This window comes from Flagellimonas pacifica (genome assembly GCF_900215465.1).
In the GTDB taxonomy this organism is placed as follows: Bacteria; Bacteroidota; Bacteroidia; order Flavobacteriales; family Flavobacteriaceae; genus Flagellimonas; species Flagellimonas pacifica.
This window is the reverse complement of sequence record NZ_OBEH01000002.1, coordinates 115344-230686: the sequence shown is the minus strand read 5'-3', so window position 1 is coordinate 230686 and position 115343 is coordinate 115344. Positions and strand designations below refer to the sequence as shown.

Genomic DNA, 115343 nt, shown 5'->3' with positions numbered 1-115343 from the left:
ACATATCTGGCACAAACTACTTTAGGCATACGTTTTAAATTGTTATCTTCACATACTACAAATTACTAACAATGGCCAGAATAAGTCTCCTCCTAGATACAAGAAAACACTCCCAAAACAAAAAGACAGGATTATATCCCGTTGTACTTAGTGTGCATAATAAACAAGGGAAACGTATACGCTTACCATTTCGTACCTCGAAAGCTGGCTGGGATGATAAGAGAATGCAACTGAAAGAAAACCACCCGGACAATTCGGGATTCGATTGTGTTAAAGCGAATCTAGAATTGTATGACAAATATAATTCTGCAAAAAAACTCATCCACGAGTTAGGAACGACTGTACATGATATTCCAGTTAAACTGCTGGTAGAAAACATTAAAAAAGTGTGGAACAAAAAACTCAACACGAACCTCCAGAGGGAATTGACCAATGACATCTCCTTGCAGGAGTGGTCAAACGTAATCATTCAAAGAAAAAATAAGGTGAACAAGCCAGGAACGGCAAAGTGGTATGAACAAGGAGTAACAGCACTAATCAAATTCAATGGTGGAAAGGATTTAACGCTACATGACATTACCGTCACTTTTTTAAAGGAGTTTGAAGTTGAATATCGGTCCAAGGGCATTGCCACCAATACCATCAGTTCCTATTTAAGGGCAATTCGAGCCCTTTACAATAGCGCTATTTCTGAGGAGGTCTTTGTACCAACAAAAAACGCCTTCAAGTTTTATAAGATACCCGCTACTGCCCGGACCAAAAAAAGGGCACTCTCCAAGTCGGACATCGATAGTTTACGAAAACTCAAATATCCTGAAAATACTACCATCTGGCACACCTTAAATTACCTGTTGTTCATGTTCAATTGCAGGGGCATGAACTTGATTGATCTCGCGAAGTTACGCATAAGGGATATTATCCAAAATCGAGTTTTCTATGGACGTAGTAAAACGGATGACCCCCTATCCGTACAACTTACGCCGGAGGCTCTTGAAATATTATCTCACTATACTGCAGGTAAAAAAGAGGACGACTTTGTTTTCCCCATTGGATACAACGGTTCTACCGAAAACTACAAGTATTATATGAAGGATAGGGATTTGGTCAACAAAAAACTTAAAATCATTGGTAAGGATGCCGGAATCAATGCAACGCTTACCACTTATCATATGCGCCATTCCTGGGCTACCATAGCCCGAAATCTTGGCATCTCAACAGATGTTATCAGCGAAGGGCTTGGACATAAATCCTTGAAAACAACTGAAATTTATTTGAAAAGCTTTACTAACGAAGTGCTGGATGAAGCGAATGCCATGGTTGTAGCTTGAATTGGCATATAAAATATTCTTGAAATGTCAGACATTCTTCATTGGTTTTGTATACCGTCAAAAAGTTAATCTCCGCTGGGGTCCGCCCCTTTTAAGTTATTCTTTCATCTGAAACAAAACCTTTTTTATCAAGTTCTTTCTGGAATCTTTCGTTGTGATTGAAAGTATTCAATGTTTTTTCAACTTTTTCAATTAGCTCTTTTGGGGCTTTATTGGCTTTTAAGCTTTCTTGAATATAGCTTAAATACTTTTCCAATTTTAAGTACAGGTCTTTTTTGTAATCGGAATCATTTTTAGAAATCTGCTTGGATAGCTTTTTTAGTTTTTCTATTGTTCTATCCAAAAGGATATTATTAAAATCCTTCTTTCCAGCCATGAGAAACATTTCTGCCTTGACAATGTTAAGAACAACATTATTCAACTTGTTTTTTGAGAAAAGTAAATCAACAATTTCTAGTAATCCCAGATAAATTGAATTGCACTTTACCTTCTCTCTGATATGTGCGCCATTTTTGAACGGAAAATCAGCATAGCCTATATAATCTGAATTAGGGGAATCTAAATATCGCTCATAAATATCTCTTTTATAATTATGCAGTACACTGAATATCACACATTTTGTATTGCTTGTAGTATTAAGCTCAAATATTTTATACTCCATGCTCTGGAATGCGTTAAAAACCAGATGGCCCAATGAATACCTTTCATTGGCGAACAGTATATCGGCCAATTTTGCGAACATCTTTAAGGGCTCGAATGTCGCACCTAACCCGAAAATTACTTCAAAGTGTTTATTTTTAGAATACTCAAGTCCTTTTGGATAAAGTTTAACAATAGACTTACCAGCGAAAGAGATGTAATTGTTAATCAACAGTTCGCATATTTCATCTTCGTTGTATTGAACAGCTTTTTTAAAGAATTTCTCCACATCAAAATTTAATTGCCAGTGCCTGTATTCATCTTTAAAATCATTAAACTCGCTAAAAATTTTGTTGTCTGAATTTTCCAAGACCTCGTATTCAATTGAAAATCTTGTATTGACAATTGTTTTTGAAAATTTCTCGTTCCTCTCTTTAAGTGATAATTCATAGAAGTCAGATAATAGGTCCATGAAATTATGGTAAAGTCCGATGAGGTCAATGTGCTCATCCTTTTCAAGTTGTTCAGAAACACTGTCCTTGAAAAAGGACAAAATTTTTTCATTTATTAATTCAAAGGTGTTGTTGTCAAATTCTTTGATTGACGAAAGACCAATTTCATTTATTAAGTTAATCGGGTCCTTATGGTAGAAGGACGCTTTATCGCCTTTTACCCGTGATAGGAAATTGTTTATTACATAATCTTCCCCGCCGATTTTATCAAATAGTTTGGATATATGTTTCCGATTTTGAGAGTTTCTTAAGAGCTTAATGAAAAAAGGAAATATTGAAAAAAAACTTACTACTGAAAGAACTATTGAAAAGATGAAAAGAAAGTTTGTGTAGGCTATTGGATTGCTTGTTTCTTTGAGAAATGAAATCGTATAAATCAATAATAGTATTGTTGTAACTAATAGGGTCAAGCAGACCTTGGCACTCCTTATCTTGAAAAAATCCAAAAAAGCATAACGGCCAAAGTACTTGTAGAAAATATTGAAAGACAGTATGATAAAAGAAAACGAAATACCAATGAAAATACTTACTATTCGCAAAATTGATTCTAGAATGTAGATTTGACTTTGAATCGTGGGTATTTCTAGTTTTAAACTATAGGGAAAGAGCGTAAAAAGCCCGACTAGAAATATTGCTAACAACATTAAGAAGACCTTGGCATCAAAAAAAATATAGTCCAGGGGTTTTTCTCTCCTAATCTTATGATAGTAGTATTTGTAAAATTGCCATCTAAAAATTTGCCTTAATTTCAATTTATCAATTTTATCAGTTTACACAACGTTCCCGGGTTGAATATCTACGGGCTGATGATTTATTTGATATAAAAGTAGCTGATTCACTGCAAGTAATAAGAACTTAAGTCAAAAGGAAAGGTTGCAATTAGTGACCAAAAGCTTTTATGATAGAGTTATCAATAGTTAAGTTTATAAAACTCCACCCTTTCTAGGACATTGATTTTCTCCATCTCCCGATGGACATCCTTGGCCATATTTCAAAGAAACTACCTGCAGATTTCGAATTAATGGCAATTATTCATTTTTAATGTTAAGTTGAACGTTTCCGGTTTTCATTTGCACTTTCTTATCTTGGTTTGACTAAACTTTAAATCATGGCAGAAGAAAACAACCCTGAAAATGAGGAAAACTCGTCCAACAAGGAATTGGTGGAAGTGTTGAAAGAGTTTCTGAAAGATACCAACCTTGAAAAAATAATTACCTCCTATAACCAAGGCAAAAAAGAGGAATGGGAAGCCAAAAAGACATTCAGTACGGACAATTTATCCTTTTGGCACAAAAGATTCTTCAAGGATTCATTTATAGTGTTTTTGATACTTTTTGCAATTGTTCTCTTAGCTTGGGTCGATAAAATTTCAGAATCAACACTTGGTACGTTATTGGGTTCCGTGATCGGGTATGCCATAGGGAACTCCAGGAGATTCAAGGAAAAAGACTAGGTACTTTTACAATAAGTGCTAAATCTCATATTTGGCTGCATCGATTCTTCCCGCTATTTCAGCAAAGGCCAACGGTTTTGAGCGCATTTTGAAATAGGCATCCCATGCCTCGTTGATGATATCGTGGATGTAATACATATCCAGTCCCGGTTTCTGTGACAATCGGTGCTTGCAATTTTCCAAACCTGAAAGAAATTTTGTGAAATCGTTTTGGTCCGCCTTTTCATAAAAGGATTTCAGGATTTCATATACGGTTCGAATGGGATCGAAGTAATCATTCCCCTTTATTTCTTTTGAAACCGACATCTCTATCAATTCCAATATATCATCAATGGCGCCTGGAGAATAGAACTTGCTAAAATCCACAGTACTAAAAAACCGGTGTTCCTTACGGTCATATCTGTTGCCCTCCTTGAGCCATTCGTTAAAAAACTTTAGGGCCTTCGGGTGCCCTGCCCTGACCAAATGTTTAATAACGGTCAACTCTTCCATCCCCCCCTTGTTTTTCTGAAGTACCTCCATAATCTTCTCAATAACGAAATCTTTCTGGCCCAAATTGATCAAGTGGACAGTAGCATCCCAGTACAGGCTGTTGTCATCCTCAACAGGGGCTTCATTTTCAAGAATTTGCTTCAGCAACTTGACATCCCCCGTGGTTTCGATATAGGACTCCAATAACTTCCAATGGCGATAGCGGTTCAATCCAGTATCTGTCAAATATTCCGCTATCAATGGATATACCTCTTTAAGGCCATGGGACAGGGCAAATTCCGCATGATTGTCAAAAATGATGAGTTCCTCCACACCCTCACGTAGATTTTCAACGATTCTGATTTTGACCTTTTCGGTTCTTACCTGTTCCAATATGTAGTCATATCCCCCCACACCACCTTTTTCCAAATGATAGTCAATCCAGAGCATATCAAAATATGTGGACTCCTGATAGGTGACACCGTACCTTCTACCAAAGAACCATAACATCTCGCAAATAAGATAATTTCTGGATTGGAACTGTTGCAGGGCATTCTTGAAGTCCCCATTTTTCTCATTCTCCAAGCACCACGACTTTATGTTTGCAATATGTTCGGGTCGCTCCACAATATCCTTTTTCGATTGGCTGGTAAGCTCCCCCTTTATTTTGAACAGGCGATACAGGTCATTATCTATATTCCGTTTTACATCGGTAAGGGTAATGGCCCCATCCTGCTCCCGTTTGGTGTCATGGACGATTTCCTGAAACGATGGCAAGAACTTCCTTTGCAAATCCAAATCATTCCAGAATTCCTCTTTGTTATCCTGCATATCGTCCCATCCCAACTCGGCTTTTCCGGCCAAGGCAAAATATTCCCCAGCCAACTTTTTTAATTTGTCTGCATCAAACAACAGATCAAAAGAGCTTTGCTCTTTGGTTTTATGGTATTCCTGCCATTGTTTCCTGATTTCCACATCGATAAAATCTTCTTTCAAGCGATAATCGGTCTCCCCTAAAACCAGTTGTTCAAATCTTTGGGCAAGATCTACATCCACCCTTCCCAGAACATTTCTAAAAACATACAGTTCATTTTCTTCAATGGTTCCGTCTTGAAAGTCCTTTATCAGTATGGGCAAAGTAGCATCAGTAGCCAAATGGGTCAAAAAGTAACGCTTGTTTTCCAACTCAAGTGATGATTCATAGATGTCTTTAAAGGCCTTGTCCACCGTTCCGGTCTTTTTAAAAAATGTAACTACATACTCCTCATTTCTAAAAGTCATTCGCCTATTCTCCAAGGCACTGATCAACCATGTCACGGTATATCCATACAACTCATTTTCAGTAATGTAGTTTTGGGCCATATTGTCAATCAGATTTGTCAAATCTTTCCGCTCCCATCGTAATGTATCCTTGTGCTCAAAAAACACTTGCAGTGCAAACACTTGATTTTTGGGTTTCAGAAGGTTCAATAAGGCCATGATGAAATAGCGCTTTTCCCCAGTAGAGTATTTATCCTTTGTTTGATGCTTCCGCGGTTTTGTTCCTCCCACCAAAGGGGCAATGGACTTTAGGTAGTTCAAATTATCATCCGTATCCGTTTCCACAATCAATTGAAGGAGTGCACTGGTGATACGCTCATGGTCGATGTAGGAAACAGAGGCTACCAACTTGGCAAGATAATCCGCGGAGTTATAGAAACCCTGCTCGTGGATAGTGTGCAAAATTTCAGCCTTAAAATGCATATCCACTTTTTCCAAAGGATCCTGTAAACAACCCAGCAATACCTCCTTGAACTCTTCCTCCATCAATGCAGTGTCCATCTGCGATAGCAGGGACATGGCCGAAATGCGGGTACGTCTATGGTTTTGCTCATCCTTAAGTTCCTCCATCAAGTATCCCCTGTTTACAGTGGAATCCGCAAACCTTACGATTTCCTTGGTTTCTTGGTCGTACTTTCGGAACCATAGGGTCTGTTCCTTACAACGTTTGTTGAAATATCCTTGGAAAACATCTCTTCGGATCGAATCGCTTATCCTGGAGCGATCAGCCTTGAAGAGGACGGTGGCATCGTTGTTCAAAAGCCATTGGACCAGCTTTTGCATCTTTTCCGAGGTGGCGTCCAAAAGATTGAGCAAATAGGAAATAGAATTCAGCCAAGATGGATGGGTCTTGGGTCGGGCATCATCCAAGGCAATGAACTCGATTATTTTATCAGCTTCAAAATTATAAAGGGCCTTGGCCACAAAAAATTCTTGTAGATTACGGTGCTCAAACTCCCAATAATCCTCGTTATAGACCTTCTTTACGAATCCGCAGGTTATGAACATGGTCTTCACTTCTAGCAACAACATATTCAGTTGCTCTCCCGAAATCTTTCGGGTTTGCATAGCCTCCAGTGTAAAAGCTACCTTCTTGCAGGCACGTAGTACTTGCCCTGTATCGAAATCCTGTGTCCTACCTTTGGTTCGTTCATCATCGCGCAGCCGTTTGGCAACGTAACGCTCCATCAACTCTGCCTTGTTGCTGGGTAATTTTTGTTCCTCTTTATAATATTCACCCAAAAGGTTGAGATAGTAGGGGTTTTCAAAAAATTCCTTTTGCGCCTTGGCAATTTCATTGTAATAACTTTTTTCTGCCGGCATTTGGTATTTGATGAAAAGATAATCCAACGCTGGCTGGAAGGCCAGACTGTTCAGGGTACAGCAACGGAAATTGGTGATATCACGAATACTTGATTCATAGATGTTGGTCCGGCAGCTTATGACAAATTTGACCGTACTTTGCAAATCATGGTTTTGGATAAAATTCTCAATCATGGTACGAAACTCTTGTCCATATGAAATCTCATCCAAACCGTCCAGAATTATCAAAAGTTGTGGGATTTCCTTCCAGTCAGGCGGCAAGAAATCCTCAAGGGTGTCTTGTTTTCCAAAATTTTTAACGGACCTGTAAAATGGGACCCACTGGTGTTGCTGCCGCTGTTCCCAAAAATCTATGGCCAGTTCTTGAAGTTCAATGGACTTTCCCATCCCTGGATTGCCCAACAATACCAATCCAGAACAAACCGCATCTTTCAATATATTTTGCAAAACATCCTTTATGCCAAATAGTGCCGCCTCTTTATTAAGAATGTTGAACAAGTGCCTGTCGTCTGTCTCGGGATCTTGGATTAGGGTGACCCCCCTTTGTATATAATTGCTTTCCCTGGTCAGATTGGTAATAAATCTGGATTTCCTACTTCCGGTAGCAATAATAACCTCTTCTTTGGTCTTATATAGAAGGAGTGTTTTGAACCTATCCAGTTCTTTTTCCTCATCAATTTCAAATGACAAGGGTTGTCCGTATACGGCTTCATAGATTTCAGGTTCCAATGCAAAGAGCCTATCGATGCCGTGGGCCTTTTCAAAGAGACATATTTTAAAGGGATACTTATTCCGATTAAAGGTGCGCTCTGATTTTTCTGGATTTCTATGGTTCCCAAAATTGGACCTTGGGCTTATGAATATTGCGATGTCGTTCTTGCTCAGAAAATAGCCAGAGGTTTCCAAATCGTGGAGTTTCGCATAGATATGACCAAAATCCGGGTCGGTCTTGTAATCTTTGCACTCCACATAAATGTTGCGAACCAATAGACCTTCAGAAACCATAAATTGGATATCAAACCCGTCCTGGGTTCCGCTCTTCTGCGGACGCACCTTCAATATGGCGTATCCCAAACGTTCAAAAATCCTAGTAAAGAACAATTTAGCTTGTTCCTCAAAGAATTTTCCGTTGTTGATACCATTTGCCATTCGATTCGCACCACATTGAAAATTTAGTCCTCCTCTTCTCTTGTCATGTAGTCCAAAACCTTGATTCCCCCTACGATGGCCAACCCGTTCCTAACCATTCTCCAAAAGGATTTTTGGTCTTCCGCCTCTTTGAACTTTTTTACCCGCTCCACGGCATTGGCCAACAATCCCCCAATCTGGGTCCATTGTTCCCTAACATTTTTATTGGTGCCGTCCAAAGTGATGTACTGGGTAACCTTGGGCAGGAAACTCCCGACATCGGTGCCTTCCTTTACAAATACAACTACAGGTTTCCCCGACATATAGGCCATTCCTGCCTCGACGTGCACCATTTCGGAAAGCCCGAACAGGGATTTCGAACTATTCGCCATATCCCTCTGCACATATCTTGGTGTCGCCGCTACCACCAAAAAATCTGAAAGGGGAATATTGTTCTTCATCTGTTCCACAATGGGCACAGGAGCTATGGAGTGGCGTCCCACAGTGCCCATGGGCTGGATTCCAAAATGCTGAAGGATTTTTTCCACAAATTCGACAAAAGGCTCATCCTCTTTTCGAAGACTGCAGCTGACAAAGGCCTTTGCTATGGGTTGGGGCTTGTTGATGGATTGGTTTTGGTTCATTTCAGCACCATTATTTGATTACATATTCGAATTGCAAACACTAAGATACTTTTTTACGCCAGCGCATGGTGCAAATGTTAATATCTAATCAAAACTCGTTGTGAAGTGGTTGATTGAGAGCAAAGTACCCGTGCGGTTAAAAAATCAACCTCCGGTATTTTTGGGACCAAGAAAGTCTGTTCAGGTAATATTACTGTAGAGACATGGTAAATTTTATACCGACATGGGGTCAATCCGTACTTGTCCGCCAATCGCCCGCAATACCTTTATGATGGTGGAGAACTGTGGCTTTGCACCATCCGAAAGGGCTTTGTAGAGACTGGTCCTGCTGAGGCCCGTCTCTTCGGATATCTTTGTCATTCCTATGGCCTTAGCCACATGCCCGATGGCGGTAATAACGTCCGAATTGTCCCCCTCTTCAAGAACCGTATTGAGGTATTCCGCAATCATTTCCTTGCTGTCCAAATAGTCCGCTATGTCAAATTTTGTAGTTTCCATGTTTCTATTTCTTTAATCGTTTCCAGATTTCCTTGGCCTTTTTGATGTCCCTTTGTTGGGTCGCCTTGTCGCCACCGACCAACAGCAAAATTATCTTGCCTCCCCTTTCCACAAAGTAAACCCGGTACCCTTTGGCAAAATGTATCCGCAGTTCCTTTATTCCATCCCCGACCGATTTGGTGTCCCCAAAGTGTCCATCGGTCTCGATCCTTTGAATCCTAAAGAGAATCTTTGCCCTGGCCTGTAAATCCTTCAATTTTTTCAGCCATCTATCGAATTCGGTAGTTTTCTCAATAAAGTACATTCAAGTGTATCCATTTGGATACAAAAATACAGGATTCTTGGAGAAAACCATATATGTTTTTGAGTTTTTTTTGTGCAATGAATTGTAGCGTACCATGCTTCCCCAATATATCGGGCAAGGTAAACCCACAAAATCTTTGCTTTCAAATTTATCCGCACAAAAAATCGGTCCCCCTTAAAGGTCTCCCCCAATTTTTCGCTTGAAAATTTGGGACAAAATTTTGTCTTGGGTTTTTGGCTTGCCCAAATATTGTTTCACCAAAAACCTACCCTTATGAAAAAGCCTGAAGTACTGCAACTCGATTTTGGATTTGATGTAATTCCCGTCGTTCCCCAAAAGAATCCCGCGGACACCCATAAAAAGACCGCTGATTTTGTCTTCGATTTTATGGACTGTCTAACCGCACCAACTATCGTTTTTCCTTCAGCGTGGCAGGACACCATCCCCAAAGATCTTCTTTCCCATATTCCCATTGCACGCTTGTTATGCCTTAATAAAGGGGAAATGATGGCCTCCATACCGGAAATGATAGCCTATATGATGCCGCGGACCTTTGAATCGCCCCTGCCATCCGAATGGGTGAACATCTATACCTGGGCAGGTGCGCAATATGCCCATCGCTTTAAGGGCGCAGATCAACAAGAGGTAATGGCCGAAATAGCCCCCAAAGAACTGTCCGAATATGAAAAAGGATTGTTGACCAACCTTAGAAGATGGATTTACGAAAAGCGGCGCAAAGCGTTAAAGCATCGTATGAAAAGTGAATCACAATCACAGCCAAAAGCTAAAGCACCAATGCAGACAGGTCTTTTTGGGGATGGGCCATAATCCTGTCCCATTTGCGTCCGTACCACTAGTGTTTCCAAAATATTGGGCATCAACTTAGACATCTTGCAACTTGTGTAAAATGTTTACATTGTAATGTCCAACATATTTGTATGTTACAAAATACATATCGCCTTGGCGACAAAGACCTTGATTCCAAACTATTTATCGACATCGGTAACGCTCCTGGGGTATATAGGCTCTTCTGCATGGATAAGGGTATGGTAAAGCCTGTACCAAGGGTTTTGGGCGTGGATGTCGAAGGTAGGCTCTACATTGGTAAAGGTGATAATTTGAGAAAAAGGGTGCTACAACTGAGGTCGCGCATATTCCATTCCAGGACCAAGCACTCCGGTGGCAGCCGGTACAATTCCAATGAAAAATTGAACATGGCCTTCCCAAGGGAACAGTTGTACATTCAACTGTACACCATCAATAGTCCGAAACTGGAAGAAGAAAGGTTGCTTTTTGAATATATCAAGTTATTCGGGGAACTCCCACCGCTGAACCGGAAGCGATAGCGGTTTAACTTTTCCAGGCCCAAAAAAGATTCTTTTTATCCCGCTGGTTATAACTGCCAAATTACTTTGCGATTTCGCTGTCATATCCATTGCGACCATCTCATATTAAAAGAGTTTCCAATCGGAAGGGCACACCCCCGGTTTTCTTTACGTCATTCCCGGCAAGGGCTACTTCGGCCCTGCTCGGTAACTCCTAAAAACCGTGGCCCTTGCCCCAATCATTTTAAGGGGTTTCTAATGCATGAAGCCGTTGGCTGTTTTTCGGGGCATCGAAAAACAGGCATGGTATAACCAATTCCAATCCAAACCCTGTATTGCCACGGTCGCTTGACTTCCCGTCCGCTTCCCTTGCAAAGGGGTTTGGAGGAATTCCTAATACCATTGTGGAACTTGTCAAGACCGGAGACGGGTTTTGTCCACAAATAAGGTCTCCACTTCCTTGTTTTTAGCCCTTCGGTAAAAACGGCGTCGCGGACGTCCTCCTGATTTCTGTCCAAAAGTCTTGACAAAACCCACTTCATCCATTGTGCTGCGCACGGAAGAAATCAAACAAACACCCCTTAAAATGGACCGAAAAAACAAAGAAAAAGGTCCACAAAACAAGGGAATTTATTAACCCTGTCCACATAAAAAAGTGGACAATTAAAATCATTTCATCATGAGCAGTTTTAGAAACCATGTACAGTTGATCGGGAACATCGGGGGCGAGATCACCGTACCCGAATTGGAAAGTGGAAAGAAGTTGGTGCGCTTTTCATTGGCCACCAATGAGTATTACCGAAACGCCAAAGGGCAGAAAGTCGAAAGCACGGACTGGCACAACATCGTGGCCTGGGGCAAGACGGCTGAGATCATCGAGAAGTATGCTTCCAAGGGGAGCGAAATCGGGGTCATCGGGAAACTCCGTTCCCGTTCCTACGAGGACAAGGACGGCAGCCAACGCTATGTAACGGAAGTGGTGGCGGATGAAGTCCTTTTGTTGGGGAGCAAGCCCAACGGCAATGCCCAACCGAAAGCAGCTAGCCCAAAGTCCAACGATACAAGCGGACAAAAAGATGCAGACACCACCAAGAATGGTGGCAAGTCAAACGACAAGGATTCCACAACGGAAAACGGTAAAGACGATACCAAAAAATAGGGGTTCGGATTTGGACGAGGGGTGTCCTGCAAAGGGCATCCCCTGTTTATCCCAAGTACCACAAAAAGCACGGACACATGAATGCAACAAAATTCAAACGGCAAGCGGAAACCCTTATGGGTGGACTGCAGCACCTTATCAAGAATATACCCCAAAAGGGAAATACCTATGCGGAATGTCAACTCACGGCCCTTTTGGTGGAACTGAAGCGATTGAACCATGCGGTCAATGGGGTCACGGATGAAGATTTTATCGAGGACAATGACCCTAAAACCCAATAGCAATACTATGGAAACAGCCATGACCATTAATCAGAATTTACAGCATTTCCACGGCTCGGAAGTCCTGTACCATATTCCGCTCATCCGTACCCATTATACCGAGGGCATCCACTATCTGGCACAGGCGGCGGACTGCTTTTGGCTGGTAACGGACACTTCGGTCATTGCCCGTAGCCTGATGGGAAAGAGCCGTTTCATCACCGTGGATTTCAGGATGCACGATGAAACGGAAAGGGAGAGAACGGGCTATGCCGCTTCCATCACCTACGGCGATGGCAACGGGCTGGTCTTTGAAACTCAGGGCTACCACTTGACGGATTTTCCCTTGGAAAAAATCCGCCTCTACTTTATCAATGGCACCTTGTTATTGCCATCGGAATACTAGCATGGTCGAGGGGGTGCTACGTTGGACCGGAACACCCCCTCTATCATCATTTTTAACAAATCACATTACATCATTAGCATTAAAAACAATGACAACGAAAGTTAACGAAATAAAAGTAAGCTACAAAGAGCGGATAGCCGCTTCCTTTTGGCAAAAGATAAGCCGCTCCCGAGATGCTGCGGAAGTACTTTTCGAACATTGGGACAAGGACACCATCGGATTGCAGGAAGCCTTTAAGGTTCTTTTGCTCAACAACAGCAACAAGGTCAAGGGCATCTATCAACTCTCCACAGGGGGCATCACGGGTACGATGGTGGATGTGCGGTTGCTCGTTGGGGTGGCACTCAAGACCGCATCCGTCGCCTGTATCATTTGCCATTCGCACCCATCGGGGAAGTTGGAACCCAGTCAGCCCGATAGGGATCTTACCGACAAGATAAAGAAAGCGGGCGAGCTGTTGGACATCAAGGTGCTCGACCACATCATCCTAGTGCCCAATGGCGACTATTACAGCTTTGCCGATAATGGTTTGATTTGACAGACCGGAACTCAATTACCGATTTTGGAAACGGGACATTTTGAATGTTCCGCTTTTTTATGCCCATTATTTCCGTTGCACAAAATCCATGGTTTTCAAAAAAAGATTGAACATTTCGTAAATCTTCATGGCCTGCCGTCTTAAAGTCCAAAAATCCCTTTTTCATCATGGACAACCAATCTAATTTCAAAGTAGGCTGTGAAAATTTCGGTCCCGCTTTGCGGGACGAAAATGGAATAGCAAGAGGGCAACGCGGGTACCCCACGTTGCGAGTTTGCGCTTCTTTTTAAACCACTGTTCCACAGCGGTTTAAATCCGAAGGAGTCAGTGTAAAAGCCTTCGGGAAACCAAGGTCTTTGCGGCAAATGGGCCCACAGCCCCCGGAAACAGGCCCGGATTTGCGGCAAAAGAGATTTTTAACGATCAGGAATGGAACCCAAGACCAGTACGTTCAGCAATATCAGGTTCAAGAAGCCCGTCACGGTGCGCTTCCAGACCTTTTCGCGCATGTACTTCAAGACCCATTCGGAGGCGATGGCCGGGATGCTGGACTTTTTCAAGTACAACGAGCTCTCCCCGCACGACCGCTTGGGTCGACGGATGGGATTGGTCATCGATTACCTCAAGGAGCTCAAGACCTTCTTCAACAAGCGCAACAACGCCACCATTGCCATCATTCGGGACATGGAAAAGCACGGGGTGCTGCCCACCAAGGCCATGATGGAACTGCTCTTTGACGGCGGGCCAAAGGCCCAAAGCAATGAAGCGGAAGAACAAGAGGATTTCAAGTTCCCCGAACTGGACCAAGTGGATTTTGATGCGGAGTTCCAACTCATCGACGAGCGCAAACTGCGCCGCGATGCGGAACGGGAACTGGCCAAGGCCCAAGAGCGTTTTGGCGACTTGGTCCTGAAAAAAATCAAGGTAGTACGGCCCGGTCTGGGCAGACCCAAACTGCAATTGGAGATTTCCCTGGAGGAATACGAAGCACTGAAACAACACTATAAAACTTAAGTACTATGTACATCACCATTACCCGCCAACACATGGGCAATACCTTCTCCCAGAGCTCGGCCGATTTTGTGGCCTACCTCGAAAAGGAGAACGAGGGAAAGCACCACGAACTGCGGGAACCCTTTTTTGACCAGTTCAATGACCGCGTGGATGCCAAGACCTTAGTCCAGGAAATCGATGCCAATACGGACCGGCTCAAAAGGACCGAGCCCAAGTTCTATTCCATCACCATCAACCCCAGCCAAAAAGAGCTGCGGGCGATGAACAACGACCCCGCCCTTTTGCGGCACTATGTGCGGGAGGTGATGAAGGACTATGCGGCCTCCTTCAACCGTGAAAAACCTGTGACCGTGGACCGGATAAAGTACTATGCCAAGATAGAGCACCAACGGCTCTACAAGGGGCGTGACCGCGAGATCCAGGAGAACCGGAAGTATAAAGCAGAAATCGCAAAGCTCCAAAACGATATCCGAAAGGTGGAACGGGGCGAATCGCAGGGCGATAGCCAAAAAATGCAACGGCGGATTGAGCGGTTTTTCGAAAAAATGCCCCATAAAATCGATGGCAAACCCATCGAGGAAGGGATGAAAAAGCCGGGCCATCAGATGCACGTCCACATCGTGATGAGCCGTAAGGACGTCACCAACCGGCACAGCCTGTCCCCGGGCAGTAGCTATAAGGCATCCGAGGCGGATTTGAACGGCAAGCCCGAAAAACGGGGCTTTCGCCGGGACGAGTTCTTTGAAAAGGCCGAAAAGACCTTTGACCGCACCTTTGGCCACCAACGCAACTATGTGGAAAGCTACAAGGGCCGGAACCTCTTGGACAAGGATCCCAAGGCTTTTTTTGCACAGCTCATAAAACTGCCCACCAACGAGCGGGCCGCTGCCCTGAAGATCTTGGGCAAGGCCGGGGCCAAGGTGCCCCTGCACAATATCCCCAAGAGCAAGGTGGAGCTGGCCAAAAAGACCCTGGAGCAGCTCAAAAAGGGCATCGACATCGCCCAAAAATCCAGTTCCATCGGAGTCTAAAATCCTTGCCCATGATACTTCTTTCTACATTACCTTTTGATCTTCCGGACCTGCGGGGCCAAGGGTGGGCCTATCCGCTCTTGTTCCTCTCCATAGTGGTGCTGCATTTTCGGTTCTGCTACACCTTTGGATTATTGGCGCTGCTCTTTCTGGCGATATGGGGCCATTTGGCCGTAAGGTTCCCCTGGCATCTCTCATCGCATATCCTGCTCTGGGCCGTATTGCCCGCCCAGTTCCTGAACGGGCTGGGACTGTTGTTAGTGGCCACCTATGGGGAGCGGGAAGGTGTCGATGCCAAATACCGGGCCCGGTTGCGCCACCGAAACGGTATGTTGACGCTCAGGAACATCCGCCGTGGGGTCTCCATCATCGGCTCAGCCGGGAGCGGGAAGACGGAATCCGTGGTGCGTGCGTTGCTGAAGCATTTCCACCGGCATGGCTTTGCCGGGGTGATCCACGACTACAAGCACTTTGAGATCACCGAACTGGCCTGGCCGCTGTTCCAAAAAGAGGGCCTACCGCTGCACATCGTCTCCTTTGATACCATCTACAAGCGCGTCAATCCCATTGCACCCCGCTACCTGCCCGATGAGGAATCCGTGAACGAGGTGGCCCGCGTCCTTATCGAGAATTTACTGGAACAACGGGACAGCCAGGCCCAGGGTTCCACCAAGTTCTTCAACGATGCGGTGGAAGGGCTCTTGGGCGGGATGATCTGGATGCTGCGCACCCATTATGAACGCTGTTGCACCCTGCCCCACCTGATCGCGGTCTACCAGTTCCTCAGCCCCAAACGCCTTATCCAATGGCTCAGTACCGACCTGACGGCCAAGGCCATGGCCGATGCCTTTATCGCCGGAAAGGAATCCGAACGGCAGACCGCCGGGGTGCTCAGTACCCTGGCCAATGCCCTGAAGAAGATCAGCACCCAGCGCATCTTCATGGCCCTCTCCGCCGACGAATTGGACTTGGACATCAACAACCCCGACCATCCCTCAGTAGTGGCCATCGTCAACCATCCCAAATACGACATTGCCTACTCGCCCATCATCGCGACCCTGCTCCATACCATCACCAAACAGATGGCGGTTCGGGGACGGCACCATTCCTTTATGCTGGTAGAGGAGGCCCCCACCATCCGCCTGCTCAACATGCACCGCATCCCGGCCACCCTTCGGAGCTATGACATCAGTACGGTCTATGTGATGCAGGACAAGAACCAGAACGACATGATGTACGGCGACAAGGCCAGTCGTGCGATATTGGCCAACCTCTCCTACCAGTTTTTCGGTAAGGTGAACGACCCGGGCACCGCGATGTATTTTGAGGCCTTTTTTGAAATGGTCAAAAAGCCCATCCAGTCCGTGAGCAAGGGTGTCGACCCCTTCCGTTCGGACACCCGCATCACCAAATCCGAAAAGGAGGTCAGCAAGGTAAGCTCGGATGCCTTCTTCCGTTTGAAACAGGGCGAGTTCTTTGCCTTTTCCGATGGGAAGTCCCGCCGTATCCGCTTTCCGGTACCCCGTCCGGAGCGGGGCCTGCCCCAGCCCAAATATGCCCCCGATGACCCGGAGATTGCCCGCAACTTTGAGCGTATCCACAAAGAGGCCCAGGCCCTTTTCAAAAGTGGCCAAAGCTGACGTTTTAATGTCCAGGGGATGCTACGGGTTTTGTTGATGGATTTCCAAAAACGGTAAAATGATGGAATGAAAGCCTGTGGCGGCCATCAAGGGCCCTGTCCCTTTGGGCGCAAAGCTGGGAAACCTTTCGGAAACGCTGCCAGGGGCAGTTCTTTTATTACATACAGGAAAGACAATACCTCCCGTCTTTCATTACCCCATCCATGTGGGCTTATTCCGAAGGACGGTTTCCTTTTTCCATGCGCTGAAAGGGGCCAGCGCCATCCCGTGATGGGCACCCCAAAAAACAAGTTTCATTTAAAATTTTTCTGTTATGGAAACACAAACAAAAGCCCGGTTGCGAACCTTGCCCCTGCAGGACATCGCCATCGGCACGTCGAACCCCCGAAAGGTCTTTGCTACCGAAGCCCTGAAGGAACTCACCCAGAGCATCCTGGAAAAGGGCATCCTGCAACCGCTGTTGGTAAGGCCCTTTGAAGAAGGGTACCAACTCGTCTGTGGGGAACGCCGACTGAAGGCGGCGACCCTGGCGAAACTGACCGAGGTACCGGTACAAATCCGTGAGCTGTCGGACGAAGAGGTGCTGGAGGTACAGCTTATCGAAAACCTCGAACGGGAGGACGTCCATCCGCTCCATGAGGCGGAGACGCTCCAACAGATGTTGGAAACCGAAAGGTACACACTGGCGGACCTAGCCTCCAAACTGGCAAAGTCCGAGACCTTTATCATCCAACGCTTGAGCCTGAATCAGCTCATAAAAGCATGGAAGGATGCTTTTCTGAAGGACCATATCAACCTGGCCAAGGCACTGATCGTTGCACGGCTCACCAAGGACGGTCAAAAGGAACTGGCCGAAAATGCCATGGACCATGTGGGCGGCATAAAATCCAAGGCGGCCCTGGAGCGTTTTATCGACCGGCAGATAAGCCGCAAACTGGAACAGGCCTCTTTTGATGTCTGCAATGAAAACCTGGTCAAAAAAGCAGGACCGTGCACCAGCTGCAGCAAACGTTCGGGGGCCAATGAACGGCTCTTCCCCGACATTGAGGCCGATGACCAGTGCTTTGACAAGGTCTGTTACGAATTGAAGGTGCAGGCCCAACTGATGGCACGGGCCAAGGAAATCATCAACGGTGCGGAGCCCGTACATTTCATCTACAGCCCCTATGCGGATGAGCTGCCCAAGGGTTTGGTGAAACTGCTCGAAAAGCACAACATCAAACTTTTGGAACAGTACGAGGATTTCGAACTTAATGGCAATGATGACCAAGCCAAGAAGGGCCTATGGCTCAACGGTTCCGGTAAGGGCCACCCGGAAAAAATCTACCTGCCCCAAAGGTCCAAGGGTACCATGCAGGAACTCTCCCCGAAAGAGCAGATTGTCCGAATCGAGGAACGGGCATCGAGGGCCTTGGAGCTGGATGCCGAAAAGGTGCATAAGCGTATCATTGAAGCACTTGCAGAAACCCAGGAACTGCACCAATTGGACAAGCTTTCCATACAACCCGTGGACAACTTATTGCTACGGCTCTGGCTCTGGAACACGGCTCCCTGGGAGGTACAGGAAACCTTGGGCAAGGCCTTTAAATGGAGTTCTGGCGTGGCCAACAAGACCATGCTCCAACGTATGGAAAAGCTGACCGAAGCACAGGTGGCCCATATGGTAAGGCTTACCACCTTTGCCAAATGGAAGCACAGCTTACCGACTTTCATCGAGGGCATAGCCCTTCGAAAACTGGCCGAAACGGTTCCCTCGGTTCCGATCGAGGACATTGAAAAGGAACAGCGACAGGTGGCCCGAAAGCGCATTAAGCGCACCAAGGAGCGCATCCAAAAGCTCAAGGAGCAATGTTAGGTTTTACAAAAGGCCCTCGGCAACGGGGGCTTTTCAACAACAAGGTGCCGTTTATGAACAAAACCGGAAAAAATTTGCCGATAATTTATAAATGACGGTCAAAAAACGGTTGGCGGGCCTTTGGAAACGCCCTAATTTTAATGGGGAACACAAAATCGAAATGTTATGTATGTCAACAACGCACAGTGTGATGTCTATATCGGAAAAGGGGCCGGTAAAAAGCTTATGGAGGAGTTGACCGCAGCTAGGGAATCAGTACGCATCGTATCCCCGTTCATTTCCAAACTGTTGATTACCCGTCTTAAGGAACTAAGACAAAAAGGGGTGGCCGTGGAACTGGTCACGGTCGAAGGTGGCCAGGGCAAGGAACTTAGTGAAGTCTATCACATTCTTGACCAGCACGTCCATATCGATGGTAAGGCCCGGAACCGGCGCAAATTGTTGCGGAAGGCACTCTGTGCATGCTGGGTACTGGCAGCCTTGGGTATGCTTTTGGGCGGGTACTTATTGGTGAATCAAAAGGTCGTGCCCATGGCGTATCTTTTGGTGGCAATGCCCGTTTTGGCAGTAATGCTCTATCTGATTCATAGGGGCTTCCGGAACATCCGTATTTACTCCTATTCCTATTCGCCCCCGTTCCCCTTAAGGATGATCAGCCGTGAAGATGACCAAGGATATCTGTTCAACTACCTCCACAGCAAGATCTACATCATTGATGACCGAATCGCCTATTTGGGCTCACTCAACTTTACCCATAGCGGTACGAAGTACAACCATGAGACCCGGGTACGGCTGACCGACAAGGAGTCCGTGGCCAAGATCTTGGAGGAGTTCCGACACCTAATGGACGAGGCCCCATTTCCTGAATCGGATTTTAGTGCCCTGGCGAAACGTTACTTTAGGGAGCCCTTCAACTAATAGAAGTACCAAAAAGCTTTAGTTCCTTAAATCGGCCAAGAATGCTATCTTGAACTGGACTTGGCATGGAAATTCCAAATACGTGTCGAATCAAAGCACCCTAAATTCAAGGAACAATGAAACAAGTGGACACGCTGCTGCATTTCACCAACAATTTTGAGATCCTCAAAAAAATTCTGAAAGAGGGGTTCAAAGCTTCCTACGCCATGGAGTCCTTGGGGCGAAGAAGAATTTTGGTCCCCATGGTGTCCTTCAGTAATCTCTTGTTCAGGGATATCGGGGAGCATGAGGTGGTCAACTATGGGCACTATGGTATAGGGATACGTCGGGAGGACGCTTTGAAACTGGACATCAACCCGGTGATATACCTTTATGAAAATAGCCAGATCGACAGGGCAATACAGACGCTTGTGGATTTGACCATCATTCCACAGTTACTGGAGGACCTAAAGGCCTTTACTCAAATTGAGGGTTTCACGAAAATAACCGATCAGATAACGTTCAATCCCTTATTGGATGAAGTGAGGGAACTGGTGAATTCCATCGACAGTACGACCAGTGACCAACTGATTTCGGCCATTGCCAAGTATAGCAGAAAGGCACATGAAAATGTCTATCACCAAATACTGTTGTCAAAACCGTACAGGGTGAAAAATAAAAATGGCGATGTACGGATTGCCTACAACGAAAGGGAATGGCGGAAGGGATTTGCCCACTTGGGATTTATCTTTGAGAAAAATTTCAAAGGACTGGAAAATGCGGACTTCCAGAAATGGACCGGCACTCCAAAACCCCATTTCAACCAACCGGAGAACATCCTAAGCGTATCCATTGAGCAGATTTCGCATATTGTCCTGGCCCATGAAAATGAAATTCCCCAAATGCGGACCTATCTGCAGCAATTGTTCCCCCAAGAACAGGTCCAAAAACTGGAAGCTTCTGGCAAGCTCAAGATCAAAACCTTGGTAAAGCATCAATTCGAAGAATGAATCCAAGTCAATGCAATACTCTTTAAAATGGATTTCGCTTAGGGGATGATAACTTGGTCCAAAGATTAGTAATCTTTCCCTTTTGTCCGTATATTGAGTTGGGTATAGTTTTGTTCCCATGGTCAAAAGTATTGGAAGGCATGTATAAGTCAATGTTTTTTAGAGATTAAGTCTAATCCCTTACTGACAATTCAAGACCGTGTAAATGAGAAGAAACCAAACCATAAAGTCAAATGGATGAAATTGGATTGTATGCGACCATAATCATCTCCATTTTGGGAGTGGCCTACCCCATCATCCTCCAGGTCATCGCCAAATTGGACGATTCCTATAATTCGGTACGGGTTGTTGTACTGTTCGAAAGTGAACCACGGAGAAGATGGTTCCGTATCCAATTGCCTGCCAGTTTGATAGCGCTCTTTCTTTGGACCCTCAAACTGCCCCCATTGCCCCCGTTCGATGACTTGGGATTCCTTGTCGATAATTCCGGTGCCATTTTGGTCATACTGATGACCTTGGCCTTGGTGGTGTCCTTTATTCTATTGGTCAACAGGATCTTTGTCTATTATGTACCGTCCAGATTGGCCTCCTATTTAATGCGACAGCACCGTGAAAGAAACTGATCTTGTTTATTTTGAAACCTTGACCGATATTTTCCTGAATGGCATCAAAAGGAAAAACTATCCCTTGGTGCGCAGCATCGCGAACTTCTTTTACGACGAGTTTAAAAAAAAGCGCGAGGAGACCATTGGCGATTATGTGGTCTATCCCAATGCCTATTACGAAATGGTCTACAAGGCCGTGGAAGTGCTCAGTCAACAAGTGGACTTTTCCACCAAGTATCTGGAGACACGCACAGGGGGAAGTATCTGGCTTTTGGGCGAGTTTTCCAAGTCCAAGGTCTCTGAACAGACCTATAACTGGATATGGCGGAACCTGTACCTAGCCTTGACGCTCAACAATGAGGATATGGTTTTCTATCATTGGGAAAGGGCACATCAATATGTCCGGTTCTCCTTTGAGATACCGGAAAGGGAATATGAACGCCAGGGTACGGAAGTCATCGTGACCAACCGGGAAGCCGTGGATGCGGCTACCAAAGACCGTGAAAAATTCATTGAGTTTCATTATGCCCTGGGTGGAATGTTGCTCTATTTCAAGAAATATGCCCTTATCGATAAACTTTTCAAGCACACTACAAGCCAACCCCCGGATTATCCATTGTTACCCTTGAGTATGGGCCAGATATTCTCATTTTACAATGAGGTCAGGGACCCTAGGGACATTAAGTATGAATGGATTTCGGGCAAGTATCCCTTTCCCGGCCTTAGCGGAATGCAATCGGATGGGGAAATCAAAAAATGGATAAGCTCCTACATGGCGGTACTCTTTCTCAGACAGTATAGGATACACCCGCACCTGGTCACCATGCGCCCTTTGGACTTTCCCCAACTGCCCGAGGACCAACAGGCCATCAGAAGCTGGGTCGAGGGCATCCCCATGTTCCGGAGTTTGGTGGAAGAGCACCTTGACAACCCAGAACTGTTGAAGGCCCTTGGGTTGGATTTCATCACCAGGGAATGGGCCTCGGGTAATGGGAAGACCTATCCCATTGATTTTCTGAACGAGCTGGAGGAACGATTGCAGAATGCATACGAGCTAAACGCGATTGAGCTGCAGGTCGATGAGCAAAAAGTGGCCCAATTTTATCACCGGACCTCCGAAATTGTGAATGCCAATCTTGGGCTCTTTGAAAGACTTATCCAAGATAAAAAGCACAGTGGGAAATTGGACAATTGGTTCATCACGGGAGGCACCATGGTTTTTCCCAAGGATGCCTACGGCAATGCACCCCAGGCCCATTATATGGATTATGATACGTTTTTGGGAAACCGCGTCGGGGACAACATCAAACAGGGTTTTGCCCAAACCCTTATGCTCAAAAAGGACCGCACCTATGTATTGGAACGGAAAGATCTTTTCAAGGGTGTCGAGGCCTTAGGAATCGATAAGGACCATGTTATCGTGGCCCTGGGACTAGACTTGGAAAGGCTTAAGGCGGACTTTGACCTAAAAGGCTTGGAATCCAACAATTTCAAGGAAATCCCCATAATTTCATTGCCGCGTCTGCCAAGGATACGGGATGCGCTGTTCATTTTTAGAAAGGAATGCCTACCCAATGTGGAATTTCAAGAACTTGAACCTTCTGTGATGGAAACCTATGACCCCCAATTGATTGATGAAAATCTCCAACTGTATGCAAAAGTCTTGGATTTCCATAGGTCCTCGCCGCAGGTACTTGAGAAATTCCTTGACGGAAAATCCGAGGACGAACTCCGTAGATCAGTTTTGCTCTGCGCCTTTATCCATTGGAAAATAAGTTGGCCCAGCACCATGGAAATGGTACATTTTCGCATATATTCCCAATATCGGGAAGAAGGACTGCCCAATACCATCAAAGACATTGCTCCATTCAAGTCCCCTGGTGCCTGATAGTTGATAAATCTTCCTGTATTTTCCCGGGACTGTTCCCTAATTCATTAACTTGAAAAAGATATATGGTTTTCAATGGCAAATAAATGAATACCTGAGTGTTTGCCGATTGGACGGACCAACAGTAAAGCAGCAAATGAAATACGCCCTAGTACATGGAAAGAAAAAGGAGGCCCATAAAGGGGCACAGGGCATTTGTCCTGGCTGCGGGGCCACAATGATTTCTAAATGTGGGGAGGTTAAAATCCACCATTGGGCGCATAAAGGGAACAGAAACTGTGACCACTGGTGGGAAAATGAAACGGAATGGCACCGCGCATGGAAGGGACATTTTCCCGAGGAATGGCAGGAAGTGGTACAGTTCGGTGAAAATGGTGAAAAGCATATCGCTGATGTCAAAACGAAAACCGGACTGGTACTGGAATTCCAACATTCCTATTTGAATCCGGAGGAACGCCGTTCCCGAAATACATTTTATCCCAAACTTGCATGGGTCGTGGATGGCACCAGACGACTTAAGGACAGATCCCGTTTTATCAAGGTCATCCAAGAGGGTTCCTCCTTGCCCATTAAGGATATAAGAATATCCTGTACGGATTTCCCTGAAGAATCCCGAATCCTAGAGGAATGGGTCAATTGTAGTGTGCCTGTTTTCTTTGATTTCGGGGAACAAGAGCGAATGTGGTTCTTGATTCCATCGTCAACCCTGGACAGGGCCTATCTCGTTCGAATAGCCAGGGATTATTTTGTGACGCTTTGTACCAATGGCTCTTTGGAAGAGGTGACAGGAAATATCACCCTATTGATCCATGAATATCAAAACTTCCTCCACAAAAGAAACCAGATGGCCCTAAACCGTAGGGCAAACCAAATGTTGGCCAGAAAAAGGACAAAATACCGTCGAAGACGCTTTTGATGAAGTAGTTTATCAATGGATACCAATAGTGCGCTATTCATTGGTTTAAAATCCAAAACAGCTTCAATCCCAATGCACTTTTACTATTCGGCTCCCCTTTTTCTCATGGAGCTCCACCAACAATTTTTCTGAATCCCCCAGGGTAAACTTGGGCACCACATGGACAAAACAATGACCATGGCCCGACCTAACAATATGGGGTTGGTTGTATTTAAAAATCGATTTCAATTCCAATTTCTGGTGGGAGGAACGTCTCCCTTTTTTACCATTGACCCTGTAGATTTCCAAGATGTCAAGCTCAAAATCGATCTCTGAGCGGTTCTGGATTTCCAGTTCGACATAAACCTGGTCCGCATGATAGAAAAGCTCCTTCAATCGGAGTATCAGACCATTCTTGCGCTTGGTCTTTAGAATTTCTGTCTTTCTTCCCAATACGTATTCGGCACCTTTTACCACCATTTCCTTTTCAGCATCAATTCGTTTGGTCAATTCGATTTTGGGGATGGTATCACACACTAGAGGAATCGAGGTTACTTTGGTCTCGGTTTCCCTGCCAATGCTTTCTCCAACCTCTATAAAGTGATGGGTTATGGGCAGGTGTTTACTATACGATAGACCATAGGCATAGGCTCGGCCGTCCGCGGTCAATACCAAAAGGTTGCTGTCATCGCCTTTATTGGCTTGCAAGATTCCAAAATGCTGTCCCGAATCCCGGTTGTAGCTGAAGGTAAAATGTTCCGCCCCGGTCAAGGCCTGTCGAATTGGACTTGGAAAGAAGAGGGTGACCACATGGCTCTCATTGGCATAAAGGTTCTCTTGGGCCTTCCCAAAAATGGGTAACGCGACCACTAATAATATTATTTTTTTCATGCGATTAAGATTTAATGGATTTATGACCCTTTCAAGACGAGTTGATATTGATTTCTTATTGTAACCCGCACATTGCGGTTGTTGCGGCGGAACACCTTTTTGATGCCCCCGACATGGGGCATCCCTGGCACATTGATATCCTGGACCACATCGTCCAGCACTTCCCGCTGTGCCTCTGCCCGGAAACTGTTCTCGATATAGATGCCCTCGTTACCGTCCAAAAGGTCATAGGCCTTCAGGGACACCTTTCGGGGCTCAATATTGGTGATATTGAGGAACACACGATTCGGTTGGAATGTGACGAAGCCATACAGCAACGTGTTCCTGGGTACAGTATGGCCCCCGATTTCGGCATCCACGGCCAATCGCAGTTCCAACCGTTCATTTTGACGCACCGTTTGTTCCCCGTTCACCTCTACAATGATAAAGGCATCGGTCTCTAGTTTTTCCATATTTACTCTCTGTAGTTCCACCAAGGGTGAGGAGGCAAAGAAGGCGATATGGGTCGCGGTGAAGTCCCTGATTTCTTGGGTCTTCTTTGCCAATGGGGCAGTTGATTGGGTCTCTTTTTGAACATTTTTCACAACCACATCATGGGAAGTGTCGGCGTAGTTTATCCTTCCATTCCGGTAGATGCTGTCCACCAGTTGTTGTCGTTTCTTCTCCTCCAGATCGGGGTCGTACAGCCCCGTGGAATCGATTTGGGTTTCGGAGTAGATACTCGGGGCCGTTCTCTCTTTTTCCTCTTTGACATCGTTCACAGCCTCCAATTTGGAGCTGTACTCCTTTTGCTGTTCTTCTAAGGTCGGCACCTCGGTTTGCCGTAGTTCTTCCTCGGCACTGTTTTCCTGGGCCACCACACCGGTATAGTACCAGACCATGAGTAGGACGACTGATACAATGACCCCGATGAAGATGATTTTGTTCTTTTGTTGTTTCATTTCACTTCGCTTTATCTTGATTTTCCAGTTTTCTCAAGGACTTTTCAAAGAAATCCGTGATCAACAGCCCATGGGTGTTGTTCGGGAAATGGCGGTCCACATGGATGAGCTTGCCCGTAGTGATGAGCTGGTAGCCGTCGGTGACGGATCCCCTATCAATCTCAAAGAGGGTCTCCACTTGAAATCCATAGGGTTCATCGGACAGGTTCAGTTGGATTTCGATATCGATGATCTTTTCCACAAGGGAATATTGCAACAATCGGTTGTAGACCCCCTCGGCCCGTTTTTGGCGGTACGCCTCGTCCACCGAACTGTCCCCCAACCACAGGGCCTTTTCCAGATTTTTTTCATAGTTACTCTCATCGATGCCATAGAAATATTGGTGGAACAACTGTAGATGGGAGCGGGCCTCTACTTCCAGGTTCTCCCGTTGTTTGACCAACTTTAACGGGATGACCGAGCCATCGGTATTGACCGCAAACGCACTTTCCAACAAAGTCCGCTGGGCCTGATGTGCCATCCATAGCGAAAACCCACTGGTCAGTAGGCAGAGGGCGGTCACGGCCAAAACAATAAAGCGGTTCAATCGTAAAATGTCCGAGATATTTTTATACGTATTTTTCATATGTATTTATCTAATTAGAAAAGAGCCTAAACGTGAAACTGGTCGCCCTTCTATAGAGCTTGAACTTTAGCAGGATGATAAAGCCGACCCCGGCCAGTTCGATGATGGGAGCAAAGAGCTGACTTCCAAAGTCAGTCCCGAAAAGGTTGGGCCAGAAATTATCGGTTACCTCCTGGTAGAGCTCGTTCACAAATACATTGACCAAAAAAAAGGCCGGTACGATCATATAGACCGCTGCGTACAAACGGAAGAAACGATAGCCCATCTCCCGGAACTTCTCGAATACCGCCATACTTATGACCAAGGGGAAGAAGGCCTGCATTACCCCCAAAAGGAAATACCGCTCCGCCAAAAACAAAGGATAAATGAACAAATCCAGCATCCACAGGATCAGTCCCCCAGCGTAGGCCAGGGTACGAATGCCCAAAAAGGGGGTCGCCAGCCATTCGTAAAGCAGGGACATAGCCTTGGTGGTCGCATCCAATAGGCCCGTACTTTCCTCCTCAATCGCCAGTTCCTGTACCTGTAAAGGGAGCAGTATCGGAGCAGTGCCCCGGTATTGTCCCTCTATAGCCACTAAAATGGCATCAAAAGCGTTCAATACTTCAGTGGAAAAAATGACCACCAGGACCACGGCGAAGTTTTTGATCAGGTCGGGCGGGGTCAGTCCCCAAGTGATCCCTTCTCGGTTGGCCCCACCCTCATAATATTTCTTGAGGATATTGATCAAAAAGAACAGCACGGCCAAGACCTTCATGCCCCCAATCGCGTAGGTTGCAAAATCACTGTCCTTAATGGTCTGGAAGACCGCATCCACATATTCAAGTCCAATCGATAAAAACATGTTCTTTTCTAATAATTCGTCTCCCGATTGTTGATCCGGTCCTGCATCTCCCGAAAGGAGACGACCAACGCATACCGCTTTCTTTTAATGCGGATTTCAGCCACCATCTGGCGGGTCTTTTCCCGATGCCCTTCCAATATGAAGAGCCTTTCCGCATCGGTCATGTTTAAAAAATCGTTGCTCAACACCTGGCCCATGAACTCCAATTGGTTCAGGGAATTCTCGATGATTGCATCAAAGTCGCGTGAGATGATGCCCACCTCGTCGGGATGGATATATGGTGAGTTCAATATTTCCCTCAAATCGTTCCGGACCAATTCCACCAATCGCTGGTTGTCACGGGTGATGTCCCGAACGGCCTGGTACTGCCGTACCGCATTGTTGACCTTTTCCAACTTTTCCTTGGCCTCTTGCAAGTGCTCCACCATCTTCAGCAGTTCGACGGTCTGCTTGGCGGATTCCACCAATTGCTTGACCAGACTGACAAAGTTGGTGTTATCATATACCGGCATCCCCTGGGCCACACCGCGGCCTTTTGGCATTAGAAAGAAAAGGGTCAAGACGATTAAGATTTTTGTGTTTTTCCTCATGATCTGTGATTTTGGATTGATGATTTATTGGTTGGGTCGAGAAATTCCTTTATGGCGGTTTCCATACTGCCCACTTCATTGTAAATGGCCATTATGGCCTCGGATTCGGTGCCATCGGTGAGGTAGGCGGCATAGACCTCGGGCGGGACCTCCAAGCGGAAGATGTTGCTCTCGCTGCCGATTTTGATGAAAATTTCTGTGTATTTGCGTTCCCCCTTTAGGTCGTTTCGGATGGAGCGCAATTGGTCCAAATCATGGCTTGTCAGGTTGAGCCTTTTTGCCAGTGCACCATAGCCCTTTTCGTTGCGAAGGCTATAGATGACCTGGGTGTTCTCCAGAATGCTGGCCGAAGTGGAGTTGTCGGGCAATTGGTTGATGGACTGAAGTATGATGCCAATGGCCCCATTCTGCTTACGGATGGCCTGGTAGTAGAACTCAACACTTTCGAGGACGTTTTCGAACTTGAGCTGTTTGGCGAACTCGTCGAAGAGGATGATGCCCCGCTCGGAGCGGTTCCGCCAAATGGTGCGCTGGATAGCGGACTTGATGAGTTTGAGCATCACAGATAGCACCTCCTTGTTGTCCCGTACCTCGTCCAGCTCAAAGACAATCAAATGTTTGTCCTCCAATCGGTAGGATTGGTCCCCGTCCACCTCGAACAGAAAACTGTACAGTCCATCCCCGACATATTCCGAAAGGATGTGCAGAAAGTTGGTCACATTAAAATAGGTGGTATCGATGCCCAGCCTTTCCAATAGTTCTTCCCTGTCGGATTCCACAAAACCATAAAATCCGCCCAAAGAATGGTCCTTGGGGACTTTCTGGTAATAGGAATGCAGGATTCGTTTGAGGGCCACGGCCTCCCCTTTGGAGGGTTTGGAGGTACCGCCCATCAGTTCGAACAGGAACACCATCAGGTCCTCCAACCGCTCGGGGCTGACATCGTCAGCTTTTGGTATATAAAAGGGATTGATGCCCAGATTTTTTCCGTGCTCGTAGCGGAGGATGCTATGGTCATCGGGATAGAGCTTGGCAAACTTGGCATAACTGCCGCCCAAATCGATGAGGACCAGCCGAACACCTTGCTCATAGTATTGTCGTAATATGTTGTTGGCCAGAAAGGACTTGCCCTCTCCGGTCGGGGCGAAAATCGCAAAGTTCCGGGCCTTGATGCGTTTTTTACTCTCGTCCCAGACATCCTTCAGCACGGGAATGTTGTGCTGGCGGTCATTGAAAATGACCCCGATTTCATCAGATTTATAGTTGGTCACATTACCCTGGAGACAGAGCGCATGTTTGAGGTCCATCACAAACAGGTCGCTGTCATGAAAGTTGGGGGAAAAGCCCCAGTAGCTGTTCAGAAAATATTGGGTACGCTGATGGCCCCGTGGGGCATAGGGTACTATATCCACTTCCTTCAGTTCCGCCTTTATCCTGGAGGCGATGGCTTCCAATCGTCGCGCTTCCTTGCACCAATATATCAGGTTCAATTGACCCCGCACCAAACGTGAGGAATCATCTTGGTTGATGTGGTCAAGGATACGGGAGATCTTGCCGTGCAGTACCTTGTTCTGCGAACCGAAACTGGAGCTCTTAGCCAGCTCCCCAATCCGCTTTTCCAAGAGTTTGCGCCATTTGTGGCGGTCGTCCAGATATAGGATACAGTTGATGATATGATCCTCGTTAAGGGCCAGTCCAAGCCCATCAACAAAGCCCTGATGGAAGCTGAAATCATCCGTGGTCAAGGCCGGATTGGGCCTACTGCTCTGTACGGTCTCCCCGAAACAAGCCTCGTTGTTCAGGGCCAAAACACCAAAGTGGTGGTCCCCGACCTGCGTTTTGTCCCTTTCCAAAAGGATGTTTGTGTCAAAGCCCTCATTGTACCCATTGAAATAGGAGTCTGTCAATTGAAGGATCTCCATTTGGTTCATCGGTCGGCAGTCGAGCTTGGGACTGTTGGCAAGGAAGCCCACTGCATCCCTGACCGCTTGGATAAAGGATTTTGCGGTATCCGATAGTTCACCAGTGAGGGTCCTGGGAACCAATTTGAAAGGATTCACGTACCTGCTCTGATTCAATCCCTTGTTCCTCGGCCAGATAAAAAAGAGATGGGCCGAATGCCCCATATATTCCCTGCCCTTAAAATGTTTATGGGTGGCCCGTTCCAGAAAGGTCCGGTCGGGCAATCCTGCGGCATCATACCCTTGTTTCCGATAAATATCCTGTCTATGGACGACCGTTCCCGCAGGGAGTGATTTGAGCACCTGGAACCAGGTCCCGTGCAGCTCGTCAAAGTCCTTTTCCGAAAGGGAATAGATTTCAGGAAGTTCCAACTTGTAGCACAATATGATATTGCCATTGTTGGCAAAGGCCCGGTTTCCCTCGATGTCCACCAAGGGATAATGCTCGTTAAGGTTCATCGGCATAGCGCAAAAGATTTGTTTTCTTGTTGGAAATGGCCCTGGGGAATACCCTGCCCACGGTCAGCATATCGGGTCTATTGGTGAACTTTAACAGGACTATATAGAGGACACCATTGCATACCAGAGCAGTGAAGATCAGTGTAAAACTGAAGGAGAAGATGATGATCAGCAGCGAGGCGATGACCCCCAACATCTGGAGGGCGAATAGGGGCACGGGCAGGGCGAAGACAAGGGCCCTCGCCCTGATGTCCCTATATATCGAATACGTCTTCACTATACTACCAAGGTTATGAGATAGGTAAAGATGCCGACGACCGCCCCGGCGATCAGGACAAAGACCAATACGCGGGTGATGCCCTTTTTGAGGTCGGCGTTCTCCCCAAAAAAGTGTCCTGCATTGAACAAAAAGCCGATCAGGAAGATGACTCCCAGGATGATGGGGAAGATGGCACGGATGGTATCCGAGATCTCGGCCACGGAGTCCTCGATGCCCCCGATCTGGGCCTGGAGCGGCAAAACGGTCAATAGAAAGAGTGATAGCAGTGCTATCCGTTGATAGTTTTTCATGATGGTTCGTTGTTAAGGCCCAGCCTTGCCTTCCAAGAGACTTCGGCCAGGCCATTGATTAATGATTGATGAATAAACTTTTGCCCCTTCGTCGGGCTGATGAAGCCCAGGACATTTCAATGACAAATCTTCAACGTTTTTGGGAAATTGCTGGAATAAAATCAATAATTAACAGCCAAGGGAGTTAATTATTGTCGATTCTTTATGAAATCCAAAAAATCGATGAACATTGCACAAACAAAACTGGCAACATGAAATCCAAGAGAATTATTTGGCTTTGTTTGTTCATTTGGACCATGGTCCTAACCGTGGGAATCGCCCAGGAGCGGGAAGTACGACCAATCATAGTAATCGACCCGGGCCATGGGGGAACCGATACCGGGGCCACATCCATTGATGCCAGTTTTGAAAAGGACATTGTATTCCAATTGTCCCAGCAGATTCTTGTGCTCAATCGAACCGTGCTGGAGGACCCCTTGCAACTCTATCTGACCCGCTATTCCGATACCCTGATTTCGCTAAAGGACCGGGGACGGTTGAGCCACAGCTTAAAAGCTGATCTATTTATATCGCTTCACGGTAACCATGCCCCGAACCCCGAGGCCCAAGGATTGGAGGTATTTGTCTGGCGGCCCTTTTCCAATGCACAACCTCCTTTTCGGGCAGCATCTGTGAAACTGGCCGAAACGATTGCAGTGGAATTGCATCAACAGTTGGACCTTAAATACCGGGGCATAAAACAGGCCAACTTTCAGGTGCTCAGGGACAACAGACTGCAATGTCCGGCCGTACTTTTGGAACTCGGCTTTCTCTCCAATGGCGAGGAGTCCAACTATCTCAAGTCCGAGAGGGGCATCCGTGCCATGGCATTGGCCATCCTAATGGCAATCTCTAAGTATTTGCGAGATGTTGGAGCTCACTAGGGAAATCGCAAGGCTGATAAAGGAAATCCTATCGGAATTGATACAATCTCTAAAGGAAAGGCGGACAAAGCGTGAAGAAAACTAAAAAATGTCGAACTGGCCCCACAACAAGGGATGTCCACTGGCCTGTTGTTCCCTCGACCGCAACTGGGGATAGGTCCTCCAGCGTACTTTTTTGCCGGACCACATTCCCCTTCGTTGCAACCCGCTGGCATGGAGCTGTGCAAATAGTGCCTGGGAACAGAGCATGTAGTCCGCCTGCTTGATGTTGACCCCCTTTCGGTAGGCCCCCAACCGAAAATAGCCCGCATCCGGACCATGATCCAGGTCCACCTCGAACCCATCGTGCTTGGAGATATCCTTGAGCTGTGTATCCCTGATCAGGGGCGATAGGGCATCAGCATAGCTTGGGTCGTTGAGCGTTCCACAGATGAGCACCAGCTCGTTTCCATTTTTGATATGATGGCAGTACAGTCCCGCGACAAATTCTGCCTGGCGTTTGCGCAGGCCGTGATGGTCATCCGTATCGGACGGGCCCTTGAAATGGGCATTGATCAGTACCGGCCTTTCCCCATCAGGGGTCTTCAGGAAATGAACCGGACAGTCCTTTTCGAACAGGGTCTTGGACCTCCCGTATTTGACATGCGCATGGGAAGCACTGGATTCCACAGTGTATCCGTTTCGTGCCAAAATCGCCATGCCCCTGCCATGGGCGTCCGTACCCTCGGTGAACAGCATCTGGTCATAGTGCAATTGGTGCTTTTTTTGGAGCAATACGTTGAAGTCCAAAAGTGCCGCTCGGTCCTCCACTTCCTGAAGCAAGAGGATATCAGCTTTCGCATCGGCAACCGTCCTAAGTTTATGGCGTACCGCCCTTTCTTCCAAGGGCGCGCTTCTCAGGGCCACCCATCCGTTGCAACCCAGCTTGGCGGTGGCCCTTTTCTCGGTGGCCACCCCCTGTGGCTTGACATAACACTGCCCTCCTTTGCGGCGCATCACCAGATAGGGTTCCCTGACCGTGTTGGAAAAGCCCAAGAGAAAGGCCAGTTCCCTCAGTCGGGCCAACTGGTTTTCACCCCGTGTTGGCTGGCCCATGAGCAAGTGGAACTCCTCCACCCAGGCCTTAAGGTTTTCGCTTTGGTTTTTCTCCAAAAGGGCATGGTCCCGATGGAAAAGGTTCTCGATGTTAAAGGATGCTATTTTCATTGTTCATTTTGTTTTTGTAATTCCCGCATTGGCGAAAATCCCTATTATTTCAGTCTTAATTTTTATAGTAAATGGATCAATGATCCCTACGTCCTTTTGTCCTTGGTGTCCTTATCAAAGGCCACCAGGTTGAACAGTTGCCGCATCCGGCTGCGTACCCGCGCCCCATAGCGTTCCCCGATTTCCTGGGCGTTCAGGTTGGTGGTGGCATGGGTACGGATGCCCGTATTCTGGAACAGCTCGTGGCGGGAGAGCAATATCTCGCCCATCACGTTGCAGTCCTTCCCGAAATGCCTTCCCATCGGTTCCACCCCCAGGTCATCAAAGCAGTAAAACTGGCCATTGCCGTAATCCTCGATGACACGATGGCCAATATGGTTGAAGGCGAAGGCGATGTTCCGGCAGGGTATCACCTGGTAGGGCTTGAAGTGGGGCGTCAGGTGGCGGAGCAGTTTCATCAGGCTGGTCTTCCCACAGCCCACCGGACCGGAGAGCAAGATGCCCTTGTCCGGGTCGATGCCCAGTTTTCGGCAGGTGCCGAAATCCCGTATGGCATAGTTGCAGAGCTTGAACAGGATCTCTTTGTCCTCATCATAGATCTTGAAATCCCTCCCAAAGAGCAGCCTGCCCTTGGCCCCCAGATAAATGAGGATCTTCTTGAAATCATAGTCCACACGGTTTCCGCTCAGTTCCCCGAGGGAATAGACCACGCCACCTTCGGTTATCTTAGAGGGGTTGTCCATAGTCCTTTTCCGTTTGTGTTATCAGATGGTCACTGCCATTGGCAGCTTTTTTTTTCTTTTTTTCATGGGCCAGTTCCTTTGCTTTGAGCATCCAGTTATCGGACGCCGCCTTCCAATCCTTGATGGCGACCTTGCCGCCAATCCTCCAGCCAATGGCCTGGTAGTGGTTGAAAAATTTGAAGGCCTCTTCCAGATCATACTTTTTTTCCTTGAAAAAATCCAAAACCTCCAATTGACTTCTGGGCTTGGCTCCCAGAGAGCGTTTATTAGGTTTGTATTGTTTTATATATAAGGTATCCGGTACAGATTTGGGACGGTACGTCCCAAATATGGTACGGGTGCGTCCCACCAGTGTACCGCTATCGGTACAATTTTGGGACAGTTTTACCATGGAAAGTTCGTGCGGACTTTTGGCCGGTCGGTATTCGATAAACCCAAAATCCTGCAGCTCCTTTAGGAGCCGGTGGTAGGTGGATTTCGAGCCGATCTTTGCCATTTTCATCAGCTCGGTGCGGTTGGCAAAGAACTCCTCCGTAAAACGGTGCAGGTTCCAATAGAAGAACAGGGCCATGTACAGGGAGAAATGTCCTGGATGGAGTCTGTCATCATCATAAAAATCAACAAGGCGAGCGTTCAGGTGCTGGATATAGTTCATGCCACCTCTTCCATTTGCACCTTGTTCGACATCAGGATGGCGTCGATTTCAATCGCATCGTAAAAGAGGATGCCCTCGATCTTATAGCTTGGGATGACCTTTTTGCTGCGCAGCTTCTGCAGTGTCCCATGGCTTATGCCCAAGCGGTCCATGACATCTGCCGAACGGAGCCAGGTCTTGGGAACGGGATGGGTATGCTCCATCATAAGGTCCTTGAACTCTTCCAAGAGTTTTTTTCTAAAATCCATTAAATCTTCGGTGGTGACCACGGATGCGCCCATATCAAGTTATTTAAGTGCAAAACTGTGTTTGCGGTTATGGGACAAATTTGGGCAGGGCCGGAATAACTTTCTATCCATTGGATAACGAAAGGATACTTTCCGGAAAATTCTGGGAAACCGGGACAAAATGGCCCAAAATGACCTATTTGAAATGGAAATTGGAGCCTGGGGACAATGGTTTGAAAATATATCCAAAGGATAGCTATGGGATAAAACCGTCCTTATTGTCAAGTGCGCTAAGAAGGGCATCCATAAGGTGCTGAAGAAATTTTGAACGCTTGGTCTTTCGCTGCGAGATCTGTTTGAAAAGGCCATAGGGATCCTTGATCTCGATATTGAACGCTTCACAAAAAAATGTGACAAAGGCCCTAATCTCAAAATCCCCATGGTTGATGACCTTGGCCTCCCGCATCGCATAGATCAATTCCATGGCAGCAGTGGGGGATTGTGTAAAGGTGAACTGACCAAAGTCTTTGATCGCACCGTTGGTTTTGATCCTGTTCATTGACCGAACATTGTTCTCTAGTTCCAGCAAATAGTTTCCATAGCGCTCAAATCCCATGAATTTTGCATAGAGAAGATCGTGCGAGGTCTCAAAAAGACCATCATAACGATAATTACAGGAAACCATGGGAAACTGTACCCATGATCTTCTGGTAAAGAATTGGGTGTCCCTATCATTTCTTCCTTCCCTTAGATAACGGTAAAACTCCAAGTTTTCGTTGTGAAAGTTGTTGATACGTTCCCGTTCTGCCCTGATATACCGGAGTTTGGGCTTCATTCCAAGTTGGGGAAGGCGCAGCTCGCACTGGCGGACCTCATTGTAATAAACAAGTTGGCCGAGGGGAATGGATTTGATATCCCGAAAGAACCTGATTTCCGTGGGACTGTCCATTGGCCCCGTTCCATGGATTTCGGAACGCATGGTCGCCAACGTTTTCTGGCAGAGCCCAATACCCCTGTTGGCACGTTCCAAAACGGTCAACTTTTCCGACCGCAAAGCGCTCAGTTCTTTATTGAATTCTTCTAAAAGGATGGTAAACTCCATATGGAAAGGTCGGCAATATCCCTTCCGACCACATTAAATCTAGTGACCATCGATGGGTTTGGAAAAGGGACATTGCCCAGGTTTCCTGAAAGTCCATGCGGTTTTCCCAAAAGGGACCCAGCCGTTTCCCGAAAGTGTTGTCCAAGATAGGCTAAAAGGCTAAATTCTAGGCCAGTGGAAGCAATCGATAACACAGGGAATTACCGACAGCACAGATTCTGTATTGATAATAGGTTCATCATCCGCTCCCCATTTTTCCCTGTTTCCGAACTGGACTCCGTTCTTGAGAGCAGGCCATCCAAAAAAACAATAGCTGGATGGTGGTCCGAACCGGTTTTTAAAAGGGCCGTTCAATATGCCTCACCCCATCTGACCAAGGAAATTGAGAGGTGCCTTACCACAAGGAACATGAAAAAACTGCCAAAAATTTGGTTTGCCCTTTTGAAATACCGTATCAGGATGTGCAGTCGCGCTACCCCTTTTGGAAATTTTGCGGGCCCAAGCTTGGGCACGTTCGCAACAAAAACGCGGTTAAAACGCATTGTTGGATACGATTTTCACGACCATACAATTATCCATTCCGTCGTTGAAAAAAAGGAAACCGTTTGGAAAAATTTCGACAAGAGAAGGATCTGGTTTGTGAACCCTACGTTGTTTGAGACCAAGGGCCGATACAGGTTTTATGATTTTGGCAATGGCGAAAAAAATGAAGTGTCCATAGTACATGAGGTCGCTAAAACGGAAACTCTTGGGATACTTGTGAAAATGATGGACGGGTCAGGGGCAAAAGGTGGATTTCTGCTGCACGTACTGGAAAACATGGGGCATTCTACCGAAAATGCGGAATTGTATTTGGGACAGTTGGTGGAAAACAAGCTTTTGGTCCCCAACACCTTACCGTCCATATTCCATTCAGCACAGATCCAATTGGGCGACAATGACTTCCATACCATTAAGGTCCAGACCAACATGTATCCCTCGTTCCATTCATCCACGTTGGACAGGTCTTATAAGGATCAGTTGCAACGAGCTTACGAGTTGTGTTCCCTGTTCTCATACAATAGGACCAATACTGACTACCAAGAGTTTTCCAAGGCGTTCCTTCATTTGTATGGTAATAAAAAAGTCCGTTTGGTGGATGCAATGGATCCCGAATATGGATTGGGCTATCCCATTGGTTGTTACAGAGCAAGGGGCAGCTACCTTGATCAGTTCGGTCTGGAACCAAAACGACATGAAAGTGAAAAGCCGACCTCACCGGCCAGGCAATGGTTACAGGATAAAGTCGTCCCGAAGGATAATCCCAAGGACATCCATTTGCATTGGGACGGTCTGGATCAGTTTGAGCGACCCGAACTTGGATTTGGCCCTACATTTTTCGGAGTGGTGGAATGGGTGAAAATTGATGACAAATCCTATTGCCATCCACTTTCATTTGGAGGTTCTTCAGCGGCCGTGCTACATGCACGGCACGCCATGGGAAAGAAAGATTTCATGGAGTGGGCACGTTCCATAACGGATCATGAGAACAATTTTGATACCGATGTGCTTACAACCGAAGTGGCCTATCTACCCGAAGGGAAGGCCAAGCACATCGCGATGCGGCCATTATTGCGAGATCAGGTACTCCACATCAAAAATGGGCCTCGAAACAATCGTGTTGACAATATTCCGACCCATTCGCTATGCTTGCAACATGATGGAGATCAATTGAAATTAATTGATAAACGGACGGACAAAAGAATCAAGCCCTATTTGACCACCTCCTATGACCATTACAGAAGCTCGTCTGCCATTTATCGTTTATTGGGAGATCACCAATACCAGGGAAGACCGGCCTATGTCCATTTTGACTGGGACGTTTTGGAAGGGGAGGTTTCCATAATGCCCAGGGTAATCTGTGGGGACATCCTATTGTCCAAAAGGACATGGCGTTTTAAATACAATGCTTTTGATATGGCAAAGAAGGCCGCTTCCGATAACACGACCTTTTGTAAAATATGGCCGGAATTTATCCAAAGTTATGGCCTGCCGGAGAGGATTATTTGGGAGGAAGGTGACAAAAGCCTGGTACTGAACACAAGAAACCTTGAGTGCATGCGACTCTTTGTTCTCAGTCTGGGCAAGGCCACGATTGTTTTTAAAGAATATATTCCCCCGGGCCAACCCTTGGTCAATGACATCGGACATCAACCCTATTCCTGTGAATTTCAATTTTCATTTTTTCAAAAACCCTCCAAATGAGAAACACAAAATGGCTTTCACTTTTCATTTGGGGAACACCTGTTATAACTCAAAAAATTTTAATGGAAGAGTTGGCACCTACCGTACTGTCCATAGGATCGAAGTACTATGGATGGAAATGGTTCTTTGTACGCTTTTGGGACGGACTTCCGCAATTCCGGTTCCGTATTTTGACGGATGAATGTGGTGATGATCGATCAAGACAACATCTATCGGATTTGATGTTACCCTATTTGCACGCTGGACAGATATGGAAGATGGAGTGGCAAGAGTACCATCCAGAGATCGGGCGGTACGGTCAGGCAAACATCAGGACGATCGAAGACCTTTTTTATTTGCAAAGTAAATGGGCTTTTTGCCTATTTGGACAACAGTTGGGAGAAAAAGAACGGCTAAAAATCCTAATGGATATGGTTCATTACCTATTCGAAAAGGCTTTTCCCAAACCCATGGACCAGCATTTGTTTGTAAGGGAACAGCATCGGTTCTTCGGACGACGATTGAAAAGATCCGGGCCTGCCAAGAAATCCATTTCCAGGGCATATAGGGATATTATAATTGATGGAAGCTCTAACTTGGGAAGGGTTCAAGAGGGGGCCAACATCCTAAAAGAAATGTCCATGGTCCTTGGACAACTGGAATATACCAACGAAAAAACCAATTTCGATTTGGTCCGGGATGTTGTGCATATGATGGTCAACAAATGCTTTTTGACCGACCATGGCCAATGGGAATTCCTTTTGTACGAGTTCTTGGATAGGACCTATCGCTCCCGATTGGCAAGAAATGGTAAATGGGCTTGAAATTATCTAACGAGCCCTTGGTGTATTCCACGAAACAGCCGTTGCCAAAGGTTCATTTCCTCGGTTATGATGTTTCCCTTTCCCAAGTAAGCGGCCTCCAAGGAAAGTACTTTTCCATAGCTTGTTGTCAATGTGTCAAAGGTCACGGTTACGCCATAGGTTCGGTCAATGGGATGGGGAGCCCGGTTAATGGAGCTTACCCTCCCCTTTAATACACCATATTCTTCTTGCGGGAAATTCTCCAACTGGACAAGAACGGCCTGCCCTGGTTTTATTTTCCCCTTATTGATGGCAGGTACTTCCATTAGACCGGATGCACGGGTGGAGCCACTCGGTATAACGGCAACCAAAGGCTCCCCTTGCCCAACATTTTGATATGGTGTTTTTGGCACCAGCCAATTGACCCTTCCGTCTATGGGAGATCTTATTACATAGTTGCGTTCATATTCTTTGATGGCCCTGAGCAGTTCCATTCTTGAATTCTCAATGCGGTCGGTCAACAATTTTCCTTCCATTGCCAGCTCAAAACCCTGTTTCCGCCGTATGTCCTCTTGGGAAGAGATTATCAACTTTGTCTCGGAAATACGTTGTCGCAACCTGGTCCGTTCCTGCTTTCTATTGATCTGGGCCCTTAGCTGCTCCTCATATTCAGAAGCACTCACCACCCCTTTCTCCTTAAGGGTCGAAAAACGCTGCAGTTCTTTATCACCCAAAACGATCTCCATTTCCAGTTCGTCCAACAAGATCTCTGAATCCCCGATCCATTTGGAAAGTTCCATGGTCCTATCATTTGACAAGCGGTCATAGGTTCTCCCTGGGTGTAAACTGTCCCACAATTGTTTTCGGACCAACAGATCCCTATAAGCCTGAAAATAGGGGCGTATATTGCCCAATTTTAGGCCATTGGACTCCTCAAGAACGGATATCGATCCCATCCCTTCAATGGTATCCAAGATCATCTTTAGTCCCACAACATCATGGATCTCGGCAGGGTTTTCAAGTTCCATCAGGACTTGGTCCTTTTCAATGGTACCGCCCTGATCGATATGGAACTTCTTGATTCGGCCTTCCACCTGCGCCGAGAGGTGGACAATGGGCTCATTGCCCATAAGCTGGATATTTACCGACACGATATCCGGATAGGAGATCAGATGGGCAATGACTGCCAGCAATAGGCCAGATCCCACAATGACCAATGTGCCCCATCGAATCCAAAAATTTGGGACCTGGCCAAAGTGTTCTTTATGGTGGTTCGCCCGTAGACCTTTCATGTTCCCGATTCCAACTGATATTTTACCAACCCATAATAGTGTCGTTTGGCCTTGACCAGATCTTCATGGGTTCCCTGTTCGACCACTTTTCCCTTTTCAAGGACCACGATGTGATCGGCCTCCCTCACCGTGCTCATCCTATGGGCAATGATAAGCACTGTACGTCCCTTGTAGAATTTTTTCAGTCCTTCCATGACCCGGTGCTCCAATTGGGTGTCCATGGCGCTGGTCGCCTCGTCCAGAAGGAAAAATCGGGGTAATTTGTAAAGCGCACGAGCCAACAATACCCGTTGACGTTCCCCTCCGCTCAGGTTCATTCCATCTGTTCCCAACCTGGTCCGCAGACCAAGGGGCAACTGTTTCAAAAAGTCCCCTAATTGGGAAATTTGAATGGCGGTTTCCAGTCGTTGTCCGTCCACGACATCTTTTTCGGATTCCGTAATATTGGAGACCAGGGTGTCCTCAAAAACAAATCCTTCCTGCATTACCGCTCCACAGGTATCCCGCCAATCCGACCTGGACAGCTTCCTAAGATCGATGCTGCCCAATCTGATCTTGCCCTGGTAGGTATCATAATGTCCCAATAAAAGTTTGAGCAAGGTCGTCTTTCCACTCCCACTTGTGCCCACAATTGCAGTCGTTCTTCCATACGCTATGGTCAAGCTCACCTTGTCAAGGACAAGTGGAGAGGATTTTGGGCCGTAACGGAAGGAAACGTCCTTGAGGGAAATATTCTGTCCCATTTCCACTTGGACCCCATCTGTTGTTTCCTTTGGATGGGAATGGACTTCTTGCATCCGCTCCAGACTCAGTCCGGCAGACTGGGCCTCCACAAAGAACTGGACAATATTGGAAAGTGGTAGGCCCACCTGCCCAACAATGAACTGTATTGAGAGCATTGCGCCCAGGGTCAGTTCTCCATGGATAACATATTTGGCGGATAGGAACAATAGGACCAACGAACCCATTTGATGTATGAACATTGCCCCGAACCGCTGCTTTTGGGCAATGGACAATTGCCTGTGCTGGATATGGAACAGCTTCTGTTGTACCCTTGCCCACTCCATACGCCTTTTTTGCTCGGACCTGTTGAGCTTGATGGCCGTAAGTCCCCTGACCAACTGCCAAATGGCACGCTGTGTTTCCGACTCCTTCTGGAAATGTTGGTGGTCCCATCCCATCTGTTTTCTCAGGAACGATAGGGACCAAAGCCCATATAACAATAAGGTCAATAGAAACAGTATACCCAGAAAGATCTGATAGTACCAAAGGACAACGGCAAAGGCAAGAAGGGTAACCATACTGAAAAGTGCCGATAGGCTCTTGGAGGACACAAACTCCTGGACCTTTCGATTGTCCTGGATCCGCTGGATGATATCGCCCGAATGTTTGGAATCGAAAAAAGCGATGGGAAGTTGTAACAATCGTTTCAAAAAGTCCGTCACCAAGAGAAGGTTTACCTGTTGGGTAATCTGCAACAAGATCCATCCCCTGATGATCTCTACAGAGGACAGGGACACAAAAAAGATGGTTTGGGCCAATAGGACCACATATACAAAATGCATGTCCTGAAAGCGGATCCCATGATCGACCATGGCCTGGGTCAGGAAGGGGAGCGCCAATTGGGTCAGACTGCCAAAGATCAGGCCCAGTAGCAACTGGGCACCTTCCTTTTTATAGTTTTTAAAATATTCCCATAATTGGTAAAGACCTTTCGGCCGGCCTTCCTGTTGGGCATTTGATTGTTGGATATGTTCGCCCATTGCTTCCAGTAGCAGTACAAAACCTTTATTGGCATTTGTATCGGGAAGCCATTTTGCCTCAAGTTCATCTCGGTGGAGCTTTCGGATTCCCTGCGCTGGGTCGCCTACGATCGCCCTACCGTTCTTAAATTCATAGAGTACCACAAAATGCCTGTTTTCCCAGTGAAGGATACAGGGTTTTGGAACGGTTCCCAACTGATCGGCCCCTATCCCAATGGAAAGGCTATTGAACCCGATCTTTTCCGCAGCTTCAGATAGACCTGAAAATGAGGCACCGTTCGGTCCCAGATGGCACCATTGACGCAATTGCGCCCGATTTGTTTCGATACCATGGTATTTGGCCACCATTTCCAGACAGGAAGGACCGCAGTCCATGGCATCCCATTGTTGTGAAAAAGGATAGACCGATCTGTTCATTTCAATCCAGGGAACTTGCCTCACGTCCCAACAGAAGTGCGGTATGCGCATTTAATATCCGTCCGGTCGCTGAAAGTTCTTCAAAATTGACGAATACATCATCCCCGATATCCACTTTCCTATGGACACGGTTTCCGCTTATCATGAGAATGGTCTTGACCTGCCTATGGTCAAGGTCGGGATATTGTGACCAAAGAAGGGCCGCTACACCGGATGTCAGGGCACAGGATAGGGATGAGCCCCCTACGGTGAAGTAGGGTCGGTCACCCGAATTGGTGGTGAGCATACGTTGTCCTGGCGCGAACATGTCCACATTTTTACGGCCATAGCTTCCCCAGGAGGTCTTGGGCCATTTAAAGGATTTTCCCGAGGCCCCGACCCGGAGAAGGTTTGTGGCCAGTTCCGGTCCATTTCCGGGGTTGTCGATCGGGTATGGTGAATTTTCCTTAACATCAATATCCTTTGGGACGTTACCGGCCGCCGTTACTACCAGGACACCATGTTCCTCCGCATACTTGATCGCGTCCCAAATGAAATCGGGCCGCTCCACAAAATACTTTCCATGGCTATAATTGATGATCTTGGCGCCATTGTCTACGGCATACCGAATGGCATTGGCCAAATCCTTGTCCGTTTCATGCCCACGTTCGGGAAAGATGACCAAGGGCATTATCCTTATGGCGTTGGAAACCCCTTTGATGCCAGTGCCATTGTCCCTAGTGGCCGCGATAACTCCAGCTACTTGGGTCGCATGGGTGATCCAACCCTCCGGGGCATCGACAATGGGATTTCCCCTGATATCGGAAAGGTCGTAAATATCATCCCCTATCAAGGCCCGTGGTATGGTATCCAAATTTGCGCAGACTATCTTTCGCATCTCCCCTTGGTTTTTGAAGTTTTCCATCAACGAGGGGTACCATCCATAGTATGCGAAATCTTTTGCTATCGGCAATAGCTCTTTTTCCCTTTCGGTCTTTGGTTCCATGGAATCCAGGGTGGATTCATTGAAAAGTCCCGTTATGGGATCATAGGCCGCTTCAAATAGTTTGGTGGACTCCCTGAAGTTAACCAATTCTTCGGTGTAGTAACCAAGTTCGCCTTCAATATCCGGTATATCGGCTTCCATTAGTTCCAATGCCCTTCTGTAGACCCGGTTCTCGATGGAATCAGTATCTTTTATCAGGGTACTGTCCAATCCCTCAAATTTTGGGGAAAGCCTCCTTATTGCCCTCACATAGTCATAATTGGCAAATTGGAGGGTCTTTCCATCTCCGTATCCCAGATAGTTCCATCCATGGACGTCATCCACATAACCGTTCCCGTCATCGTCAATTTGGTTATTTGGGATTTCATCCCCGTTCACCCAAAACTGTTGTTTTAGATCTGGATGGTCTAGGTCAATGGGACTATCGATAAGGGCCACGACAATTTCCTGACCATTGGGTCTGATGGTTGCCCTATAGGCCTTTTCCAAGCTTATACCGGGAATGGAGTCCAGTTCCCGGTCAAGTAATTGCCATCCTGTTTGTTCGGAACTTTGATTTTGCCTTTTCGCACAGGCTTGGGATGCTCCTATAATCAGTACTATAAGTGGAATGGTCAGGGTTTTGTGTATCCTCGTCATAAAGTATGGATAATAGTTTTTAAATGTTCAATTGATTACATGTCCCTATCCTTTCTTATTGTCCAACCACCATCACCACCTCCCTGGATTTTCTCTGGTCTGGACAGTTCCATAATCTTGAAGGTTTCCAATTTCAGATCTTCATGTTTCTTTTTTTCTTCTGATTTTTTCATGATAGTATATTTAAGGATTAACCTCCCAAATCTATTCAAAGAAGTAATGTACATGAAAAGGGGATTGGGCACTTTCCCGAAAGTCGGAATGCCCTTTTCAGGAACTGGAAGTCCCTTTTCGGGAATTGGGACCTGAATGCTCTTGCAATAGTTGGGAAGATGTCTTTCCCAATAACCTTTTACAGGCTTTGTTGAGTGCCTTGTTACTGGTATATCCACACTGCTGGGCCATGGCATCGAGGGTATATCTTTTCACAAAGGTCGGGTCGACGGTAAGTTTTTGGATAAAGTGGTCGATACGCAAGGTGTTGATATAGGTCGAATAGTCCTTTCCGGCATGTCGGTTGAGATACAGGGAAATATATTTGTTGTTGGTGCCCAACGTTTCTGCCACTTCCTTGATGGTAATGTTGGGCTTGAGGTAAAAGTTTTCGGATTCAAGTCCTGCAAGTCCATCCGAAATCTCGTTGATCTTGTCCTTTGTCAATACAATTTTACGACTCTGTACCTTTTGTGTACTCCGATTATGGCCATGAACCATGGAGTCGTAAAATCTATTCATGGGTTTATATTTCCTGTATATGAAATATAGAAGTACAACAAGTACTACCGATATCAGACCATAGATCAACTGCTCGTTCTTTCTCTTGTACCTTGATCGCAGCATCTCACGTTCTTGCACCAGTTGTGGCATATCGTAACGCTTGGTCAGGTTCTGGTTGATATACTTGAAGTTCCCACTGGTGATACTGTCTATCATAAGTAAAGTGGTGATATGGCGCAACTCACTTTCACTGTCCCCGTTACTTCTGGCCTCATCCAACAGCATTTCCCAAGCGCCCCTTGTCAAGGGATATAGACTTTCCGGGTGCTCCTGGAAGAGCAGATCTACCTGTTTCATTTCATGGAGCGAACTGTCCCTAAGGTTAAGGCCTTCAAAGCTCTTTCCCATATAATAATGGACAATGGCCTGTCGCATGGCGTCATCGTTGTCCTTAAAAAAGAGATTGGACCTTTTCAAGTTCACCAATGCCTTTTTGTACTCTCCCAGTCCATATTGGTTGGCGCCAAGTATGGAAGTAAAATAGGGTCCAAAATCCTTATTGTCCTCCTCTAAAGATGATAGGCCTTGGTCCACCAGATCCATGGATTTTATAAAATCCCCATTTTGATGGTGGGCCACGGCAAGGGAAAAAAGTGTGCCGAGATAAGAGCTTTCTTCTCCATCGGTTTTGTATTGTTCAAGAAGGTCATTGTAAATATTGATCGCTCCCTGGTTATCGCCGATCAGGATTCGTATAAGTCCAATGTTATCCTTAACTAAACGACTCAATGAAACACTATCTACATCTTTGTCCAATAAACTTTGGCACAACAAATAATTGTCAAGGGATGCTTTGTACAATCCTTTATCATAATAATTCCTGCCATGAAGGAAATGGGCCGTTGCGATGTACTTTGGATCGTTTATCGATATGGCTAACGAATAAAGGCTATCCGTATAAATTTTTGATTCTTGCTTTTCGGTGGTCAGTGCCTTCAAATGATAGGCTTGTAGATAGAGGTTTGGGCTTCCGGATATACGGGCTCGTTTATACAGTTCTTCAGTATAAGGATGGATACTGTCAGAATAAGTACGCCAGAAGTAAATGGCCTTTAGATGGAGGGAATCAAGGGTTCGGTATTGCAACTGATTACCACCCTGTGACCAAGCAAAGGAACTTATCAAAATTAATGTAGTTGTTTTTATCATTGATAATTATTGAATAATATTACATCCCTAAACAGAGCAAATTTCTTTTCCGTTACATATTCCCATTCTTGAATGATCGGATTCTTCTTTTTAGGTACGAATCGTACCAAGTAATTATAGAAATAATCCAATTTCCAAACTATGACAATAGTTTACTTCATAAACCTAGACTTGCAATTTTCTAATAAAGCAATATGGACTTCAGAATTTTACCACTTAGGCAGGTAAATAACTAATAGGCAATCATTTATTGGTATTGATTGATGATTCATCAATGGATTCATTTCATTGGTGTTTTACCCTTTTAATCTCCAAAGCTTTTAGTGCATCATCATTTCTTCCAGTCAACACTACACTCTTATTCTCGACTTTTAGAAAAGCTGCATCTTTTACGTTCCCCTTGACCATTAAACCTGATAACGATGATGATAAAACATCAAATGAACCGTCTCCATTCCCTAATAGCATATGTCCATAACCAGCATCATTTCTAGGGGTCTCCACTTCTGATTCATAAAGGTTTCCAAACGCTAATAGGTCATAGTGTTTATCTTTATTAATGTCAAGGACAAGAATTGCGTTTATGGATGAAACTTGGACCTCATTGGAAAATGGTATAAATTCAAAATATTCTTTCTTATTTAAAAAAATGCCACTCCTGAATTCTGTTGCCGTATATTGAATGCCTTCATTGAGTTTTTCTCCATAGACATCTTCAAGCGTTGCTTTTCCAAAGGCATCATATGTCTTAAATTTTTTCTTGATAAACGGCATTTGATTGGATGAACACTCCCTACCTCTAAGGGGATAAAGTTGGTCTCTTTCTTGATAACCAAGTACAATATCTGGATCTTGGTTTTCATCAAAATCGTTTACGTAAAGTCGGAAAGGTTTTTCTTGAGATGACTTGTATTTATAGTTCAAACCAAGATTTCCAGCAATGATATCCAAATAACCATCACCATCAACATCCTCAACTTCAATACTGTTCCACCAACCTAAATAGTTGCTTAATTGGTATTTCTCTGTTACATTTTCAAAGCGGTTTTCTTTATTTAGATAAACTTCAATTGCACCCCATTCATTGGAAACTATCAAATCTAATTTGCCATCCCTATCCAAATCTGACCACTCTGCATCCGTTACCATGGGGTATTCCAATAAAAAGGGGAAATCGGTTTCGGTGATATCAAGAAAAGAAAGTGAACCCTGTTCACTTTGGTTTTCCAAAACCCAACTTTTGGAATATTGTCCATAACCACCTGGTTTCACCCTACTACCAACAAAAAGATCCAAGTCACCATCTCCATCAATATCACCTGAGGCGATGGCTTTTCCACTAATAGTAATTACTGGCAAAACATTTTTCTTAGAAGTAAAGTTTCCATAACCATCATTGGCATAGAAACGATGATGGTAATGATCGGACGTCAACGCTTTATCATTTCCCCCGCTAGCCAAATAAAGATCTAGGTCACCATCCTTATCGGCATCAAAAAAGTGTGCCCCGGTATCTTCATAAATAGAATCTTTTTCAATGGCTAAATTTCTTTGGGCATAAAATTTTCCATCTTCATATTGCAGGTAGATTCTTGATTTTTGATTCTTGGCTCCACCAATAAAAAAATCCTCCAAACCATCTCCATTTACATCACCAACTTCGATTGATGGCCCTTGAGTGGACATTTTATGAGGAATCAAAATCTCCTGTGCGAAATCATCAAATTCATCTTCTTTATGTCTAAAATTGATGCCCAGCGTAGCTGTAATATCTCGAAATTCAAATTGTTTAGAATCGGAAACAACATCGTTATATGGAATAGAATTATCCAAATCATAACGAACAACAAGTTTTTGATTCTTTATTGGATTTAGCACCCTTTGACGTTTTCCTTCGGGCCATAACACAATCAGGGAATCAATTTTTTCAATGGCGCCTAGACCAAAATGTACAGGTCCTGCCGACGCCGATTGAAATCCCCTAGTAAAATGATGCTCTTGTATCTGTTTTTGTCCGTCAATGTAAATTTCCAGCCTTGTGCCCAAACCATTCTTGTTTCCATCAGGACCTGAGAGTTGTACATCCAAAAAGTCCCCCCCAAAATCATTGCGATACAAAAAGACTTGGTCCTCAGAATTATTGACCACAACATCCAAATCCCCATCATTATCGAAGTCGGCAAAAGCAGCTCCATTTGAATTGGAAGGCAATTGTTTAAAGGATAACTGTTTAAAAGTCAGATCTTTGTTGTTGACAAAGAAAAAATTCTCTTTTTTTCGTTCTGGCATTTTGTCTAACATATCCTTCATGTACGCTTCTTTGTCCAGAACTCCTTTTGATAAAGCCTCCAATTGTTTTTGTTTTTTATAGGTGTTAAAATCGTTGTTTCTAAAATCTCTTTTAACACCGTTGCTGACGAACAGATCCTTATGACCATCATTGTTCATATCAAATATAAGTGGAGACCAGCTCCAGTCGGTTGTAGCTACGTTGGCCAACTGTGCTATATCCGAAAACATAGGAACTCCATTTTCATTAATACCGTTATTAAGTTGTAGTGCATTGTACATATATTGATTGTGCAGACCCAACCTTACATGATCAAAAAAACGTTGGGTATCCATTCCGCTCATGCTGGTCTTTTGGGTATAGTTGTCACTTGCCATCATATCCAATGACATAATATCAAGGAACCCATCATTGTTGATGTCCGCCATATCAGTGCCCATTGAGAAGTTTGGAATATGTCCGAATGCCTTTAACGATGTCTCCCTAAACGTTCCATCTTGATTGTTTAAGTAGAGATGGTCCTTTTCCGAATAATCATTGGCGGTATATATATCAGGCCAGCCATCGTTATTGACATCACCTACCGAAACTCCCAGCGTAAAACCTAGAGGATTGCTAATAATGCCTGCTTCATGGGTGACATCGACAAATTTTCCGTTTTCATTTTCATACAATTTTTCACCTGCATGCTCCGAATTTTGTTCCAATAAACCGGCAATAGCGGTGTCAGCTGGAACATCCAATCCATGGTTGATCAAAAACATATCCAAATCACCATCCCTGTCATAGTCAAAAAAGGAGGCCTGGGTAGAGTAATGCGGAACATCCAAGGCATATTCATGGGCCCTTTCTTCAAAAACGGGGACTCCATCTTCTCCGTTTCCCAAGTTGACATAGAGTTCATTCCGCAATTGGTCATCCACTTTTATCCTACCGGATTTGGAGATATAGATGTCCATCAACCCATCATCGTTGATGTCCACCACGGTCACTCCGGTGGGAAAACCAGGTTTTCCTTTTACCCCTGATTTTGCAGTTACATCTTTGAAGATTAATTCTCCTTGGTTCAAAAACAATCTGTTCTCGCGAATGCTTGAGATAAAATAGATATCAATCAAGCCATCATGATTGAAATCCGCAGTAGCCAATCCAGCACCGTTGTAATAATATTGATAGAAGAAGCCGTTCATATAGGTGTTCTCTAAAAGCCTGTTATTGAAGTTCAGTCCTGTTTGCTTGGCATTTAGCAGGGTAAACGCCTTATCTTCCGAAACTTTATCTATACATCCAACCACAATAACCACGGCTAGGATGCACAGGATTTGCCAAATACTAATTTTCATAAAGCCATGAATGGATTTAAATAAACAAGGGCAAGATGGATTTACCTTGCCCTTGATCTAAAAAAATAAACTAACTAACTCTAACTATAAACTAAGTTTATTAATATCCCGGATTTTGCTCCAAAATTCCAGGTATCAATTGGGCGGCAGGTTTAGGCAATAACCTATTGTTCTCTGAAACATTTGGGTGCAGGTCTTGGTTCACCTCAATGACCATCTCTTTTCGAACAAGGTCGAACCAACGATTGGCTTCAAAGGCCAGCTCCCAGTTTCTTTCTTCTATAACTGCTCCATCAAAATCACTTTGTGACATTCCTGAGGACAATGGTGTTAGTCCAGCTCTTTGACGAACCTCATTGATGGCATCCAAAGCCGCTTGTGAAGGCCCACCTTCAGCCATATTGGCTGCCTCGGCATACATTAACAAAACGTCAGCATACCTTAATACAACATTGAATCCCTCTCCATCGTCATTCACAGTATCTCCCGCATCTCGATATTTTGCCATATGGGGTTGGACTCCGGCATCTTCCCAACTTGTTCCGTCAGCAAAGACAGAAGTAAAGGTTGCATCTTTTCTCGGTCCATCTGGAAAGGCATTGAAAAAACGATCTTCACTATAAAAATCGCCCCATCCACCTTCTCCATTGCCCCAATGCCTAGAGGCAATATGCATATGGCTGCCGGAAATACCGTCAGCGGCAATAGAACCGTAAAAAGCAAATATAAACTCTGCATTTGTAAGTTTGTTGGCCTCCAACCAAAGGTCATTAAAATTGGCTTCCAAAGAATAAATTCCCATATCCATTACCTCTTTAGCTTTATCCCTTGCCTCGGCATATTTGGACGCATCTTTCAATGGCCAGCCCGTCATGGTCAAATACACTTTGGCCAAGAGGGCTTTGGCAGCACCTTTGGTAGGTCTACCTCGCTGTTCAAAAGTATCAGGAAGTTTTGCTTCGGCATCCTTCAAATCTGCTATAATGGATGCATAGATTTCTTCTACAGTAGCTTGCGGTAAGTTTTCAACATCTCCTTGATTTTCGAAAGTGGTCAGCTGGACTTCTCCAAACCATCTTACCAAGAAAAAGAAATCCAAGGCCCGAATAAATTTGGCCTGACCTTCGAGTTCTCCAAGACGCTCCTCACTAATGTTTTCAGCATTTCCCAAGTTGCCAATGATGGCATTAACATTGGAAATGGATTGATAGAGCACTTTCCATATGCCAGCAATCGTAAGTTCTTGAGAGTTCGGATTTAAACGGTCCAAATTTGCAAAAATATCCGCATCTGAGCGCACATCCTCTGCTCCAGAGCATAAAATTATCGGATATCCATAATCCCAACCTTCATAACCCGCGTATAATGGACGCATTGCCCCTGTTATTGCCGCTTCAAATTCACTTTCAGTAGTAAAAAAAGTATTGGGGTTCAACAAAGAAGGTGGGTTTTCCTCCAACTCAATATCGGCACATCCTACGGTTAGGACTAGCGCTGTTAGTGTGAGAATAGCACTCTTGACATTCATTTTCTTTATATTTATTTTCATAGTCTAAAATTTTATATCCAATCCAAGGGTGTACCTCTTTTGTGAAGGGAACGAGGCCAGATCAATCCCCGCAAATGTGTCCGATCCTCCAGAACTGTTGGACTCAGGATCAAATCCCGAGTAATCTGTGAACGTAAAAAGATTCGTTCCCGAAGCGTAGATTCTTGCAGAAGAGACTCCTATGGCATTTGCAACCTTTTGCGGAAAATTGTACCCTAGAATAATATTCTTGATCCGTAGATAAGAGCCATCTTCTACCCATCTATCCGAATTCCTTAAATTCCCCAAAGCATTATGACCGGGAACATCAGTATCCTCATTTTGAGGGGTCCAAACGTTCAAAAGTGATCTTGCCGTGCCATTATCTCTTTCTTCCGTACGCAATCTTGCTATGTTGTAGAGATCGTTTCCTTGGACCCCAATAATCAAAACATTCAAATCCAAGTTTTTATATTTAAACGTATTGTTGATACTATACGTAAAGTCAGGTAAGGCATTCGCTATGTTTACGATGTCTTGATCATTTATTTGACCATCATTGTTCTGATCTACATATTTTGGAGAACCTGGCGCGACACCATAGGCAGCTGCCAAAATAGCTTCATCGCTTTTCCAAACCCCATCATATTCAAAGCCTCTAATAAGACCAATAGGTTCACCTACTTGGAGCCATACAGAATCGCTAAGCCCCGGGAGGCCTGCTCCTCCCAATGGAATTTCGGTTTCGCCACTATTTAATGACAACACTTCGTTTTCATTTTTTGTAAATACCAGTGTACTGTTCCATTGGAAATTATCGTTCCTTACTGGACTCACATTTAACAACAGTTCAATACCCTTGTTTTCTACTTCACCAGCGTTTACCAATTGTGTTTGAAAACCAGATGCTTGAAGAAGTGCTCTTTGCAAAAGCAGATCGGTGGTATTCTTTTGATAATAATCCGCTGTGAGCGCCACTCTGTTATTAAACATCGAAAGCTCCAATCCTAGATTCCATTGTTCTGTGGTTTCCCATTTTAAATCGGGATTGGGTGCTTGTGTTGAAAGATTGATTCCATTGTTCAGTCTATCTCCATCAAATGAAAAATTTGAACCTGTAACAAGCTGTGCCAATGACTGATATGGGCCAATTGCTGCATTGCCCACTTCGCCATAACTGGCTTTTAGCTTTAGGTTATCAATAGTTTTTGAATCGGCAAGAAAATTTTCTTTGGAAATGTTCCATCCCACTGCAACCGAAGGAAAAAAGGCTCTTTTATTGTTTTCAGCAAATACGGATGCTGCATCCGATCTTCCCGTGATGGTCAATAGGTATTTTCCATCAAAAGCATAGTTCAAACGCCCCATAAAAGATTCCAAAGATTGTTCCTCCCGAAAAGAAAATGGTATACCTGGAGTGGATCCCAAGCTCAAATCATTATAGGTGACAGCATTTGTGAGAAAACCTCTTGCACTGGAAAAGTTACTGTTGGATTTGATTTTTTGTTGCTCATATAGCCCTGTCAACTTAAACTCATGCTTTCCCAAGTCGAATTCGTACGTAAGCAGATTTGTGTTTTGAAAAGTTGTAAATTTACTATTGGCTATCGATGCCGTTCGGTCATCCTCATCTCCGTTTATCACCCTTTCGTTCAAATAAAAATTCTCCTCATCATCAATAAGTTGGTAGGAACCAGTGATTGTTGCCGTTAAGCCCTTGGCCAACTGATATTGGACACTTGGGTTAAGGATCAATCTATTGGAATAATTGTCCCTTATAGGTTCAACCGCCAGTGCAACAGGATTAAATTCATCGTTTGGCCCAGCACCTCCACCAGGTTGTGTATAAGTCCCATCTTCATTAAATATGGACTTGGTAGGCGAAAATCTAGCCGCTGCAAACATTGGGCTTCCTTCGGGTCCCCGTGCATCTAAAATAATTGGATTGTCTTTGGATAAATTAATGAACGAATTAAGTGTAAACTTCAAGTTTTCATTAAGATCAATTGAAATATTTGGTCTAACCGAAAAACGCTTGAATTGAGACCCTAGAACGATTCCATCCGTTTGGAGGAAATCACCTGAAATACTATACGCCGTATTTTCCGTTCCTCCGCTTATGTTAACATGGTGGTTGTACGTTGTACCTGTTCGAAATATAGCATCCTGCCAATCCGTTCCGCCACCTGCATCGAATCCTGCAATTTCCTCATCGCTAAAAACAGTGGGTAACGACCGTGTTAATCTGTTTTCGTTTATATATCTGGCATATTCTCCTGGAGACAACAAATCCAACTTCTGTCTTACCTCATGTATGGTCACATAGGTGTTATAGGTCAAGGTTGGCTTTCTTTCCTTGGCTCCTGTCTTGGTTGTGATCAAAATGACACCACTTGCACCCCTTGATCCATAAATAGCCGTGGCGGAAGCATCTTTCAGAACTTCCATTGATTTAATGTCATTCGGGTGGACATCTCCCATATTTGCCCCTTGCACACCATCAATGATGATAAGAGGATCACTACCCCCGTTTATAGAACTCACACCCCGAATCCGTATTGAAACACTGGCGTTGGGCGATGCATCATTATTATTGACCTGTACTCCAGCAACCTGTCCTTGCAAAACCTCATCGGCCCTGGCAAGTGGAATGCTCTGGAGCTCATCCACCTTCACAGAGGCGACTGCACCCGTGATATCACTTTTCTTTTGGGTACCATACCCGACAACTACAACTTCATCCAGTTTAGCAACATCTTCTTCCATGCTTATCTGTAAGTTACTTTCACCATTTATATTCACTTCTTGGGAAAGAAAACCGATATAACTGAATACCAACACTCCATCGGAAGGAGCGTTGATCGAAAAGTTTCCATCAAAATCGGTAGTCGTTCCGTTGTTGGTGCCCTTGACCACAATGGAGACCCCTGGTAAAGGTTGGGCATCACTCTTTGAGACGATCGACCCATTTACAATTTGCTGTGCAGATGCTATCGAAATGGTACTCAACAGCAGCGACAGGCATATTATCAATCTATACATCATTTTTTTGGTTTGGTTATAAAATTTCTACGTTAAAATCTTTGGTTGTACTGTTCGCAAGTTCACCGCAAACATTATCTGGTATCGGATCATACGACCATGCGTCTCCTGTTACAACTCGCATTCTAATGGTTCCTTGAACTGCATCTGCAGGAACATCTATGGTCGAATTGAATGGTCCGTCATTTAGTTGACTTCCCAAACCAAAAACCAGAACTTGTTCTCCATCGTCCTCAAAATCACCATCACCGTTCCAATCGACCCAAACCATTGTTCGGGACCAATTGTTGGACTGGACCACTTCCAATGTAAAACTGGCACCAGCATTTAAACTTAAATGTTCGTCAGTGAAAAACTCATAATTTCCAGATGGCTGACCTCCTGAATAATTGATATTTGTGTCCCCACCTGTTGTGGTCAAAGAGTCTGCATTGTAAGCACCTGTTCCGGATGCTTGGCAATACAGCACACCAACAATTTCAACATCAAAATCTTTAGTGGTACTATTCGCTACCTCCCCACAAGGTGCAGCCGAAGGTTCGGTGGTCCATGCATCTCCGGTAAGCACCCTCATTCTTACCAATCCTGGTGAAGCATCGGCGGGAACATTAATTGTAGCATTAAAAGGGCCGTCATTTAATTGGGCCTGAAGTCCAAATACGGCAACTTGCTCCCCATCATCCACAAAATCCTTATCTCCATTCCAATCGACCCATACTACGGTCATTGACCAATTATTGGATTGTACTACGGAAAGATCAAAAGATCCTCCCGGAGCAACTTGGACTTTTTCACCTTCATAGTAATTATAATTTCCTGAGGGTTGGGTATCGGTATTATTAAGGTTTTGGCCTCCCCCACTTGTTTGTACCGTATCTGGATTATAACTCCCCGTGCCCGAAACCGAACAATATTGGAATCCAAGAATAGCAGGGTTTCCGCTAACATTTATTTCAACAGAAGCCGTTTTACCACCTTCAACAGTGGTAGCGGTAATAGTTGTAACCCCTGGAGCAATAGCTGTAATCAATCCATCGACAACACTGGCTACACCAGAATCACTAGAAGACCATTCTAAATCTTGAATACTTGCATCCGCAGGTGTAAACACAACATTATATTGTGTTTGGGCTGGATCCGCCATCATCTCTTCCACAAACTCAATAGATTCGACCTTGGTTATTACGTTGATTGCAACTGTTTGTTCAGCTCCATTATCTGGCTTAGCCGTTAAGATGGCCTCTCCCAATCCCATACCCATTACTCCGGCTACCAAACCACTTTCATTAAATTGGATTTGGGCAACATTCTCATCACTGGAGGACCATGTTACTCCATCATCTGTTGCATTCTCGGGTGATTTAGATACAGTTAGTGTATGCACTTCACCAATACCCAGTTGAATATCAGATCCGTTTATCTGAATTCCTTCAATGGGAACCGAAAGTTCATCTTCCTCACAGGAAAGAATAAGTCCGACCAATATGGGAAGGACCAAGAATAATTTTTTGATTTTTCCTTTCATAATTTCAAGAATTTTTCAAGTTAGTTAAGACTGTTAGGTCTAGCTCGTTAATTTGAAGCAAGGTATTTCTACCATATATTAGAAACGTTGAAATAAATAGGAAATCTAGGGGGGTATTTTCGTATTATAGCTGATATTCAGCTTTTAAGCAGGGTTTAAATGAAAAGTCCTACATAGACCGCTCATAAATAACCAGCGGGTCTTATTATGAATAGTCCTTGGAAAATTCAGAAGGGTTTTTTCCAAATTTTTTCTTGAATTCTTGACTAAAGTGCTTGCGATCCGAGTAACCTACCATAAAACTGACATCAGCAATCGCAAAATTGTGCTGTTTAAGAATTTGAGCAGCGCGTTTTAACCTAAAGTCCTTGATAAAAGCTACCAAGGTCATCCCTGTCAACGCCTTAATTTTCTTGTAGATTCCTGAATGGCTCATCGCCATATCAAGAGCCAGTTCATCTATATGAAATTCTGGATTGCTCATTTTATCCTCCAATACCTTTTGGAGTTTTTCCAAAAATTGCTGATCGGGAGAATTTAAAGCAATTTCCTTTGGATTCAACAATAGCTCTTTTGAATAGCGGTCGCGCAATTTCTTCCTAACCTCCAATAGGTTTTTGATTCTGGCCCTTAACACGCCTTCATGAAAAGGTTTGATCAGGTAGTCATCCGCACCTGTCTCATATCCCTCCATGATACTTTCAACCATATCTCTGGCCGTGAGCAATATGACTGGGATATGGCTTGTAAGTACGTTTGTTTTTAGAGTGTAACACAACGTTACACCATCCATTTCGGGCATCATGATATCTGATAATATGAGATTGGGAAGGTGTTCCATGGCCAAATCAAGTCCCTTTTTTCCATTTTCTGCTGTAACTACCTTATATTCTGTAGAAAGCAGGTCACTTAAAAAATCCCTCAGGTAAGTATTGTCCTCAACGATAAGTATTTCAGTTTCCTTGTTGGCAATTGAGGCATGTTTTGCCTGCCCCTCCACAAAAGAGCGAGTACCTATCTGTTCAACATCCTCGGCTTCAAAATTCAATTGTGAAGCATCAAAAAACTCTTTCCCCATAGGCAATCGAATCTTGAAAGTACTGCCATGGCCCAATGTACTATTGGCCTTTATCGTACCATGGTGCAACTCAATGATATCCTTTACGATGGACAGACCAATACCAAAACCAATTTCACCATCCGAAGCTTCTTCATTCTGATAAAAACGATTGAAAATATGGGGGAGTTTATCTTCGGCTATTCCAGTTCCCGAATCCTTAACCATGATTTTGGCAAAATTATTTTTGCTTCCTACCAGAACTTCTATCCTACCATTTTGTGGGGTAAACTTAAATGCATTGGTCAGCAAATTATAAACTGTTTTTTCCAGTTGGACTTTATCGAACCATACTAAAACTGTTTTATCCTCGGGAGTGAATACATATTCGATATCTTTTGAAATCGCTTGTTGGGAAAAGGCAAGGAATATCTCATGCATAAAAGTGACCAGATTGTTTTGGCTGATATGCAACTTGATATTTCCAGTTTCCAACTTTCGTATGTTCAGTAACTCATTGACCAAGGTCATCAATCGGCTCGCGCTGTGCCTTACGGCATTAATCCTATTTTGTTCATTGGCATTGAAGTTTCCCTTAAGACTATTTAAAGTACCCATGATTAGGGTCAACGGTGTTCGGATTTCATGCGATATGTTGGTAAAAAAGCGCTGTTTCAAACGATGGATCTCATCCTCTTTTTCACGTTTTAATTTCTCGGCGCGAAGGTTGTTTTTTATCTCGGCCCATTTTAGTGTATAAAATCTCATACTCCATAATAGTGCAATAAATGTCAGGGCATATAAAAAATAAGCCCATGAAGTTTTCCAAGGTGGAGGTTCAATCTCTATCTGTACTGATCTAACATCATTTGTGCCGTTTTCCAAATTTGAACTTGATGGCCTTGCCTTAAAAACATACTTGCCAGGTGAAAGATTAGTATATGTCACCGTAGTCTGTTCGCCTATCAATCTCCATTCTTTCTCAAAACCTTCCATCAATACTTCTAATTTGTTATCTGTCGATTTTGGAAACTGAAGAGAAGCCAAACCAAAGGTTATTACATTTTGATTGTATTTCAGATTGATGTTTTTGTTTATTACCATGTTCTGGTCAAGAACACCTTCACTAGCTGGTATCTGACTTTTATTGAATAATTTAAAATCAGTGAACACCAATTTCGAGTATTCATGGCTTACTAAAGGAATTTTTGTATTTATTGCTATGATACCCATAATACCTCCAAAATATGCTGTCCCACTTTCATCTATGAAGGCAGAATTTATATGGAATTCCATGTTGGTATTTGGAACGAGTTGAACAGAGTTCGTATTGGGATCAAACCTAAATATGCCCTTTTTGGTTCCTAACCAAAGTATTTTAGACTGATCCTGAAGAATACTTACAACAGTATTAGAATTAAGCCCATACCCAATATCAAAATTTTTAAAAGTGGTATCTTCCTTGTTGAACTTTGAAATCCCTTGGTTTGTGCCTAGCCAAAGTATATTTTTTTCATCTTTAATAATCGAGTAAACATAATTATTACCTATTGAGGTACTATCGCCTTTAATAGTCTGAAAATTTTCGAATACGCCATTATCCTTATAGAACTTATTGAGTCCACCGCCTTGTGTGGCGATCCATAAATAAGCCCCATCATCAAGAAGCGAAACAACGTTGTCACTACTAATGTAATTTCTATCGCTGTTACCTTGTCTGTAGTTAAAGAATTCTTCACTTCCAGAATCAAAGTAACTTAAGCCACCCCCCCAGGTAGCTATCCATAAATCCCCAGAAGGCAATACTACAATATCCCTAACATCATCAAACGGCAGTGAATTCTGATTGTTTTTTTCTCTTTTAAACTTCTTTACAATACCTTTACCCTCATCAAAAAGGTTCAAACCATTAGTGAACGTTCCAATCCAATATTGAGTTCCACCAGCAGGTTCAAAACATTGAACAAAATAGTTTCTCATACCAGCAAATTGTCCTTGGCTAAATTTGACAACTTCAAGATCATCCTCATTTAATTTATTCAAACCCTGACCATCCAGACCCAACCAAAGAAAAGCGTCCTTTTTAAATATTGATAAGACAGGATTGGAATCATATCCTTTTCCATCACTATAAAAAATATTCAAATTTTCTGTCCCCTTGTTCCATACACTTAGTCCTCTCCATGCGGTGCCTATCCAAAAATTACCTTGCTTGTCTTCAAAAAGTGAGGTAACCGTGTTTCCTTTAATAGAATTTGACAATCTATCATCCTTCAAATAATGTTGCAAAATTTTACAATCTGGTGAAAGCTTATATAATCCATTTCCATCAGTACCCAACCAGATATTGGATTCCTTATCTCTCCAAAACTTTCTAACAATCGCCGGAACCGTTTTGGATGAATCAAATACTTCAAAAAGAGAATTTTTCATTTGATCGATTCCAACAAGGCCATCTCCATTGGTTCCGAGTAAAATACTATCGGAGTTAATACTAATTATGTCCAGAATATAATCTGGTAACGAGTTACTACCTTTTTCTGTAATCAAATATTTATTAAAGGACTTTTGTTCCTTATTGAAACAAAAGAGTCCAGCTCCATTTGTACCTATCCAAAAAACTCCCTTTTTATCCTGATATATACATAGTATATCATTTGCCCTAGGCGTCCTGTAACTTTCAACCGACTCGTTTAGATATGTTACAAAAGTCTTGCCTTTTTCGTCAAAGTAGCTAAGCCCCTTATCCGTTGCTGCCCAAATTCCACCTGAACTATCCTTGAACATTTTATTGACCACATCGGAGTTCAATTTTTGTTCAGCAGATCCCGATTTCTCGTAAGATATGAATGTGTCACTTGCCAAATTATATAGGTTCACCCCACCTCCATTTGTGGCAATCCACATACGCCCAATATCATCAATCAAAATATCGGAAATATAATTTTCTGAGAGATTACTGTTGCTTTTGGAATAAACCTTGAAGCTTTTACCATCGTAACGGTTCAAACCATTTTTAGTTCCAATCCAAATAAAACCAATACTATCTTGGGCGATTGCTGTAACTCTTCCATTCGATAGTCCCAGTTCCGTACTTAAACCAGTAAACTCCATTTTTTGCTGTCCCGCTATCGGAATGGAACAAAAACTGATAAAGAGAAAAAGTATGTAAGTGACTATAGTTTTCATAAAAACCTCTAACCGCCCCTGATTATGGCTATCTGTGCTTAATTGAAAGTGTACATTGCTATGTGCTGTTTTTTATCAATCCAATCAACTCTAATAATAGTTTAGCTCCTCTTTTTCTTGCATCTTCTATTTTTAAATAACCCTTTTGGTCATCTTCAAAAATCACCCAAGGAATATGAGTATGGCCTAACAAAACCCTCTGTTTTCCTGCCATTTCATGATTGCCTTCTAATCCTAAAATAATCATTCCATCAGAATACCCAACTATTGACCGAAACAACTTCGAGTTCGGCAATTTGAAAAAATCATATTGTCTCACTACCAGCCTATAACTAGATTTTGTCAAACTATTCTCAATTCCTTCAATTAACCCAGAATACTTAGGCAACTTATGTCGCGGAAACATAACTGCAATTGTATCAAATTTTTGACCTCTAAGCGCAATGGCTTGTTGATTTGGAATGTAATTATAAAATTTTGCCAACCTTTTGATCTTAATCTTTGTTTTCTTACTAATATCGGCATTGTCATTGAGAGCTTTAGACACTGTTGAGGTTGAATATCCTGATAACTCTGCGATTTGCTTTAAGTTAACCACGGCTATGAAATTATTTATAGGGTTTGATCAATTCAAATATTTCATTGCGTATTGCCCGTAGCCCATCTTTTGTTTTATGTTCGGCATATAATCGTATGATGGGCTCAGTATTTGACTTTCTTAAATGAACCCATCCTTCGGGATAATAAATCTTCAATCCATCTTTCTCATCAATTGAAGTTCCTGTATTCTTATTTTTTAGACAAGAAAACAATTCTTCAAGATTGACTTCCTGGGACAACTGAATTTTTTCTTTTCTCATCAAATAGTTAGGTAGTTCTGAAACCATTTTGGAAAGTTTCTTTTTTGATGTAGCCAAATGGGACAATAACAAAGCAATCCCCACCAATGCATCCCTACCATAATGCAATTCAGGGTAAATTATCCCTCCATTGCCCTCACCCCCAATAACAGCTTGGTTTTTTTTCATGACCTCAACCACATGGACTTCCCCTACTGGGGAATCCTTGAACATTACCCCATGTTTTTTGGCAATATCTTTCAAAGCCATTGTTGAGGACATATTGGCAACCAATGCGCCCTTTTTTTTGGTGAGAACATAATCGGCAGCCAAAACCAAGGTATTTTCTTCGCCGATTGGGGTACCTTCATCAGAAACCAGAGCCAATCTATCAACATCTGGGTCAACGGCAATACCAAGGTCTAGTTTTTTTTCCTTGACCAAATCCCCAAGACTTCCCAAATGCTCATTCAAAGGTTCGGCCACCCTCTCAAAATTTCCATTTACTGTATCGTGTATCTGCTCACTTCGCCTTACTCCAAGCTTATCCAATAATCTTGGTACTGCGATGGCGCCCACTGAATTCACGGCATCAATACCGATAGAGAATTGAGCATTCATAATAGCATCCATATCGACCATTGGCAATTGTAGTATAGCATCTATATGTAAATCAAGATAGGAATCACTATTGCTGTACTTTCCCAGCTCAAAAGTCTCGACAAAATCGAAGTCCAATTGTCTCGCAAGTTCTAAAATCAAATTACCTTCTGACGCTGAGATGAACTCTCCTTTACTATTCAAAAGCTTCAATGCATTCCACTGGACAGGATTATGGCTAGCGGTCAAAATAATACCTCCCTGTGCCTGCTCCATGGGTAAGGCAATTTCGACGGTTGGAGTAGTGGCCAATCCCAAATCGATCACATCTATACCCATGCCCATCAATACACCCGTGACAATCCGATTGACCATCTCACCAGAAATTCTGGCATCCCTACCTACTACCACTTTTGGGTTTGGAGAAAAGGATCTTATCCATTGCCCGTAGGCCGCAGTAAACCTTGTGATGTCCGAGGGGGTAAGACCATCTCCTGAAAGGCCTCCAATGGTACCTCTAATTCCTGAAACTGAAGCTATCAATGACATAAATATTACTTAAAAGTGATATCTTACAAAAGCTTCCATCGCGGCGTAACTAGCAAGTCCTAGAGCCTTGTATTTTTCTGCTGTGTCCTTATTACGATCTTCCGCCCTTACCCAGAACTCCCTTGAATCCTCGCCTTGGAACATAACACCGTCCTTTTGGGTCTGATGAAAGAATATGGCTTTGCGCTTTTTCAAAACTTGTGCAGGACTCATAGGCACCGCCATCTCTATTTCGTGGCTAGCCCATTCATGCCAGGCTCCACGATACAACCATACCCAGCAATCATTCATAAAAGGCTTTTCTTTTAGCTGTTCCAAGGAAGCGAATAACGCATCAAGGCAGACCCTGTGCGTACCATGGGGATCCGCCAAGTCTCCAGCAGCATATATTTGATGGGGACGTATAGTTTCAATAATACTGTTCATAATTTCAATATCGGCCTCTCCCAAGGGGTTTTTCTTGATGGAACCGGTTTCATAGAAAGGTAAATCCAAGAAGTGCACCTGATTGTCTGGTATGCCCATGTACCTTGTGGCCCCTAAGCTCTCAGCTCTCCTTATATTCCCTTTTACTTTTCGTACTTGTTGGCTATCAAAGTCCTCGTCCGTTTTGACGTGAATATCCTTTACTACCTTAGAGAAAAAACCTCCCTTATTAAGGCTTTCAGCTATTTCCGCCACTTTAAGTGCCTCGTGATCCGCCACCGCTATATTGCCCGAGGTTTGGTAAGCTATATGAACTTCATGGCCCTGTGACACCAAGCGATCAAAAGTTCCACCCATGGAAATGACATCATCGTCTGGATGCGGACTGAAAATGATGACTCGCTTTTTTGAAGGCTCCGACCTTTCGGGCCGGTTCGAATCGTCCGCGTTGGGCTTACCTCCGGGCCATCCTGTTATGGTATGTTGCAACCGATTAAAGGTCTTAATGTTCAACTCGTACGAGGATTGCTCCGAGTTTAACAAATCAGACATGCCCGAGTCATTGTAATCTTTGTCCGTTAAGTGCAAAACAGGTTTGTTCTTCTGAAAACTGAGCCAAACAACGGCCTTATGCGTAAGGTTTTCAGTCCACTCACAGTTCTTTACCAACCAAGGAGTATCAATTCGTGTTAGACTGGCGGCAGCTTCCTTGTCAAGGACAAAAGTTACATTTTGATGTTCTTGAAGATAAGTTGCGGGTATTCTGGAACTGATTTCACCTTCAACCGTTTCCTTAACTATTTCTGATTTATTCTGTCCCCAGGCCAGCAGGACAACCCGTTTGGCCTTTTTTATGGTACCTATTCCCATGGTAATTGCCTTTCTAGGCACATTCTCCAAGCCTTTAAAAGCAGGTGCGGCATCCACTCTGGTAATGTGGTCCAAAGTAATTTCACGGGTAGCTGAGTTGTAGTGAGATCCCGGTTCGTTGAAACCGATATGACCAGTCCGGCCTATTCCCAATAGTTGAAAATCCAGCCCCCCAGCTTCTTTAATCATTTTTTCATACTCCCTACAAAAAACCTGTACGTCATCTTGCGAGACCGTTCCGTCTGGAATATGAATATTTTCTGGCTTGATGTCCACATGATTGAACAAGTGTTGGTGCATAAAATAGTGGTAACTCTGAATATTGCTTCTCTCCATGGGATAATATTCGTCCAAGTTGAAAGTGACCACATTTTGAAAACTCAAACCTTCTTCTCGGTGCATTCGCACTAGTTCTTCATAAACCTTAATCGGGGAAGAACCTGTAGCCAGTCCAAGCACACATTGATGGTTCTTCAATGCTTTTTTCTTAATTAATTCGCTTATCTCCCTGGCTACCTCCAATGACCCTTCCTTTGAATTATTGAATATCACATTGTGAATTTTTTCAAATCGGGTCTCCTCAAACTGCCCTGCAGGTTGGTGAGTAATTGATTTTGGCTGAATTATTGCTTCCATTTCAATTCTTAGTTGTTATATGACCGTTGTTTTTATTTTCTTCCAGATTCTTAAGAGCAGTGCTCCGAAAATTACCGTGATGACTGTAGCAAGTGTAGCTGGAGCTATTTTACCATATATCCAATATCCAGTGGCAAAAAGAGCACTATAGATAAATATGCAGCCCACCAACATGGCAACGATTCCCATGGGCACACTCCATTTTTCTTTACCCTCAAAGTGAATGTTCCTTGCTTTATAATGATTGACTATTTTTCGCCAACCGGGACCTCCAGGTTGGGTCCTTTTGTAAAAATCGTACAATACCTTATTGCTTTCCGGCTTTGTGATGAATGTAAAAAACAACCAGATTACGGTAGTGATGGCTACGATAATGGGAAGTTTTGACCAATTTGGCAGCATCCCCAAAGTTTCAGAATTACCGAACAAGGTTTCCCCAATTGGGGTTAGATTGAACAAAATACTAATAATGGCAGCCGAGAACATTACAGAGATTTCACTCCAAGAATTTATTCGCCACCAAAACCATCTAAGTATGTAGACCAAACCTGTTCCGGCACCAAACTCCAATAAAATATCAAAAAGCTGTTTAGCATTATTCAGTGAAAGAGCGACAATTGCACTAAGTAGCATAAGTATTAAGGTGGAAAGCCTACCTACAAATACCATTCGTTTTTCTGAGGCATCTTGCCGTATGTATTGTTTGTAAAAGTCGTTGACCAAATAGGACGACCCCCAGTTCAGCTGTGTAGAAATAGTGGACATATAAGCTGCCCCCAAAGAAGCCAGCACAAGACCTAAAAGACCTGGTGGTAGTTTGGTCAACATTGCGGAATAGGCCAAGTCGTGACCCAATTTGTCTTGCGGTACATTGGGAAACGCTTCTTGAATACTTGCCAAATCAGGAAACACCACCAAAGAAGTCAATGCAACTATTATCCATGGCCAAGGGCGAAGCGCATAATGCATAATGTTAAAGAAAAAGGTAGAGGCTATGGCATGGTTCGAATTTTTTGTGGCCAACATACGTTGTGCTATGTAACCACCGCCGCCTGGTTCTGCCCCAGGATACCAGGAACTCCACCATTGTACGGCCAATGGAATTACCAAAAGTGTAATTATTGCATTTGTATCATTTAATTCTGGAATAAGTGATAGTTTGTCTACCACATTCTTATTTTCCATAAGCGATTTCATACCGCCAACCTCTGGAAGATTGACTAAATAATAGGCAGCACCAAAAGCACCTCCCATGGCCACAAAAAATAGCAGAAAATCAGTATAAACGACTCCTTTGAACCCACCAGCTGCAGAGAAAATAACTGTAACAATCCCCCCTATCAAAATTGTTTGGATTGGGGAAAGTCCCAACATTATTCCTCCAATCTTTATAGCTGCCAAATTCACCGCGGCCAATGTGATAATGTTAAAAAAAAGCCCCAAATAAACAGATCTAAAACCCCTAAGAAACTTAGCGGGCTTTCCGCCGTATCGCAATTCATAGAATTCCATATCCGTAAGGACGTTCGACTTTCGCCAAAGTTTCGCATAGATGAATACTGTTGAAAGACCGGTCAAAAGGAAAGCCCACCAGACCCAATTACCAGAAACCCCATTGGTCCGAACGATATCCGTAACCAGATTGGGTGTATCGGTTGAAAAGGTTGTGGCCACCATCGAAATACCCAAAAGCCACCAAGGCATTGACCTCCCCGATAGAAAATACTCCGCACTGCTTTTACCTGCACTTTTAGAAACGTATAGGCCTATTCCAAGGGTGATGCTAAAAAATCCAATAATTATGACCAAATCTCCTGTACTCAGCGATACCATGTTTATTGATTTAATAATGAGCCTTCATAAAATTCTATGGTTTCCTTCAACGCATTTTCCATACTATACTTAGGTTCGAATCCCAAGGCCTGATACTTCGCAACGTTGGCCCTAGAATGTTTTACATCACCTGCACGTTCAGGTTTAAAAATGATTTTGGAGTTTGAGTTGGTCAAGTCGACTATCTTTTTTGCCAAGTCAAGAATTGTGGTACTGTTACCTAAGGCTACATTATATACACTTTCACCATTTTCCATGGCAAATAAATTTGCTGCCGCAACATCCTTTACATAAACAAAATCCCTGGTTTGTTGCCCGTCCCCATATATCACTAGGGGTTCGTTCAACAATGCTTTTTGGATAAAGATGGGAACTGCCGCGGCATAGGCAGAGTTTGGATTTTGTCGAGGCCCAAAAACGTTGAAATAGCGTAACGAAGCGGTTGGTACGCTCCATTGATCCTGATACATTTTCAAATAGTATTCCCCATCCAATTTGGTCACCGCATAGGGCGTAAGTGGCTCTGGATACATATCCTCAGACTTGGGGAGTTTTGGATTGTTCCCATAAACTGCAGCTGAGCTTGACAATACCACTTTACAGTTGTTGTTGCGTTTCGCTGCTTCCAGCACATTTAATGTTCCATTCGTATTGATATTGATACATTCATCTATCTTTTGCAATGACTCCGGTACGCTGACCAAAGCGGCCAGATGAAATATTCCCTTGGCCCCATCGGTCAATCTATTAAGAAGTCCTTTTTCCAAAATATCACCATGTACAAACTCTACTTTGAGCGATTCCAGGTTCTTTTTGGAACCGGTCCTTAAACTATCCAGGGCAATGACCTTTTTTCCCTGTTCCGCCAATGCTTCAGCTATGTGGCTTCCAATAAATCCCGCTCCTCCTGTAATTACATATTTGTCCATTGTATTATAGCTTATCCCAATCCAATTGGGCAAAATTCTTTTTCAGGTATTCTTTCACTTCCACGATATCCTCCTTGGCCGTCAAGTCTGGGACATGTTCTGAAAAGGGGATTCCTTTTGCCGTCCGGGGAAAATCATTTAGCATGTTCAAAAAGGCTGTTGGCAATTCTTTTTCGTTTCGCTCGGGGTGTATGGGGCAATCTTTTAGATAAGGGTACATTTTCTCACCGTCGAACTTAAATGCATTCATGCTCACCCTGAGTTTCCCAAGTGCGTCCCTATTACTTTCGATCTCTTCTTCCGTTGGCTTTTCTATAATATCCAATAGATAGCCTTCTTTATCCAATTTGGTGACAGCAAATCTTGAGATTCGCTCCGATGGGAACTGCATGGCATCACGGTCATAGGCTATAAAAGCGTTCGCACATGAATTCTCGCGGAGGGCCCGAAACGCTTCGACCGAATAGAGGTTGTCACTGTTACAAACTGAATAGCTCGTACCATTTAGTTCTGGATACTGTTCAACGGCTTGGTAGAGGGCATCCGCTGTACCAAAAGGCTTCTCACGGCCATTGGGCACATATTGTGTCGCAAAGGAAATATTCAATCCATGAAAATCATTGTCCCTGGCACTACTGCCGTAAAAATCTTTGAATAGCTTCCCTTGCTCACCGATGACAATGTATATGTTTTTATACCCCGCCCTTTTTGCATTGTAAAGAACATAATCGAGCATAGGCCGCCCATCTTGCCCCACTCCAATCAATCCTTTGCTTCTTTCATTGGCCTGTTTAATTTCTTCCTGACTCAGTTTGCCCTCACTTTGGGTGGCCTTTTTCATCCTTGATGAGGCCCCACCAGCGAGAACTACTAAATTTGAATGATTTTCCATATTCTTTTTATTTCGATTGAATAATTCTTGCCCCTGGGTCTACCTGAACCATATAGGCATCCTTTGCCCCAGAGTTTTTTAAGGCATCAATGACTTTATTCTGCTCTCCCTCTCTGGCCAGGACCACTATACTGCCTCCTCGACCGGACCCGACAATCTTCGCCCCGAGAGCTCCGGCGGTCAGTGCACCATCGATCATATCGTCAATTGGTGGGACCGTAATGTTCAGGTAATTCTTCAAAACGTCATGATGTTGGTTCATTAGGTCACCTATTCTCTGAAAATTCCATTCAGCTTTTCTAAATTCCAATAATGCCTGTTTTGTGATATGATGATTAAGTACTGCTGCATCTAGATAAATCTTGAGGTTATCATCCACATAGTTTCTGAACTTCGGCAATTCTGCTTTGTTTACCTTACGTATATCAAACCCGGTAAGGTTTCTCTTGATAGAATGAATTGCCAACAAGGCCCTTTCCTTCAGTTCACCCAACACTCCTGTTGTGTCCTTGGGTATCCCGGATTCTGCAACTATAAGACCGGGTATCTTTCCCTTAAAAAGTTCCATGGCATTACTGTCATCTGTCTGCATGTACATAATATTCCCCATGCCAATACTGTATTGATCCATTTTTCCACCAGGAGCTCCATGAAACGTCACTTCAGCTCTGTGTGCTATTTTGGAAAGGAATTCTTTGGTCAAAGGATGATTGCAGCCATAGGCAACAACCAAAAACTGAATCCATGCTAGTACCACGGCACTGGAACTGGAAGTCCCTGCATTAATGGCCACATTTCCAGATATCTCTATGTCGTAACCATGTGAGGGGATACACCCGTACTCTTTTAAGACTGCTATGGCTGCTAATAAATGATCCCCCTTTTTAACTGTGTAAGTTGAGTTTTTTAAATCTATTGTTCTCTTTTCTCCGATATCGGGCTTATTGATTATGAGCTCCATGCCATTATTCTTTTTAGCCTTCAAATCAATACATCGATTTATGGCACATGCAATGACCGGTAGGCCCAAATAATCTTGATGGTCTCCAAAAAGACATGTTCTTCCTGGAGCTTTGGTCACTATTCTTTCCAATATTTTTTCTGTGTACAAAATCTCTTTTTGACTTTAAGTTTCGACCAATAGACCCCTAGTTTTTGGGGCCAATTTCCAAATTCGGATGCAATATAATAAAAAATGTGTACGATAACGCAAAAATAATGTTATCGTTAACGCAAATTGATATTCTTTTTTAATACTTTAGCTCAAGGGATGAAAAAAAAATACGCGATAAAGGATATTGCCGAAAAGTCCGGGGTCTCCATTGGTACCGTGGATAGGGTTCTTCATAATAGAGGAAGAGTCTCAAAAAAGACTGTTCAAAAAGTCAAAAAAGTACTTGAGGAATTAGACTACGCGCCGAATCCTATTGCCCGTTCACTCAAGAGTAACAAGGTCTACAAGATTTGTACCCTTGTTCCCGATCCCAAAAAGGATTCGTACTGGGAACCTTGCAAAATAGGAATGATAGATACCGTAAGGGAATTTAAAGGTTTTGACGTGGAAATCAGTCTAGAATTTTTTGACCCTTCAAAACCACGTTCGTTTACTATGGCCGGAAATAAATTGCTGAATGAAAATTTGGATGCATTGGTTTTCGTACCCCTTTTTGATAAGGAAAGTGAACGGTTGCTGAAAAAATTGGATAAGAAAGGGGTTTTCTCTGCAACTTTTAATAGTCCACCCCGAAAACAGGTTTATCAACACGTGGGGCAGGATTTGTTCCTTAGTGGAAGGGTCGCGGCCAAACTCATCAATAACTTGAGTCCAGTAGCATCCAAAATAGCGATAGTGCATATTGATGAGGCTTTTAACAATGCGCTGCATATGCAGGAAAAAGAAAATGGCTTTAGGGATTTCTTTTGTGCCAAGGTAGACCAAAAGGACATTTTGACCCTAACTTTTAAGACGGAAGAAATTGCTCAAGGTCTGGGGGATACCTTGAAAACACATCCCGATTTGGATGCTTTTTTTGTGACCACATCGAAGACCTTTGAGGTTGTAAAGGCTTTGGATAAAATAGAGAAGAAGGGCAAGATAGTGGGATATGACCTTTTACCACAGAACATTGAATGCCTTAAAAAGGGTACCATAGAATTTCTTATCCACCAAGCACCCAAATTACAGGCTTCGTTGAGCTTAAAAAATATTATAGAGCGCTTAATGTTTGGAAAGGATTTTCAAAGTCAACAGCTCTTACCTATAGAAATTGTCAATTCAGAGAACGTGAAGAGCTATATATAGCCTAGTAGCGGACTCATTCCAATATTAGAGTTCCAAAAGCAGTAGGCACATGAAAATCGGGCTGCACGGTCTCTGGGTCTATCCAAGTAACCCACTCGATTATAGGGTCTTCATTGGATTCCGCCCCCAATGAGAAACAGTCCGCCCTGAAAATTCCTGCTCGAAGAATTCCTTCTTTTAACACTCCTAACTCCTGAAGTGATTGTAGGCTTAAAGTCAGCTCTACACAATACGCCATTTTGCCTAGGTTGACCTTGATATAAAAATGTTCCTGCGGCCAGTACCAATTCATATCGAACTTTCTGTAATGAGAGGCCAAATAATCCAATACCCCGCCGTTCGGGGCCACCTCAAGACAATAATACTTTTTCAAATCGGAATCACAACTGAAGAAAATTTCCACCCTATCTCCTTTGGCAACCTCTTGTTTGTCCTTCGATGTTGGTGAAGTAAGGATATGGTCATCGATTACGTCATATTTTAGATATAAATTTTTCGAGTCATAAAGAGCTTTAAATTCAGTCCCTTTTTCCAAAGTATTCTCCCATGGACGTTCAAAGTCGTTTAATACTATTGCATTTTCCCATTCGGTTGGTAACAGAAAGCGGTTATTACTCACCCCTTGGGGTTGTAATTTCTTGACTGAATAAGTCTTCTTAGATGGTAAGTCAGGAGTCATTTGTATCAAGAGAGTAAATAGTAGCAAATAACAGAGGATAAATTTAGATATAGAGGTCAATATTTAGTTACCCATCAATCTTGATTGGTTCATGGCATCTGCCTCAACCATTCTGCGGATAAGATTATTGAAAATAGTATCCTTGCTCTGTGATCTATTGATTCTATAGCAAAACTCGTTGAAATAGCGGTTCAAGTTCCCTTCGCTTACCCACGAGTAAGTAGTTCTTATCCAAGACTTAACTTGATGGATCATGGTATGGAGTGCTTTGAAATTTAGACCGTTGTTGCTTTCGATCTGGGTAATATCGTATGCTTTTGCGATAGGCCTGTACCCCCTCCATTTATCGGTGGTCACCTTAGCTTCCCTACTGATATGGTTTACGAAAATATACTGGAGCGATTCTGCCGAGAAATCCTCTATACGCATGGCATACATGCGTTTGATCTTACCGTCTTCCGTGAGTTGGACCGCTATAGCCGCTTTCTTTTTCTTGCTATCGTAACTCCTACCGGTCTTGCCTTCATCCTTACCGCCCAAGACAAATTCGTCTACATGCACCTTACCATCCATAGGGTGGTTGCCACTGGATGCCATAGCTTCCCTGACCTTGTGCATAAAAAGGCGGGCGGTGGTTTCGGTGACCCCATAGCGTACCGCCATATAACTGGCAGACAGGCTCTTGGTACTGGTCGCCATCTCAAAACAAATGAAAAAGGCCTTCCTGACCCCAAACTTCACCTTGTGGAACAATGTACCCGCAGTTGCGGATTCAATGTGGCTGCAAACATTGCACTTTCTTCCAAAATCCTTTAGAGACTGATAGGCATTATGGTTACAACGGCTACACTTATATGTAGTCTTTGCCTTAATTTCTGCTAAATACTCCTTGCAATCTAAGTCCGTTTTGAACCGATCGGAGAACTCTAGAAAATTTTGCCCCTTGAAAACGTCCATATTTAAACACTTTTATTGACAATAAAGATAGGTAATTAGCTAGTGAGCTCTATTTAGATATTACAATGTTCGAAAACTCCATAAAGACCCGATAGTTTTACCGCCATTTCCGTCAAGCACTTCTATTTTCCAGTAGTAGGTTTGACCAGATTCCAATTCATCTATGATAATCGTATTCTCTGTTTGCCCTTCAGTTATATTATTAGGTGGATTCCCCAACCCAAAAAATACATTGTAGCCCAAAACATCATTATCTACATCATTAGCAGACCATCTCAGTTCCACTGAACTTTCGTTTATTTCACTTGCGTTTACGGGAAATACCTGACTTGGGGCAAAGGGCAAGTGATTTTGTTCCCCGTCACCTTCGGTATAAAACTGCCATATAGTGGAATATTCACTTTCGCCACCTTTCGTATCTTTTGCTCTTACCCTCCAATAGTGGGCCTCTCCCTTTTCAAGGGTGATTTCTTGATCGGTATCGTTGGTACTTGACGTATGTACAATGTTCGTGAATTGATTGTCAGTGGCCACCTGGACCTCATAGGTGATTACATCTGAATCCAAATCGGTCGATGCTTCCCAATCAAATTGGAGCACGTTATCAATACAGAGCATGTTGTTAATCGGAAATACCAATGCTGGTGCGGATGGCGCACTGTTTTCCTGTGGTGGTGGCAGCGGATCATCCCCACCACTACTGCTACATGAAATCATAATCATACTGATGGACAATATCATAAATATTCCTCTTAATACCATCTTTCTGCTTCTTATTTCACATCTCTTCATAATGATTCTTTATTGCTTCACAATTTTTATTGGCGTTTCCATTTGATTTTCCAATCTCAAAAAGTATACTCCCGATGGAAGTGCCGACACGGACAAATTCGCCACATTCCGTACAAGTTCAAGTTCTTTGGAAAGTACATGTTGTCCATTCAAGTTGATTACATCAATGCCAACAGTTTTTTTTCCATGTTGCGGAACAACAATTTGAACCATATCAAATGTTGGGTTTGGAAAAGCAATGACTTTTGCCAGTACGTTTATGGTACGAAGAATACTTCCTTCGCATTGCTTATCAGTCTCCAAGGAAAGGATATCGCCATGCTGAACCTCTACTTCAAAAGTGTTGGCCAAGGTTATTCCCACTATCTCATCATTCTTTTTAATGGTAAATGGTGCACTGCCCGATTCAATCTGTAAGCTGGCGATGGTTTTTCCCTGAAATTGGGACACCACCGCTTTTGCCGATAAAGTAGCTGCATCTGCTATTATGGCTTCAAAACATTGCTCAAAGGTGGGTTCCTCATCCGAAGTAATACAGAATTGATAAGTTTCCGGTTTTAAATTCTCAACACTCAAGGAAGTTGAAAATTCATATTCAGTACCATCAATAGAAACTTTAAAATCGAACGATTCTGCAGAAGTAATCTCAATTTTGCCATTGTCCTTATCCTGACAGGTTTCCCCTGTTGTCTTTATGGTGAAATTGTCATTGGCGAGATTGAATGGCTTTTTTTTTATCTCTATGTCAAAATCAGTTGTGCCTGAAAAACTCAATACTCCGCATGGAGCTGGTTCATCCAACCAAGCATCCCTTAATCGAATACGCATCCTAGTAGTTCCCAGGATAGCATCACTTGGTACTTGAACCGAAACAGACTTGCTCGTGGTATTCTCACAGGATTGGAAGATGTCATTGTTGTAGACATTTTCCCCGTCATCTTCAAAGTCGTTGTCATTGTTCCAGTCTATCCATATTCTGGTACGCGCACAACCAGAGGTGCTAGCATTTTCCAAATTCAAGGTAAACGAACCTCCCGTCTCCACATCAATTTTTGATTCTGTATGGTATTCGTATCCTTCAAACGGGAAACCGCCAGAACTAAAATCGATATTTGATGTAATTCCTCCCTCGGTGGTCAGCCCATCAACATAATATTCCAAAAAATCATCCCCCTTGGCTTCACAATAGGGGTCTTGTAGCACAACTTCCAAATCAAAATCAACAGTACCTGATTTGGTTGTGTCGCCGCAAGGTTGAGGGGCTTCTTCACTGGACTCTCTTACCTGTACCCTGACTCTTTTTGTTCCAAGATCGATTCCGGATGGAACCGACGAGGAAATGTCATAAGAAATATTGTTGTCACAACTATTTTGTGCCCCTCCCATAAAAACCAGCTCTCCCGCATCTTCAAAATCCTCATCACCATTCCAGTCTATCCACACTGTGGTCCTGGCACAATTCGATGCTGCCGAGTTTTGTATCTGTAAGCTAAAGTCTTGGCCAGGGAATAAACTTAGTTTTGTGTTAAAATGGTGTTCATATCCTGATACGGGAAACTGCGTTGTGGAAAAATCAATATCCTCGGTACCTCCTGAGGAAGTTACTTTCTCCACATAATAATAATCCTCAGCATCTCCAGCAACCCTACAGTATGAAAACTCACCCAATGCAAGGGCGCTAATCGAATTTTGTGCATCGATGACCAATGTTTCCGCAATACCCCCACTTGTAGCCCCAAATTTGTCGACCCTTAGATTCAATGCGGCCAAAATCTCTTGATCATAAGGGTCAGAAGAACTTTCCAATTGGGTTCTTACAATTTTCAACTTTTGGTAGTCTTGGATACCCTCTCTAAGCATTATCAAACGAAGACTTGGCAAATAATCGATAGGCGTACTGTTTGAAGTACGATATACCATCGCAAAATCCCCAGCAGTATGGGCGCCATCACGTGCATCAAAAGGGTCTGTCAATCTCCAATTGTCGAATGCCCAGCGCAGATATCCATTAAGATTTTCCTTTGAAGCGTGCCATCCCATCCATACCATCTCAGCCAAACTATTCTCGGGGGTAACATAACTATTGGGGTGGGTTTGGGTACAACTTGTATAAAAAGTAGTGATTTTTCCCGTTCGCCCATTGGAGGATGATGTACCTAAGATTCCTGAAGCGTCATATAGTTTGTCGCTATTTGTAGAGGATAAAGCACTGGTATGTGCTATTCCTATTTTCCAAGTATTGTCATTTCCATTGACCATGCTAAAAACAGCATCCAGTTTGTTTTGCTCCACTTCATCTAAATACAGTACCGTAATATCAAACCAACCTTTACTATCCAAAAAGATTTTGAACGCTGTTAAGAAATCATCCCATCGCTCGTTATAAACCGCAGATCCTAGTGGTGCATCTAAGTCTACCATACTATTGGTGGCCTCATCCCAATGGGGTATTATATCTTCAAACCAACCTACTGGAGAAAAACAATCAATTTGTCCACTGATACCCCAAGACATCAATGCTTCGACATACTTTTCGAATGCTGTAAAGTCATACTCCCAAGTACCATCTATCTTTTTTATCCAACGTATCATAGAGGGAGCTCCGAGGCCACCTTCCTTGATATGCGCCGCAATTGCCTTTTGTCCTGCATCCGCCAGCAAACGATATGCAGGTTCGAACAATGCAAAGTGTTCATCTGACCAAATGGCTATAGGTGCCCCTGGATTCTCGGCGTTATATTTATCAAGTATGTTCACCGGAAATTGCCACAAGTCAAGATGGAAATCCCAATCAGGTCTATCGGGCAAGGTATAATCGACCACTTCAAGAGTGACATCGAAAACCAAGGGTTCTGCTCCCCCATTTACGGTAAACGTACCAGAATAACTTCCGATAGGTGTTGTTGCAGGAACATCTATGGTAATCCATAATTTGATAGGATCGGAAGCAGGTAAATCAACTATTTGCTGTGTTCCTAAGGCATCTATTATTTCTATTGTTGCAGGACGGCTCGGATATTCTCCACAACTTCTTGCTTCAGGATCCCCTTTGATATATTGTCCAAAACGCAAATGAACATTAGAATTACTGATTATATCCGTTCCATTGGACAAATCACTAATTACATATGAAAGTCCGTCAATATTCGAATCACTCCAAAGAATCACCTGTGATTGCAAACGATCTCCTTTCCACGCCACTGTGTTCAAATTTTGGGTCGGAGTGCCCAAAAAGCTCTCATTCTTTTGGTATCTCTTAAATTTGGAGGTAAACGACCCTTGTAGCTCTTGGCCTAAAACGGCACCTTGGGCAATCAGCATAGTCAACCATGAAGCGACTATATTTAATATTATCTTTCTGTTTTTCATAGCTATTTATTATCACTGTTACCCAGAAGAATGTTCCGGGCATTGACGAAATCATCAATCTCTTTGAACCGCCCATCTTCATCTTGGGTGGCATACGTTATTGACTTTTTTAAATCATTGATTGGTATTTTATTTTTTTTCTTGATGACATTAAAAAACTCGACATCTTCAATTCCCTCCTTGAGCAACTCCCATCGTATGGAAGATATCGGGCCTTGTTTTCCAGGGTACACATAATAATCATCACCTTGTATATAGTTAAACACGGGGTTTTTGAACGGGTCTTTATCAGGCCAACTGTTGTAGGCCCAACGCAAATAGCCATCAACATTTAACTTTAAGGTCAACCAGGGTATCAACCGTGATTCAATGGCTGGCGAGTAAGAAAACGTATTTGGATGTGCCGGATCTCCACACAGATACCAAGTTGTTGTTTTTCTGGATTGTTTCCGTTCTAATAATACCTGTCCTATAGGCTTCTCTTTGTTGTATTGAGGCTTGAAATGGGGGTAAAATATTGACATAGCATTAGCCATATCAGATGTATGCGGTTTGCCAGCAATGGAAAAACGGTTTAAAAAATCTGGAGCGCCCTCCTTTACTATTTTTAGAATCGATGCTATCACATGTTTCGGACTTTCGTCAAAACTTAGATATGTTTTTTCAAACCAGCCTTTTTCCTTTAAATGTTTCTCAAAATCCTTTAAAAATTGAATCCATAATAATTCATATTCCCTGTCGGACTGGTCAAATGCCGTTTCGATCATTTCTTTTTTCGCATTATCAAAATAGGTGACGTAACGTTTACCCTCCCACTCAAAAGGAGTCAGGGAAAATACATCTATGCGCTCGCTCAGCCCTGTTTTCAATGCTAAATCGACATAAGTATCAAACACCGAATAATCGTATGTCCATGTATTTGCCTCCATTAGGTTCCATTGAATCATTGGTGCATATCCAATACCCGTCTGGGAACGCTTTTTACCATTTAACCAATCTATTTGCCATGGGTCATGCGTTATGGTCGTGGTTATGGTCTTTGCGCCCCTTGACACCAAGTCTTGCATATATTTTTCAATCAATATCCAATGCTCTTCAGTCCACAGCTGCACCTGATGTGCAACCGCTATCGCATTAGGATTCAGCCACAAATCCAAGAAGAACTCGTAGTCTTCTGCGTCTGGAATTTGATTGTTGGAAACGTCAATGGCAATAGGAATTACCTTGGTAGAAAATTCCTTCGTCTCTATACTTATTGTTCCTCTATAGATTCCACTTTTCACATTTTTTGGGACAAAAAATGTAAACCAAATGGGCTGTGCCCGATATGCTGGAACATACACTTTTGACATTTCCATTAACGGGTCTGCAACCAAATCGGGAGCACCAAATCCGAAAACCTCCGGTCCAAAAATTTCTTCAGGTTTGCCTGTCCATGACAGTTCACTACGTGCTCTATGAACAGGGACATATTTAGCATATCTTACTTTTACATTATCCGCAGAAATTTTATCTCCATAATCTGATATAAAATCACCTACCATAACAGTCAAATCCTCAATATGCTGTTTTGCAGCGACCGCTATTTGAGCGGAAACTTGTTCATTTTTTAAAGCTGAGATTTTGTGCTGAAGAGTATCCTCAATTAATTTTATATCATATCTGCTCAAATCAAAAACAGAACTGTCCAACCGAGCTTGCGAATATTGAACTGGAAACCTAGGTACACGAATTAATGAAGATGTTTCTAACTTTCCGGTTGGAATCCATAAGTTCAAGGAATCTGAAGGTAAGCTGTTAGAGACTTCGAACTGAAGCCATTCCGGGATGGTTTCGAGATTATCCATGGATACCTTGTCATCCAATAAAAACTTATCTTTTTTAACATCACCTTTGTTAAAACTACAGGAAACTATGAATATCAACGCCCATATTGCAACACAATATTTCATCTTCTAGTTTGTATGGTTTTTGGATAAAAGCAGAATTCTGAGTTTTCTTTGTTTAAAAATATCCCATGGTTTTCCTCAAATCCCTCGTTCAGTTATTTCTAGCAATCTTTTCGTTTCGCAAACTTAATTGCATTGATTATCGACTATATTTTTAGTTTAAAATAAGAATAACGGGAATCCCCGTATGGTTACATTATCCTAATTCTACTGACTAATCATTAGACACTAGCGGCCCAGCGTTTTTATCCCTTTCTATTAGCAGTGATCGAGACATGTATAAATCCTCTACAGTTTTATACCTTCCATCTTCATTCCTGGTTGCAAATTCAATAGCTTTATTGAGTGACTCTATTGAAACTTTGCCTTTTTGTTTTACTACCCAATAAAGTTCATAATCCTCTATTCCTTCTTTTAACAGCTCCCATCTAATGCTCGAAATAGGCCCTTCCTTCCCAGGATAAACATAATAGTCATCCCCTTGATTATGCCTAAAAACTGGATTTTTAAAAGGGTCTTTGGTCCAATTATTATAGGACCACCTTAAATAACCATCTGTATTATACTTCAGGGCCAACCATGGTATCAACTGAGATTCTACTGCGGGTGAATATGTCAGGGCATTAGGATGCGCTGGTTCTGCACATAAATAAAATGTAGTCCTTTTGTCTTGGCCCGTCCTATTACCAATAGTGGGAATAACAGGTACTACCGCTTTATGTTCTAGGGGTTGTTCAGGAAAAAACATATAAGAAATGGACAAATTAGTTGCATAAGAAGTTCCTCCTGGGTGTCCTGCAATCATAATTCTATCCAAAAACTCCGGGGCCGTTTTCTCGATGGTCGACAATAGAATCTTCATATCCTCTTCAGGTTTTTCATCGAAGCCCAAAAAAGTGCGTTCCATTAAATCTTTGGAAATAAGGTGTTCCTTAAAACTTGAAAGAAACTTAATCCAAAGACTCTCAAACATATCATCATGGATATCCAATTCTAAATCTTTGAACAAATTATCTTTTTTGTCCAAAAAGTGTATTTTTTGCTTGGTATCTTTGAAGGGAGCCATAGAAAATGCATTTATATCCCCGTCTATTCCATAATGCATAGCCAAAGCAACATATTTATCAAATACCTTGTAATCAAACTTCCATTCACCGTTTTCACTTCTAATCCATTCAACCATACTATGGTACCCATATTCTATCTGAGAACGTGTTGAATTGCCAATCCAGGGTTTTAACCAAGGCTCATGCGTTATTGTTGTTGCAAGATTTCTTCCTCCCCTAGACGCATAATCTTTTAGGTGTTTTGATATCATCTCCCAATGTGATTCCGACCAAAGTGGCAATTCATAATACTCAGCAATTACACTTGGGTTCAACCAAAGATCAAGATGGAATTTGTAATCTTTAGAATCAGGAATTTCTTGATCATTGACAATCAATTTAAGCTTGTATTTCCTGTCGGCATATTGATCACTAGACAATGTAATGGCTCCTTCATACTCGCCTTGTTCTGTGTTCTTTGGTATTTTTAGGGTGAACCATATTGGCTGTGCTCTATAGGCCGGCACATCTATTGCTTTCATTTCCATTAGTGCATCCCCAACTATATCAGGTGCCATATTACCCGATACCCCTTCCCCAATAATATTTTCCAATTTCGGTGACCAATCATACTCACTTCTAGCCCTTTGTATTGGAAGGTACTTTACATATCTAACCTGAAAGTTCTTTTGACTAATAACGTTTCCATTTGTAGCTATTAAATCACTAACGGCAATACTCAACCCCGTAATGTCATTTTTTGAACCAAGGGCAATTTGAGCAGAAATCTGTTCATTTTTAACTGCTTCCAATGTTAATTCAGTTTCATCGGCTAGATTAGAAATTTGGAAATCCCTAAGCGCTACATTTTTAATTAATTCCGTATCTAAGTATTTCCGTGGAAATCGCGGGACTCTAATCAATGAAGATGTCTGAAAATTTCCAGTGGGCACCCAAACATTTAGACTATCTAGGTCAAAAACCTCATCCACATTCAGTTTAAGCCATTCAGGTACATGTGAAATGTCATCCATCCTAATTTCACTACTTACAAGTCCATCATTCCTTTGTTTTTTTGAACACCCTAAGTTTATTAAAATGACTACTGCCAAAACCACTCTAACTCTATCAAATAATTTTAACATCCTTTATACGTTTTTCTTTTCTTCAAAAAAAGTGCTTTATTATTAGTGGCAAGTGTGTGCTTTTTACAAAAAAAGGGGGGTATATTGGTAATACTCTAGTTTTGCTAAACCAATAGATACTATTTTTGACTCTATCTACAGCATGTTAGTATCTTAAAACTCGATTTATCTGCCTTTCTCGTGACAACTAGCAATCTCTCAATAAAGAAGTTTCAACTGACAACCACCATTGCTGTTTGTTGTGCATTTTTTGTATTATGGCAGAAACACTTAAATGTTTGATTAAATTCAACAGGAGTTCGGCTTTTGATTAGACCGAACCCTGTCTATTTTTCCTAAGAAAGTATTTAATTAGACTTTTCGAATACTGCCGTTTACAAAGGAAATTCCATGAAACAATTGCACCTTATCAAAGACCTAAAGTTTAAGTGAGAATTTTAGATTCTTGAATCATTTAGTAGTAATTACAACCTTTTTTATGACATTGTAGTTTTCCGAACTTAACTTTAAAAAATAAATTCCTTCTGGCAAAACTGGTATTTCGATTCTTTTATTTTGCGTAAATAGTGTTTCTAAGTTCAGAACCAGTTCACCAGTTATATTAAACAGCTGAACTGAAACCTTTTTATCAATAAAGATATTTGAGCTTACGTTAAGTGTATAGTCTTTTAAAGGGTTAGGTGAAATCATTACCTCAGTTTCAATTGTAGGATTGTTATTGGCACTATCCCTTTCAAGTTTTTCAAATTCGTCCTTAGCTTCTGTAATTCTCTTTGAACTTTGACTAGAACCACATCCTTCAATAACCACATCATCGATAAATACTTCATCTCTATTATTTGAAGCGTCGCATCTAAATCGTATTCTTGTAGCTGTTGTTAGTGAGATACCGGTAATATCAAAACTCACGCTTTCTCTTTGCCCATTTGTAAAATCTGTACCACTTACCCAACTTTCAACTGTTGTATAAGTACTGCCACCATCTGTTGAAACTTGTAACCAAAAATCTTCATTATTCTCCATAGAATAAGCTATGTATGAAAAACTCACATTAACCGAGATGGAGGCACTCAAATCCAAATCATTGGTTGTCATTACAGATGTATTGGTATTATCTCGCAACAAAATAGAATAAGTTCCTGTGTTTGCATTTGACGCACTTCGTATAGCGTCACTTCCTCCACCATTCCATATGCCCCAGTTACTTTCAAAGCTTTCGTTATTAATTTCTGTGCATCCAGAACCGTTAGGGTCTGTAGCAGAAATTGAAACAATAGCTGATGTGGTTTCAGCACCTTGATTATCACTTGCTTTGGCCGTTAATTGATAATTTCCCCATGATGGTATCATCCAGTTTATACTATATGGAGAAGATGTATCAATGCCTGCTGAAGTTCCATCCACAAAGAATTCCACCTGAGTGATACTACCATCTGAATCTGTGGCGTCCGCATCAATGGTTATCTGTTGTAATGTATTATAATCAGTTCCATTGGTTGGAGAGGTAATACTTACTGATGGCGATATGTTGTTACTACTAACTACCTCAATATCAAAGTCTACACTTGCTGTATGGTTATTAATACCACAAGGTGTAGGCTCTGGTTGCCAAGCATCCCTAAGTTGCATTCTCATTCTCTTAACACCAATGGAGTTTGTAGGTACATTAACAGGAATATTATAGTCTATTGGACTGGCACAACCTTGGAAAACCCCTGCACTATGAATTTCCTCACCAGCATCATCAAAATCACCATCCTCATTCCAATCAATCCATAACTTAAATCTAGCACAACTTGATGCGGAAGAAGTGGTTATATTAATTGTAAAAGACGAACCTTCATCAACAACCGCTCTTGAATCCACATGATAATCATAACCTCCATTTGGAAAATCAAAAACAGAATAGCTAATATTACTACTACCTCCTGTTGTGGTTAACTGTTGTACATAATAGCTCTCAAACGTTCCTCCCCCTACTAAACAATGAATATCATATGCTCTATTTGTAGATACGACATTGTTCCATACACCAGAGATTTGCCACGATAGTTTAATATCCAATAATCGACCATCATTGGGCAGATTATCCACGAAGGTAGAAAGTGTTGATGAGGTTAAAGTTTGATCATAATGGACCGTAGTGCCGCCTCCAAAATTTTCACTTGTCACCTCTAGCCTCCAATTATCTACAGCTGTATTATTGTTTGTCCAACTAATAGTACTACTTGTGCTTGTTAGATTCTCGTCAGTAGAAGGCGATAGTATCATAGGAGGACATCCCAATGACAGATTATCTATAACCTCAATATTAAAATCTGTTGTACCCGATACTGCGTCAGCAACACAAGCCTCTGGTAAAGCCTGGTAAGCATCTCTTACCTGTACACGCATACGTGTTGTTCCAAGCACAGCATTTGATGGTACGGTTACTATCGCATTATACCCTAATTGATTTGCACAAGAATTAGCAATTCCTGAGGTAAAAATTTCTTCGCCAGGGTCAGAAAAATCATTATCCTGATTCCAATCCACCCAAATCGTGGTTCTTGCACATCCAGAAGATGCCGAATTTTCCAAATCAATATTAAAACTACTATTTCTATTGGCTGTTGCAACGGTTTGTGTATGATGCTCGTATCCTTTTAAAGGCACGTAAGTTGTTTCAAAATCAATATTCCCATTACAAGAATCAGTCGATAATTTTTTTACATAATAAATCTGATTATAATCTGTTTGAACCGAACAATAGGTATCCAATATAGAAATATCAAAGTCTGTGGTAGATGAATTTGATACATTCCCACATGATATGGGTTCAGGATCGTTAGAGTCACGAACCTGCACACGCATTCTATTTAATCCAACAAAAGCGTCAATAGGGACGGTTACATTAAAAGTATTACTAGTAGCATTGCCGCATGAAGCTGCTAATCCAGCATTTAAAATTTCTTCTCCTGCATCGTCAAAATCATCATCATTATTCCAATCAATCCATACTTTTGTTCTGGCACAATTCGAGCCTGTCGAGTTTTCAATCGTCAATGAGAATATTGATCCCACTACTGCTTGAATTTTTCCGGATGTATGTCTGGAATACCCTCCAGGATAGCTGCCACTCCAATAGCTAATATTCTCTGAAGCTCCCGTAGTATTTACCCATTGGGTATAGGCAGTACCTGTTGCCTCACCATTAACTGTACAATAAGTAAAAGTTCCTTTCACAATATCATTTAGTAATGCTTCCCCTTGGGAAACCAATGCTTCTGAACCTGGGCCACTCGCTGTACCAAACTGGTCTATTTTATCATTCAATGCTTGTAATGCTTCTTGATCAATAGGGTCGGTTGACCCTTCCAATTCGGATTTAAGAACCTGTATTTTTTCAAAATCTTGAATCCCGTTTCTTAGATGCTCTAATTGATAGCTTGAATAAGCTTCTGCTGAAAGATTATTTGAACTTCTATATACCAATGAATTGTCACCAGCAGTATTGGTGCCATCTCTTGCATCCAGTGGATCATTTAATGTCCAGTAATCCAAAGCCCACCTCAAATAACCACTCAGATTTTGACTAGCTACATGCCATGCCATCCAATTCATCTCTCCTGGGTTACTATCCGGCGTCACATAATTATTAGGAATTGTTTGGGCACAGCTTGTATAAAACGTGGATATTTTATTGGTTCTACCCACACTACTAGCTGTTCCTAAATTCCCAGACATATCATACATAGCATCATTGATCTGTTGTGAAGGTGGATCAAAAAACGAAAGCCCAATCTTCCAATTAGCATGGTTTGATGTTATCATCTCTATAACATCCAGCAATTCGCTTTCATGAATTTCATCCAAAAAGAGTACTGATTTGTCAAACCAACCTTTACTATCCAAATGCACTTTAAATGCAGAGAGAAAATGATCCCAGCGTGTATCGTATATAGCAGAAGCAACTGGAGCACTCAATTCTTTATCGGTATCTGTGGCTTCGTCATAATAAGGTATTACATCTCCGTTCCATCCTACTGGTGAAAAACAATTTATTTGTTTTGAAATGCCCAAGGAAGTAAGAAGGTCTACATACTTATCAAATGCAGTAAAATCATATTCCCAAGTCCCATTGGTCTTCAATGTCCATTTAACCATGCTGGGTTGCCCTTGCCCGCCTTCTTTTATATGAGCAGAGATAACCTTTTGTCCTGCATCTGCTAACAACTCATAATACGGCTGAAACATATCAAAATGAGCTTGAGACCAAATATCAATTTCATTTCCCGGATGATTATCGTTATAGTGCTTCAAAATTTGATATGGATACTGCCATATATCTAAATGAAAGTTCCAATTGGCTTGATCGGGCAATGTTTTATTGAGAACTTCAATATTTAAATTAAAAGTAACCTGATCTGTACCTCCTTGTATTACTTTAATTGTGCCCGAATAATTTCCAGCTACTGAATTAGAAGGTATATTTAATCTCATCCAAATTTTTGTTGGATTGCCGGCGTCTAGTGTAGATTGGTGCATAAAAGACAATGCATCAGCTATCTCAACCTCTTCTGTCCGTTGTGACGGATAACTGCTACAGGCTCTTGCTTCCATATCGCCCTTTACATCTTTACTAAATAAAAGTGTTGCATTTGAGGCAGGAATTGTATTTGTTCCATCGCTGAAATCGCTTACTACATAAGTTAGATTACTTTGATTTGAAGAACTCCAGATTATCATCTGTGTGTACATACGTTCTCCTTTCCAAGCTATTTCATTATCAGTCAATGTTGCAGTACCACTAAAGTTTTCGCCTTTTACATAGCGTTTAAATTTGCTCTCAAATGAGCCCTGTATCGACTGTCCTTGCCCGATAAAGCAAAAAAAGTTCAAACAAACAAAAAGTATAAGCTTCATGCCCATACATTTTTTTTTATCACGCCTTACTAGTTGAGTAATTTTATTCATAAAAAGTTGTTTATAAATCCTGACTTATCAAATCTTATATTAAACACTTGATTTTTAGGTGTGTATAATCTGAAACTTTGGTGGGTGGATTCGTATATAGAAATTCCAGACCATTTCACGTCAAAATATTATTGTACTCTGTATCGTAAATTAAAAAAGAGTGAGGCTTGATTTTATATGAAAGAATCTGAAAAGTAAAAACAAGAATTGTATAATTCGAAAACAATAAAGAAAGTAGATTGGAATGTATGATACGGCAAGAAAAATACAATTCTCTATGAGAATAATATGAGTTAATTTTGAGGTTGTATGTATATCAACATTTGTTCATGTAATACCAACGTAATCGCTTATTACCACAAAACCTCCCGCACAACGCCACTACTAAATCCACCTACTATAAACAATTTTCTTCAGCAAAAGTTATATGGGAAACATCATAGTTAAAACCATCCCTGGTTGTTGCGACTTCTGTAAACCCAATTTGAGATTAACCTGAAATGAATCCAAATAAAACTTATACGTTTAAATTTCGAATGCCCTTTGAGGTAATTGAATTTAAGTACCTATCAAGTACCCCGAGCAAAAAAAAACCCATTTTTATAATTGGACTTTTCCGTACCGAAGGAGGGACTCGAACCCTCACGCCTTATCAGCAATGGATTTTGAATCCTCTTCATTCCTTTTATGACTAAGTCACCCTGCTAATTGAATAAGTACAAAATCAATACAGTTCAGATTATCCTGAATTTAAGTTTGAGAACATCTCGGTTCTAGGACAAATCAGGCACATATCTGGCACAAAACTGAAAAGTTACAATTAGCAGTTCGGTTGAGGACTATAAATTAAAGTGACAAACAAAGGAAGAAAAGCTACAATGAAAGAAAATAAAAAAAGGGCATACCTGCTGGCAAACCCTTGTTTTCAGTGATCGCGGCAGGATTCGAACCTGCGACCGATTGCTTAGAAGGCAATTGCTCTATCCAGCTGAGCTACGCGACCATTTCATTATCAATATGTTAAATTTTGCCTGCTTAGAAGGCAGATGCTCTATCCAGCTGAGCTACGCGACCTAATTTAATAAAAAAGCTGAATCGCAGGATTCAGCTTTGTCGGGGTGGCAGGATTCGAACCTGCGACCTCCGCGTCCCAAACGCGGCGCGATAACCGGGCTACGCTACACCCCGAAGGCTATCCTATTAATTTAAAGAAAATTGCGGAGAGAATGGGACTCGAACCCATGCGACACTTACGCGTCGACAGATTAGCAATCTGCTCCGTTACCACTCCGGCACCTCTCCTAACATTTTATTATGAACGTGCACTTTGAAAATGCGGATGCAAATGTACCTTTTCATACGATACATCGCAACTATTTTTCCATTTTTTTAAACCAAAATATCTTGTATCCTATTACTCAGGGTATTCAACTCGTAAATGGTAGATATTGGTTAGTTTTTGTTTCAAGACTTTCTTGACCATTTCAATCTCTTTTAAAGTAATATTGGCGTTGAGAAATTGATTGGCCTGCATTTGTCCTTTTACAATCTTTTCCACAAATTCATCAATAATAATATATGTGGGACTTTTTAAACTTTTAGAAGCGGCTTCAACTGCATCTGCCATCATTAAAATTGCTGTTTCCCTTGAAAAAGGAATTGGTCCCGGGTATCTAAAATCTTTATCGTCAACCTCTGTCTCCAATTCTTGCTGTTTTTTATAAAAATAGAAGACCAAAGTTGTGCCGTGATGGGTACGTAAAAAGTCGATTATCCTATCTGGGAGCTTGTTCTTCCTTGCAATTTCAATTCCATTTATGACATGATCAATAATAATTTTTGCACTTTCCTTAGGTGGTAAATCATCATGCGGATTAACATTGGTGATTTGGTTCTCTGTAAAATAGGTAGGCTTGTTCATCTTTCCAATGTCGTGATACAACGCCCCTACCCTGACTAGCATGGCATTAGCTCCTATTTCATTGGCAGCAGCCTCAGCCAAATTGGCCACCTGAAGTGAGTGGTGAAAGGTACCAGGAGCTTTATCTGATAATTCCTTTAGTAATTTTGAATTGGTATCGGAAAGCTCCAGCAAGGAAACATCAGATATCAAACCAAATACTTTTTCATACATATAAATCAAGGGTTGTGCAAAAAGAGTAAGAAGTCCATTTAGAACAAAAACTCCAAACAAAATCCATTCAATATTCTCCAGATTACCTTCGTGAATGGCATGAAAAGCAAAGTATCCAATGATATATATCAATGTAATTTGACCAACCGAAATAAACAGATTTGCCCTTTTGTAAAGTTCTGATGCTGTTAAGATGGTCACTATTCCCGCAATAATCTGTAAGAATATGTATTCGAAACTATTGGGGACAACAAATCCAAGTATCAATACCGTCAAAACATGAACAAAGAGTCCAAGTCTTGCATCAAAAAAGTTTTTAAGAATTAAAGGAAGAATACAAAGTGGAACTACATAAACGTAACTTTCATTGTTTTTTACCATAAGTGTGGTGGCCAAGACCATCAACAAAATATTGACAAAAATGAAGGTGACTTTGTTGTTGTTCTTAAAGATTTCACTCCTATATCTTTTTAGGAACAAAAAGAGCATCACAAGCACTAAAGCCACTAATATGGTGTACCCTAAAAGGATAAAGTAGTAATTATTGCCCCTCCATAACTCCGATTCATATTCTTCTTTTAAAGAATTCAGGATTTTGAAGTTTTCAGCCTCAACTACTTCCCCTTTAGCTATAATCAATCTACCTTCTGAAATATTCCCCCTGGTATATGAAATCTTGGAAAGTTCTTCTTCCAGTACCTTTTCCGTTAAAACATCATTATAGAAAATATTGACCTGCAAAACTTGACCTATGATATTTTCCAGGGTTGTCCTAGCTGGTGATTCTTTATTGGCAAGAATTGATGCTACTTTTTGTTTTGCCTTCTGTAAGTCAATAAAACTATTTGAATTCAATGTTCTGGCCTCATTGCTCCTAACCAGTAAGACAGAGCTTGACGCCGGTACATCTTGAAAGATTCCAAAAGTGTAAATACTATCAATTACCTCTAAGCTGGTGTTCAATATTACTCTTTGCTGCGCCGTAGTAAAGACATTAGAGGTAAAAAGGCCTCGAAGCTCTTTTTCTATGTTATTTTCAACATTTGCAGGAATGTTTTCATCGAAAGTATAATAGTTCGTCTTGTTATCTCGTAAAGAACGCTGCTCATCAGCTATCTCATCATTGGTCTTTTTAATAGAAAAATCTATTGGGGCATATAGGTTTTCATACTGCCACGGCTTACCCTTTTGAAATTCATATTTGAACTTACCTCCCTTTGGAAAGAAAAATACAATCAATGCAACCGTTACAAAATAAAGGAAATACTTGTAAGCAAGTGATTGGTGTTTATAGACATTATCCAGAGTTTTTCCCATTCTTGTACAGTTAACATCAAAAATAGAAAATATAAATAAGACAATGTACCTCTATATAAGCCCTAGAGCTTTGCGTTTAATTTTAGTATTTTCGCATCAGTAAAAATGCATATATGTATAAAGTAGTAATTGTTTCTGTTGCAAGAACTCCCATAGGAAGTTTTATGGGTGCATTATCCAGTATTCCCGCACCTAAATTAGGTTCTGTTGCCATAAAAGGGGCATTAGAAAAAATAGCTTTAAAGCCTGAACTGGTGGAAGAGGTTTTGATGGGTAATGTTGTACAGGCCGGAACTGGCCAGGCACCGGCAAGACAAGCGGCTATATATGCAGGAATACCCGATTCTGTTCCATGCACCACAGTAAATAAAGTCTGTGCTTCTGGAATGAAAGCCATAATGCAGGGTGCCCAATCCATTGCTCTGGGAGAAAACTCGATTGTAGTGGCAGGTGGTATGGAAAATATGAGTCTTATCCCCCATTATGCCCAAATGAGAAACGGCCATAAATTTGGCCCGGCCACATTAGTTGATGGTATGCAAAAGGATGGATTGGTAGATGCATATGATCAAAATGCAATGGGTGTCTGTGCGGATGCTTGTGCAGTGGAACATAGCTTTAGCAGAGAGGACCAAGATGCCTTTGCAATCCAATCTTATGAAAGATCAGCCAAAGCTTGGGAAACAGGTAAATTCAAGAATGAAGTGGTTCCCGTGGAAGTTCCACAACGTAGAGGAGAACCTGTAGTGGTAAAGGAGGATGAAGAATTTAAGAACGTAAAAATGGAAAAGATTCCCGCTTTACGTGCAGCATTTACCAAAGACGGAACAGTTACGGCCGCAAATGCATCTACCATAAATGATGGGGCTGCCGCTGTAGTGTTGATGAGTGAAGAAAAAGCCAAAGAATTAAATTTAATCCCACTTGCCTCTATAAAAGGATATGCTGATGCAGCCCAGGGACCTAAATGGTTTACAACAGCTCCGGCAAAAGCATTGCCCAAAGCTCTGGATAGAGCTGGGGTATCTATACAAGATATTGATTTTTTTGAGTTTAACGAAGCTTTTTCTGTTGTTGGACTTGCCAATATGAAGCTTTTGGGATTACAAGATTCTAATGTAAATGTAAATGGTGGTGCCGTTTCATTGGGCCATCCATTGGGATGTTCAGGCGCTAGAATTACCATTACCTTGCTCAGTGTACTTGAACAGAACAATGCAAAATTAGGAGCTGCAGCCATCTGTAACGGTGGTGGTGGGGCATCAGCAATTGTTATTGAAAGAAATTAACCAATTCTAGCCTCTCATTAAATGCAGTATGGTATTTGCCATCTAAGTATTGTTCCCATCAGAACGCTTCCAGATGATAGTTCGGAAATGGCATCTCAGCTATTGTATGGTGAGTACTTTAAGGTTCTTGAAAGCAGGAAAAAATGGAGTAGAATTCGTGTAAGCCACGATAACTATGAAGGCTGGACGGCCAACAATCAAATTACATTGATTGATGAGGAAATATTTCTGCAATTGAAAACTGAAACCAAAGACAGGTTTTCTCTTGATATTGTTTCCCATGTCTGTGATGAAAAAGGAATATTGCTACCTTTACTTTTAGGATCTCTAATTTCAACCTCCAAAATATTGAATCACTCTTTTGAAGGAGATTCCATAGAAGGACAAATTCCAAAATCTAGTTTGGTAGATACCTCCTTATTATATTTAAAAACTCCTTATCTGTTTGGTGGAAAAACTCCTTTTGGCATAGACTGTTCTGGATTCACCCAAATGGTATACAAAATAAATGGTTACATGCTGAAACGTGATGCTGAAGGGCAATCCAAACAGGGGGAGGCATTAAGTTTTATTGAGGAAAGTGAGCCCGGTGATTTGGCCTTTTTTGATAACAACGAGGGGATTATTGATCATGTAGGCATTATTTTAAAGGATAATTACATTATTCATGCCCATGGACATGTTCGTATTGATCGTTTGGACCATACTGGTATTTTTAATACTGAGAAAAAATTATATACTCACAAGCTACGCGTAATAAAGAAGATATTGTAAACAGCCCTTAGCTCTAACCTCTTTTTAACAACCGAAAAACATAGCCACTTTTAGATTCTAAAAGATTAAAAATAGTTTGCATACAAACAAAAAGGCGGGCAATTGCCCGCCTTTACATTTTCAAGTAAAATTATTGCTTCAGGGATAACTGAATTATTATTCTCCCAATAATTTTTTCATGCGCATAAAGTTTTCTGTATCACCAAGCGCACCGTATATATTTTTTAACTGGGACAACACTCCTTGGTTGTCAGGATTTGTTTTTAAGGCTTCTTCCAATACTTTGGCACCTTCTAAAAACAAGTCGTCCTTTTGTTTCTTTAACTCATCATATCTGGCAATATCAGATCTTGAACTACCTAACGTATTCATTTCATCAATAAGTCCATTACCCTCATTTACATATGTTGTTGATAGGTTCAATAATGCATTGATATAACCAGGATCGACCGCCAAAGTTTTCCTATAGGCATCTCTTGCTTCTTCCAAATTTCCTTGCTCCATATTGATTACACCAATATTATATAGCAAATCAGCATTATCCGGCGCCATTTGCGAAGCTTCGGCCATCAAAACCTTAAACTTATCCTTGTCTCCCATTGCGTAATGCAAATTAGCTTCTCCCAACACCAAATTTACATCGTTGGGATCTACTGCTCTTGCATCTGCATAAGCGGCCAGTGCTTTGTCATTATCACCTAATTGCTGATAGATCAGTGCAATGTTCTTAACAATCTCAGCAGTTTTAGATGGTGTTCTCTCTTCTTTCGGGTCTTTGTGCGTACCAGCTTTAACATAAAGGTCCCTAGTATTTTCATCCATGGTCTCCACTTCATCTGTAGCAACGTTTACCGCCGTGTAGTTAACCCCACTTCCATCATAACCAATTTCTTTTAATTGATTGTAGTAAGTCAAAGCTTTCTCATAATTCTGCCCATTTACGGCACTACTTGCAGCATAATAAAGATATATTGTATCCTTTGGGCTTAATGTGTAACCCATGTACAATTTGTCCGCTGCTTCATCAAACTTTTTGTTATTGTTGTCTTCAACAGCAGCATTTACTAAATCGGCAGTAATCTGAGACAAATTTTGTGTAGCCACGGTAGTGTATTTTTCTTTTCCACTGGCCTCTTCAACGGAAATTACCTTCTTAAAGGCTTCAACAGCAATTTCAAAAGCTGATGCATCCCCTTTTTTAGCCAAATCGGAATACACATTTCCTTTTAGTGCATAATACTGCGCTTGTAATTTGGCATCGGCAGCATCTATTGAAGAAGCAGCTCCCTCCAAGGAGGCCTTTGCACTTACTGCATCCCCAGTTTTAAGTGCTTTTTCTGCAGCCTTGATCTCGTTTTTCTGAGAAAATCCCATTGTTGAAACCCCGATTGCAAGTAGTATTAAAATCCTAGTCTTCATTTTAAAATTAATTATTAGTGTTTATGTATTATTCTTTAGTGTCGTCAGTATTGTTATCAATTGCTGTGCCATCTTCGCCATTCACCTCAATATCAAGGATATCAGCTTCATCCATAGCGGCATCATCTTTCATTACTTTGGCAACCGCAGCAATAGAATCTTTGTCCTTAAGATTGATAAGTCGAACACCTTGCGTAGCTCTTCCCATTACTCTTAAATCCTCAACACTGGTACGAATAGCAATCCCCGATTTGTTAATAATCATAAGGTCATCTGAATCTGTAACATTTTTAATGGCTACAAGACCTCCAGTTTTTTCTGTTATGGAAATGGTCTTAACTCCTTTACCTCCCCTATTTGTGATTCTATAATCATCAATAGTGGAACGTTTTCCGTAACCATTTTCGGAAACCACTAGGATATCGTCCTCAAAATTATGGACAGATACCATTCCAATTACCTCATCTTCATCATTGGCCAAAGATATACCTCGAACTCCGGAGGCATTTCTACCCATTGGTCTGGTCTTGCCTTCTTCAAAACGAATGGCTTTTCCTGATTTTAGTCCCAAGAAAATCTGACTAGTACCAGTTGTAAGCTTAGCTTCAAGCAACTCATCTTCATCCCTAATGGTAATAGCGTTGATTCCATTTTGTCTTGGTCTGGAATATTGTTCCAAGGAAGTCTTTTTAACGGTACCTTTCTTTGTGGCCATAATTACGTAGTGACTGTTCACATAATCTTCGTCCTTCAAATCTTGTGTACAAATAAAGGCCTTGACCTTATCTTCTTGTTCAATATTGATAAGGTTTTGAATAGCCCTTCCTTTAGAAGTTCTGCTTCCTTCAGGTATCTCATAGACTCGCATCCAGAAACATTTTCCTTTTTGGGTGAAGAACAACATATACTGATGGTTGGTTCCCACGAAAAGATGCTCCAAGAAATCTTCATTTCGTGTTGATGAGGCCTTTTGCCCTACTCCACCCCTGTTTTGGGTCTTGTATTCGGTAAGAGGTGTTCTCTTGATATAACCAGCATGGGAAATTGTAATAACAACTTGCTCATCCGGAATCATATCTTCAATGCTCAAATCGCCTCCAGCAAAATTGATTTCTGATCTGCGCTCATCTCCATATTTATCCTTTACTTCACCAAGCTCATCCTTAATGATTTGCATTCTGCGCTCCTTCTTATCAAGAATATCTTTTAAATCCTCTATGGTCTTTAAAAGTGCATCATACTCTTCACGTAGCTTGTCCTGCTCCAACCCTGTAAGCTGGCGTAAGCGCATTTCTACAATAGCCTTTGCCTGTACTTCGGTAAGTTTGAAACGCTCCATTAAACTGTTCCGGGCTTCTTCCACATTGGAAGACCCCCTGATAATGGCAATAACCTCATCAATATTATCAGAGGCTATAATAAGCCCTTCAAGAATATGTGCTCTATCTTCAGCCTTTTTAAGCTCAAACTTGGTTCTACGAACCACAACCTCATGTCTATGCTCAACAAAATAGTGAATAATCTCCTTGAGATTGAGCAACCGAGGTCTTCCATTAACCAAGGCAATATTATTGACACTAAAAGAAGATTGAAGTGCTGTATATTTATAAAGCATATTGAGCACTATGTTTGGAATGGCATCTCGCTTTAAAATGTAAACGATGCGCATACCTTTTCTATCCGATTCATCACGAATTGTAGAAATGCCCTCTATCTTTTTATCATTAACAAGGTCAGCAGTCTTTTTAATCATATCGGCCTTATTCACCTGATATGGTATCTCAGTAACAATAATACACTCTCGTCCTTGTACTTCTTCAAAAGTTGCCTTGGCACGCATTACAACCCTACCACGCCCCGTATGAAATGCCTCTTTTACACCATCATACCCATATATTATTCCACCGGTCGGGAAATCGGGAGCTTTAATATGAGAAATCAACTCATCTATCTCTATATCATTATTATCTATATATGCAATGGTACCGTCCACAACTTCTGATAAGTTATGCGGTGGCATATTAGTGGCCATACCTACTGCAATACCAGAAGCTCCATTTACCAATAGGTTAGGAACTCGAGTTGGAAGTACAGTTGGTTCTTTTAATGAATCATCAAAATTTAATTGATGATCAACCGTATCCTTATCGATATCTGCCAACATATCATCGGCAATCTTTCGCATTCTTGCTTCGGTATAACGCATCGCCGCAGGACTATCGCCATCTACCGAGCCAAAGTTACCCTGTCCATCTACCAACATGTACCTTAAACTCCACTCTTGGGCCATACGCACCATGGAATCATATACCGAGGTATCACCATGCGGGTGGTATTTACCCAATACTTCCCCAACAATACGAGCAGATTTCTTGTGCGAACTATTAGATCTTACACCGAGCTCATGCATGCCAAAAAGCACTCTTCTATGAACTGGTTTAAGTCCGTCCCTAACATCTGGCAGGGCACGTGACACAATGACCGACATTGAATAATCAATGTAGGCAGATTTCATCTCATCTTCAATGTTGATAGGAATTAACTTTTCTCCTTCAGCCATGCTAAAATCTTATTGTTTTTTGTGGTTAAAATATCATGCCAATATACGCAAAATCGCACCTTTACAAACGCTTGGCCGTTACTTTATTAAAAAAATTATCAACAGTATTACTCTCAGTCTCAAAACTTGCATAAAGCTTTGTTAAACCTTGTAAAAGTCTACTTTATTTCGACTTTTATTACAAGTTTATCGAATATGGGTATGGTATTTGACTACTGTAAGGATACTTTTATTAATTTTAATTGCTGAAAAGGAAACGTATGGATGATAATTTTTCCCCAAGAGTAAAGGACGTTATAGCATATAGCAAGGAAGAAGCTCTAAGATTAGGACACGATTTTATTGGAACAGAACACCTCATGCTTGGTCTTTTACGAGATGGCAATGGCAAAGCCATCAACATTCTAGATGCATTAGATGTTGATTTGGATCACTTGAGAAGAAAGGTCGAAATTCTTAGCCCAGCCAATCCAAACACTGGAACAATTCAAAAAGATAAAAAGAACCTTCACCTAACAAGGCAGGCAGAGCGTGCTTTAAAAACTACGTTCTTGGAAGCAAAGCTTTTTCAAAGTTCTTCCATTAATACCGCTCATCTACTGCTCTGTATCCTCAGAAACGAAAATGACCCTACCACAAAGTTGTTACATAAACTGAAGGTAGATTATGATAATGTAAAAGAACAATTTAAATCAATGATCACTAGCGATGATGATTACTTAGATTCACCACAAGCTGAATCATTTCCTAGTGACCCTGATGATGTTGGGGATGCTAAAGAAGGTACCTTTGGCTCAAGTTCCTCACAAAAGGGAACAAAGAAATCCAAAACTCCCGTTCTGGACAATTTTGGACGTGATTTGACCAAGTTAGCTGAAGAAAATAAATTGGACCCAGTTGTTGGAAGAGAAAAAGAAATAGAACGCGTCTCCCAAATACTCAGTAGAAGAAAGAAAAACAATCCACTATTGATTGGTGAACCTGGTGTTGGTAAAAGTGCCATTGCAGAAGGTTTGGCACTTAGGATTATCAACAAAAAGGTTTCAAGAATACTATATAATAAAAGAGTAGTTACGTTAGACCTTGCCTCTTTGGTTGCTGGCACAAAATACCGCGGCCAATTTGAGGAGCGAATGAAAGCCGTAATGAACGAGCTTGAGAAGAACGATGACATTATTCTTTTCATTGATGAAATCCATACTATTGTAGGAGCAGGAGGGGCAACTGGTAGTTTAGATGCCTCCAATATGTTTAAACCTGCTTTGGCTCGAGGTGAAATCCAATGCATTGGAGCAACTACCCTGGATGAGTATAGACAGTACATTGAAAAAGATGGAGCCTTGGAAAGACGTTTTCAAAAAGTAATGGTTGAACCTACCACTGTTGAAGAAACCATTGAAATTTTGATGAACATTAAAGGCAAGTATGAAGATCATCATAATGTAAATTATACAGACGATGCCATTTTAGCCTGTGTTAAACTGACAAACAGGTACATGACAGATCGTTTCCTCCCAGACAAAGCTATAGATGCTTTGGATGAAGCAGGTTCCCGTGTTCATATCGTAAATATGGATGTTCCAAAACAAATTTTGGAGTTGGAAAATCAATTGGAAGATGTTCGGGAACTTAAAAATAGTGTCGTTAAAAAGCAGAAATATGAAGAAGCTGCAAAGCTTCGGGATGATGAAAAACGTTTAGAAAAAGAATTAGCCTCGGCCCAAGAAAGATGGGAAGAAGAAAGCAAACTTCATAGAGAAATTGTATCTGAAGACAATGTGGCTGATGTTGTTTCCATGATGAGCGGAATTCCCGTGAACAAAATTGCACAAACGGAGAGCAACAAGCTGGCCGAATTACCTGACTTGATTAAAGGTTTTGTAATTGGACAGGATGAAGCCGTGGCCAAAGTGGCCAAAGCCATTCAACGTAACCGTGCTGGACTAAAAGACCCTAACAAACCTATTGGTTCTTTTGTTTTCTTAGGGCAAACAGGTGTGGGTAAAACACAGTTGGCAAAGGTTCTTGCCAAAGAACTTTTTGATTCTGAAGATGCCCTTATCAGGATCGATATGAGCGAGTACATGGAAAAATTCGCCATATCAAGATTGGTAGGCGCGCCTCCAGGATATGTAGGTTATGAAGAAGGAGGACAACTGACCGAAAAAGTAAGGCGCAAACCATATTCCGTTATTCTTTTAGATGAAGTGGAAAAAGCGCACCCAGATGTGTTCAATATGCTACTTCAAGTTTTGGACGATGGCTTTTTAACGGATAGTTTAGGTCGAAAAATTGATTTTCGAAATACTATTATCATAATGACCTCAAATATTGGAGCAAGACAATTAAAAGATTTTGGACAAGGTGTTGGTTTTGGTACTGCCGCAAAGAAAGCACAAGCAGACAGCCATCAAAAAGGTGTAATTGAAAATGCGCTTAAAAAGGCATTCGCTCCAGAATTCTTGAATAGAATTGATGATGTTATCGTGTTTAATCCTTTAGAAAGGGAAGACATCCATAAAATTATTGATATAGAGTTGAACAAACTCTTTAAAAGAATCAAGGATATTGGGTACGATCTTAGTCTTTCCAAAAAGGCCAAGGATTACATTGCAGACAAAGGGTTTGACAAACAATATGGAGCAAGACCTTTAAAAAGAGCAATACAAAAATACATTGAAGACGCTTTGGCCGAGGAAATTGTCAACTCCAAATTGGATGAAGGTGATAGCATCTTTATGGATTTAGACACCAAGAAAGAAGAACTCACCATAAAAATCAAAAAATCGGAAAAGTCGCCCAAGGCAGACTAGACCATTATAAACTCAGTAAAGAGCCGGCCCTTCGCCGGCTTTTTTTGGTTTAGTTTACCTTACAAACGATATTTAAGCGTTTAATCTATTATTTTTTCACCTTTTTTAGCTTCCCCATAATTTCGTCATCAGAGACACTATAATTATTTGGGGATGAAAATTGCTTCCACTAAGAAAGCTATTGTTGTACGCGAATACCAGTTAGATATTGGAAATGTTCAAGTTTATGATAACTATATGGTATCCACTTTTGAAGAAGGTGCAACTGTTACACTGGAAAGAGCTTATCAAATTATCGGGATTTCCGAAATACATTTCAGAGATAAAGATTTTGGGTATATCAGTTTGCGCAAAAACTCGTATGCTGTAGATCCAACCATATATAACTATTTAAGGGGCTTGGCCAACTTAAAAGCGTTCGCTATTGTGTCTAAGAAAGAAATAGACATGCACAATTTCAAAATAGAAAAACTTTTCTATAAAAAGAACATGGAGTTCTTCATTGAATATGACAACGCATTGGCCTGGGTTAAGAAAAGACTCAAAAAGAAGAAAAAGAAAGACAAGATTTAGTCTAGTTCTCCTCTTTATTTTCTGCTGACGAAGGTGGTCTCAACAGTTCCAAATATGCCTTCCCAATATTTTCCACAATACCCGAAGCCTTCAGGGCTTCATAACCAGAAGTCGAAGCTCCAATATCACCTGCCATTCCATGCAGGTAAACTCCAAAAATAGCCGCATTTAGAGAAGAATAGCCTTGGGCCATCAACCCAGTTATCATTCCTGTAAGCACATCGCCACTGCCAGCAGTTGCCATCCCTGGGTTTCCAGTTGTATTTACATATCCCTTGTCTTTATAGACCGTAATGGTGTGAGCTCCTTTAATGACCAAAATACAATCATGCTTCTCAGAAAATTGCTTCGTTTTCTCCAGTTTCTCAAAATCATCCTTCCACTCCCCTATCAAACGCTGCAATTCTTTAGGATGTGGCGTAAGTACTGATTGTTTAGGCACCCTTTCCATTAGTTCCCATTTTTTGGCCAGAATGTTAATCCCATCCGCATCAATTACCAAAGGAATGCTCATCTTTTTCAAAAAAGCACCAAATGCCTTGATTGTTTCATCTTTTGTCCCCATACCCATACCAACACCAAGAGCTGAAGGGTCAAAAGGGATATCAATTTTCGTGAGACTATCATCCTCATCATCCGTTAAGACCATAAGCTCAGGAATTGCCGTTTGAAGGGATTGATAACCACATTCAGGCACTAAAGCGGTAACCAAGCCACTCCCTACAGACAAGCAGGCATTACTTGTCAACTGAACCGCCCCTATTTTTCCATAACTGCCTCCAACAATCACCGAATGCCCATAGATACCCTTATGGGAAAATTTGAGTCGAGGTCGATACATAGATAAAACCTCGGGCCTGCCAATAAGATGGTAATCCGTGTCCGTTTCTCCCAAAAAGCTTGTGTCCAAACCTATATCCAAAACTTCCCACTGGTTCACATAAATGCCCGTTTCTGGAAGGAAGAAAACCAGTTTAGGAACCTGAAAGCTTAAAACATAACTCGAGGCAATCACATGTTCCGGAGCAGATGGCATTCTATCTGAGGGTAATCCTGACGGAATATCTACGGACAACACAAATGCCGAGGAAGCATTTATATGCTTAATCAAATTCCCTACCCAAGAATCGGGAGGTCTGTTCAGCCCAATACCAAAAATGGCATCAACTACAATATCATTTGGGGTTATGTCCGGAAAATTACAGTCCTGATTTATGAATTGAGGCCAAATTTTTCTGTCCTTTAGTCGTTCCAAATTCAAAAGAAAGTCCTTTGAACGCTTTTCACTATAATTCACAACATGCACCTGAACATTATATCCATGTTCTACCAAATGACGGGCAAGAGCTATTCCATCCCCTCCATTATTACCAATTCCGCAAAACAATTGAATGTTTACCTGTGCCCCCTGTAGGCGGGAATGCATCCACTCAAATATCTTGGTGGCAGCTCTTTCCATGAGTTCATCACTGGTAATTTGCTGTTTATCAATTGTGAATTTATCAGCTTCATAGATTTGAGCAGCAGTAAAAATTTTCATTCAACAAGAAAAATTCGTTATTAATATAGATTTGATAAAAATTTTAGAATCGTTTGACGAAGCTCTCAAAAGTACTACTTTTGAACCTCATTACTTGATGATGCAATTTAAACAAACGGATATTAAACCTTTATTGATGGAAACCATTTCATCTACCATTACTGTGATTACTATCACCCCTTTGGGGTAATCTATATATTTCTCTCCGTCCGTTTTTTTATTTATTCAATAGTTGTACAAATCACAAAATCATGAAAGTCTTAAAATTTGGTGGCACTTCGGTCGCCAATCCAGAGAATATAAATCGAGTTAAAGTAATTGTCCAGAACGTGGGGTCCAAAAAAGTGGCCGTAGTGGTATCTGCTTTTGGAGGAATCACAGATTTGCTGCTCAACACGGCATCCTTGGCCGCCAATCAAAATCTCAAATACAAGGAAAGTCTTGCTGAAATTGAGAACAGACATATCTCAACCATAAAAGAACTCATCCCAGTTCAAAAGCAAAGTGGAATTTTAAGTAAGGTAAAAAGCGATTTAAACGTGTTGGAAACTTTGCTGGAAGGCGCTTTTTTAATTGGGGAAATTACACCCAAACTTTCCGATAAGATAGTAAGTTACGGAGAGCTACTCTCTTCTTTCATCATTAGTGAGTTCTTTAAAGCCGAAGGTCTTGATGCAACTTTTAAAGACAGTCGTGAGCTTATTGTTACTGATGAAAACTATGGAAAGGCTGCCGTTGATTTCAAAAAAACAAATCAGCAATGCAATGCTTTTTTTGAGGCAGACAAACATCAAACGTTCATACTCCCGGGATTTGTGGCGTCAAGCTCAGCAGGGAATTCCACAACTTTGGGAAGAGGAGGTTCTGATTATACCGCAGCTATCATTGCTGCGGCTGAAAATGCCGACATTCTGGAAATTTGGACAGATGTAAGTGGTATGTACACCGCCAATCCCAAGTTGGTAAAGCAGGCCAAATGTGTGGCCAACATCAGTTACGAAGAAGCCATGGAACTTTCCCATTTCGGTGCAAAGGTATTGTACCCTCCAACCATCCAGCCTATTCTCAACAAAGAGATTCCCATTGTCGTTAAAAACACCTTTCATCCGGAAGACCCTGGAACCTATATTGCTAAAAACAATCATGGAAATGGAAAAACCGTAAGAGGAATAAGCCATGTTGGGAATATAAGTCTCCTCTCACTGGAAGGGCCTGGTATGATTGGAATTCCCGGAATTTCAAAACGTTTTTTTGAAACCCTGTCCTTCGAGGACATCAGTGTTGTATTGATTACCCAAGCCTCATCGGAACACTCCATCTGTGTTGGAATTTCAGATGATGATGTTGAAAAAGCAGTGGCAGTGGTAAACGAGTCGTTTAATTATGAGGTGGCAAGTGGCAAAATAAAACCTGTTATCGTTGAGAAAGAGCTTGCCATTATTGCACTTGTGGGCGACAATATGAAAAGCCACCAAGGATTGAGCGGTAAAATGTTCAGTACCCTCGGAAAAAACAATGTAAACATACGCGCCATTGCACAAGGAGCTTCGGAACGAAATATTTCTGCGGTAATTAAAAAAGAGGATGTAAAAAAGGCATTGAACTCGCTCCATGAAGCATTTTTCGAAGAAAACATCAAACAGCTCAACCTTTATGTAATGGGTGTTGGGAATGTGGGTTCGAAATTCCTTGGGCAGATTCAACAGCAAAATGCCTATCTAAAAGAAGAGTTGAAACTCAATATAAGGGTAATTGGTATCAGCAATTCCAGAACCATGGTTTTTGATGAGAATGGAATTAACCTAAATAATTGGCAAACGGCTTTGGCCAACGGTGAAAAAGCAGATAAAAGTCAATTCTACGAAAAAGTAAAAAGTTTGAACTTTAGGAACAGTGTTTTTGTGGACAATACCGCTAGTGAGGAAGTTTCGCAAAGCTATCCAGATTATCTAAAAAACAGCATCTCTGTAGTGACCTGTAATAAAATTGCATGTTCATCCAATTATGATTATTACAAAGACCTGAAACAGTTAGCAAAAAAATACAATGCGCCTTTCTTGTTTGAGACCAACGTTGGTGCTGGACTTCCAATAATCGATACGCTTAAACATTTGATTGCATCAGGGGACAAGGTCAAAAAGATTCAGGCTGTACTATCTGGGAGCTTGAATTTTGTGTTCAACAATTTTGATGACTCCACCACCTTTCACGATGTGGTCAAACAGGCACAGAAAGAAGGTTACACAGAACCTGACCCCACCATAGACCTAAGTGGAATAGATGTTATGCGAAAAATCCTTATTCTGGCCAGGGAAAGTGGAAATCAATTGGATATTGAACAGATTGAAAACGAAGCCTTCCTGCCCAAAGAAAGTTTGGAGACCAATTCCAACGAAGCCTTTTTTGAATCTTTGGTGAAATATGAAACTGATTTTCAGAAAATATATAAAGAAGCTTCCGAAGCAGATAGCAAACTAAAATATGTAGCCCAATTTGGGGACGGAAAAGCCAAGGTCGGACTTCAAAAAATACCTAAAGGACATGATTTTTACAATTTGGAAGGAAGCGACAATATTGTACTTTTCTTTACAGAGCGTTATCCCAACCAGCCTCTGATCATAAAAGGCGCTGGTGCTGGTGCGGAAGTCACCGCTTCAGGTATCTTTGCTGATATTATACGAATTGGAAACTTCTAGTATGGAAGAAATAAAAGTTTTTTGCCCTGCAACTATTGCCAATGTGTCTTGCGGATTTGATGTCCTTGGACTGGCATTGGAGGCCGTTGGAGATGAAATGATTGTTAGGAAAACAGCTAAAAAAGGAATCACCATTACCAAAATTATAGGTCAGGACCTTCCTTTGGAAACCTCTAAAAATGTATCTGGGGTTGCCGGCTTGGCTTTCTTGGAAAAGAGTGATTACAATGGTGGTTTTGAGATTGAAATCCAAAAAAACATAAAGCCAGGCAGTGGTATTGGCAGTAGCGCCGCCAGTTCTGCAGGAGCCGTTTGGGCCATGAACGAGCTTTTGGGAAGGCCTTTTTCCAACCTTGAATTGGTACAATTTGCCATGCAAGGCGAAAAATTGGCAAGTAATGTAGCCCATGCCGACAATGTGGCTCCAGCTATTTATGGTGGTTTTACCCTGGTGAGAAGTTATAATCCGCTGGATATCGTTCCTATTCCAACACCAAACGAACTTTACGCTACCGTTATTCATCCCCAAATTGAGGTAAAAACATCAGATTCCAGAAAAATATTAAAAACCAATATCACCCTGGAAAAAGGGATTCAGCAATGGGGCAACGTAGGTGGACTTATTGCTGGACTTTTCCAATCCGATTATGAGCTAATAGGCCGTTCACTACAAGATCATATCGTGGAACCTATTAGGTCTATCTTGATTCCCGGTTTTGATGAGTTAAAATCAAATGCCATAAGTGCCGGTGCTCTGGGTGGCGGAATTTCAGGTTCCGGGCCCTCTATTTTTGCATTGAGCAAAGGAATGGATACCGCCCAAAAAGTAGCAGATTCCATAAAAAAAACATATCAGAACATTGGAATTCCGTTTGAAATCCATGTTTCTAAAGTCAACACCCAAGGCGTAAAACCACTATAACATCCCATGAAGTTTTACAGTTTAAACAATCAAAACATACGGGTTTCTTTTAAAGAAGCCGTTATTGCCGGAATAGCTCCGGACAAAGGATTATATTTTCCTGAAAGGATTGAACCCCTTCCCAAAGAGTTTTTTGACAATATCACTTCGCTTTCAAACCATGAGATGGCCTTTAGGGCCATCCAACAATTTGTGGAAGGTGAAATTCCTGATGCCGTTTTAAAGGAAATCATCCAAAATGTATTAGACTTTGATTTTCCAGTGGTGGAAATTGAGGAAAATATTGCCACCCTTGAACTTTTTCATGGCCCAACTATGGCTTTTAAAGATGTTGGCGCACGATTTATGGCCAACTGCTTGAGTCATTTTTCCCACGGAGAAAAAAATGAGGTCACCGTTTTGGTGGCCACTTCGGGTGATACTGGCGGAGCCGTTGCCAATGGTTTTTTAGGTGTGGAAGGCGTAAATGTTGTTATCCTATACCCTAGTAGAAAGGTAAGCGACATCCAAGAAAAGCAATTGACCACTTTAGGGCAGAATATTGTGGCCATGGAAGTCGAAGGGACTTTTGACGATTGCCAGCGTATGGTAAAAACTGCTTTTTTGGACACTGCAATAACGGACCAAAAGAAATTGACATCGGCCAATAGTATAAATATTGCCAGATGGCTTCCCCAATTGTTCTACTTTTTGTTTGCCTACAAACAAGCAAAATCCAAAGGAAAGGAAATTGTGTTCTCCGTACCATCAGGTAATTTTGGAAACATTTGTGCCGGAATGGTCGCCCAAAAACTGGGCATGCCCGTAAAACAGTTCGTTGCCGCTACCAATGCCAATAAAGTGGTTCCCAATTTCATGGAAAAAGGAGTTTATGAGCCCATGCCTTCAGTAGCTACCATATCCAATGCCATGGATGTTGGTGATCCAAGCAACTTTGTCCGAATCAGGCATTTGTATCAAGACAACTTTTCAAGCTTAAAGGGCAATCTTTCCTCCTATTCCTTTTCAGATGAGGAGACCAAATTAGCAATGAAAGCCATTCACACCAAAACCGGTTATGTTACTGACCCACATGGTGCCGTGGGTTATTTAGGATTGAAGGAATATCAAAAATCGCATCCCGATACCTATGGTATTTTTCTTGAAACAGCGCATCCAGTCAAATTTTTGGATGTGGTGGAAGAAACTTTGGAGCTATCCCCAGAAATTCCTCCCCAAATACAAAAAGTAATGAACAAGGATAAAAAATCGAATAAAATTTCCACTTACGAGGAACTGAAATCCTATTTAAAGGCTGGTACAAAAGCAGTAACGGGTTAATATAGATAATCGTTACTGCCCTTGAACCTTATTACCTTATTCTATTTTTCATAATTTGATAATTACAGATGTTCTTCTTAGCATAAACAATTTTATGTTCCGCTAAAAGTTGAGCTATTATTGCTCTGGTTTCATCTTCACTAAGCCCAATCTTTTCGCCGAGGTCAATTTCATTTAACCTATCATTGTTTTCTTTCAATACTTTATAATATCTGTTTTTATTTTCCATAAGTATCTTGTTTTTTAACTGCTATCATCATGTGCGGACTAAATGGTAAAAGGTAAGGGTCGTTTTCTGTAATCTGTATAAGTTCCAGTAACGTTTCTTTTCTTTTGTCATTTAACATATTGACAAAGAAATCTTTATCCAACCAAGCCATACCCTCAACCGCATAGGTGTTAAGGTGAGATAACTCTTGACTTACAAACTCGTCTTTCAGTTGGGGTGGCTTGTGATAATATGCCTCTGCCAAAATCCAGGGAAAATCATCCGGTGGGTTATGTATCCCAGTTGTCAACTCTTCCTTGCACATTTCAAAAAATGTTCTTTTATGAATAAGTCCACTCAAAAGTCCAACTAAAGTTGATCCGGTATAGTTAATGGCAAATGCCAATATAATCCCATCGTTTTTCAAGACTCGTTTGGCCTCTTTGATGGTTAAAACCCTGTCCTTCTCATTCTGAAGATGATAAAGTGGTCCATGCAAAATTATCAAGTCCGCATAATTATTCGAAAAAGCTAATTTTCTCGATTCTCCCAAGTGGACGGAAAACTTGTTTTTTAATTTATTCGCTCTATTCTGAGCTATTTTTAGATGCTTTGACACTGGTTCCACCAAATGAACCTGATGCCCCTTTTTAGCAAGCCATTCCGAATATTTCCCCGTTCCACCTCCTACATCAATTATGGTCGATGATGGGCTCGATATATATTTTTCCATAAGCGACTTAACCCGCTCAAATTCAAATATCCCCATTCCCTTATTGAGTCTGGTTTCTTCGGATGCCTTGTTATAAAATAGTTCTATATTTCTACTAATCAACTGTTTACTCTGCATATTATTTGTGGTATTGTGATCACATTTGAATGTTGGATGACAGCACAAAGTGATAAAGCAATCGATTTAAAAATCAATTGTCTTTTGTTTAAAATTCTATGAAATAATTGGGTGTAATTATCCTAGCATTGAAATGAGAATGTTTCAATACACTTATTAACTCGTTTTTTGAGCTTGCCTTTTAGAAAAGAGGCGGATAATATGTTTACTTAGTATAACAGATTACAAAGATAGAAAACCTAAATCATATTTTCGGGTTGTTTGTTTTACTTACAGATAGCAAGCAAGTTGCAATACACATTTTCGCAACAAAATTTGTTCAAAATATTAAAAGTAATACCATTGCTTATTGAGTGAATTCTATAAATTTGCTCGGACTAATTTCAGATTATGAAGACTATTGCATTAAGTGAGACCCATATTGCTTTGGGTGCAAAAATGGTTCCCTTTGCGGGATATAATATGCCCGTTTCTTATGAAGGCGTGAACATTGAACATGAAACAGTAAGAAATGCAGTTGGCGTTTTTGATGTTTCACATATGGGCGAATTTTTGATTGAAGGACCAAAGGCTTTGGATCTTATTCAAAAAGTTACTTCCAATGACGCTTCAAAATTAACTATAGGAAAGGCACAGTATAGCTGTTTCCCGAATGAAACAGGAGGTATTGTTGATGATTTGATTGTATATCGGCTAAAAGAGGAAACTTATCTTTTGGTGGTCAATGCATCCAATATTGAGAAGGATTGGAACCATATTTCAAAATACAACGAATCCATAGGTGCCGCTATGCGGGATATCTCTGAAGATTACTCGCTTTTGGCCATTCAAGGCCCCAAGGCAGTGGAAGCTATGCAGTCGCTTTCCAGTGTAAACCTTTCAGAGATTAAATTCTACAACTTTGTTGTAGGTGATTTTGCAGGAATTGAGCATGTGATCATTTCTGCAACTGGATACACGGGCTCTGGTGGATTTGAAATTTATTGCAAAAATTCAGAAGTGCAACAGGTGTGGGACAGGGTTTTGGAAGCTGGTGCCGATTTTGGCATAAAACCAATTGGACTTGCAGCCAGAGATACCCTACGTTTAGAAATGGGCTATTGCCTCTACGGTAACGATATTGATGATACTACCTCCCCTTTTGAGGCCGGTTTGGGCTGGGTGACCAAATTCACCAAAGATTTTGTGAACAGTGAGGCTTTGGCCAAACAAAAAGAAGAAGGTCCCAAAAGAAAGTTAATAGCGTTTCAATTGGAGGAAAGGGGTATTCCAAGACAAGGTTATTCCATTTTAGATGAGAATGGAAACGAAATTGGAGTGGTAACATCCGGTACCATGTCACCATCACTTTCAAAAGGTATTGGTCTGGGGTATGTTGCCATTGAAAATTCTAAAAGAGAGGGCACTATTCACATTCAAATAAGAAAAGGCCAAGTTCCGGCTACCATCGTAAAACTACCATTTTATAAAGTATAATGTTAGATTACTCACCCATTGTAGACAAAATTGTCAGGGAGGCAAAACAACAAGCCAACAAGGGTGAAGTAGCAAGCTATATTCCCGAGCTATCTTGTGTAGATTCCAATAAGTTCGGGATTTCCATTTTGGATAAAAATGGAAAGGGGTTTCATGCCGGAGATTCGGGCGAACAATTTTCAATTCAAAGTATTTCCAAGGTACTGTCTTTGGCAATGGCATATTCATTGGCCGGTGAAGAGCTATGGAAACGTGTGGATGTAGAGCCTTCAGGGGACCCCTTCAATCATTTGTCACTTTTGGAAATGGAGAACGGTATTCCTAGAAATCCATTGATAAATGCCGGGGCAATCGTAATTTGTGATATTCTTGTTTCAAACTTGAAAAACCCTAAATCCGATTTTCTATCGTATGTTCAGAATATCGCTAATGACCCGTCAATTACATATGATGATAAGGTAGCAGAATCAGAAAAAAGAACCGGTTTTAGAAATTATGCTGCAGCTTATTTGATCAAGTCCTTCGGAAATCTGGAAAATGATGTGGAAACTGTTCTGGACTTTTATTTTCATTCTTGTTCCTTGAGTATGTCTTGCGAACAACTCACCAAGGTCTTTTACATCTTTATGAACAGGGGAAATTGCCTGAAGAACAAAAATTACTTGAATTTATCTCAGGTAAAACGAATAAATGCCATAATGCTTACCTGTGGATTTTATGATGAAGCCGGTGAATTTGCCTTTGAAGTTGGTCTTCCCGGAAAAAGTGGTGTTGGTGGTGGCATTGTAGCGTTGTTACCCAACCAATTTTGCGTTGCTACCTGGTCGCCCGGATTAAACAAAAAAGGAAACTCCAAATTGGGCATGCTGGCTTTGGAAAAACTTACAACCGAAACAGGTTTGTCTATATTTTAATTGCTTGGATAAAAAAAAGATATTAATCCTTGGAGGTAGTGGTTTTATAGGTAATGCTATTTATAAGGAACTCTGTTCCTATTTTAATACTTACGGGACCTATTGCAACAATACAGCTTTTGCCAACAACCAACAGTTTTATCGGTACAATTTGGAAGAGGACGATATTTTCATGGTACTTGCAAAAGTGAACCCCGATTATATTATTTCTGCCCTTCGCGGAAATTTTGTGGCTCAAATACAGGCGCATAGCCATTTGATGGAGTATTTACAAAAGAATACATCTAAACTGTATTTTATCTCCTCGGCCAATGTTTTTGATGCCTACAGTAAATTCCCATCCTACGAGTTTGACAAAACACTTTCCGAAAGTGTATACGGAAGGCTTAAAATAAAGGTTGAGAACATGATGATGCGATTGCCCAAGGAGAAAGTAGCCATATTGCGAATTCCCATGGTCTTTGGAAATACGTCTCCACGAATAAAGGAGATAAAAACATTGTTAGAGGAAAATGAACCCATTGAAGTGTTCCCAAACCTCATCATTAATGTGACCAATGATGATCGGCTTACCCAACAAATCCATTACCTCATTAATAGGGACAAAACGGGTATTTTTCATTTAGGAAGCAAGGACTTAATTCAGCATGAGGAGTTTATCAAAGAGGTCATTAAACAAATAGGGAATTTCCATCCCATTCTAAAGCGGGTTTTTACCACCAACGAAGACCGCTATCTGGCCGCCCTACCCAAGCATAACAAACTTCCTAAAAATCTACGGGTAAAGTATCAGGAAATCATAGATCATCATATTCCGGTTGATTGACAATGACAATTTTGTTAATCTGAAACAAACTACTATTAATCTGTTTTGTTTTAAAGGTTATCATTGCATCCGTAAATATTTATTAGTGTCAAAAAAAAATACAATTATGGCTAACTTCATCAAACCGAATCAAGTAAAGGAATTTTATCTAAATCAAAAATGAGCTCTCATAATAATCCAACCAGATAGGAGTAAATAGAGCTATCAAAAGTATATAGAATTGATTTTTTTGGACTTTATCCATTACACTCCAGTTTCCTTATTTTTTCAATACTACTTTCTGAAACATTTAAACTTTTAAGTTTCTTAATATACAGTTCGTTTAACTTTGCTTCTTTCCATTCTGTTTTAAAATGACGGTCTATTTCTCCAAATCTAGGTTTGTGCGCAGATTCAAACTTAAAAATCATACCATTTGTTGCTAGCCTATTTCTAAGATAAAGCCCAACCCAATAAGTGTCTCCAAAACCAAACAAAGAAACGGAAACAAACGAAGTAAATGATTTCAAAATGAGTTGATCATATTTGTCTTCATCAATATGATCTAACAATCCAACAATCCTCTCCTCATTTAATCGAATTTGTTCCTTTATATAATTTGAAGTCATGCTGTCCGAATCCTTCAAAGATTCCACTCTAGCGTCTATCGCACCTTGGGAAATAGGATCCAAAAGCATTACATGAAATCTACACCCTCTATTATTTACTGCATCAATAATTGCTGGACAAATACTTTCAATATTTGGCATCCAAATTTTCAATACCTTGACCCTCCTATCTCGAATTTTCCAAAGACGTTTGCCCAAAATGTTTGTGTCGAGATTATCATAAATATCCGTTATCCCTTGGTTTTTAATGTTTTTGATTTCGGGAGGAAGTTCCTTATTCACTATTTCATTAAATCTTGTTTCAACCAAATTTAAAAACTTAGCATACTGAAAAGTGTTAAACAATATTGACAGTAAACCTATTGAAAATAAAGTAGCAGATAGATTCTCAATTACAAGAACAACTTTGTCAAAGTTGATATATTTTTCTAATGTTCCGAAAAGAATTAAATCCGCAATCAGCTCTGAGCAAATAGAAGCGATAAACCCTATCAAAATTGCTACAATACCTAACTTGGTACTCCCAAATAATATTTTTCGATTTCTTTCAGAAAAGACATTCTTAAAACTTATGTTACGCATGATCGTTCAAATTACTTATGAATTACTTTGGTTTAAAATAGAGAATTGTTCTAATGAAAAAACTTCGAGGGGATTGAAAGATATGTAATTTCACTTAATCCAAATTGGTCAAAACCCATAGTTTTTCAATGGGTTTTCTTGATTTCATAAATAAAACTAAAATCTAATTATTTATTATAAATCATTTCCAAGTAGAAACCACTATAAAATTTGAATGAATGCACCGATGAAAAATGGAAGTATTTGGAAATATTATACCAACTACATGATTTTATTATGACAAAATCGCCATAAAACTGTATTTTATATCAGTAACAAAAAACAAAACGGAAAACATGGCAAATTATATTGACGGATTCGTCCTTCCCGTTCCACAAAATCATCTAACCGAGTATAGGCGAGTGGTAGAAACGGTTGCAAAAATTTGGAAGGAACACGGCGCACTAGCCTACTTTGAGTATGTTGGCGACGACTTAGAATTGGAAGGTACACAGTCTTTCCCTGAACTAATTGATGCAAAAGAAGATGAAGTAATTGTGTTTGGGTGGGTCGTATTTGAATCTAAAGAAGCTCGTGACCTAGCAAATGAGCGGGTTGCCACCGACCCAAGAATGACAGATTTAATCGCCCCGCTGACCAATCCGTCAAAAATGGTTTTTAATGCCAAACGTATGGCATACGGTGGGTTTCAACCGCTTGTCCAATAATTGTATGGCTAATCAAATTAACCGTAGCTTTATAATAAGATTGTGGTAGCAGTATGCAATTTTTATATCAAACCATTAGATATCACTTTAAAACATGCAAGAAACCATTCAAATAAAAATTGGAAAGCTAATATTCGACTGCCGAACTGATGGCGATAAGGAAAATGAGTTGGTGATTTTTTTACATGGGTTTCCCGAAACTTCATATATGTGGGGAAAATTGATGGCCCATTTTTCTAAAAATGGGTTCTACTGCGTAGCGCCCAATTTAAGAGGGTACAGCAAAGGAGCTTGCCCAAAAGGAAAAAAACATTACAGTTTGGATAAATTGGCCAAAGATGTTTTGGGTATAGCCAAGTTTCTGAATAAATCAAAGTTTCATCTTGTAGGCCACGATTGGGGCTCTGTTATTGGATGGAAAGTAGTGCATGGCCATGAAAATCTCATTTTAAGCTGGACGGGGATTTCTGTCCCTCACTTTCAAGCTTTTGGAAAAGCAATTATGATTGATGACGAACAACGCAAAATGAGCCAGTACATCAAAAACTTTCAATTGCCCTATCTTCCAGAAAGACAGATAAGAAAAAAGGGTTTTAAAGCATTCAAAAGGTTATGGAAGCACAGTGAACCTAATGAAGTAGACGATTATTTAAAGGTATTCAGAAATCCAAAACAGCTTACCGCAACACTTAACTATTATCGTAGTAACTATAAACTGTTAAAGAAAGCTGCCAAGCACCAAATTTTAGGGGATATCAATGTTCCAACTCTATTCATCTGGGGAAATAAGGATCTTGCAGTAGGGTCTTACTCGGTCAGTGAAAGTCATCAATACATGAAAAGTGAATATGAGTTTTTAGAATTGGATGCTGGCCATTGGTTAATTCAAACAAACTATAATGATTTGGAAGAAGTCATAACCAAACATGTAAACAGAAACAAGGACAATTGAAATAACTTTTATTCTATTTTGTGATTAACAACTATTCAATTTATAATGAAAGAAAATCTATTAATGCTACTGTTAATTGTGATTCTGGGTTCTTGTAGACAAAAGTCTTCCGTAAATACACAAAATCAATATTCAGACAGTTTAAACAACAATATAATTATTGGCAAAGGATTGGGAAAACGTATTGATTCCTTGCTTCAAAAAGAAATAGTTAAAGGATTTTCCGGATCAGTTTTTGTTTCTATCAAAGATAGCGTTATACTACAGAAAGGTTATGGTTGGGCAGATTCTTTAAAAACTACCCTGATAAAACCATCTACCAAATTCTACTTGGCCTCCACTACAAAAGGTATTACAGGTGTATTGACCTTGATAGCCCAGCAAAAAGAAACGCTTAATACAACTGATCACCTTTCAATGTTTTATGAAAATTGCCCAAAGGAGTTTGGCAACCTTTCCATTCATGAAATGCTTATACATACCTCGGGCTTAAGTAGCGAATATGAAACGTATGGGGCAATCAACAGAAAAGATAATGTAGAACTCGTGTATAAAAAACCGTTAGGAACAAAAGGTGAGTTCAATTATTCCAGCGCTGGTTACTGGCTGACCGGAGCTATTATTGAGAAGTTATCTGAAACCACTTATGAAGAATTTGCCCATAAAAATCTATTTGAAATAGCGAAAATGAAGAATACGGATTTTTGGTTTGAGGCAAATGAAGGTGATAAAAACTTGTTTGCTCAAAAACTGAAAAAATTCCCGCCTGATGACCTAAAGCCCAATTGGGGTTACAGGGCATCTGGTGGCATTACCACCAACATTCTTGATCTAAAACATTATTTTCAGGTCCTTACATCGCATCAAATTCTAAACAAAGAATCATTGGGCCATTTGTTTGGACCGCATATAACCTTAAAAAGTGGTATTGGAGTTGGATACGGCTGGTACACCACCACTACACCCAGAGGAACTAAAGAAGTCTGGTCTCGTGGAGGAGAGTCTTTTGGTCATAATAGTGCTATTAGATGGTTTGTTGACGAAGGTGTGGCTATTCTTATTTTAACTAGCTGTGGGGAAATAGAAAGAAATCGTGAAGCCAATAGAACAGTAAGTGATAAAATTGAAAAACTCATATTTACGGCTCCAAAAAGTCAAAGTAATTGATTCATTAAAATTGAAAAAGGAATGGAAAAACTAAACCTAACCCAAATAGAAACCTTGTTAAAAAACCTGGATGGGTGGATCTATGAAAATGGGAGTATCAGCAAATCTTATGTTTTTAAGGATTTTAAAGAAACTTTTTCAGTAATGACCCGCATTGCATTTGAGGCAGAACAACAAAACCATCATCCCCTTTGGGAAAATGTCTACAACCAGCTTACCATTAAATTAAACACCCACGATGTTGGCGGCATTACCCAAAACGATTTTGACCTCGCCAAGCGAATAGAAAACATCGTGAACAAGAAATAATTCTACTACTAAAAACACACTTGCCAAAGGAGCATTTTTTGCTAAATTTGCCCCTATCCATAACGAACAGATACTACATGGGAAGAGCATTTGAATTTAGAAAAGCACGAAAAATGAAGCGTTGGGCAGCCATGTCCAAAGCATTTACGAGAATAGGGAAGGATATTGTCATGGCCGTTAAGGAAGGTGGCCCTGATCCCGATTCAAACTCTAGATTACGTGCAGTAATTCAAAATGCCAAGTCCGTAAATATGCCCAAGGACAATATTGAGCGTGCTATTAAAAGGGCATCGGACAAAAACCAAGGGGATTACAAAGAGGTTTTGTTTGAAGGGTATGCTCCCCATGGCATTGCCATATTAATAGAAACTGCAACGGACAACAACACCAGAACAGTTGCCAACGTACGTAGTTATTTTAACAAATGTAATGGTAGTTTGGGCACATCGGGCTCAGTGGAATTTATGTTTGACCATACCTGTAACTTCAGGATAAATGGGGAAGGTATTGATGCCGAAGAACTTGAACTTGAAATGATTGACTTTGGGGCAGAAGAAGTCTTTGTGGATGAGGATGGAATTTTAATCTACGCTCCTTTTGAAAATTTTGGTGCCATTCAGAAAGAATTGGAAGCCCGGGAAATTGAAATATTATCTTCTGGTTTCGAGCGTATTCCCCAGGTAACCAAGGAACTATCCGAAGAGCAAATTGCCGATGTGGAAAAGCTTCTGGAAAAGATTGAGGAAGATGATGATGTCCAGAATGTTTACCACACTATGAAGGAATAGACCTTTTCTTTATTAGCATAGATTTGTAAAGTTGGGGTTGGTTAGTCGACCAACTATCAAACCTTAGGTCATGCGCATCTTCATTTTAGTTCTTCTTGTTTTTCTTTTCGCTGGAAAAGGTTATTCACAGGAAATGACTCCAGTCAAGTTATATGAAATCATTAAACAAGAAGCGGATACCGTCAAGACCAACGGCAATCAACACCAATTTTTGTTCAACAATACCATGTTGATTTGTGTTTTTGATGAAAATGCGAATCGTATGCGGATTATATCTCCTATCATAAAGCGACAGGAAATTGGTGAAGAGGAGCTGTTAAATGCCATGGTCGCCAATTTTCATTCTGCCTTGGATGTAAAATATGCCTTAAGTGATGAAATTATTTGGTCCGTTTACACCCATCCGCTTAAAGAGCTTTCAGAACATCAAGTAGTGGATGCCATTCAACAAGTTTATGCGGCTGCCATTACCTTTGGCAATACATATTCAAGCACCAATATGGTTTTTCCTGGCAACACAAAAAAGGCGGAGAAACCAAAACCCAAAATTTTGAACAAGACTTAATAGCTATATTCTGGAACTTTGCCTTGTACTCCTTTGAAGAACCCACGGATTTCCTTAAAATCTTTTTGAATGTCATCTGTTGGATAAAAAGCTTCGGATATTTTCACCTCTTTTTTTCCAAAATCAAAAGCTACCATAACAATAGGAACTTCTGCTTTCTGAGCAATATGATAAAAGCCGGTTTTTAGAGCGGTAACTTTTTTGCGGGTCCCTTCCGGTGCCAACGCAAATCGAAAAATCTTTCGCTCCTTAAAAATTTGAGCAACACTCTCTACGGTGTTTGAATTTTTTGAGCGGTCAATAGGTGCGCCCCCGGTCCAACGAAAAAACCAACCAAAAGGTGGTTTAAAAAGACTTTTCTTTCCAATATAATTGATTTCCTTATTGACCACCTTACGGACCAATAACCCTAAGAAAAAATCGAGCCAATGGGTATGGGGAACAACAATTACAACACATTTTTCTTCATCGGGAAACTTCCCTTTTAGCTTCCAGCCCAATACTTTAAAATATAGGAACGTAGAAAGCTTGTGCATATGAAATGATTAGTCTCCCTTAAAAGGGATTTTAAGAAATACTATATCCTCTGATAAATAGCTTGGAGGCGTTCTGGTGTCATGATGGTCTTCCATTCCTTACCCAAAGCATTTTCCCATAAAGCATCCATTCCCAATGCCACATTGACCATAATATCAAAGTCGTTCTGTGTTAAATTGGAGCAGACTCCTTGAGGCAGTTTTATGTTGTGTTTTTCTATCATTTTGCGGAACAGTTGAACTCCGTCAGGGTAAAATTCACCCAAATGTTGAAAAACCAAGCAGTTTCCTATACCATGTTTTACACCCAAAAGATACGAAAGTCCATAACTGACGGCATGGGCAATTCCAACTTGCGAGTAGGCAATACTCATACCACCATGCCAAGAGGCCATCATCAACTTATCTCTTGACTCACATTCTGGAATATCCTCCAAAAAGACTTCTTTACAAAGTTCAAGTGCCTTCTCTCCATAACTTTGACTAAAGGCATTTAGGTACGTTCCGTTTAAAGATTCAATACAGTGAATAAAACAATCCATACCAGTATAAAACCATTGTTCTTTTGGAACAGTTTTAGTCAAGTCTGGGTCCAAGATTACTTGATCATAGGTTGTATAGTCTGAATTTATCCCAAGTTTTTTCTCAGGACCGAGCAACACCGTAGTGCGAGACACTTCGGCACCGGTTCCGCTTATGGTAGGAACTCCAACATGGTACAAGGCCGGTCTGTTAACCAAATCCCATCCTTGATATTGTTCTGCCCGTCCATTGTTATTTAAAAGTATGGCAACTGCCTTTGCCAAATCTAACAATGTACCTCCTCC

At 41.9% G+C, this 115343-nt stretch carries 89 protein-coding genes and 3 tRNA genes (1 of these 92 only partly in view); 38 read left to right on the top strand and 54 right to left on the bottom strand.

Annotated features, from left to right (window positions below; translation table 11 throughout):
- Window positions 1-71: 71 nt before the first annotated feature.
- Window positions 72-1328: a tyrosine-type recombinase/integrase gene (locus CRO15_RS06750; protein ID WP_097045053.1), complete on the top strand. Its 1257-nt coding sequence runs from the start codon at window positions 72-74 to the stop codon at window positions 1326-1328.
- A 91-nt stretch (window positions 1329-1419) separates the two neighbouring features.
- Here the strand turns inward: CRO15_RS06750 and CRO15_RS19655 are convergent, their stop codons facing one another.
- Window positions 1420-2520 (bottom strand): hypothetical protein, encoded by a 1101-nt coding sequence (locus CRO15_RS19655; protein ID WP_133067220.1) that lies wholly within the window; start codon window positions 2518-2520, stop codon window positions 1420-1422.
- A 1067-nt stretch (window positions 2521-3587) separates the two neighbouring features.
- Here CRO15_RS19655 and CRO15_RS06740 point away from each other — a divergent pair.
- Window positions 3588-3932 (top strand): hypothetical protein, encoded by a 345-nt coding sequence (locus CRO15_RS06740; RefSeq protein ID WP_097045051.1) that lies wholly within the window; start codon window positions 3588-3590, stop codon window positions 3930-3932.
- A gap of 18 nt (window positions 3933-3950) precedes the next feature.
- Here CRO15_RS06740 and CRO15_RS06735 read toward each other — a convergent pair whose 3' ends face one another.
- From CRO15_RS06735 to CRO15_RS06720, 4 genes are all read right to left on the bottom strand, one after another.
- Window positions 3951-8195 carry an NACHT domain-containing protein gene (locus CRO15_RS06735; protein ID WP_097045050.1) on the bottom strand — a complete coding sequence of 1415 codons (4245 nt, stop codon included), beginning with the start codon at window positions 8193-8195 and terminating at the stop codon, window positions 3951-3953.
- Window positions 8196-8218: 23 nt separating this feature from the next.
- Window positions 8219-8818, bottom strand: coding sequence for a hypothetical protein (locus CRO15_RS06730; RefSeq protein WP_097045049.1), 600 nt, complete (start codon window positions 8816-8818; stop codon window positions 8219-8221).
- Between the two features lie 213 nt (window positions 8819-9031).
- On the bottom strand, window positions 9032-9316 hold the full coding sequence (locus tag CRO15_RS06725) for an addiction module antidote protein (RefSeq protein WP_097045048.1): 285 nt from the start codon (window positions 9314-9316) through the stop codon (window positions 9032-9034).
- 4 nt (window positions 9317-9320) lie between these two features.
- A complete protein-coding gene (locus CRO15_RS06720) occupies window positions 9321-9620 on the bottom strand; it encodes a type II toxin-antitoxin system RelE/ParE family toxin (RefSeq protein ID WP_097045047.1) in 300 nt (99 codons plus the stop codon).
- Window positions 9621-9893: 273 nt separating this feature from the next.
- On the opposite strand from CRO15_RS06720, the gene CRO15_RS06715 reads away from it, so the two are divergent.
- The 15 genes from CRO15_RS06715 to CRO15_RS06635 all read left to right on the top strand — a co-directional run bounded on the left by CRO15_RS06715 (window position 9894) and on the right by CRO15_RS06635 (window position 24164).
- Window positions 9894-10448, top strand: coding sequence for a hypothetical protein (locus tag CRO15_RS06715; protein WP_133067219.1), 555 nt, complete (start codon window positions 9894-9896; stop codon window positions 10446-10448).
- 110 nt (window positions 10449-10558) lie between these two features.
- Window positions 10559-10966 carry a hypothetical protein gene (locus CRO15_RS06710; RefSeq protein WP_097045045.1) on the top strand — a complete coding sequence of 136 codons (408 nt, stop codon included), beginning with the start codon at window positions 10559-10561 and terminating at the stop codon, window positions 10964-10966.
- A gap of 658 nt (window positions 10967-11624) precedes the next feature.
- Complete coding sequence (locus CRO15_RS06705; RefSeq protein ID WP_097045044.1) at window positions 11625-12104, top strand: single-stranded DNA-binding protein; 480 nt, start codon at window positions 11625-11627, stop codon at window positions 12102-12104.
- Between the two features lie 77 nt (window positions 12105-12181).
- Window positions 12182-12385 carry a globin family protein gene (locus CRO15_RS06700; protein WP_097045043.1) on the top strand — a complete coding sequence of 68 codons (204 nt, stop codon included), beginning with the start codon at window positions 12182-12184 and terminating at the stop codon, window positions 12383-12385.
- Between the two features lie 7 nt (window positions 12386-12392).
- The gene (locus CRO15_RS06695) at window positions 12393-12770 is read left to right on the top strand and encodes a DUF6876 family protein (RefSeq protein ID WP_097045602.1); all 378 of its coding nucleotides are present in this window, start codon (window positions 12393-12395) and stop codon (window positions 12768-12770) included.
- Between the two features lie 88 nt (window positions 12771-12858).
- Window positions 12859-13308, top strand: coding sequence for a JAB domain-containing protein (locus CRO15_RS06690; RefSeq protein WP_097045042.1), 450 nt, complete (start codon window positions 12859-12861; stop codon window positions 13306-13308).
- Window positions 13309-13737: 429 nt separating this feature from the next.
- Window positions 13738-14322: a BfmA/BtgA family mobilization protein gene (locus tag CRO15_RS19650; RefSeq protein WP_133067218.1), complete on the top strand. Its 585-nt coding sequence runs from the start codon at window positions 13738-13740 to the stop codon at window positions 14320-14322.
- 5 nt (window positions 14323-14327) lie between these two features.
- Entirely contained in the window at window positions 14328-15353 is a 1026-nt protein-coding gene (gene mobB / locus CRO15_RS06670) for a MobB family relaxase (RefSeq protein ID WP_097045038.1), read from the top strand.
- A gap of 11 nt (window positions 15354-15364) precedes the next feature.
- A complete protein-coding gene (locus CRO15_RS06665) occupies window positions 15365-16993 on the top strand; it encodes a type IV secretory system conjugative DNA transfer family protein (RefSeq protein ID WP_243396921.1) in 1629 nt (542 codons plus the stop codon).
- Between the two features lie 313 nt (window positions 16994-17306).
- On the top strand, window positions 17307-18848 hold the full coding sequence (locus tag CRO15_RS06660) for a ParB/RepB/Spo0J family partition protein (RefSeq protein WP_097045037.1): 1542 nt from the start codon (window positions 17307-17309) through the stop codon (window positions 18846-18848).
- Between the two features lie 441 nt (window positions 18849-19289).
- Window positions 19290-19766: a phospholipase D family protein gene (locus tag CRO15_RS20040; protein ID WP_335341503.1), complete on the top strand. Its 477-nt coding sequence runs from the start codon at window positions 19290-19292 to the stop codon at window positions 19764-19766.
- Window positions 19767-19882: 116 nt separating this feature from the next.
- Window positions 19883-20755: an abortive infection system antitoxin AbiGi family protein gene (locus CRO15_RS06650; RefSeq protein ID WP_097045035.1), complete on the top strand. Its 873-nt coding sequence runs from the start codon at window positions 19883-19885 to the stop codon at window positions 20753-20755.
- A 233-nt stretch (window positions 20756-20988) separates the two neighbouring features.
- On the top strand, window positions 20989-21378 hold the full coding sequence (locus CRO15_RS06645; protein WP_097045034.1) for a hypothetical protein: 390 nt from the start codon (window positions 20989-20991) through the stop codon (window positions 21376-21378).
- The gene (locus CRO15_RS06640; protein ID WP_097045033.1) at window positions 21365-23248 is read left to right on the top strand and encodes a hypothetical protein; all 1884 of its coding nucleotides are present in this window, start codon (window positions 21365-21367) and stop codon (window positions 23246-23248) included. Before CRO15_RS06645 ends, CRO15_RS06640 begins: the two co-directional genes overlap by 14 nt.
- Before the next feature lie 52 nt (window positions 23249-23300).
- A complete protein-coding gene (locus CRO15_RS06635; RefSeq protein ID WP_097045032.1) occupies window positions 23301-24164 on the top strand; it encodes a competence protein CoiA in 864 nt (287 codons plus the stop codon).
- 63 nt (window positions 24165-24227) lie between these two features.
- On the opposite strand, the gene CRO15_RS06630 is transcribed toward CRO15_RS06635, so the two are convergent.
- From CRO15_RS06630 to CRO15_RS06595, 8 genes are all read right to left on the bottom strand, one after another.
- Window positions 24228-25034, bottom strand: coding sequence for a DUF4138 domain-containing protein (locus CRO15_RS06630; protein WP_097045031.1), 807 nt, complete (start codon window positions 25032-25034; stop codon window positions 24228-24230).
- Between the two features lie 20 nt (window positions 25035-25054).
- The gene (gene traM, locus CRO15_RS06625; RefSeq protein WP_097045030.1) at window positions 25055-25975 is read right to left on the bottom strand and encodes a conjugative transposon protein TraM; all 921 of its coding nucleotides are present in this window, start codon (window positions 25973-25975) and stop codon (window positions 25055-25057) included.
- 1 nt (window position 25976) lies between these two features.
- Window positions 25977-26600 carry a conjugal transfer protein TraK gene (locus tag CRO15_RS06620; protein WP_097045029.1) on the bottom strand — a complete coding sequence of 208 codons (624 nt, stop codon included), beginning with the start codon at window positions 26598-26600 and terminating at the stop codon, window positions 25977-25979.
- Between the two features lie 10 nt (window positions 26601-26610).
- The gene (locus CRO15_RS06615) at window positions 26611-27444 is read right to left on the bottom strand and encodes a hypothetical protein (RefSeq protein ID WP_097045028.1); all 834 of its coding nucleotides are present in this window, start codon (window positions 27442-27444) and stop codon (window positions 26611-26613) included.
- Window positions 27445-27452: 8 nt separating this feature from the next.
- Window positions 27453-28034 (bottom strand): TrbJ/VirB5 family protein, encoded by a 582-nt coding sequence (locus tag CRO15_RS06610; protein WP_097045027.1) that lies wholly within the window; start codon window positions 28032-28034, stop codon window positions 27453-27455.
- Window positions 28031-30460, bottom strand: coding sequence for a TraG family conjugative transposon ATPase (locus CRO15_RS06605; RefSeq protein ID WP_097045026.1), 2430 nt, complete (start codon window positions 30458-30460; stop codon window positions 28031-28033). The genes CRO15_RS06610 and CRO15_RS06605 overlap by 4 nt, the downstream gene beginning before the upstream one ends.
- Complete coding sequence (locus CRO15_RS06600) at window positions 30444-30650, bottom strand: hypothetical protein (protein ID WP_097045025.1); 207 nt, start codon at window positions 30648-30650, stop codon at window positions 30444-30446. The genes CRO15_RS06605 and CRO15_RS06600 overlap by 17 nt, the downstream gene beginning before the upstream one ends.
- An 80-nt stretch (window positions 30651-30730) precedes the next feature.
- On the bottom strand, window positions 30731-31024 hold the full coding sequence (locus CRO15_RS06595) for a hypothetical protein (RefSeq protein WP_243396920.1): 294 nt from the start codon (window positions 31022-31024) through the stop codon (window positions 30731-30733).
- A 251-nt stretch (window positions 31025-31275) separates the two neighbouring features.
- Between CRO15_RS06595 and CRO15_RS06590 the strand changes: the two genes are divergently transcribed.
- Window positions 31276-31947, top strand: coding sequence for an N-acetylmuramoyl-L-alanine amidase family protein (locus tag CRO15_RS06590; protein ID WP_097045024.1), 672 nt, complete (start codon window positions 31276-31278; stop codon window positions 31945-31947).
- Between the two features lie 81 nt (window positions 31948-32028).
- Here the strand turns inward: CRO15_RS06590 and CRO15_RS06585 are convergent, their stop codons facing one another.
- From CRO15_RS06585 to CRO15_RS06565, 5 genes are all read right to left on the bottom strand, one after another.
- Window positions 32029-33153, bottom strand: a complete 1125-nt coding sequence (locus tag CRO15_RS06585; protein ID WP_097045023.1) for an endonuclease/exonuclease/phosphatase family protein — start codon at window positions 33151-33153, stop codon at window positions 32029-32031.
- 86 nt (window positions 33154-33239) lie between these two features.
- Entirely contained in the window at window positions 33240-33896 is a 657-nt protein-coding gene (locus CRO15_RS06580) for an ATPase (RefSeq protein ID WP_097045022.1), read from the bottom strand.
- Entirely contained in the window at window positions 33880-34551 is a 672-nt protein-coding gene (locus CRO15_RS06575) for a hypothetical protein (protein ID WP_097045021.1), read from the bottom strand. The genes CRO15_RS06580 and CRO15_RS06575 overlap by 17 nt, the downstream gene beginning before the upstream one ends.
- On the bottom strand, window positions 34548-34832 hold the full coding sequence (locus CRO15_RS06570) for a helix-turn-helix domain-containing protein (protein WP_097045020.1): 285 nt from the start codon (window positions 34830-34832) through the stop codon (window positions 34548-34550). The genes CRO15_RS06575 and CRO15_RS06570 overlap by 4 nt, the downstream gene beginning before the upstream one ends.
- A gap of 202 nt (window positions 34833-35034) precedes the next feature.
- Window positions 35035-35880 (bottom strand): RteC domain-containing protein, encoded by an 846-nt coding sequence (locus CRO15_RS06565; RefSeq protein ID WP_097045019.1) that lies wholly within the window; start codon window positions 35878-35880, stop codon window positions 35035-35037.
- 174 nt (window positions 35881-36054) lie between these two features.
- Between CRO15_RS06565 and CRO15_RS06560 the strand changes: the two genes are divergently transcribed.
- Both CRO15_RS06560 and CRO15_RS06555 read left to right on the top strand, forming a co-directional pair.
- On the top strand, window positions 36055-38124 hold the full coding sequence (locus tag CRO15_RS06560) for a lantibiotic dehydratase (protein WP_097045018.1): 2070 nt from the start codon (window positions 36055-36057) through the stop codon (window positions 38122-38124).
- Window positions 38121-38927: a thiopeptide-type bacteriocin biosynthesis protein gene (locus CRO15_RS06555; RefSeq protein ID WP_097045017.1), complete on the top strand. Its 807-nt coding sequence runs from the start codon at window positions 38121-38123 to the stop codon at window positions 38925-38927. Before CRO15_RS06560 ends, CRO15_RS06555 begins: the two co-directional genes overlap by 4 nt.
- Before the next feature lie 2 nt (window positions 38928-38929).
- Here the strand turns inward: CRO15_RS06555 and CRO15_RS06550 are convergent, their stop codons facing one another.
- The 17 genes from CRO15_RS06550 to CRO15_RS06475 all read right to left on the bottom strand — a co-directional run bounded on the left by CRO15_RS06550 (window position 38930) and on the right by CRO15_RS06475 (window position 68587).
- The gene (locus CRO15_RS06550; RefSeq protein ID WP_097045016.1) at window positions 38930-40198 is read right to left on the bottom strand and encodes an HlyD family secretion protein; all 1269 of its coding nucleotides are present in this window, start codon (window positions 40196-40198) and stop codon (window positions 38930-38932) included.
- A complete protein-coding gene (locus CRO15_RS06545; protein WP_165769928.1) occupies window positions 40195-42378 on the bottom strand; it encodes a peptidase domain-containing ABC transporter in 2184 nt (727 codons plus the stop codon). Before CRO15_RS06545 ends, CRO15_RS06550 begins: the two co-directional genes overlap by 4 nt.
- Before the next feature lies 1 nt (window position 42379).
- Window positions 42380-44002, bottom strand: coding sequence for a S8 family serine peptidase (locus tag CRO15_RS06540; protein WP_097045014.1), 1623 nt, complete (start codon window positions 44000-44002; stop codon window positions 42380-42382).
- Between the two features lie 35 nt (window positions 44003-44037).
- On the bottom strand, window positions 44038-44175 hold the full coding sequence (locus tag CRO15_RS19725; RefSeq protein WP_165769927.1) for a hypothetical protein: 138 nt from the start codon (window positions 44173-44175) through the stop codon (window positions 44038-44040).
- A 97-nt stretch (window positions 44176-44272) separates the two neighbouring features.
- On the bottom strand, window positions 44273-45928 hold the full coding sequence (locus CRO15_RS06535; RefSeq protein WP_097045013.1) for a helix-turn-helix transcriptional regulator: 1656 nt from the start codon (window positions 45926-45928) through the stop codon (window positions 44273-44275).
- Between the two features lie 285 nt (window positions 45929-46213).
- Window positions 46214-49561: a VCBS repeat-containing protein gene (locus CRO15_RS06530; protein WP_097045012.1), complete on the bottom strand. Its 3348-nt coding sequence runs from the start codon at window positions 49559-49561 to the stop codon at window positions 46214-46216.
- Between the two features lie 100 nt (window positions 49562-49661).
- The gene (locus tag CRO15_RS06525; RefSeq protein ID WP_097045011.1) at window positions 49662-51110 is read right to left on the bottom strand and encodes a RagB/SusD family nutrient uptake outer membrane protein; all 1449 of its coding nucleotides are present in this window, start codon (window positions 51108-51110) and stop codon (window positions 49662-49664) included.
- 3 nt (window positions 51111-51113) lie between these two features.
- Complete coding sequence (locus tag CRO15_RS06520) at window positions 51114-54134, bottom strand: SusC/RagA family TonB-linked outer membrane protein (protein WP_097045010.1); 3021 nt, start codon at window positions 54132-54134, stop codon at window positions 51114-51116.
- A gap of 13 nt (window positions 54135-54147) precedes the next feature.
- Window positions 54148-55656 carry a GEVED domain-containing protein gene (locus CRO15_RS06515; protein WP_097045009.1) on the bottom strand — a complete coding sequence of 503 codons (1509 nt, stop codon included), beginning with the start codon at window positions 55654-55656 and terminating at the stop codon, window positions 54148-54150.
- A 205-nt stretch (window positions 55657-55861) separates the two neighbouring features.
- On the bottom strand, window positions 55862-59902 hold the full coding sequence (locus CRO15_RS06510) for a hybrid sensor histidine kinase/response regulator transcription factor (protein ID WP_097045008.1): 4041 nt from the start codon (window positions 59900-59902) through the stop codon (window positions 55862-55864).
- Between the two features lie 58 nt (window positions 59903-59960).
- Window positions 59961-60500, bottom strand: a complete 540-nt coding sequence (locus tag CRO15_RS06505; RefSeq protein WP_165769926.1) for a LacI family DNA-binding transcriptional regulator — start codon at window positions 60498-60500, stop codon at window positions 59961-59963.
- A 10-nt stretch (window positions 60501-60510) separates the two neighbouring features.
- Complete coding sequence (glmM, locus tag CRO15_RS06500; RefSeq protein WP_097045006.1) at window positions 60511-61890, bottom strand: phosphoglucosamine mutase; 1380 nt, start codon at window positions 61888-61890, stop codon at window positions 60511-60513.
- A 9-nt stretch (window positions 61891-61899) separates the two neighbouring features.
- A complete protein-coding gene (gene nagB, locus CRO15_RS06495; RefSeq protein ID WP_097045005.1) occupies window positions 61900-63822 on the bottom strand; it encodes a glucosamine-6-phosphate deaminase in 1923 nt (640 codons plus the stop codon).
- Window positions 63823-63837: 15 nt separating this feature from the next.
- Window positions 63838-65655, bottom strand: coding sequence for a sodium:solute symporter family protein (locus CRO15_RS06490; protein ID WP_097045004.1), 1818 nt, complete (start codon window positions 65653-65655; stop codon window positions 63838-63840).
- A 2-nt stretch (window positions 65656-65657) separates the two neighbouring features.
- Complete coding sequence (locus CRO15_RS06485) at window positions 65658-66584, bottom strand: SDR family NAD(P)-dependent oxidoreductase (RefSeq protein ID WP_097045003.1); 927 nt, start codon at window positions 66582-66584, stop codon at window positions 65658-65660.
- Between the two features lie 4 nt (window positions 66585-66588).
- Window positions 66589-67476, bottom strand: a complete 888-nt coding sequence (locus tag CRO15_RS06480; protein ID WP_097045002.1) for a sugar phosphate nucleotidyltransferase — start codon at window positions 67474-67476, stop codon at window positions 66589-66591.
- 7 nt (window positions 67477-67483) lie between these two features.
- The gene (locus tag CRO15_RS06475; RefSeq protein ID WP_243396919.1) at window positions 67484-68587 is read right to left on the bottom strand and encodes a mevalonate kinase family protein; all 1104 of its coding nucleotides are present in this window, start codon (window positions 68585-68587) and stop codon (window positions 67484-67486) included.
- Window positions 68588-68746: 159 nt separating this feature from the next.
- On the opposite strand from CRO15_RS06475, the gene CRO15_RS06470 reads away from it, so the two are divergent.
- Window positions 68747-69778 (top strand): substrate-binding domain-containing protein, encoded by a 1032-nt coding sequence (locus CRO15_RS06470; RefSeq protein ID WP_097045001.1) that lies wholly within the window; start codon window positions 68747-68749, stop codon window positions 69776-69778.
- A gap of 13 nt (window positions 69779-69791) precedes the next feature.
- Here the strand turns inward: CRO15_RS06470 and CRO15_RS06465 are convergent, their stop codons facing one another.
- From CRO15_RS06465 to CRO15_RS06410, 11 genes are all read right to left on the bottom strand, one after another.
- Window positions 69792-70397, bottom strand: coding sequence for a carbohydrate-binding family 9-like protein (locus CRO15_RS06465; protein ID WP_165769925.1), 606 nt, complete (start codon window positions 70395-70397; stop codon window positions 69792-69794).
- Window positions 70398-70520: 123 nt separating this feature from the next.
- Window positions 70521-71414, bottom strand: a complete 894-nt coding sequence (locus CRO15_RS06460) for an IS1595 family transposase (protein WP_097044999.1) — start codon at window positions 71412-71414, stop codon at window positions 70521-70523.
- A 60-nt stretch (window positions 71415-71474) separates the two neighbouring features.
- Complete coding sequence (locus CRO15_RS06455; protein ID WP_097044998.1) at window positions 71475-72206, bottom strand: fibronectin type III domain-containing protein; 732 nt, start codon at window positions 72204-72206, stop codon at window positions 71475-71477.
- A gap of 9 nt (window positions 72207-72215) precedes the next feature.
- Complete coding sequence (locus CRO15_RS06450; RefSeq protein ID WP_097044997.1) at window positions 72216-75575, bottom strand: glycoside hydrolase domain-containing protein; 3360 nt, start codon at window positions 75573-75575, stop codon at window positions 72216-72218.
- A gap of 2 nt (window positions 75576-75577) precedes the next feature.
- Complete coding sequence (locus CRO15_RS06445) at window positions 75578-77527, bottom strand: DUF4091 domain-containing protein (RefSeq protein ID WP_097044996.1); 1950 nt, start codon at window positions 77525-77527, stop codon at window positions 75578-75580.
- A 211-nt stretch (window positions 77528-77738) separates the two neighbouring features.
- Entirely contained in the window at window positions 77739-79715 is a 1977-nt protein-coding gene (locus CRO15_RS06440; protein WP_097044995.1) for a DUF4091 domain-containing protein, read from the bottom strand.
- 450 nt (window positions 79716-80165) lie between these two features.
- Window positions 80166-84620 (bottom strand): glycoside hydrolase domain-containing protein, encoded by a 4455-nt coding sequence (locus CRO15_RS06435; protein ID WP_165769924.1) that lies wholly within the window; start codon window positions 84618-84620, stop codon window positions 80166-80168.
- 980 nt (window positions 84621-85600) lie between these two features.
- A tRNA-Arg gene (locus CRO15_RS06425) sits at window positions 85601-85674 on the bottom strand.
- Between the two features lie 110 nt (window positions 85675-85784).
- A tRNA-Pro gene (locus tag CRO15_RS06420) sits at window positions 85785-85859 on the bottom strand.
- A 30-nt stretch (window positions 85860-85889) separates the two neighbouring features.
- Window positions 85890-85973: transfer RNA gene (locus tag CRO15_RS06415), tRNA-Ser, on the bottom strand.
- A gap of 112 nt (window positions 85974-86085) precedes the next feature.
- Window positions 86086-88122, bottom strand: a complete 2037-nt coding sequence (locus tag CRO15_RS06410; protein ID WP_097044992.1) for an HD family phosphohydrolase — start codon at window positions 88120-88122, stop codon at window positions 86086-86088.
- 113 nt (window positions 88123-88235) lie between these two features.
- Here CRO15_RS06410 and CRO15_RS06405 point away from each other — a divergent pair, with 113 nt between their 5' ends.
- On the top strand, window positions 88236-89411 hold the full coding sequence (locus CRO15_RS06405; RefSeq protein WP_097044991.1) for an acetyl-CoA C-acyltransferase: 1176 nt from the start codon (window positions 88236-88238) through the stop codon (window positions 89409-89411).
- 21 nt (window positions 89412-89432) lie between these two features.
- A complete protein-coding gene (locus tag CRO15_RS06400; RefSeq protein ID WP_097044990.1) occupies window positions 89433-90185 on the top strand; it encodes a C40 family peptidase in 753 nt (250 codons plus the stop codon).
- A 156-nt stretch (window positions 90186-90341) separates the two neighbouring features.
- Here the strand turns inward: CRO15_RS06400 and CRO15_RS06395 are convergent, their stop codons facing one another.
- Together CRO15_RS06395 and gyrA are read right to left on the bottom strand one after the other, a co-directional pair.
- On the bottom strand, window positions 90342-91604 hold the full coding sequence (locus tag CRO15_RS06395) for a tetratricopeptide repeat protein (protein ID WP_097044989.1): 1263 nt from the start codon (window positions 91602-91604) through the stop codon (window positions 90342-90344).
- Window positions 91605-91632: 28 nt separating this feature from the next.
- Window positions 91633-94164, bottom strand: coding sequence for a DNA gyrase subunit A (gene gyrA, locus CRO15_RS06390; RefSeq protein ID WP_097044988.1), 2532 nt, complete (start codon window positions 94162-94164; stop codon window positions 91633-91635).
- Window positions 94165-94424: 260 nt separating this feature from the next.
- Between gyrA and CRO15_RS06385 the strand changes: the two genes are divergently transcribed.
- Window positions 94425-96977, top strand: coding sequence for an ATP-dependent Clp protease ATP-binding subunit (locus tag CRO15_RS06385; protein WP_097044987.1), 2553 nt, complete (start codon window positions 94425-94427; stop codon window positions 96975-96977).
- A gap of 153 nt (window positions 96978-97130) precedes the next feature.
- Window positions 97131-97550 (top strand): STAS/SEC14 domain-containing protein, encoded by a 420-nt coding sequence (locus tag CRO15_RS06380; protein ID WP_097044986.1) that lies wholly within the window; start codon window positions 97131-97133, stop codon window positions 97548-97550.
- A gap of 1 nt (window position 97551) precedes the next feature.
- Here CRO15_RS06380 and CRO15_RS06375 read toward each other — a convergent pair whose 3' ends face one another.
- The gene (locus tag CRO15_RS06375) at window positions 97552-99090 is read right to left on the bottom strand and encodes an NAD(P)H-hydrate dehydratase (RefSeq protein WP_097044985.1); all 1539 of its coding nucleotides are present in this window, start codon (window positions 99088-99090) and stop codon (window positions 97552-97554) included.
- 31 nt (window positions 99091-99121) lie between these two features.
- Here CRO15_RS06375 and CRO15_RS19855 point away from each other — a divergent pair, with 31 nt between their 5' ends.
- From CRO15_RS19855 to thrC, 4 genes are all read left to right on the top strand, one after another.
- Entirely contained in the window at window positions 99122-99280 is a 159-nt protein-coding gene (locus CRO15_RS19855) for a hypothetical protein (RefSeq protein WP_207763832.1), read from the top strand.
- Window positions 99281-99341: 61 nt separating this feature from the next.
- Window positions 99342-101786 carry a bifunctional aspartate kinase/homoserine dehydrogenase I gene (gene thrA / locus CRO15_RS06370; RefSeq protein WP_097044984.1) on the top strand — a complete coding sequence of 815 codons (2445 nt, stop codon included), beginning with the start codon at window positions 99342-99344 and terminating at the stop codon, window positions 101784-101786.
- Between the two features lies 1 nt (window position 101787).
- Window positions 101788-102708 (top strand): homoserine kinase, encoded by a 921-nt coding sequence (locus CRO15_RS06365; RefSeq protein WP_097044983.1) that lies wholly within the window; start codon window positions 101788-101790, stop codon window positions 102706-102708.
- A 6-nt stretch (window positions 102709-102714) separates the two neighbouring features.
- Window positions 102715-104028: a threonine synthase gene (gene thrC / locus CRO15_RS06360; RefSeq protein WP_097044982.1), complete on the top strand. Its 1314-nt coding sequence runs from the start codon at window positions 102715-102717 to the stop codon at window positions 104026-104028.
- 31 nt (window positions 104029-104059) lie between these two features.
- Here the strand turns inward: thrC and CRO15_RS06355 are convergent, their stop codons facing one another.
- Window positions 104060-104257 carry a hypothetical protein gene (locus tag CRO15_RS06355; protein ID WP_097044981.1) on the bottom strand — a complete coding sequence of 66 codons (198 nt, stop codon included), beginning with the start codon at window positions 104255-104257 and terminating at the stop codon, window positions 104060-104062.
- Window positions 104247-105086 (bottom strand): class I SAM-dependent methyltransferase, encoded by an 840-nt coding sequence (locus CRO15_RS06350; protein WP_097044980.1) that lies wholly within the window; start codon window positions 105084-105086, stop codon window positions 104247-104249. Before CRO15_RS06350 ends, CRO15_RS06355 begins: the two co-directional genes overlap by 11 nt.
- Before the next feature lie 390 nt (window positions 105087-105476).
- On the opposite strand from CRO15_RS06350, the gene gcvT reads away from it, so the two are divergent.
- The 3 genes from gcvT to CRO15_RS06335 are packed head-to-tail and all read left to right on the top strand — an operon-like array spanning window position 105477 to window position 108302.
- Window positions 105477-106562 (top strand): glycine cleavage system aminomethyltransferase GcvT, encoded by a 1086-nt coding sequence (gene gcvT / locus CRO15_RS06345; RefSeq protein ID WP_097044979.1) that lies wholly within the window; start codon window positions 105477-105479, stop codon window positions 106560-106562.
- A complete protein-coding gene (locus CRO15_RS06340) occupies window positions 106562-107476 on the top strand; it encodes a glutaminase (RefSeq protein ID WP_097044978.1) in 915 nt (304 codons plus the stop codon). The genes gcvT and CRO15_RS06340 overlap by 1 nt, the downstream gene beginning before the upstream one ends.
- Before the next feature lie 4 nt (window positions 107477-107480).
- Entirely contained in the window at window positions 107481-108302 is an 822-nt protein-coding gene (locus CRO15_RS06335; protein ID WP_097044977.1) for a sugar nucleotide-binding protein, read from the top strand.
- Window positions 108303-108538: 236 nt separating this feature from the next.
- On the opposite strand, the gene CRO15_RS06330 is transcribed toward CRO15_RS06335, so the two are convergent.
- The gene (locus CRO15_RS06330) at window positions 108539-109492 is read right to left on the bottom strand and encodes a hypothetical protein (RefSeq protein ID WP_097044976.1); all 954 of its coding nucleotides are present in this window, start codon (window positions 109490-109492) and stop codon (window positions 108539-108541) included.
- Window positions 109493-109827: 335 nt separating this feature from the next.
- Here CRO15_RS06330 and CRO15_RS06325 point away from each other — a divergent pair, with 335 nt between their 5' ends.
- From CRO15_RS06325 to CRO15_RS06300, 6 genes are all read left to right on the top strand, one after another.
- Window positions 109828-110199, top strand: a complete 372-nt coding sequence (locus tag CRO15_RS06325) for a DUF1428 domain-containing protein (protein WP_097044975.1) — start codon at window positions 109828-109830, stop codon at window positions 110197-110199.
- A gap of 94 nt (window positions 110200-110293) precedes the next feature.
- Window positions 110294-111151: an alpha/beta hydrolase gene (locus CRO15_RS06320; RefSeq protein ID WP_097044974.1), complete on the top strand. Its 858-nt coding sequence runs from the start codon at window positions 110294-110296 to the stop codon at window positions 111149-111151.
- Between the two features lie 45 nt (window positions 111152-111196).
- Window positions 111197-112318, top strand: coding sequence for a serine hydrolase domain-containing protein (locus tag CRO15_RS06315; protein ID WP_097044973.1), 1122 nt, complete (start codon window positions 111197-111199; stop codon window positions 112316-112318).
- Between the two features lie 21 nt (window positions 112319-112339).
- Complete coding sequence (locus CRO15_RS06310; RefSeq protein ID WP_097044972.1) at window positions 112340-112627, top strand: 4a-hydroxytetrahydrobiopterin dehydratase; 288 nt, start codon at window positions 112340-112342, stop codon at window positions 112625-112627.
- A 77-nt stretch (window positions 112628-112704) separates the two neighbouring features.
- On the top strand, window positions 112705-113415 hold the full coding sequence (locus CRO15_RS06305; protein WP_097044971.1) for a YebC/PmpR family DNA-binding transcriptional regulator: 711 nt from the start codon (window positions 112705-112707) through the stop codon (window positions 113413-113415).
- A gap of 70 nt (window positions 113416-113485) precedes the next feature.
- Window positions 113486-113980 (top strand): hypothetical protein, encoded by a 495-nt coding sequence (locus CRO15_RS06300; RefSeq protein ID WP_097044970.1) that lies wholly within the window; start codon window positions 113486-113488, stop codon window positions 113978-113980.
- Here the strand turns inward: CRO15_RS06300 and CRO15_RS06295 are convergent.
- Both CRO15_RS06295 and CRO15_RS06290 read right to left on the bottom strand, forming a co-directional pair.
- A complete protein-coding gene (locus tag CRO15_RS06295) occupies window positions 113977-114516 on the bottom strand; it encodes a 1-acyl-sn-glycerol-3-phosphate acyltransferase (protein ID WP_097044969.1) in 540 nt (179 codons plus the stop codon). The genes CRO15_RS06300 and CRO15_RS06295 overlap by 4 nt on opposite strands.
- A 41-nt stretch (window positions 114517-114557) precedes the next feature.
- On the bottom strand, window positions 114558-115343 hold the 3' portion of the coding sequence (locus CRO15_RS06290) for an iron-containing alcohol dehydrogenase family protein (RefSeq protein ID WP_243396918.1). The gene runs 342 nt beyond the window's last position; the window shows 786 of its 1128 coding nt (coding positions 343-1128); the start codon falls outside the window, past its right edge — the gene reads right to left on this strand; the stop codon is at window positions 114558-114560.

Coding starts and splice junctions, on each gene's coding strand:
- CRO15_RS06750 (WP_097045053.1), top strand. CDS start 72: ATGGCCAGAATAAGTCTCCTCCTAGATACAAGAAAACACTCCCAAAAC.
- CRO15_RS06740 (WP_097045051.1), top strand. CDS start 3,588: ATGGCAGAAGAAAACAACCCTGAAAATGAGGAAAACTCGTCCAACAAG.
- CRO15_RS06735 (WP_097045050.1), bottom strand. CDS start 8,195: ATGGCAAATGGTATCAACAACGGAAAATTCTTTGAGGAACAAGCTAAA.
- CRO15_RS06730 (WP_097045049.1), bottom strand. CDS start 8,818: ATGAACCAAAACCAATCCATCAACAAGCCCCAACCCATAGCAAAGGCC.
- CRO15_RS06725 (WP_097045048.1), bottom strand. CDS start 9,316: ATGGAAACTACAAAATTTGACATAGCGGACTATTTGGACAGCAAGGAA.
- CRO15_RS06720 (WP_097045047.1), bottom strand. CDS start 9,620: ATGTACTTTATTGAGAAAACTACCGAATTCGATAGATGGCTGAAAAAA.
- CRO15_RS06715 (WP_133067219.1), top strand. CDS start 9,894: ATGAAAAAGCCTGAAGTACTGCAACTCGATTTTGGATTTGATGTAATT.
- CRO15_RS06710 (WP_097045045.1), top strand. CDS start 10,559: ATGTTACAAAATACATATCGCCTTGGCGACAAAGACCTTGATTCCAAA.
- CRO15_RS06705 (WP_097045044.1), top strand. CDS start 11,625: ATGAGCAGTTTTAGAAACCATGTACAGTTGATCGGGAACATCGGGGGC.
- CRO15_RS06700 (WP_097045043.1), top strand. CDS start 12,182: ATGAATGCAACAAAATTCAAACGGCAAGCGGAAACCCTTATGGGTGGA.
- CRO15_RS06695 (WP_097045602.1), top strand. CDS start 12,393: ATGGAAACAGCCATGACCATTAATCAGAATTTACAGCATTTCCACGGC.
- CRO15_RS06690 (WP_097045042.1), top strand. CDS start 12,859: ATGACAACGAAAGTTAACGAAATAAAAGTAAGCTACAAAGAGCGGATA.
- CRO15_RS19650 (WP_133067218.1), top strand. CDS start 13,738: ATGGAACCCAAGACCAGTACGTTCAGCAATATCAGGTTCAAGAAGCCC.
- mobB (WP_097045038.1), top strand. CDS start 14,328: ATGTACATCACCATTACCCGCCAACACATGGGCAATACCTTCTCCCAG.
- CRO15_RS06665 (WP_243396921.1), top strand. CDS start 15,365: ATGATACTTCTTTCTACATTACCTTTTGATCTTCCGGACCTGCGGGGC.
- CRO15_RS06660 (WP_097045037.1), top strand. CDS start 17,307: ATGGAAACACAAACAAAAGCCCGGTTGCGAACCTTGCCCCTGCAGGAC.
- CRO15_RS06650 (WP_097045035.1), top strand. CDS start 19,883: ATGAAACAAGTGGACACGCTGCTGCATTTCACCAACAATTTTGAGATC.
- CRO15_RS06645 (WP_097045034.1), top strand. CDS start 20,989: ATGGATGAAATTGGATTGTATGCGACCATAATCATCTCCATTTTGGGA.
- CRO15_RS06630 (WP_097045031.1), bottom strand. CDS start 25,034: ATGAAAAAAATAATATTATTAGTGGTCGCGTTACCCATTTTTGGGAAG.
- traM (WP_097045030.1), bottom strand. CDS start 25,975: ATGAAACAACAAAAGAACAAAATCATCTTCATCGGGGTCATTGTATCA.
- CRO15_RS06620 (WP_097045029.1), bottom strand. CDS start 26,600: ATGAAAAATACGTATAAAAATATCTCGGACATTTTACGATTGAACCGC.
- CRO15_RS06615 (WP_097045028.1), bottom strand. CDS start 27,444: ATGTTTTTATCGATTGGACTTGAATATGTGGATGCGGTCTTCCAGACC.
- CRO15_RS06610 (WP_097045027.1), bottom strand. CDS start 28,034: ATGAGGAAAAACACAAAAATCTTAATCGTCTTGACCCTTTTCTTTCTA.
- CRO15_RS06605 (WP_097045026.1), bottom strand. CDS start 30,460: ATGCCGATGAACCTTAACGAGCATTATCCCTTGGTGGACATCGAGGGA.
- CRO15_RS06600 (WP_097045025.1), bottom strand. CDS start 30,650: ATGTTGGGGGTCATCGCCTCGCTGCTGATCATCATCTTCTCCTTCAGT.
- CRO15_RS06595 (WP_243396920.1), bottom strand. CDS start 31,024: ATGAAAAACTATCAACGGATAGCACTGCTATCACTCTTTCTATTGACC.
- CRO15_RS06590 (WP_097045024.1), top strand. CDS start 31,276: ATGAAATCCAAGAGAATTATTTGGCTTTGTTTGTTCATTTGGACCATG.
- CRO15_RS06585 (WP_097045023.1), bottom strand. CDS start 33,153: ATGAAAATAGCATCCTTTAACATCGAGAACCTTTTCCATCGGGACCAT.
- CRO15_RS06580 (WP_097045022.1), bottom strand. CDS start 33,896: ATGGACAACCCCTCTAAGATAACCGAAGGTGGCGTGGTCTATTCCCTC.
- CRO15_RS06575 (WP_097045021.1), bottom strand. CDS start 34,551: ATGAACTATATCCAGCACCTGAACGCTCGCCTTGTTGATTTTTATGAT.
- CRO15_RS06570 (WP_097045020.1), bottom strand. CDS start 34,832: ATGGGCGCATCCGTGGTCACCACCGAAGATTTAATGGATTTTAGAAAA.
- CRO15_RS06565 (WP_097045019.1), bottom strand. CDS start 35,880: ATGGAGTTTACCATCCTTTTAGAAGAATTCAATAAAGAACTGAGCGCT.
- CRO15_RS06555 (WP_097045017.1), top strand. CDS start 38,121: ATGAGAAACACAAAATGGCTTTCACTTTTCATTTGGGGAACACCTGTT.
- CRO15_RS06550 (WP_097045016.1), bottom strand. CDS start 40,198: ATGAAAGGTCTACGGGCGAACCACCATAAAGAACACTTTGGCCAGGTC.
- CRO15_RS06545 (WP_165769928.1), bottom strand. CDS start 42,378: ATGAACAGATCGGTCTATCCTTTTTCACAACAATGGGATGCCATGGAC.
- CRO15_RS06540 (WP_097045014.1), bottom strand. CDS start 44,002: ATGACGAGGATACACAAAACCCTGACCATTCCACTTATAGTACTGATT.
- CRO15_RS19725 (WP_165769927.1), bottom strand. CDS start 44,175: ATGAAAAAATCAGAAGAAAAAAAGAAACATGAAGATCTGAAATTGGAA.
- CRO15_RS06535 (WP_097045013.1), bottom strand. CDS start 45,928: ATGATAAAAACAACTACATTAATTTTGATAAGTTCCTTTGCTTGGTCA.
- CRO15_RS06530 (WP_097045012.1), bottom strand. CDS start 49,561: ATGAAAATTAGTATTTGGCAAATCCTGTGCATCCTAGCCGTGGTTATT.
- CRO15_RS06525 (WP_097045011.1), bottom strand. CDS start 51,110: ATGAAAATAAATATAAAGAAAATGAATGTCAAGAGTGCTATTCTCACA.
- CRO15_RS06520 (WP_097045010.1), bottom strand. CDS start 54,134: ATGATGTATAGATTGATAATATGCCTGTCGCTGCTGTTGAGTACCATT.
- CRO15_RS06515 (WP_097045009.1), bottom strand. CDS start 55,656: ATGAAAGGAAAAATCAAAAAATTATTCTTGGTCCTTCCCATATTGGTC.
- CRO15_RS06510 (WP_097045008.1), bottom strand. CDS start 59,902: ATGAAAACTATAGTCACTTACATACTTTTTCTCTTTATCAGTTTTTGT.
- glmM (WP_097045006.1), bottom strand. CDS start 61,890: ATGTCATTGATAGCTTCAGTTTCAGGAATTAGAGGTACCATTGGAGGC.
- nagB (WP_097045005.1), bottom strand. CDS start 63,822: ATGGAAGCAATAATTCAGCCAAAATCAATTACTCACCAACCTGCAGGG.
- CRO15_RS06490 (WP_097045004.1), bottom strand. CDS start 65,655: ATGGTATCGCTGAGTACAGGAGATTTGGTCATAATTATTGGATTTTTT.
- CRO15_RS06485 (WP_097045003.1), bottom strand. CDS start 66,584: ATGGACAAATATGTAATTACAGGAGGAGCGGGATTTATTGGAAGCCAC.
- CRO15_RS06480 (WP_097045002.1), bottom strand. CDS start 67,476: ATGGAAAATCATTCAAATTTAGTAGTTCTCGCTGGTGGGGCCTCATCA.
- CRO15_RS06470 (WP_097045001.1), top strand. CDS start 68,747: ATGAAAAAAAAATACGCGATAAAGGATATTGCCGAAAAGTCCGGGGTC.
- CRO15_RS06460 (WP_097044999.1), bottom strand. CDS start 71,414: ATGGACGTTTTCAAGGGGCAAAATTTTCTAGAGTTCTCCGATCGGTTC.
- CRO15_RS06455 (WP_097044998.1), bottom strand. CDS start 72,206: ATGAAGAGATGTGAAATAAGAAGCAGAAAGATGGTATTAAGAGGAATA.
- CRO15_RS06450 (WP_097044997.1), bottom strand. CDS start 75,575: ATGAAAAACAGAAAGATAATATTAAATATAGTCGCTTCATGGTTGACT.
- CRO15_RS06445 (WP_097044996.1), bottom strand. CDS start 77,527: ATGAAATATTGTGTTGCAATATGGGCGTTGATATTCATAGTTTCCTGT.
- CRO15_RS06440 (WP_097044995.1), bottom strand. CDS start 79,715: ATGTTAAAATTATTTGATAGAGTTAGAGTGGTTTTGGCAGTAGTCATT.
- CRO15_RS06435 (WP_165769924.1), bottom strand. CDS start 84,620: ATGAAGCTTATACTTTTTGTTTGTTTGAACTTTTTTTGCTTTATCGGG.
- CRO15_RS06410 (WP_097044992.1), bottom strand. CDS start 88,122: ATGGGAAAAACTCTGGATAATGTCTATAAACACCAATCACTTGCTTAC.
- CRO15_RS06405 (WP_097044991.1), top strand. CDS start 88,236: ATGTATAAAGTAGTAATTGTTTCTGTTGCAAGAACTCCCATAGGAAGT.
- CRO15_RS06400 (WP_097044990.1), top strand. CDS start 89,433: ATGCAGTATGGTATTTGCCATCTAAGTATTGTTCCCATCAGAACGCTT.
- CRO15_RS06395 (WP_097044989.1), bottom strand. CDS start 91,604: ATGAAGACTAGGATTTTAATACTACTTGCAATCGGGGTTTCAACAATG.
- gyrA (WP_097044988.1), bottom strand. CDS start 94,164: ATGGCTGAAGGAGAAAAGTTAATTCCTATCAACATTGAAGATGAGATG.
- CRO15_RS06385 (WP_097044987.1), top strand. CDS start 94,425: ATGGATGATAATTTTTCCCCAAGAGTAAAGGACGTTATAGCATATAGC.
- CRO15_RS06380 (WP_097044986.1), top strand. CDS start 97,131: ATGAAAATTGCTTCCACTAAGAAAGCTATTGTTGTACGCGAATACCAG.
- CRO15_RS06375 (WP_097044985.1), bottom strand. CDS start 99,090: ATGAAAATTTTTACTGCTGCTCAAATCTATGAAGCTGATAAATTCACA.
- thrA (WP_097044984.1), top strand. CDS start 99,342: ATGAAAGTCTTAAAATTTGGTGGCACTTCGGTCGCCAATCCAGAGAAT.
- CRO15_RS06365 (WP_097044983.1), top strand. CDS start 101,788: ATGGAAGAAATAAAAGTTTTTTGCCCTGCAACTATTGCCAATGTGTCT.
- thrC (WP_097044982.1), top strand. CDS start 102,715: ATGAAGTTTTACAGTTTAAACAATCAAAACATACGGGTTTCTTTTAAA.
- CRO15_RS06355 (WP_097044981.1), bottom strand. CDS start 104,257: ATGGAAAATAAAAACAGATATTATAAAGTATTGAAAGAAAACAATGAT.
- CRO15_RS06350 (WP_097044980.1), bottom strand. CDS start 105,086: ATGCAGAGTAAACAGTTGATTAGTAGAAATATAGAACTATTTTATAAC.
- gcvT (WP_097044979.1), top strand. CDS start 105,477: ATGAAGACTATTGCATTAAGTGAGACCCATATTGCTTTGGGTGCAAAA.
- CRO15_RS06340 (WP_097044978.1), top strand. CDS start 106,562: ATGTTAGATTACTCACCCATTGTAGACAAAATTGTCAGGGAGGCAAAA.
- CRO15_RS06330 (WP_097044976.1), bottom strand. CDS start 109,492: ATGCGTAACATAAGTTTTAAGAATGTCTTTTCTGAAAGAAATCGAAAA.
- CRO15_RS06325 (WP_097044975.1), top strand. CDS start 109,828: ATGGCAAATTATATTGACGGATTCGTCCTTCCCGTTCCACAAAATCAT.
- CRO15_RS06320 (WP_097044974.1), top strand. CDS start 110,294: ATGCAAGAAACCATTCAAATAAAAATTGGAAAGCTAATATTCGACTGC.
- CRO15_RS06315 (WP_097044973.1), top strand. CDS start 111,197: ATGAAAGAAAATCTATTAATGCTACTGTTAATTGTGATTCTGGGTTCT.
- CRO15_RS06310 (WP_097044972.1), top strand. CDS start 112,340: ATGGAAAAACTAAACCTAACCCAAATAGAAACCTTGTTAAAAAACCTG.
- CRO15_RS06305 (WP_097044971.1), top strand. CDS start 112,705: ATGGGAAGAGCATTTGAATTTAGAAAAGCACGAAAAATGAAGCGTTGG.
- CRO15_RS06300 (WP_097044970.1), top strand. CDS start 113,486: ATGCGCATCTTCATTTTAGTTCTTCTTGTTTTTCTTTTCGCTGGAAAA.
- CRO15_RS06295 (WP_097044969.1), bottom strand. CDS start 114,516: ATGCACAAGCTTTCTACGTTCCTATATTTTAAAGTATTGGGCTGGAAG.